Origin of the sequence: Faecalibacterium sp. I3-3-33 (assembly GCF_023347295.1) — a bacterium.
Lineage (GTDB): Bacteria > Bacillota > Clostridia > Oscillospirales > Ruminococcaceae > Faecalibacterium.
This window is the reverse complement of record NZ_CP094469.1, coordinates 907,386-1,020,637: the sequence shown is the minus strand read 5'-3', so window position 1 is coordinate 1,020,637 and position 113,252 is coordinate 907,386. Positions and strand designations below refer to the sequence as shown.

At 52.5% G+C, this 113,252-nt stretch carries 113 protein-coding genes, 2 pseudogenes and 1 riboswitch (2 of these 116 cut by a window edge); of the genes and pseudogenes, 27 read left to right on the top strand and 88 right to left on the bottom strand.

Annotated features, from left to right (window positions below):
• Positions 1–1,271, top strand: partial view of a S8 family peptidase gene (locus MTP39_RS04915; protein WP_249241666.1) — the 3' end only. 1,279 nt of this gene lie to the left of the window's left edge; 1,271 of the gene's 2,550 nt are visible here — the last part of the coding sequence; its start codon lies beyond the left edge, outside the window; it ends in the stop codon at positions 1,269–1,271.
• Positions 1,272–1,425: 154 nt separating this feature from the next.
• On the opposite strand, the gene MTP39_RS04910 is transcribed toward MTP39_RS04915, so the two are convergent.
• The 10 genes from MTP39_RS04910 to MTP39_RS04865 all read right to left on the bottom strand — a co-directional run bounded on the left by MTP39_RS04910 (position 1,426) and on the right by MTP39_RS04865 (position 14,981).
• Positions 1,426–2,034 (bottom strand): Fic/DOC family protein, encoded by a 609-nt coding sequence (locus tag MTP39_RS04910; RefSeq protein WP_249241665.1) that lies wholly within the window; start codon positions 2,032–2,034, stop codon positions 1,426–1,428.
• Between the two features lie 45 nt (positions 2,035–2,079).
• Positions 2,080–3,447 carry a hypothetical protein gene (locus MTP39_RS04905; protein ID WP_158403462.1) on the bottom strand — a complete coding sequence of 456 codons (1,368 nt, stop codon included), beginning with the start codon at positions 3,445–3,447 and terminating at the stop codon, positions 2,080–2,082.
• Positions 3,448–3,493: 46 nt separating this feature from the next.
• Positions 3,494–3,682, bottom strand: coding sequence for an antitoxin VbhA family protein (locus MTP39_RS04900; RefSeq protein WP_097775100.1), 189 nt, complete (start codon positions 3,680–3,682; stop codon positions 3,494–3,496).
• Positions 3,683–4,184: 502 nt separating this feature from the next.
• Positions 4,185–4,730: a GNAT family N-acetyltransferase gene (locus MTP39_RS04895; protein WP_249241664.1), complete on the bottom strand. Its 546-nt coding sequence runs from the start codon at positions 4,728–4,730 to the stop codon at positions 4,185–4,187.
• Between the two features lie 16 nt (positions 4,731–4,746).
• Positions 4,747–5,493 (bottom strand): GNAT family N-acetyltransferase, encoded by a 747-nt coding sequence (locus MTP39_RS04890; protein WP_249241663.1) that lies wholly within the window; start codon positions 5,491–5,493, stop codon positions 4,747–4,749.
• 20 nt (positions 5,494–5,513) lie between these two features.
• Positions 5,514–5,939: an RNHCP domain-containing protein gene (locus tag MTP39_RS04885; protein WP_015536987.1), complete on the bottom strand. Its 426-nt coding sequence runs from the start codon at positions 5,937–5,939 to the stop codon at positions 5,514–5,516.
• Positions 5,940–6,119: 180 nt separating this feature from the next.
• The gene (locus MTP39_RS04880) at positions 6,120–6,749 is read right to left on the bottom strand and encodes a TetR/AcrR family transcriptional regulator (protein WP_249241662.1); all 630 of its coding nucleotides are present in this window, start codon (positions 6,747–6,749) and stop codon (positions 6,120–6,122) included.
• Between the two features lie 185 nt (positions 6,750–6,934).
• Positions 6,935–9,883 (bottom strand): hybrid sensor histidine kinase/response regulator, encoded by a 2,949-nt coding sequence (locus tag MTP39_RS04875; RefSeq protein WP_249241661.1) that lies wholly within the window; start codon positions 9,881–9,883, stop codon positions 6,935–6,937.
• A 5-nt stretch (positions 9,884–9,888) separates the two neighbouring features.
• Complete coding sequence (locus MTP39_RS04870) at positions 9,889–11,754, bottom strand: ABC transporter substrate-binding protein (protein WP_249241660.1); 1,866 nt, start codon at positions 11,752–11,754, stop codon at positions 9,889–9,891.
• Positions 11,755–12,161: 407 nt separating this feature from the next.
• On the bottom strand, positions 12,162–14,981 hold the full coding sequence (locus tag MTP39_RS04865) for a hybrid sensor histidine kinase/response regulator (protein ID WP_249241659.1): 2,820 nt from the start codon (positions 14,979–14,981) through the stop codon (positions 12,162–12,164).
• A 594-nt stretch (positions 14,982–15,575) separates the two neighbouring features.
• Positions 15,576–15,650: riboswitch (cyclic di-GMP riboswitch) on the top strand.
• Positions 15,651–15,906: 256 nt separating this feature from the next.
• Between MTP39_RS04865 and MTP39_RS04860 the strand changes: the two genes are divergently transcribed.
• The 8 genes from MTP39_RS04860 (at position 15,907) to MTP39_RS04825 (ending at position 27,718) form a co-directional block, all read left to right on the top strand.
• Positions 15,907–18,750 (top strand): transporter substrate-binding domain-containing protein, encoded by a 2,844-nt coding sequence (locus MTP39_RS04860; RefSeq protein WP_249241658.1) that lies wholly within the window; start codon positions 15,907–15,909, stop codon positions 18,748–18,750.
• Positions 18,751–19,056: 306 nt separating this feature from the next.
• Positions 19,057–20,040 (top strand): TRAP transporter substrate-binding protein, encoded by a 984-nt coding sequence (locus tag MTP39_RS04855; RefSeq protein ID WP_249241657.1) that lies wholly within the window; start codon positions 19,057–19,059, stop codon positions 20,038–20,040.
• Positions 20,041–20,291: 251 nt separating this feature from the next.
• Entirely contained in the window at positions 20,292–20,855 is a 564-nt protein-coding gene (locus tag MTP39_RS04850; RefSeq protein ID WP_249241656.1) for a TetR/AcrR family transcriptional regulator, read from the top strand.
• The gene (locus MTP39_RS04845) at positions 20,852–23,233 is read left to right on the top strand and encodes a glycoside hydrolase family 2 protein (protein ID WP_249241655.1); all 2,382 of its coding nucleotides are present in this window, start codon (positions 20,852–20,854) and stop codon (positions 23,231–23,233) included. Before MTP39_RS04850 ends, MTP39_RS04845 begins: the two co-directional genes overlap by 4 nt.
• Entirely contained in the window at positions 23,224–24,609 is a 1,386-nt protein-coding gene (locus tag MTP39_RS04840) for a glycoside-pentoside-hexuronide (GPH):cation symporter (protein WP_249241654.1), read from the top strand. Before MTP39_RS04845 ends, MTP39_RS04840 begins: the two co-directional genes overlap by 10 nt.
• A complete protein-coding gene (locus MTP39_RS04835; protein WP_249241653.1) occupies positions 24,602–26,203 on the top strand; it encodes a glycoside hydrolase family 36 protein in 1,602 nt (533 codons plus the stop codon). Before MTP39_RS04840 ends, MTP39_RS04835 begins: the two co-directional genes overlap by 8 nt.
• A 106-nt stretch (positions 26,204–26,309) precedes the next feature.
• Entirely contained in the window at positions 26,310–27,110 is an 801-nt protein-coding gene (locus MTP39_RS04830; RefSeq protein ID WP_249241652.1) for an SDR family oxidoreductase, read from the top strand.
• Between the two features lie 200 nt (positions 27,111–27,310).
• Entirely contained in the window at positions 27,311–27,718 is a 408-nt protein-coding gene (locus MTP39_RS04825) for a YbaN family protein (RefSeq protein ID WP_442899416.1), read from the top strand.
• A 109-nt stretch (positions 27,719–27,827) separates the two neighbouring features.
• Here the strand turns inward: MTP39_RS04825 and MTP39_RS04820 are convergent, their stop codons facing one another.
• Positions 27,828–28,643, bottom strand: a complete 816-nt coding sequence (locus MTP39_RS04820) for an alpha/beta fold hydrolase (RefSeq protein ID WP_249241651.1) — start codon at positions 28,641–28,643, stop codon at positions 27,828–27,830.
• 131 nt (positions 28,644–28,774) lie between these two features.
• On the opposite strand from MTP39_RS04820, the pseudogene MTP39_RS04815 reads away from it, so the two are divergent.
• Positions 28,775–28,936, top strand: a pseudogene (locus tag MTP39_RS04815) (tryptophan synthase subunit beta); the annotation flags it as partial.
• Positions 28,937–28,983: 47 nt separating this feature from the next.
• Here the strand turns inward: MTP39_RS04815 and MTP39_RS04810 are convergent.
• Positions 28,984–29,880: a LysR family transcriptional regulator gene (locus tag MTP39_RS04810; protein ID WP_249241650.1), complete on the bottom strand. Its 897-nt coding sequence runs from the start codon at positions 29,878–29,880 to the stop codon at positions 28,984–28,986.
• A gap of 116 nt (positions 29,881–29,996) precedes the next feature.
• Between MTP39_RS04810 and MTP39_RS04805 the strand changes: the two genes are divergently transcribed.
• The 3 genes from MTP39_RS04805 to MTP39_RS04795 all read left to right on the top strand — a co-directional run bounded on the left by MTP39_RS04805 (position 29,997) and on the right by MTP39_RS04795 (position 33,786).
• Positions 29,997–31,388, top strand: a complete 1,392-nt coding sequence (locus MTP39_RS04805; protein WP_249241649.1) for a sodium-dependent transporter — start codon at positions 29,997–29,999, stop codon at positions 31,386–31,388.
• A gap of 266 nt (positions 31,389–31,654) precedes the next feature.
• Positions 31,655–32,587, top strand: coding sequence for an AEC family transporter (locus MTP39_RS04800; RefSeq protein ID WP_249241648.1), 933 nt, complete (start codon positions 31,655–31,657; stop codon positions 32,585–32,587).
• A 65-nt stretch (positions 32,588–32,652) separates the two neighbouring features.
• Positions 32,653–33,786 carry an SLC13 family permease gene (locus MTP39_RS04795; RefSeq protein WP_249241647.1) on the top strand — a complete coding sequence of 378 codons (1,134 nt, stop codon included), beginning with the start codon at positions 32,653–32,655 and terminating at the stop codon, positions 33,784–33,786.
• Positions 33,787–33,866: 80 nt separating this feature from the next.
• On the opposite strand, the gene MTP39_RS04790 is transcribed toward MTP39_RS04795, so the two are convergent.
• From MTP39_RS04790 to MTP39_RS04760, 7 genes are all read right to left on the bottom strand, one after another.
• Positions 33,867–34,553 (bottom strand): class I SAM-dependent methyltransferase, encoded by a 687-nt coding sequence (locus MTP39_RS04790; protein WP_249241646.1) that lies wholly within the window; start codon positions 34,551–34,553, stop codon positions 33,867–33,869.
• 208 nt (positions 34,554–34,761) lie between these two features.
• A complete protein-coding gene (locus MTP39_RS04785; protein ID WP_249241645.1) occupies positions 34,762–35,544 on the bottom strand; it encodes a ZIP family metal transporter in 783 nt (260 codons plus the stop codon).
• Between the two features lie 302 nt (positions 35,545–35,846).
• Entirely contained in the window at positions 35,847–36,323 is a 477-nt protein-coding gene (locus MTP39_RS04780) for a YbaK/EbsC family protein (RefSeq protein ID WP_249241644.1), read from the bottom strand.
• Between the two features lie 18 nt (positions 36,324–36,341).
• Entirely contained in the window at positions 36,342–37,100 is a 759-nt protein-coding gene (locus MTP39_RS04775) for a cyclase family protein (protein WP_249241643.1), read from the bottom strand.
• A gap of 283 nt (positions 37,101–37,383) precedes the next feature.
• On the bottom strand, positions 37,384–38,151 hold the full coding sequence (locus MTP39_RS04770) for an EFR1 family ferrodoxin (protein ID WP_249241642.1): 768 nt from the start codon (positions 38,149–38,151) through the stop codon (positions 37,384–37,386).
• Positions 38,152–38,208: 57 nt separating this feature from the next.
• Positions 38,209–38,832 (bottom strand): methyltransferase family protein, encoded by a 624-nt coding sequence (locus MTP39_RS04765; RefSeq protein WP_442899415.1) that lies wholly within the window; start codon positions 38,830–38,832, stop codon positions 38,209–38,211.
• 40 nt (positions 38,833–38,872) lie between these two features.
• Positions 38,873–39,856 carry a Gfo/Idh/MocA family protein gene (locus MTP39_RS04760; protein WP_249241641.1) on the bottom strand — a complete coding sequence of 328 codons (984 nt, stop codon included), beginning with the start codon at positions 39,854–39,856 and terminating at the stop codon, positions 38,873–38,875.
• 202 nt (positions 39,857–40,058) lie between these two features.
• Between MTP39_RS04760 and MTP39_RS04755 the strand changes: the two genes are divergently transcribed.
• Positions 40,059–40,712: an NAD(P)H-hydrate epimerase gene (locus MTP39_RS04755; RefSeq protein ID WP_249241640.1), complete on the top strand. Its 654-nt coding sequence runs from the start codon at positions 40,059–40,061 to the stop codon at positions 40,710–40,712.
• Positions 40,713–40,903: 191 nt separating this feature from the next.
• Here MTP39_RS04755 and MTP39_RS04750 read toward each other — a convergent pair whose 3' ends face one another.
• Entirely contained in the window at positions 40,904–41,800 is an 897-nt protein-coding gene (locus tag MTP39_RS04750; protein ID WP_249241639.1) for a selenium metabolism-associated LysR family transcriptional regulator, read from the bottom strand.
• Between the two features lie 167 nt (positions 41,801–41,967).
• Between MTP39_RS04750 and yedE the strand changes: the two genes are divergently transcribed.
• The 3 genes from yedE to MTP39_RS04735 are packed head-to-tail and all read left to right on the top strand — an operon-like array spanning position 41,968 to position 43,557.
• Positions 41,968–43,068, top strand: coding sequence for a YedE family putative selenium transporter (gene yedE, locus MTP39_RS04745; RefSeq protein ID WP_249241638.1), 1,101 nt, complete (start codon positions 41,968–41,970; stop codon positions 43,066–43,068).
• 21 nt (positions 43,069–43,089) lie between these two features.
• Positions 43,090–43,311, top strand: a complete 222-nt coding sequence (locus MTP39_RS04740) for a sulfurtransferase TusA family protein (protein ID WP_097778273.1) — start codon at positions 43,090–43,092, stop codon at positions 43,309–43,311.
• A 9-nt stretch (positions 43,312–43,320) separates the two neighbouring features.
• The gene (locus MTP39_RS04735; RefSeq protein ID WP_097778274.1) at positions 43,321–43,557 is read left to right on the top strand and encodes a DUF3343 domain-containing protein; all 237 of its coding nucleotides are present in this window, start codon (positions 43,321–43,323) and stop codon (positions 43,555–43,557) included.
• 72 nt (positions 43,558–43,629) lie between these two features.
• On the opposite strand, the gene MTP39_RS04730 is transcribed toward MTP39_RS04735, so the two are convergent.
• The 5 genes from MTP39_RS04730 to MTP39_RS04710 form a co-directional block, all read right to left on the bottom strand.
• Positions 43,630–43,809: a desulfoferrodoxin family protein gene (locus MTP39_RS04730; protein WP_442899414.1), complete on the bottom strand. Its 180-nt coding sequence runs from the start codon at positions 43,807–43,809 to the stop codon at positions 43,630–43,632.
• Positions 43,810–44,018: 209 nt separating this feature from the next.
• Positions 44,019–44,231 carry an HFLK protein gene (locus MTP39_RS04725; RefSeq protein WP_097770682.1) on the bottom strand — a complete coding sequence of 71 codons (213 nt, stop codon included), beginning with the start codon at positions 44,229–44,231 and terminating at the stop codon, positions 44,019–44,021.
• 219 nt (positions 44,232–44,450) lie between these two features.
• A complete protein-coding gene (locus MTP39_RS04720; RefSeq protein WP_249241637.1) occupies positions 44,451–46,505 on the bottom strand; it encodes a TIM-barrel domain-containing protein in 2,055 nt (684 codons plus the stop codon).
• Between the two features lie 151 nt (positions 46,506–46,656).
• Positions 46,657–46,848: a hypothetical protein gene (locus MTP39_RS04715; RefSeq protein WP_249241636.1), complete on the bottom strand. Its 192-nt coding sequence runs from the start codon at positions 46,846–46,848 to the stop codon at positions 46,657–46,659.
• 177 nt (positions 46,849–47,025) lie between these two features.
• Entirely contained in the window at positions 47,026–47,913 is an 888-nt protein-coding gene (locus tag MTP39_RS04710) for a LysR family transcriptional regulator (RefSeq protein ID WP_249241635.1), read from the bottom strand.
• 191 nt (positions 47,914–48,104) lie between these two features.
• Here MTP39_RS04710 and MTP39_RS04705 point away from each other — a divergent pair, with 191 nt between their 5' ends.
• Entirely contained in the window at positions 48,105–50,159 is a 2,055-nt protein-coding gene (locus MTP39_RS04705) for an FAD-dependent oxidoreductase (protein ID WP_249241634.1), read from the top strand.
• Between the two features lie 375 nt (positions 50,160–50,534).
• On the opposite strand, the gene MTP39_RS04700 is transcribed toward MTP39_RS04705, so the two are convergent.
• The 5 genes from MTP39_RS04700 to MTP39_RS04680 all read right to left on the bottom strand — a co-directional run bounded on the left by MTP39_RS04700 (position 50,535) and on the right by MTP39_RS04680 (position 59,896).
• The gene (locus MTP39_RS04700) at positions 50,535–52,634 is read right to left on the bottom strand and encodes a PTS transporter subunit IIABC (RefSeq protein WP_249241633.1); all 2,100 of its coding nucleotides are present in this window, start codon (positions 52,632–52,634) and stop codon (positions 50,535–50,537) included.
• Positions 52,635–52,722: 88 nt separating this feature from the next.
• The gene (locus tag MTP39_RS04695) at positions 52,723–53,571 is read right to left on the bottom strand and encodes a PRD domain-containing protein (protein WP_249241632.1); all 849 of its coding nucleotides are present in this window, start codon (positions 53,569–53,571) and stop codon (positions 52,723–52,725) included.
• A 530-nt stretch (positions 53,572–54,101) separates the two neighbouring features.
• Positions 54,102–57,314, bottom strand: coding sequence for a response regulator (locus tag MTP39_RS04690; protein ID WP_442899413.1), 3,213 nt, complete (start codon positions 57,312–57,314; stop codon positions 54,102–54,104).
• 243 nt (positions 57,315–57,557) lie between these two features.
• Positions 57,558–59,153, bottom strand: coding sequence for a hydroxylamine reductase (hcp, locus tag MTP39_RS04685; protein ID WP_249241631.1), 1,596 nt, complete (start codon positions 59,151–59,153; stop codon positions 57,558–57,560).
• A gap of 20 nt (positions 59,154–59,173) precedes the next feature.
• Positions 59,174–59,896 carry an ATP-binding protein gene (locus tag MTP39_RS04680; protein WP_249241630.1) on the bottom strand — a complete coding sequence of 241 codons (723 nt, stop codon included), beginning with the start codon at positions 59,894–59,896 and terminating at the stop codon, positions 59,174–59,176.
• A gap of 99 nt (positions 59,897–59,995) precedes the next feature.
• Here MTP39_RS04680 and MTP39_RS04675 point away from each other — a divergent pair, with 99 nt between their 5' ends.
• Complete coding sequence (locus MTP39_RS04675; protein WP_249241629.1) at positions 59,996–60,661, top strand: Crp/Fnr family transcriptional regulator; 666 nt, start codon at positions 59,996–59,998, stop codon at positions 60,659–60,661.
• A 250-nt stretch (positions 60,662–60,911) separates the two neighbouring features.
• On the opposite strand, the gene MTP39_RS04670 is transcribed toward MTP39_RS04675, so the two are convergent.
• On the bottom strand, positions 60,912–61,346 hold the full coding sequence (locus MTP39_RS04670; RefSeq protein WP_249241628.1) for a cytidine deaminase family protein: 435 nt from the start codon (positions 61,344–61,346) through the stop codon (positions 60,912–60,914).
• A 150-nt stretch (positions 61,347–61,496) separates the two neighbouring features.
• Between MTP39_RS04670 and MTP39_RS04665 the strand changes: the two genes are divergently transcribed.
• A complete protein-coding gene (locus MTP39_RS04665; protein WP_249241627.1) occupies positions 61,497–61,976 on the top strand; it encodes a sigma-70 family RNA polymerase sigma factor in 480 nt (159 codons plus the stop codon).
• Positions 61,977–62,002: 26 nt separating this feature from the next.
• A complete protein-coding gene (locus tag MTP39_RS04660; protein ID WP_249241626.1) occupies positions 62,003–62,482 on the top strand; it encodes a helix-turn-helix domain-containing protein in 480 nt (159 codons plus the stop codon).
• Between the two features lie 122 nt (positions 62,483–62,604).
• Here the strand turns inward: MTP39_RS04660 and MTP39_RS04655 are convergent, their stop codons facing one another.
• From MTP39_RS04655 to MTP39_RS04630, 6 genes are all read right to left on the bottom strand, one after another.
• Entirely contained in the window at positions 62,605–63,681 is a 1,077-nt protein-coding gene (locus MTP39_RS04655) for a hypothetical protein (RefSeq protein WP_249241625.1), read from the bottom strand.
• Positions 63,682–63,760: 79 nt separating this feature from the next.
• On the bottom strand, positions 63,761–64,597 hold the full coding sequence (locus tag MTP39_RS04650) for a hypothetical protein (RefSeq protein WP_249241624.1): 837 nt from the start codon (positions 64,595–64,597) through the stop codon (positions 63,761–63,763).
• On the bottom strand, positions 64,579–65,112 hold the full coding sequence (locus tag MTP39_RS04645; protein ID WP_249241623.1) for an AbrB/MazE/SpoVT family DNA-binding domain-containing protein: 534 nt from the start codon (positions 65,110–65,112) through the stop codon (positions 64,579–64,581). Before MTP39_RS04645 ends, MTP39_RS04650 begins: the two co-directional genes overlap by 19 nt.
• A 177-nt stretch (positions 65,113–65,289) precedes the next feature.
• Positions 65,290–65,526 carry a hypothetical protein gene (locus MTP39_RS04640; RefSeq protein WP_005922522.1) on the bottom strand — a complete coding sequence of 79 codons (237 nt, stop codon included), beginning with the start codon at positions 65,524–65,526 and terminating at the stop codon, positions 65,290–65,292.
• A 60-nt stretch (positions 65,527–65,586) separates the two neighbouring features.
• On the bottom strand, positions 65,587–65,970 hold the full coding sequence (locus MTP39_RS04635) for a type II toxin-antitoxin system PemK/MazF family toxin (RefSeq protein WP_249241622.1): 384 nt from the start codon (positions 65,968–65,970) through the stop codon (positions 65,587–65,589).
• An 865-nt stretch (positions 65,971–66,835) separates the two neighbouring features.
• On the bottom strand, positions 66,836–67,003 hold the full coding sequence (locus MTP39_RS04630) for a hypothetical protein (protein ID WP_249241621.1): 168 nt from the start codon (positions 67,001–67,003) through the stop codon (positions 66,836–66,838).
• 261 nt (positions 67,004–67,264) lie between these two features.
• Here MTP39_RS04630 and MTP39_RS04625 point away from each other — a divergent pair, with 261 nt between their 5' ends.
• The gene (locus MTP39_RS04625; protein WP_249241620.1) at positions 67,265–68,599 is read left to right on the top strand and encodes a threonine/serine ThrE exporter family protein; all 1,335 of its coding nucleotides are present in this window, start codon (positions 67,265–67,267) and stop codon (positions 68,597–68,599) included.
• A 113-nt stretch (positions 68,600–68,712) separates the two neighbouring features.
• Here the strand turns inward: MTP39_RS04625 and MTP39_RS04620 are convergent, their stop codons facing one another.
• Positions 68,713–69,465: a DUF4866 domain-containing protein gene (locus MTP39_RS04620; protein WP_249241619.1), complete on the bottom strand. Its 753-nt coding sequence runs from the start codon at positions 69,463–69,465 to the stop codon at positions 68,713–68,715.
• Positions 69,466–69,668: 203 nt separating this feature from the next.
• Between MTP39_RS04620 and MTP39_RS04615 the strand changes: the two genes are divergently transcribed.
• Positions 69,669–70,892: an argininosuccinate synthase gene (locus tag MTP39_RS04615; RefSeq protein WP_249241618.1), complete on the top strand. Its 1,224-nt coding sequence runs from the start codon at positions 69,669–69,671 to the stop codon at positions 70,890–70,892.
• Positions 70,893–71,296: 404 nt separating this feature from the next.
• Here MTP39_RS04615 and MTP39_RS04610 read toward each other — a convergent pair whose 3' ends face one another.
• The 17 genes from MTP39_RS04610 to MTP39_RS04530 all read right to left on the bottom strand — a co-directional run bounded on the left by MTP39_RS04610 (position 71,297) and on the right by MTP39_RS04530 (position 84,079).
• A complete protein-coding gene (locus MTP39_RS04610; protein WP_249241617.1) occupies positions 71,297–71,767 on the bottom strand; it encodes a hypothetical protein in 471 nt (156 codons plus the stop codon).
• 264 nt (positions 71,768–72,031) lie between these two features.
• A complete protein-coding gene (locus MTP39_RS04605) occupies positions 72,032–72,937 on the bottom strand; it encodes an alpha/beta hydrolase (RefSeq protein ID WP_249241616.1) in 906 nt (301 codons plus the stop codon).
• 15 nt (positions 72,938–72,952) lie between these two features.
• Complete coding sequence (locus tag MTP39_RS04600; protein ID WP_249241615.1) at positions 72,953–73,561, bottom strand: class I SAM-dependent methyltransferase; 609 nt, start codon at positions 73,559–73,561, stop codon at positions 72,953–72,955.
• A 1-nt stretch (position 73,562) separates the two neighbouring features.
• Complete coding sequence (locus MTP39_RS04595) at positions 73,563–74,177, bottom strand: class I SAM-dependent methyltransferase (RefSeq protein WP_249241614.1); 615 nt, start codon at positions 74,175–74,177, stop codon at positions 73,563–73,565.
• Positions 74,178–74,632: 455 nt separating this feature from the next.
• On the bottom strand, positions 74,633–74,854 hold the full coding sequence (locus MTP39_RS04590) for a hypothetical protein (protein ID WP_249241613.1): 222 nt from the start codon (positions 74,852–74,854) through the stop codon (positions 74,633–74,635).
• A 138-nt stretch (positions 74,855–74,992) separates the two neighbouring features.
• Positions 74,993–75,505 (bottom strand): NAD(+) diphosphatase, encoded by a 513-nt coding sequence (locus MTP39_RS04585; RefSeq protein ID WP_005922551.1) that lies wholly within the window; start codon positions 75,503–75,505, stop codon positions 74,993–74,995.
• A 2-nt stretch (positions 75,506–75,507) separates the two neighbouring features.
• Entirely contained in the window at positions 75,508–75,999 is a 492-nt protein-coding gene (locus tag MTP39_RS04580) for an HD domain-containing protein (RefSeq protein WP_249241612.1), read from the bottom strand.
• A gap of 52 nt (positions 76,000–76,051) precedes the next feature.
• Positions 76,052–76,540, bottom strand: a complete 489-nt coding sequence (locus MTP39_RS04575; protein WP_118528181.1) for a hypothetical protein — start codon at positions 76,538–76,540, stop codon at positions 76,052–76,054.
• A gap of 133 nt (positions 76,541–76,673) precedes the next feature.
• A complete protein-coding gene (locus MTP39_RS04570) occupies positions 76,674–77,267 on the bottom strand; it encodes a sugar O-acetyltransferase (protein WP_081458334.1) in 594 nt (197 codons plus the stop codon).
• A 78-nt stretch (positions 77,268–77,345) separates the two neighbouring features.
• Positions 77,346–77,678: a DUF2200 domain-containing protein gene (locus tag MTP39_RS04565; RefSeq protein WP_097778286.1), complete on the bottom strand. Its 333-nt coding sequence runs from the start codon at positions 77,676–77,678 to the stop codon at positions 77,346–77,348.
• A gap of 371 nt (positions 77,679–78,049) precedes the next feature.
• Positions 78,050–79,084, bottom strand: a complete 1,035-nt coding sequence (locus MTP39_RS04560; protein ID WP_249241611.1) for an alcohol dehydrogenase — start codon at positions 79,082–79,084, stop codon at positions 78,050–78,052.
• Between the two features lie 237 nt (positions 79,085–79,321).
• A complete protein-coding gene (locus MTP39_RS04555) occupies positions 79,322–79,786 on the bottom strand; it encodes an Hsp20/alpha crystallin family protein (RefSeq protein WP_249241610.1) in 465 nt (154 codons plus the stop codon).
• A gap of 216 nt (positions 79,787–80,002) precedes the next feature.
• Complete coding sequence (locus MTP39_RS04550; protein ID WP_249241609.1) at positions 80,003–80,479, bottom strand: hypothetical protein; 477 nt, start codon at positions 80,477–80,479, stop codon at positions 80,003–80,005.
• Between the two features lie 10 nt (positions 80,480–80,489).
• On the bottom strand, positions 80,490–81,317 hold the full coding sequence (locus tag MTP39_RS04545; protein ID WP_249241608.1) for a purine-nucleoside phosphorylase: 828 nt from the start codon (positions 81,315–81,317) through the stop codon (positions 80,490–80,492).
• Positions 81,318–81,482: 165 nt separating this feature from the next.
• Entirely contained in the window at positions 81,483–82,283 is an 801-nt protein-coding gene (locus MTP39_RS04540; RefSeq protein WP_249241607.1) for an ADP-ribosylglycohydrolase family protein, read from the bottom strand.
• Positions 82,284–82,297: 14 nt separating this feature from the next.
• Positions 82,298–82,957 carry a vWA domain-containing protein gene (locus MTP39_RS04535; RefSeq protein ID WP_249241606.1) on the bottom strand — a complete coding sequence of 220 codons (660 nt, stop codon included), beginning with the start codon at positions 82,955–82,957 and terminating at the stop codon, positions 82,298–82,300.
• 90 nt (positions 82,958–83,047) lie between these two features.
• On the bottom strand, positions 83,048–84,079 hold the full coding sequence (locus MTP39_RS04530; RefSeq protein ID WP_249241605.1) for a macro domain-containing protein: 1,032 nt from the start codon (positions 84,077–84,079) through the stop codon (positions 83,048–83,050).
• A 114-nt stretch (positions 84,080–84,193) separates the two neighbouring features.
• On the opposite strand from MTP39_RS04530, the gene MTP39_RS04525 reads away from it, so the two are divergent.
• Entirely contained in the window at positions 84,194–85,075 is an 882-nt protein-coding gene (locus tag MTP39_RS04525; RefSeq protein ID WP_442899412.1) for a DUF5131 family protein, read from the top strand.
• Positions 85,076–85,159: 84 nt separating this feature from the next.
• Here the strand turns inward: MTP39_RS04525 and MTP39_RS04520 are convergent, their stop codons facing one another.
• From MTP39_RS04520 to MTP39_RS04460, 13 genes are all read right to left on the bottom strand, one after another.
• The gene (locus MTP39_RS04520) at positions 85,160–85,612 is read right to left on the bottom strand and encodes an aminoacyl-tRNA hydrolase (protein ID WP_249241604.1); all 453 of its coding nucleotides are present in this window, start codon (positions 85,610–85,612) and stop codon (positions 85,160–85,162) included.
• Between the two features lie 12 nt (positions 85,613–85,624).
• Positions 85,625–86,212, bottom strand: a complete 588-nt coding sequence (locus tag MTP39_RS04515; protein WP_249241603.1) for a pentapeptide repeat-containing protein — start codon at positions 86,210–86,212, stop codon at positions 85,625–85,627.
• A gap of 97 nt (positions 86,213–86,309) precedes the next feature.
• Entirely contained in the window at positions 86,310–86,771 is a 462-nt protein-coding gene (locus MTP39_RS04510) for a DUF523 domain-containing protein (RefSeq protein WP_249241602.1), read from the bottom strand.
• Positions 86,772–86,862: 91 nt separating this feature from the next.
• Positions 86,863–87,156 (bottom strand): helix-turn-helix domain-containing protein, encoded by a 294-nt coding sequence (locus MTP39_RS04505; protein ID WP_249241601.1) that lies wholly within the window; start codon positions 87,154–87,156, stop codon positions 86,863–86,865.
• Between the two features lie 489 nt (positions 87,157–87,645).
• Entirely contained in the window at positions 87,646–88,023 is a 378-nt protein-coding gene (locus MTP39_RS04500) for a desulfoferrodoxin family protein (RefSeq protein WP_055185761.1), read from the bottom strand.
• Between the two features lie 105 nt (positions 88,024–88,128).
• Positions 88,129–88,854: a MerR family transcriptional regulator gene (locus MTP39_RS04495; protein ID WP_249241600.1), complete on the bottom strand. Its 726-nt coding sequence runs from the start codon at positions 88,852–88,854 to the stop codon at positions 88,129–88,131.
• Between the two features lie 78 nt (positions 88,855–88,932).
• Complete coding sequence (sfsA, locus tag MTP39_RS04490; RefSeq protein ID WP_249241599.1) at positions 88,933–89,598, bottom strand: DNA/RNA nuclease SfsA; 666 nt, start codon at positions 89,596–89,598, stop codon at positions 88,933–88,935.
• A gap of 3 nt (positions 89,599–89,601) precedes the next feature.
• Entirely contained in the window at positions 89,602–90,123 is a 522-nt protein-coding gene (locus MTP39_RS04485) for an O-acetyl-ADP-ribose deacetylase (protein ID WP_249241598.1), read from the bottom strand.
• Between the two features lie 10 nt (positions 90,124–90,133).
• Entirely contained in the window at positions 90,134–90,661 is a 528-nt protein-coding gene (locus MTP39_RS04480) for an isochorismatase family protein (RefSeq protein ID WP_249241597.1), read from the bottom strand.
• 230 nt (positions 90,662–90,891) lie between these two features.
• The gene (locus MTP39_RS04475; RefSeq protein WP_097771470.1) at positions 90,892–91,530 is read right to left on the bottom strand and encodes a YczE/YyaS/YitT family protein; all 639 of its coding nucleotides are present in this window, start codon (positions 91,528–91,530) and stop codon (positions 90,892–90,894) included.
• Between the two features lie 103 nt (positions 91,531–91,633).
• Positions 91,634–91,798, bottom strand: coding sequence for a GTP-binding protein (locus MTP39_RS04470; protein WP_249241596.1), 165 nt, complete (start codon positions 91,796–91,798; stop codon positions 91,634–91,636).
• 253 nt (positions 91,799–92,051) lie between these two features.
• On the bottom strand, positions 92,052–92,549 hold the full coding sequence (locus MTP39_RS04465; protein WP_249241595.1) for a hypothetical protein: 498 nt from the start codon (positions 92,547–92,549) through the stop codon (positions 92,052–92,054).
• Positions 92,530–94,038 carry a Y-family DNA polymerase gene (locus MTP39_RS04460; RefSeq protein ID WP_249241594.1) on the bottom strand — a complete coding sequence of 503 codons (1,509 nt, stop codon included), beginning with the start codon at positions 94,036–94,038 and terminating at the stop codon, positions 92,530–92,532. Before MTP39_RS04460 ends, MTP39_RS04465 begins: the two co-directional genes overlap by 20 nt.
• Positions 94,039–94,240: 202 nt before the next feature.
• On the opposite strand from MTP39_RS04460, the gene MTP39_RS04455 reads away from it, so the two are divergent.
• Positions 94,241–96,970: an AAA domain-containing protein gene (locus tag MTP39_RS04455; protein ID WP_249241593.1), complete on the top strand. Its 2,730-nt coding sequence runs from the start codon at positions 94,241–94,243 to the stop codon at positions 96,968–96,970.
• Positions 96,971–97,040: 70 nt separating this feature from the next.
• Here MTP39_RS04455 and sfsA (MTP39_RS04450) read toward each other — a convergent pair whose 3' ends face one another.
• From sfsA (MTP39_RS04450) to MTP39_RS04380, 15 genes are all read right to left on the bottom strand, one after another.
• On the bottom strand, positions 97,041–97,706 hold the full coding sequence (sfsA, locus tag MTP39_RS04450; protein WP_249241592.1) for a DNA/RNA nuclease SfsA: 666 nt from the start codon (positions 97,704–97,706) through the stop codon (positions 97,041–97,043).
• A 3-nt stretch (positions 97,707–97,709) separates the two neighbouring features.
• Entirely contained in the window at positions 97,710–97,904 is a 195-nt protein-coding gene (locus MTP39_RS04445) for a hypothetical protein (RefSeq protein WP_249241591.1), read from the bottom strand.
• 19 nt (positions 97,905–97,923) lie between these two features.
• A complete protein-coding gene (locus MTP39_RS04440; RefSeq protein WP_005921159.1) occupies positions 97,924–98,211 on the bottom strand; it encodes a hypothetical protein in 288 nt (95 codons plus the stop codon).
• A 701-nt stretch (positions 98,212–98,912) separates the two neighbouring features.
• A complete protein-coding gene (locus MTP39_RS04435; RefSeq protein ID WP_120021089.1) occupies positions 98,913–100,523 on the bottom strand; it encodes a recombinase family protein in 1,611 nt (536 codons plus the stop codon).
• 111 nt (positions 100,524–100,634) lie between these two features.
• Entirely contained in the window at positions 100,635–100,823 is a 189-nt protein-coding gene (locus tag MTP39_RS04430) for a transposon-encoded TnpW family protein (RefSeq protein WP_002569233.1), read from the bottom strand.
• The gene (locus tag MTP39_RS04425) at positions 100,820–101,674 is read right to left on the bottom strand and encodes an ATP-binding protein (RefSeq protein WP_249241590.1); all 855 of its coding nucleotides are present in this window, start codon (positions 101,672–101,674) and stop codon (positions 100,820–100,822) included. Before MTP39_RS04425 ends, MTP39_RS04430 begins: the two co-directional genes overlap by 4 nt.
• Entirely contained in the window at positions 101,671–102,420 is a 750-nt protein-coding gene (locus tag MTP39_RS04420; protein ID WP_118586289.1) for a phage replisome organizer N-terminal domain-containing protein, read from the bottom strand. Before MTP39_RS04420 ends, MTP39_RS04425 begins: the two co-directional genes overlap by 4 nt.
• Positions 102,410–102,622, bottom strand: a complete 213-nt coding sequence (locus MTP39_RS04415) for a hypothetical protein (RefSeq protein ID WP_087212865.1) — start codon at positions 102,620–102,622, stop codon at positions 102,410–102,412. Before MTP39_RS04415 ends, MTP39_RS04420 begins: the two co-directional genes overlap by 11 nt.
• Before the next feature lie 184 nt (positions 102,623–102,806).
• Positions 102,807–104,429, bottom strand: a complete 1,623-nt coding sequence (locus tag MTP39_RS04410) for a relaxase/mobilization nuclease domain-containing protein (protein WP_249241589.1) — start codon at positions 104,427–104,429, stop codon at positions 102,807–102,809.
• Positions 104,401–104,799 (bottom strand): plasmid mobilization protein, encoded by a 399-nt coding sequence (locus tag MTP39_RS04405; protein WP_034479871.1) that lies wholly within the window; start codon positions 104,797–104,799, stop codon positions 104,401–104,403. Before MTP39_RS04405 ends, MTP39_RS04410 begins: the two co-directional genes overlap by 29 nt.
• 560 nt (positions 104,800–105,359) lie before the next feature.
• A complete protein-coding gene (locus tag MTP39_RS04400) occupies positions 105,360–105,848 on the bottom strand; it encodes a YfbM family protein (RefSeq protein WP_117461408.1) in 489 nt (162 codons plus the stop codon).
• Between the two features lie 143 nt (positions 105,849–105,991).
• On the bottom strand, positions 105,992–106,135 hold the full coding sequence (locus MTP39_RS04395) for a hypothetical protein (protein ID WP_442899411.1): 144 nt from the start codon (positions 106,133–106,135) through the stop codon (positions 105,992–105,994).
• A 99-nt stretch (positions 106,136–106,234) separates the two neighbouring features.
• A complete protein-coding gene (locus MTP39_RS04390; RefSeq protein WP_249241588.1) occupies positions 106,235–107,152 on the bottom strand; it encodes a radical SAM mobile pair protein B in 918 nt (305 codons plus the stop codon).
• Complete coding sequence (locus MTP39_RS04385; RefSeq protein WP_249241587.1) at positions 107,140–107,829, bottom strand: radical SAM mobile pair protein A; 690 nt, start codon at positions 107,827–107,829, stop codon at positions 107,140–107,142. Before MTP39_RS04385 ends, MTP39_RS04390 begins: the two co-directional genes overlap by 13 nt.
• A gap of 28 nt (positions 107,830–107,857) precedes the next feature.
• Positions 107,858–108,361, bottom strand: a complete 504-nt coding sequence (locus tag MTP39_RS04380; RefSeq protein ID WP_249241586.1) for a flavin reductase family protein — start codon at positions 108,359–108,361, stop codon at positions 107,858–107,860.
• Between the two features lie 154 nt (positions 108,362–108,515).
• Between MTP39_RS04380 and MTP39_RS04375 the strand changes: the two genes are divergently transcribed.
• Complete coding sequence (locus MTP39_RS04375; RefSeq protein ID WP_249241585.1) at positions 108,516–108,869, top strand: winged helix-turn-helix transcriptional regulator; 354 nt, start codon at positions 108,516–108,518, stop codon at positions 108,867–108,869.
• Between the two features lie 178 nt (positions 108,870–109,047).
• Here the strand turns inward: MTP39_RS04375 and MTP39_RS04370 are convergent.
• The 4 genes and pseudogenes from MTP39_RS04370 to MTP39_RS04355 all read right to left on the bottom strand — a co-directional run.
• Positions 109,048–109,158 (bottom strand): annotated as a pseudogene (locus MTP39_RS04370) (DNA-3-methyladenine glycosylase I); the annotation flags it as partial.
• A gap of 18 nt (positions 109,159–109,176) precedes the next feature.
• Positions 109,177–110,013 (bottom strand): NAD-dependent protein deacetylase, SIR2 family, encoded by an 837-nt coding sequence (locus MTP39_RS04365; RefSeq protein WP_249241584.1) that lies wholly within the window; start codon positions 110,011–110,013, stop codon positions 109,177–109,179.
• 16 nt (positions 110,014–110,029) lie between these two features.
• Positions 110,030–110,911: an NAD-dependent protein deacetylase, SIR2 family gene (locus MTP39_RS04360; RefSeq protein WP_249241583.1), complete on the bottom strand. Its 882-nt coding sequence runs from the start codon at positions 110,909–110,911 to the stop codon at positions 110,030–110,032.
• Positions 110,908–111,888 (bottom strand): NAD-dependent protein deacetylase, encoded by a 981-nt coding sequence (locus tag MTP39_RS04355; protein ID WP_249241582.1) that lies wholly within the window; start codon positions 111,886–111,888, stop codon positions 110,908–110,910. The genes MTP39_RS04360 and MTP39_RS04355 overlap by 4 nt, the downstream gene beginning before the upstream one ends.
• Positions 111,889–112,010: 122 nt before the next feature.
• Here MTP39_RS04355 and MTP39_RS04350 point away from each other — a divergent pair, with 122 nt between their 5' ends.
• Positions 112,011–112,454, top strand: a complete 444-nt coding sequence (locus tag MTP39_RS04350) for an Rrf2 family transcriptional regulator (RefSeq protein ID WP_249241581.1) — start codon at positions 112,011–112,013, stop codon at positions 112,452–112,454.
• Between the two features lie 270 nt (positions 112,455–112,724).
• Here the strand turns inward: MTP39_RS04350 and MTP39_RS04345 are convergent, their stop codons facing one another.
• Positions 112,725–113,252 carry the 3' end of an FAD-binding protein gene (locus MTP39_RS04345; protein ID WP_249241580.1) on the bottom strand. The gene runs 1,524 nt beyond the window's last position, so 528 of the gene's 2,052 nt are visible here — the last part of the coding sequence; its start codon lies off the right edge, out of view — the gene reads right to left on this strand; the stop codon is at positions 112,725–112,727.

Genomic DNA, 113,252 nt, shown 5'->3' with positions numbered 1-113,252 from the left:
CTATTGGTGATCCTGTGCGTCAACTAACAGGGATAATGAGTCCAATTGCGCGTTTGCTCGATTTTCTTGCTTATAAATATAAAATTCTGTTCATAATAAGTGCTGGAAATCATCCTGAAATCATAGATTTTGTGAACAAGCCGTTCGATGAATTAAAAGCTCTTAATATGAGTCAGCGAAACAAAGTTTTTGGCGATGCCATTAATAATAACCAATGGAATCTAAAAATACTTTCCCCCTCTGAAAGCTTGAACGGATTGACAATTGGCGCATTGTACGATGATTTCACAAACCCCGCTGAAAATTCTCGTTGCATTTGGGCGGTCGATAAAGGAATGCCATCTCCAATGTCTGCAATTGGAAAAGGGTATCGATCAACTATTGCTCCAGATCTGTTTTATTACGGTGGTAGAAAATTCATCAGAAAAAATCATGACGGAACAAGCACATGGATTACGTCTACACGCGAACCGGGATGTTTATCCGCTGCACCGTATGAAGCTGGTAGTAAGGATGGTTGCGCTTTCTATTCAGGAACAAGCGATGCAGCAGCTCAAATAACACATGAAGCTGCGAAATGTTATGATGTTCTAAATCAGTTGTTTCTCGAAGAAACGGGAGTAGGTATACTTCCCGAATCCACAGCTATTCTGTTGAAAGCTATGCTTACCCATGGTGCTTCATGGGAACCTATTGCTGAAAAACTTTCCCTTGCAATGGGAAGTTCACCGAAACAATTGAGTAAATGGCTTGGGAATGGAATACCCAATATAGACCGTGTTGTTGAGTGTACGAAAGAACGTATAACTCTCATCGGATTAGGAGAAGTTAAAATCGATGAGGGCGAAGTTTTTAGACTACCTCTGCCAGTAGATTTTTCGTCTCGATTGATGAAAAGAAAGCTAACCGTTACATTGGCCTATCTTTCTCCTGTTGTTCCTAATAAACAGGCTTATCGCGGCATACAGTTGTGGTTTGACGTTGATGATAATGGAAAAGGTCTCGTACCTGACCGACTAAATACTGAATGGCAAGCCGTTCGGAAGGGCTCGTTGCAGCACGAGATTTTTGTTGGTGAAAAAGCAATTGTCTGGAACGATGAGGATCTTATCATCAAAGTGAACTGCAAAGCTGATGCTTGTAAAAAAGTAAAAACAGCAATACCTTATTGTTTGTTCGTTAGTTTTGAAGTCGCAGAAGGTTTTGATGTAGACCTCTATACCGATGTGGCTACAAAAATTCATCAGCGTGTTGAAATTCAGGATAGTTGACAGCAACCGTATATTATCAACTATAAGATTCATGAAAGTTGTACTCGTTGTTTTACAGGTGCTCTTGAATTGTTAATATAAAAAGCCGCTTCGATTCAAAATGAAAAGAAGCGGCTTTTTATACAGATTATGCATTCTGGTTCGTAGACTATTATTATGTATCTTTCTTTTCGATGCACTGCCGTAGAACATCACAGAATGCCATATCATCGTCTACGGCAGCGATTGCGGCGTTGATCAAGGTTTCCCGGTCGGTGTTGCCCCAGTTGATGTGCAAGCCATATTCCAATGCCATGCAGCGAATCAGTTCACGGGTGCTGCGGCCATTTCCCTCACGGAAAGGGTGAATGATATTCAGTTCCGCCATTGTCTGCGACAGATTTTGAATCTGCTTTTCTTCATCTTGTTCGGCAAGCAGCTTCTTGGAGCGAATATTCTTGAACACGCGCTCCAATTCTCGGTCAATCAGGTCTGGAGGGTAGAACATCGTGTCACCCTTGCTGATCTGTTCCTTGCGGATATGTCCTGCAAAGGGGTACACATCTTCAAAAAGGAAACGGTGAATCCGAAACAGGTGAGTTTTGGTAAAACGTCCCTTGATTGGCTCCTGCAACAGAGCCATCTGTTTAACCGCCGTAAATTCTTCTTCGGCCTGTTTCAGTTCTGCTTTGTCATGGATATTCAGCTTGTTGATCAAAACATCCGTATCGGGGTAGCAGTACATGGATTGCACCGTGGTGTAGACATCATACTTCGAGAACATAATCAGCCTTTCTTGATATACTGCATCTAGTTCATATGTAACACGTCACGTTATACCAACTGTTACAAACAAATTAAAGTCATGGGCCAAGTCTATAACAGTGTTTTCAAAGGAATCAATATCATTCTCAATTTCGATAATTATATCATCGGGGAGAGAATCTGCGCCTGGAGTATTTTCTTCTTTGATTTTCTCAAATTTTGCTCTTGTTAATTCTTGAATATCCATACAAAGATACCAAGCTTCAGAAAGTGACATTACTAAAGCATATCTGCTGGAACCTTTTTCTGGCCGAAATGCTTTTATTAGTGCAATTAATACTTTGCAAACCGAGCAGTAGCGTTCATACAAGGTTCCTTGTTTATGATAATGCGTATGCTGCCGTGTGTAGAGAATTTCTTTGTAAAAAGTTTCTAGTCTGTCTATTTGTACCTTATGGTGGTTGTAAAATTTCTCCGTGAAATCCAAGAATTCCATTTCATCAGTTTTGTTTGTATCGTTAACTCCAAAAATTTCTTGAAGGTCAACACAATATCCGTTTTTGTCAGGATGTTTTGCGGGCATGGCAATATTATATCCACAATCGTTTCGTACCAACTCATTATCAGAACTTGAATAATACCGCACACCGATGTAATCCGTACTGTTTTTTATCCAAATCATAAGCATTTGGGGAATAATATAAGCTTCAACAAACGATTTCCCCTTTTCTTTTGCAATGACTGAACAAGAAGCAATCAGTGGAAGGATAAAACAATATCCTCTGGCAAAAGACTTGCGTTCATCTTCCGTCCAACGATCTTTTGGAAGTTCAGAAATAAGACTACGTGTCGATGTTAAAGGATTGAGATCTAATTGAATCAATTTTTTGTCATGCTTGACGGCCTCAAATTTCGCCCATTGAAATGAATCAGGCATTTCACACTCATACCATGCTACTCGTTTAGCACTTGCCATATAGCTACATGGCATTCCGGGAACACTAAATCGATTTGCAGATGCCAAGTATCTTAAATTGCATGGAATGTGCAGGAATTGAAGTCGGTTATATTTATTATTTCCCGCTATAATCCGATAGTATGGAATAGCATCAGCCACATAAGCACTTGACTGCCCAACTGGAGCGGTCGGCAGATGATTCTTCGCACTATCCATGGCCTGATTGAAAATATTAAAAGCTTCGATGTAGCGGTTATCTACATAAAGCTCATACGCTTGCATCAGTCTATCAGAAAAAATTTTAATTTGTTCTTTTTCTTCAGAGGTCATGAAGGTAGTTATCATGATATTCCTATTGTAATCATCCATCCAATTCTTCAAGCACTCATAAACTGTTTGCATACCTTGGTCTAGCGGAAATCGATATTCTTTTATCCATGAAAGCTCACAGTTCCAATCAAATGCACTTGGCATATTTAATCTCCTACATTTTTCCACCTATTTATCATGGGGAGTCTGTTCAGCCCTTCTTCGCGTACTTTGCGCGCAGTTCATTCACGACCTGCTGATAGCTGGCCTGACCGCTGCCAATGCGGTCAAGGTTGCTTCGTGTATCTTTGCTGATGGTCATGCCCTCAATGGCAAAGGTTCCATACACATTGCGGAGGTTGCTCTTATGCTGGGCAGGGGTAGTGTGCTTGGCGCTCATGGTTTGGCCTCCTTCTGATTTACATAATACTATATAAAGTTTATCGTGTATGTGTCCTATTGTCAATCTATAACTCGTTGTCAAATGTAAAAAGCTCATCTTCCATTCATCAAGAGTAGAAGTTGCGCTTTTACGTTATATCGTATTTTATTGTAAATTGGGATGCGATACATCTGAATCCCATGTGAGTTACATCTCAAGGGCCTGTAGCTCACTTGTCCGCCAACCATATTACGCCCCAAACAGCTTCATCTTGATAATCAGCGGCTTGGAGACCATACTTGCGACCAAGAAAGTCTATCAGCATGACCGCGCCTTTCATATGGACGAATATACGTTTATTTTTCTTTTCTCACATTGCATAAGGTGTGCACAAAAGCGAGACTGTTGGGAGAGCGTTCGGTTCGCATCCGAGAGGTCAAGGGTTCGAATCCCTCTAGGTCCATAAAAACAAAACGTCCTGCCGTGTCCCGGCAGGGCGTTTTGTTTTTTATGATAAAATTTATAATTCCAGCCGCATGGAGATCAGTTCCTGATATCCAGCGTTCCGAGAGCGAAAACCTTTTGGGTTTCTGCCATATTCCACAAACCCTGCCATCTGGTACATGGAGATTGCTTTTGCATTTTCCGCCACTACCTCCAGCTCCAACTGAGCGTATCCGGCGGCTTTGGCACATTGGATACAGACTTCCATCAAGGCTCGCCCAATGCCCAGACCCCAATACGCTTTTAGGATACTGATGCCAAATTCAGCACGATGTGCCACTTTATACTGCGGTCCGATCGCATCGATCCCGGCAGTTCCTGCCACTTTACCATCCACAAAGGCGATCAGCTCAATTTCATTCGGGCTGGTTTCTTTTTTCTCCAAGTAGCGGCTTTCCTGTTCCGCGTCAAGGTGATTTTCGTCGGGATAACTCAGCAGATAATCTGTTTCTGCGTGTGTCAGATCAAAGTTTTCAAGCACGGCACTTCCATCGGATGCCACGCCGTTTCGGATGTGGACTTCCAATCCTTTTGGAGTGATAATCGTTTGATCGTATTTCATTTTTTTCCTGAATCCTTCAATCCGCTGCGCCTGCTAATTTCAAGAATTTCTTGTCCGACTGGATGCTCTGGGTCACAAACTTCCCATCCCTGAACAGTGCATAGGTGGTAACAGGTGCAGGCACATTCTGTGCCGTTTCTTTCTCTGTGATGTGGATGGCTTTGAACGGAATCCCGTGTTCCTTTGCCGCCTCCTGCACCTTTGGCACCCAATAATAGGTGTAAGGGCACTGGTCGGTATAATAAAGGACAAAGCCGTTCTCCTCCACCTTGGGGTACTTGGCGCAGGCTTTGAATTTTGGCGGCTGGGCATTCTCTGCAAGGGGCAGGTACATGAGGTTGATTCCGCAATCGGAGGTGTCCGAGACCTTAAAGCCCTTATGGGTCAAAAACTTGGGGTCAGCGAGAAACTCCCGTTTGCGCCCCTCGGCACACAGAATACAAACGCCGTTTTTGCCCTGCGCCTTGGCATCCCGAAGACATTCTTCCAGCAGTTCGCCGGAATAGCCGTGTCCCTTCATGGAGCCGGAGACCCACAGACAGTTGATATAAAGCCAGCCTGCCGCATCAATGGGCACCCATGCGTTTTCTGCCGGGATGTACTCGATAAAGCACTTGCCGCGCTCTGCACTGCGGTAAAAAACAAGCCCCTCCTCAAAGCGCTGCTTGAGCCATTCCTTCTTGGCAAGGCTCTGTTTGCCGGACATGGCACAGCAGATGTGTTCCTTGTCGATGTTTTCCTTGGTAACTCTGATATAGTCCATCTTGCAATTCCTCCTGCGGCTTACCGCATCCGTCCATCGCCGCCCATCAAGGCGGTCATTTCCTCAATATAATCCAGCGGGAACGGCGGCGAGCACAGCGGCTTCATGGCAATGCTCATAAGCTTCATGGGGTTATCGTCTGCCGCCACCCGGTTGGAGCTGAGTTTTCCACAGCGTTTGCAGCGGTGGATGATGGCCCACTCGCCGCCCTTGCGTACCCAGACGGCCACCGGCTCCATGATGCCGCCGCAATCGGAGGCACGGTCGCCGGGTTCTTCGTCCACATGAAGGCTGGACAGGCAGTTGGGGCAATGGTTGCGGTGGTCGCTCCCGGCATTTTGCGGGGTGCAGACCCGTCCGCAGACTTTGCAGGTAAAGGTGTCGTTGCAGGCGTGGGTCTTATAGTAACCTTTTTCAAAGGTCTTTCGTTTATTTTCACGGTTCATGGTATCGTCCTCCTGAAGAGTTGTGTCTGTTCGTCCTCGGGAGGAGTGGCTTGTGGTATTTGCCAGACCTCCCGGTCAGCCCACAAGTCCCAGTGCAAATGTTGTATGTTTCAAAAAGCTCTCCTTTGATCATAGCATTTATGGCGTTTTTCTACTTCAATATAAAATTCAAAAATTCCTTTATTTTTCACCTCCCTCGATGTTAAAAGTACGGAAGAACAGCCTTACATGGGCGTCCAGCTTTGCAAGACTTTCGGCTTCCCGTTCCGGCTGGCGGTCGCAGACGCTCAGTAGGACGATGATCGGTGAAACATACATCCACGCCAGCGTATCAGGGTCTTCGTTTCGCAGTTCGCCGTTTGCAACCAGCGCACGGAAGATGCCTGCATGGTAGGAGATCATCCAATCCACATAGCGTTTGGAAAGCAGTTCGGCAAATTGGGGGGAACGGAACTGCTCCAGTGTCATCATCCGGCGGAACTGGCTGATGGTTTTATCATGCAGCGAATAAAGGAAAATCTGCCGGACTTTTTCAACCAGCAGCTCCTCCGAGATGTGGGAGAAAACTGGGATGTCCTTTTGGGAATCCTGTACATGGACTGAAATTTCAGCAGTGTCTTTTTGGTAGTGCGCCGAAGTCGTCTCTAAAATTGCATCAAAAATCGCCTGCTTGCTGGGGAAATGGTTGTACAGCGAGGGTGCCTTGATGCCGACCGCCTTTGCAATTTCACCCACACTGACGGCGTCGTATCCTTTGGTCGAAAACAGTTCTAGAGATTTTTCCAGAATGCGCTGCTTGGTATCTTCCATTTTCCTTTGCCCTTTGCTAACTAATATTCGTTAGTTCTACTATAATCAAAAAAGTTCTCATTGTCAAGAGGTTTTTAAAGACAATGGGAACAAAAAGCACCCGCAGCAGGCTTTTCAGAGGTTTTGGCCTCCGGACGCAAATGCTGCGGGTGCATTCTTTTTTATTCACCTGACCGGCGGTTGGTTCACAAAATTTTGTGCAGTTCCTGCACAAGGTCGCCGATCACGATGGGCTTGGACAAAAAGCCGTTCATGCCGCTTTCCAAGGCGTTGCGGCGATCCTCGTCAAAGGCGTTGGCGGTCATGGCAAGGATCGGCAGCTTTGCCCGCGCAGGGTCGTCCAGCGCGCGAATTTTCCGGGTGGCGGTATAGCCGTCCATGATCGGCATCTGCACGTCCATCAGCACCAGATCGTAGCTGCCCGGCGCGGCGGTGCTTACCTTTTCCACCGCTACTGCGCCGTTTTCCGCTGAATCAACAAGGAAGCCGTACTCCCGCAGAATTTCCTGTGCGATCTCGCGGTTCAGCTCGTTATCCTCCACCAGCAGGATGTTCTTGCCCTTGAAGTCGGCGTTCTTATCCGGCAGAAGCCCCTGCGCCACATCCGTCTGTTTCTGGCCGAGTGCGCTCATCAGGGTCTCGCGCAGGTCGGACATGAACATGGGCTTGGAGCAGAAGGCGGTCACACCGGCAGCTTTTGCCTCCACCTCGATATCCGACCAGTCGTAGGCGGTCAGGATGATAATGGGCGTATCATCGTGCAGGCTGCGGATGCGGCGGGTGACCTCGATGCCGTTCATATCCGGCAGACGCCAGTCGATGATATAGGCGTGGTAGGCATCGCTCATCTCGATGGACTGCCGTGCACGCAGCACCGCTTCCTTGCCGGAAAGGGTCCACTCGGCGCGCATACCCACCTTGACCAGCATCTTTGTCACGCTGTCGCAGGTGTTGAAGTCGTCATCCACCACCAGTGCTTTCAGGCCTTCCAGCTCGGTGATCTTTTCCACCGGACGCTGCTCGGTCTGTGCGCGCATGGGCACGCAGACGGTAAACTCGGTGCCCTTGCCCTGCGCTGTCTGCACCTCGATGGTGCCGCCCATCATATCCACGATGTTTTTGGTAATCGCCATACCAAGGCCGGTGCCTTGGATGCGGCTTACCGTGGAGGTGCGCTCCCGCTCGAAGGGCTCAAAGATCTTTTTGGCAAACTCCGGGCTCATGCCGATGCCGTTATCCTTGATGCGGAACTCGTACTGTCCGCAGCCGCGCACCTTACCGGCAAGCTGCCGCACCCGTACCGAGACCGTGCCGCCCGCCGGGGTAAACTTGATGGCGTTGGACAGCAGGTTCAGCAAAATCTGATTCAGCCGGGTCTTGTCGCAGTAGACGTCCTCGTCGGTCACGTCCATGACGTCCATGTAAAGCTCCAGTTGCTTTGCATAAATTTGCCCGCTGACGATGGTTTTTAAATCGTGCAGCACATCCGAAAGGTTGACTTCCACCTCTTCCAGATGGATCTTTCCGCTTTCAATGCGGCTCATATCCAGCACATCGTTGATGAGGGAGAGCAGATGGTTGCTGGATGCAAGGGTCTTGCCAAGATAATCCTTCACCCGCTCTGTATCGTTGATATTGCTGAGCGCCAGCGTAGTAAAGCCGATGATGGCGTTCATGGGGGTGCGGATATCGTGGGACATATTGGAAAGGAAGGTACTCTTGGCGCGGTTGGCAGTCTCGGCGGCAGCAACGGCATTGGAAAGCGCCTGATTCACCTGCTTGTCGGCGGTGCGGTCGGACATGACAAGGATGTGTTTGGTTCTGCCCTCCACCTCGCTGCCCATGGCAACGATGTGGAACCAGCGCCGCTCCCCGGTTTCCAGATGCACATACTCATCATCCCATTCGCGCTGCTGCCCGCTGAGAAGCCCTTCCAGATAGTTTTTATCGCGTTCCGGGTCATCCTTCGGGTGCAGCGCTGCCAGAACACGGGCATCCTGCCGGACTTCTCTCCATGGGATACCCAGCAGCCGCTCAATGTTCGGGCTGACGTAATCCACCTTGGCGGTCTCTGCGTCCAGCATCAGGAAAACGTCGTCCACGTTCAGCGAAAGCTTCTGGAACAGCTCGTCCCGGTACGAGATCTCGGTATTCTTCCGGCGCAGGGTCGTATGGTTTCTGCGCACAATGAGCAGAATGATCATCAGAGCAAAACCGGCGGCAATGCCCGCCACGATCTGTATGGTATGGAACCACAGCTTATCCAGACTGGCATTGACGACCCTGACCGGCACAAGCCCCACCATCGTCCAGTTCTGGACTGCCGTGCCCTCGTAGACCAGATAATAGCTGATGCCGCCCAGCGTCACCCTCAGGTTTCCGCTGCTGCCCTGCGCAAAAGCATTGGACAGCTCCGTGATCTGTTTCTCGGAAAGATCGGAATAGCTTCGCAGCATCGCAATGAAGTTGTAAACGGTCTCCTTGCGGTTTACGGAGTTGTCGATAACCACTCGCCCGTCCGGGTAGATGACATAGTTGCTGGCATTGCCCTCAAAGGCAGAGTTGTCCAGCAATCTAAGCACCGCATCATTATAATAAGAGATGGCAATGGCATCGTAGGCAAAGCCCCGGTAGCTGCCCTGCGTTTCGGGACAGATGAACGCAAGCATCTGGGGCTTGCCGGGCAGCGCCGTGTTCACAACGACATCCTCATCATGGGCGAGCTTTTCGTCCAGATTGGTCTGCAAGCCAAGATAGCCGGTCTCTCCGGTCACGGTCATGTAGTTGCCGTCGTAGGTAAGAAAGTAAAAGTCGGCAAATCCGGTATTCTGCTGCGCTTTCTCGATATACGCCTGAATTTCGGCTTCATCGGAGGTGTTTTCCAAAAAATCGTTGTACAAGTGCAGATAGGTCAGGTTTTTGCGCACCATCTCCTTCAGCATATTGTTGGATTTATGCAGCACCTCTTCCAGATGCGAGGTGCTTTCCTGATAGATGGTCTGCGACACAAACGAGATGTACCGCACGCTGAGCCCGACTGCCAGTAAGACCAGCAGAAGGATAGCGGCAGCGGCAGGCAGCCACTTTTGCCGGGGATGGCAGCTCCGTTTTGGTTTACGCTTTTCGTCTGCCATTCCGCTCACCTCAGTGTCATGTAGTTTTCAGGCTCTGCAAGCGCTGCGCCGCCGCCGGAAACGTGATCACGCCATGTGTTTTTCACCCATGTATCTTCGCCCGCAGACGTACCGCTTCCGCTTGCAGGCAGCGCTTCCATCTGCTTTTCCGCTGCCAGACAGGTCACGGTAACGGTGTCGTCATCCCGCAGCGGCTGCCCGTTCCGGGTGATGCCAGTCAGGGTATAGCTGCCGTTATTCTCCTTTACCTCCACGGCAATACCGCTGACGATCGGCAGAGAACCACGATTGAAGGGCACAAAGCCGCCCTCGCAGCCTTCCACAAAGGCGCGGACAGTTTCCTTCAGCTCAGCACCGGTCATGGTGCGTTGGCGGGACATCAGACTGTTGGGCATGATCATGGAAGCTGCCATTTTCTGGTTATAATCCGCTTTCAGCACACTGCCGGTAAAGCTGTTTGCGGTGGCCAGCAGCACATCCGTGCCGTAAACGCCGCGCAGCGTGTTTGCCATAACCGAGAAGGCAGCGTTGCCGCCGTTTGCGTGGAACACGTTGGAATAGCTCTTCTCGCTGGTCAACACGGGCTCGTCCGCAGCAGGCTCCTCTTCGGCGAGAAGCTGCGCATTGAATGCCTGATACGCCTGTTTTGCCGTGTACTCGCCCGCGATCATTTTGGAGACGACATCCTTAGAGATAGCAAAGAAATCGTTGGAGGCAATGCGGATATACATGTGGTTTTCTTCCACCACATCGCGCACATCCTTCATGTACTCGGTCAGGCGCAGGGGGACGTTCTGGCTGTAGCTCAGCATGTCCTGTCCATCGGAGATAATGCGGTTCTGCGCCTCCTCAGAGAGCATAACGTTCAGCACCTTCATGGCTATTTCGCGGCGCGCGGTGTCCTGCTCGAGATCTCGGTTCAGGGCAACTTGGAAATACGGGGTGGTCATGATCCACTTTTCGCCGTTCTGGCTGAAGAAGGGCATAAAAATGGTGTCGATGCCCTCATCCTGAAACATCTTGACCCCGGCAGAGCTGCCAAAGTACATGGCAACCTCCCCGTTCCGGAACAGATTCATCACGGGATCGTAAGTCTGTGCAAGGTCGTCTGCTGTGAGGTGGGTATCCTGAATGAACTGCTCCATCCGCTCAAAGGCACCCGGCCACACGGTATCGTCCAGACCCACCCGCGCGGTGCTGGCGGGGTCGCTGTATGCGGTGCGCCACTTGCGCCCTTCCATCGTGGTAAGCTCGGCAGCGGAAAGCCCCTGCAGGGTTTCCATGCAGGTGTAGTCGTAGGCATAATCGGCGGTAAAGCCGCGGATGCCCACCGCTTCAAATGCCTGACAGGCGGAAACAAAGCTTGCGTAATCGGTGGGCAGCGGAATATCGTACTGCTCAAAAAGGCTGCGGTTGACCACAAAGCCGTGGGCATCCGCGCAGACCGGCAGCCAGTTCACGCTGCCGTCCTCGTTTTTAAAGCTGTTGAGGTAGGTGTTGTACACAGCGCCCGCCTCGTTGGTCATGGCAAGGTTCATCAGGCTGTCCTTCAGGGGTGCAGCGTCGTGCAGTGAGAACCGGCAGCAGGTGATGATATCCGGCAGACCGCCGTTCTGCTGCAAAAACTTGTAAAAATCCAGATCATTGTTGCCCACGATGAACTCAATGTTCACATCCGGCAGCTGGGACTGGATATAAGGCGCATAGGTCCCGTACAGGCTGGTGCTCCACAGATACACCTGAATGGTCTGGGCGTCCTCCTGTTTTTCCACCTCTTCCGGGCTTTTTGTGCCGCAGCCGGTCAGCAGGGACAGCCCCACCACCAGCGCCAAAAGCGCAGAAACAAGGCGGTGCCGTGTTCTTTTATTCATCAAATAATTCTCCTCACAACTCTTGGGCAGCTGCCGCTTTGCGGCAAAGCTGCTATGGCCTACTGCTTATACATCACCGCCCGCAAGAGTGTGCGCTGTAAAACCCGCCCACGGAAATGATGCCGCAATTTTTGCGTGCTTCCTGTTTTGCACTGCCCCTTTCCCGTGAAAAGGCACAGCACAAGAGAGACATAAAAATATTTTACCATTATCAGGAAGAATTTTCAATCAATTTTCACATATTTACTCACACAAAAAACACGCGCGTCCGATTTCTTTGCGGCAGTGAATGCGTCTTTTTGCAAAAGGCAGGTCACGGACAAACGTCCGGGCAAAGCTCCCTTTTGCGGGTATCGCATGCAGTGATCCGGCAGGGACAAAAATTTTTGCAAAAAATCAGTTCCGCATCAAAGGTATTTCCGGATGGTCGGCACAAGGATGTTCATATTGATCGGCTTTGCAACATGGTCGTTCATCCCGGCATCCAGCACCGCCTGTTTATCTTCGGAGAAGGCATTTGCAGTCATAGCAATGATGGGGATGCCTGCCTTTTGAGGGTCGTCCATCTGCCGTATCTTTTTTGCCGCATCGTAGCCGTTCATCACCGGCATCTGGATATCCATAAGGATCAGCCGGTAAGTTCCGTTCGCAGCCTTTTCCAGCATATCCACGCATTCCACGCCATCTTTTGCGCGGTCTACCGCGCAGCCTTCTTCCCGCAGCAGCTCGGTGGCGATCTCTGCATTCAGGTCGTTGTCCTCGGTCAGCAGGATCTTTACACCGCACAGGCTCTTTTCGTCCGAAGGAGTGGTCTCTCGTTTCGCCTGTGTTTCCTCCTGCGATGCAATGCGGCAGGGAATGGTCACGGTAAATGTGGAGCCAACACCGATTTTACTCTCCACTTCCACAGTGCCGCCCATCAGCCCGACCAGCTTTTTCACGATGCCCATTCCGATGCCGCTGCCCTCCACTTTGCTGACGGTGGAGGTGCGTTCCCGCTCAAAGGGCTCAAAGATGTGCTTCTGGAACTCCTGCGACATCCCGATGCCGTTATCGGCAACCGTGATCACCGTATCGCACCAGCCCTCTTTTTTGCCGGGTTTCTGCGTGACATCGCAGCGAATCGTGCCGCAGGCACCTGTGTATTTGACCGCGTTGCTGACAAGGTTCGTGCAGATCTCGGTCAGGTGCGGAATATCCACATAGACATACGGATACAGCAGATGTGTTGTCACCGTAAGCGTCTGCCCCTTGCTGTCTGCCTGATTCTGGAACATCGCAATGCAGTTACGGAAATCTTTTTCGACATCCGAAACCGAATACTCGATCTCTGTCTTGTCGTTCTCAATGCGGGCAAGGTCCAGCACATTGTTCAGCAGCACCAGCAGGTTCTGTCCGCATATCTGAATGTTCTCCATGTATTTTTCCAGCTTTGCAGGGGCGTCCAGATGCCGGGAGGCAAGGTCTGCGTAACCAATAATGGCGTTCATGGGGGTGCGGATATCGTGCGACATATTGAACAGGAAGGTGGACTTGGCGCGGTTCGCGCTCTCCGCTTTTTCCACGGCGACCTGCAATTTTGCATTCAGTTCCTGCGTATCGTTTGCGGCTTTCCTTGCAGCAGCTTCGGCTTTACGCGCCTTCTGGAGCAGCTTTAAAATCGTGAGCAGAACAGCTGCAACAGCAATGCTGCTGAGCAGCAGAACCATGAAGAAGTTATCCTTTATAAATTCGCTCAGGGTAACCTTCCGCGCGGAGCTCTTATACATAGCAATAGAGCCGACAAGCATATTGACCGGCATTGCCTTGATCGTTTTGTTCAGGATGGACAGCAGGCTGCTGTTTCCGCTATTGACCGCAAAACAGGATTTTACAGGGTTCAATAGCGGAACGCTGTAAAAGCTGTATTTCTTGCTATAATTTTCCTCACTGCTGATCCCGGTAACAAAGCAATCTGCCTGTCCGTCTTTGACCAGCTTTGCGGCATCCTCCTGTGTATCGCAGTCCACGATCTCCCACTGCGGATAATAAAACGTAAGGTACTTTTTCAGAGAGAGACTGTTTTGGGGCACGGCAATGCGGTTTACATTGTTTTCGTTAAAGTGCTGTTTGTTCGTGACCGCCATCAGGTTGGAGGTCCACGTTGTGTTGGTACAGGCAAAGTGATACTCTTCCGCCAGATTGGGGTTCTGGTCGCAATGGAAGATCATGTCGATCTCGCCCGATTTCAGCGCATCCAGTTCTGCTTCCTTGCTGTCATAGCCGACCAGCTGGAATTCCAGTTCCTGATTGCCCAGACAATCTGCTGCAAACAGAATATAGTCCGTGATTACCCCGGTAAGCTCCCCGGTAGCAGGGTCAAAGGTGCTGACGCCGCTGTCACTCGTCAGAAAGCCCATCTTGATGGTGCCGTGCTCTTTGAGCCACGCCTTTTCCTCCCCTGTAAGGATGGGCGTATAATCCATTGAGAAATATCGTTTGTACAGATCCGCCGTATAAAAAGGCGCAGCTTCGTCCAATGCGCGCATGGCACTGTCCAGTTCTTCCTTGAGATCAGGACGGTTTTTGTTGATCACATAGTAGATGCCGGATTCTCCCACACGGGTTATGGTCGAGATGCCACGCTCTGCCCAGAAGGATTCTTCCAGCGAAACAAAACAGTCGATCTCGTGATTTGCCAGCTTTTGCTTCACATCCTCGTTGTTGGAGATGTTGACGTGTTCCGTTTCCAGACCGTATTTTTCTTCCCACTCGGTCAGCATCACTTCCGGCTCCGTTCCCATCAGAACGCCGATCTTTTTGCCGTTCAGCGTCTTGAAGTCGGAGGCGGAGATGTCTGCGCGCGCGAGATCGGCGTAGAGGTAATATTTTTCCACTCCCATCGGCTCGTCTGAAAACAGCATCTCCTCAGCGCGGTCCTCCGTATAGGAAATATCGCCCATAATGTCGATCTCGCCGCTTTTGAGCTTTTCAAAGCAGTCTGACCAGTCGCAGGTCACATACTCGAACTGCCAGCCTGTATAGCCGGATAAGGTCGCCAGCAATTCGTAGCCGTAGCCCTTTCTTGCGCCCTTTTCGTTGACATAGTTGAAGGTGTCCTCAAACGAGCCGACACGAACAACCTTTGCAGGGGCGGTTTCCGCGGCAGCTTTCACAGGGAGCACGGCTGACAGTAGCAACAGTAGGCTCAGCATCACACAGGCGCTTTTCCGCGTCAAGGTCTGCATGGTTTCGCTCGTTCCAGAGTTTTTCATTTTATCCAATCTTTCTCCGCCCCAGACGGTCGCAGTTTGAGTTCATTTCCGTACTGCCGATTTTATAGCAGTTTGCGTTTTTAATGCACAAGCAACATCCGCAAACTGCATATCGCAAAGATGCCGTTTTAATTGGCACTATTTTTGAAAATTGCGATAGAAAGGTCATTGCAGCATTGATCTCGTCAGGTTGTCAGCAGCATTTTTGAACAGTTTTTACCTGTGTATATAATATGTATTATAGCATTGCCATGGAAATCCATCAAGAATTTTTTCGTTATGTAGGTATAAAGTCATAACCTTCGGCAGGCGGTACAGCGGAAAGCAGATCGTGCAGGTCTACGGCCTGACCAGCGAAAAGCTGAAACGGCTGACGGATGCGGAGTTTGCCGAACTGGAATTTACCCCGGACTGACTTTTGCCGCCTGCGGGCGGCGTACATATACTCTTTCCCTCAACTATGTGATTATGGTGTATCACTCCCCTCTGTTTGCTGTTTCAAAACATTTTTCGACTTTTTTCAAAAACGTCTTGGCAAGGATTTATTTCTATGGTAAACTTTTTGTAAAAGTTCATAGGCAAACCCGGCGCAAGTCGGCGACGCAAAGCTATAGGGACCCACCGGGTCAGCCAGTTGCCAGTAAGAAATTGCTGTTTTGCTGTCATCAGCAGATTTGCGGGTTTTCCAGAAACAGGAGTTGACAAAGGTGAATACCCAGCGATACACTGACAGCAGAGCAGAGCAGAGCAGAGCACCTATAATGTCCTGCTGTTTTCTGCTGTCCGTAAATATCGCTTTATGAAGTCAGATGACGCTTTCGGTCATGGGTTCGCCATGCCTTGAAAGCGTTTATTTGTTTTCCGGCGGCAGGGTTATAAAAATGGAGGGGGACATGTTATGAATGTTACAAAGCGAGCCAGAACTTGCGGGGGTCTGGCAATTCTAATGACGATGCTTCTGCTGACGGCATTGCTGTCTCTTTCGGCAAGCGCAGCAGAAACAGTAAGCCAGCATGAGCGTGTGAGGGTTGGCTTTTTTGCAATGGACGGCTATCACATGATGGACGAGGACGGAAACCGCAGCGGTTATGGCTACGATTTTCTCCGCTTGATGGCGCGCTACTGGGATGTAGACTATGAATACGTCGGCTATGACAAAAGCTGGGAAGAAATGCAGCAGATGCTGATCGACGGCGAGATCGACATGGTAACTTCTGCCCGCAGAACGCCTGAGCGCGAAGAATTATTTGATTTTTCCCGTCCGATCGGAACCAACAATGGTATCCTGACTGTCCGCAGCGATAATAGCACCATCGTTGAGGGAAAGTATAGTACCTACGATGGGATGCGTGTTGCACTCCTGCGCGGAAACTCCCGGAACGATGAATTTGCGGAGTATGCACGAACCAAAGGCTTCACTTACAAACCGGTCTATTTCGATTCGGCTGAGGAGATAGCAGAGGCACTTCAGAATGGAACGGTTGATGCCATTGTCACCAGTTCCCTGCGCAAAACGAACAATGAGCGCACCCTTGAAAAATTCGGCAGCAGTGATTTTTATGTGATCGTCAAAAAAGGAAACACTGAACTTCTGAATAAGATAAATTATGCGATTGATCAGATGAACGCTGCCGAAGGCAGCTGGAAAACGACCCTCTATAACAAAAACTACGAAACTACCGATACCAAAAATCTGGAGTACACGGAAGAAGAAAAGCGTATCATTGCCCAATATTCCAAGGAAAATCCCCTTCATGTTCTGTGCGACCCGACCCGGTATCCCTATTCCTATACAGAAAATGGCGAAGTAAAGGGCATTCTCCCGGACTATTTTCGGAAGATAGCAGACTATGCAGGACTCTCGTATGAGTTTCTTGTTCCTGCGACCAGAGATGAGTATATCGCATATCAAAGCAATAAGGATGCGGTAAACATCAGTATTGATGCACGATTGGATACGGATAATTACGCAGAGACCAAAGAATGGGGATTGACCGCTCCCTATATCACGATGCGAATGGCAAGAGTGACGCGGAGAGACTTTGATGGGAAGATCAATGTTGTCACCACAGTCAATCAGACCGCATCCACATCGATCGAAGATGTGCTGGCACCCGGTGCGGAAAAACTGATGTGCAGTACCCGTCAGGAGATGATGGAAGCTGTCCGCAATGGCAAAGCGGATGCAGCCTTTGTCTACTATCGCATGGCACAGGCATTCGTCAACAGCGACACAACAGGTACAATGACCTACACGCTGCTGGAACAACCCACATTCAGCTACCGCATGGTGGTTTCCTCTACGGAAAACCATGCGCTGGCAGGTATCCTGACAAAAGCAATGTACGCAATGCCGGATAATCTTGTTGAAGACCTTGCAACACAGTACACCACTTATAAAGCAACGAATCTGACACTTGCAGATATGATCCGTCTGCATCCGGTCACAGCTGTCGCCATCACCGTATTTATCTCGTGGATGGCGGTCACAATGATCATTATCGTGAACCGCTTGCGGACACGCAGAAAATTACAGCTTGCAGCCCAGCAGAAAGCGAAAGAAATGACTGTCCTTGCAGAGCAGGCGCAAGCAGCCAGCAAAGCCAAAAGCACATTCCTTTCCAATATGTCCCACGACATCCGCACCCCTATGAACGCCATCATCGGCTTTACAAATATTGCATTGCATCAGGATTCTGTGCCGGAAATGCACAATTGTCTGAAGAAGATCGAGGAAAGCTCGGACCATCTGCTGTCCCTGCTGAATGATGTGCTGGATATAAGCCGCATCGAGAGCGGAAAGGTGGAGTTTTCCCCTGTTCCGGCGAATATCACCGCAGTTACAGACAGCGTGATTGAGATCGTGAAGGGGATGCTTCTGAACCGGGAACTGAACTTTGAAGTGCATCGTGAACCGCTGCAAAATCCCTATGTCATGACGGAACCCGTCCGTATCCGGGAAATTCTGGTCAATATCCTGAACAATGCCGTGAAATTTACCAAGGATGGCGGCACCATCCGTTTTGATGCAGGCAGCCGTCCGGGAGCCGATGCACAGCACATCGTGATTTGCTATCGGATCAAAGATACCGGCATCGGTATGAGCGAAGAGTTCCAGAAAAAGCTCTTTGACGAATTTGCACAGGAAGAAAATGGCGTACGGACACAGTATAAGGGCACGGGTCTGGGAATGCCCATCTCAAAGAAGTATGTTGAACTGATGGGCGGCACGATCACAGTAGACAGCCGGAAGGGCGTCGGTACAACCTTTACCGTAGAGATTCCCATGGAATTGACAAATGCTGAGAAAGTCGAAAAAACAAAGCCGCTTGTACAGCACAATGACCTGAAGGGGATCAAGGTGCTTCTGGCAGAAGATAATGATCTGAACGCCGAACTTGCCACGATTCTGTTGGAAGATTTGGGAATGACAGTAACGCGTGCAGCAGATGGGCAGGAAGTTGTTGATCTGTTCGCAGAGCATCCGGCGGGCACTTATGATATTATCCTGATGGACATTATGATGCCTAAAATGGATGGACATCAGGCGGCAAAGGCGATCCGAGCAATGTATGCTGACCGCTCGGATGCAGAAGAGATTCCCATCATCGCATTGTCGGCAAATGCTTTTTCGGAGGACGTTCAGGCATCTCTGGACGCAGGCATGAACGGTCATGTTTCCAAGCCTCTTAACATGGAAGAAGTAACCAAAGTTATTGAGCGTAACTTGAACAGGCCGTAACTCCAGCGGATTAATACCTACATATTTCCCCCAAGCGGGCGACCACAAAAAGGCTGCCCGCTATTTTTATACCCTATGTACTATGTGGCCATCATCGGCGGCCTGCTGCTGGTCACCTTTATCCCGGCAGTGTCTACCGCACTGCCGCAGGCAATGGGCCTGATGTAACTGAGACATCTCCTTCTTGTTCGTATTCTTCTTCTCCTAAAAAGGCGGTACCTGCTTTGCGGCAGGCACCGCCTTTTTCTGTCTCTTGCACAAAGGCAGTCTTGTGCGCTATACTATCTGCAAAGGGAGGGAGACACCATGCGCAGACGGACTTTTTTAGCCGGGCTGGGCTTTGCGGCTTTGCAGCTGGCAGGCTGTACCGCAAAGCTGCCGACCACACCGGACTATGTGCTGACCTATGCCGATAACCAGCCCGCCGGGTACCCCACTACGCAGGGCGCACAGTATTTTGCGGACCTTGTGCAGCAGCAGACCGGGGGCAAGGTGGTCATTCAGGTCAAAGCGAACGGCGAGTACGGCTCGGAACAGCAGGTGTGGGAACAGCTTGCCATTGGCGGCGTAGATTTTGCGCGTGTGTCGCTCTCGGTGGCCACGGACGATCTGCCCCGGCTCAACGTGCTGCTGCCGTATCTCTACCGGGATGCCGACCACATGTGGCGCGTGCTGGACGGCAGCATCGGGGCAGAGTTTTTGCAGGACTTTACCGCACAGGGGCGGGTGGGCCTGAGCTGGTACGACGCGGGTGCCCGCTCGTTTTATGCCCGTCAGCCAGTGCGCAGCCTGAACGATTTACAGGGCAAGACCATCCGCGTGCAGGATTCGCAGATTGTGATCGACATGATCCGCCTGCTGGGTGCAGTGCCGGAGACCACGGCGTACAGCGATGTGTACTCGGCGCTTGAGACCGGGCAGGTCGATGCCGCTGAGAACAACTGGCCGGCCTACTATTCCATGGAGCACTACAAGGTTGCGCGGTACTATATGACCGATGAGCACAGCCGCGTACCGGAGGTGCAGCTGGCTTCCGGCCGCACATGGGACGCACTGCCGGAGGAATACCGGCAGATCCTGCAAGCGTGCGCCCGGGCATCGGCGCAGTACGAGCGCCAGCTCTGGGCGCAGGAAGAAACTGCCGCCCGCAAGGCAGCCATTGCAGGCGGCTGCTTTGAGCTGCCGCTGCCCGAAGAAGAAATGCAGAACTTCCGGCAGCTGGTGCAGCCGCTGTACCGGAAATACTGTGCCGACTATCTGCCGCTGGTGGAAGAGATACAGGCAGAGTGACAGCAAAAAAGGAACGATTCAAATAAACAGGCCCATAGCTTTGCGGTCGTCCCTGACAAAGGGTACCGTTTAATAAATATCCCCCGGCGGGCACGCAAGCCACGCCGGGGTTCTTTTTTGTCATTCTGCTGCAAAACATCTGCACTTTCTCAGCAGAACGCAGAAAATGCGGAAACCGCTTGATTTAGCTCGGTTTCCGCACTAGAATGGAAACCAGAAAGACAAATACAGTTTCCACAAGGAGGACGCTCATGCAGGAAAAGCTCGATGCGCTGGTGCGCACACAGGCCATGCAGCTGTTCCGTCAACAGGGGCTGCATTTCACCATGCAACAGGTGGCAGAGCCGCTGCACATCAGCAAAAAGACCATCTACACCGTTTACCCCTCCAAGGAGGCCCTTCTGCTGGACATGGTAGACCACGCCTTTGCGGACATCCACCGCTGCAAGCAGGAAATTCTGGCGGGCGGCGGTACTTTGCAGGAAAAGCTCCGGGCAGTCATCATTGCCATGCCGACGGAATACGCCGCGCTGGACCTGCGGCAGATGAAGGAACTGGACGAGAAATACCCGGTGGTAGCGGCACGGGTTCGCAGTCAGCTGGAAAACGGGTGGGAGCCCACCATGGCGCTGTTGGAGCAGGCTGTGGCTGAAGGGGTCATGCGTCCGGTGTCCCTGCCGGTGCTGCGGCAGATGATCACTGCATCCATCGAGAGTTTTCTGGCAGACCGCAGTCTGGCAGAAAGCGGGGTGCAGTATGTGGCTGTACTGGAAGAAATGATCTCGATTTTACTGGAAGGAGTGCTGCCGCGATGAGACACAGCTTTTGCGAGGATTGGGAGTTTACACGACACTGGACGGAAGCCTTTGGCAAGGGGCTGCCGGTGCCAAAACAGGAAGCCGTCCGCTTGCCCCATACCTGCCGGGAGGTGCCGCTGCACTATGCCTCGCCTGCCGATTACGAGATGGTCTGCGGCTACCGCAAACGGTTCCGGGTACCGCCGGTACAGGCTGCACCCCGGCTGTTTGTCCGCTTTGACGGCGCTGCTCATCAGGCGGTGGTGCGGGTCAACGGCAGGGTTGCCGGGCAGCACCGGGGCGGCTACACCGGCTTTGCGGTGGAGATCACCGACCTTGTGGACCGGGAGGGCGAAAACCTGCTGACCGTGCAGCTGGACACCCGTGAAGACCCGGCCATCCCGCCCTTTGGCTTTGTCATCGACTACCTGACCTACGGTGGGCTATACCGGGAGGTCTGGCTGGAAGCCACGGCAGAAAGCCGCCTGACCGACCTGTTCGTCTACACGCCCACCCTGCATGAGGCTGTGGTGCAGTGGACAGCAGAGCTTACGCCCGCAGCCGTGGCAGTACGCATCCGGCTGGAGACCGCAGACGGCACCCTGCTGGCAGAGCAGACCGCACAGGCGGCAGAAACCGGGAAGATGCAGCTTTCCGTCCCGGACGCACAGCCGTGGGATACAGAGCATCCGGTTTTGCATCATGCCGTGGCAGAGCTTTTGAACGCAGCCGGACAACCCATCGACCGCAAACAGGTGACGTTTGGTTTCCGCACGGCGGAGTTCCGGGCAGATGGCTTTTACCTCAACGGCAAAAAGACCTTTCTGCGGGGGTTGAACCGACACCAGAGTTATCCTTACATCGGCTATGCCGCCCCGGAAAGTCTGCAGCGGGAGGATGCCCGCATTTTGCAGGAGGAACTGCACTGCACCGCCGTGCGCACCAGCCACTACCCCCAAAGCCCATATTTTCTGGACGAATGCGACCGGCGGGGTCTGCTGGTGTTCACCGAGCTGCCGGGCTGGCAGCACATCGGAGATGCTGCATGGAAAGACGCCGCCTGTGAAATGCTGCGGGAGATGATCTTGCAGAACCGCAATCACCCCAGCATCATCCTGTGGGGCGTGCGCATCAACGAGAGCGTGGACGATGATGCCTTCTACACCCGCACCAACAAGATTGCCCATCAACTGGACCCCAGCCGTGCCACCTCCGGCGTGCGGTATCTGGAAAAAAGCCATCTGCTGGAGGATGTCTATGCCTACAACGATTTTTCCCACAACGGCACAACGCCCGGCGCAAAGCCCAAAAAGGACGTGACCCCGGATATGGGCAAGGCGCTGCTCATCTCGGAGTGCAACGGTCACATGTACCCCACAAAAGCCTTTGACGATGGTCCCCATCGACAGGAACACGCCCTGCGGCATGTCCGGGTTCAGAACGCCGCCTATGCCAGCGGAGAGCACGCCGGGTGCTTCGGCTGGTGCATGTTCGATTACCAGACCCACAAGGACTTTGGCTCCGGAGACCGTATCTGCTACCACGGCGTGCTGGACAGCTTCCGCAACCCGAAGCTGGCGGCGGCGGTCTATGCCAGTCAGGGCGATGCTGACCCGGTGCTGGTGGTCAGCTCTTCCATGGACATCGGCGACAACCCCGCCGGGCAGTTGGGCACAGCCTACGTTTTCAGCAATGCCCAGCAGGTAAGGCTTTACAAAAACGATGTGTTTGTCACTGCCCTGCGCCAAAGCGAGTGGACAGCGCTGCCCCATCCGCCCTTTGTGATGGACGACACCATCGGCGAGCTGCTGGAAACGCAGGAACACTTTTCTCCCTCCAAGGCAGCCGCTGTGCGGGATTGCCTGCTGGCTGCTGGGAAATACGGCTTGGCAGGACTGCCGATGGCCTACAAGGTCAAATTCGGCTGGTGTATGCTGCGCTACAAAATGAGCTTTGAAGATGGCGTGGCGCTTTACGGCAAATATGTGGGCAACTGGGGCGGCGAAGCCACCCGCTGGCGGTTCGACGCCGTGCAGGACGGCAACGTGGTGCGCAGCGTGACCCTTTGCCCCAGTGCAAAGCTGCACTTGGAGGTCAAGGCCAGCCGGACGGCTCTTCAGGAAAAAGACACTTACGATATGGCGGCTGTCCGGGTGCGCATTCTGGACGAGAACGACACCCCTGCCCCCTACGCACAGTTCCCGGTGCAGTTTACGGTAGAGGGAAACGCCGCCCTTGTGGGTCCGCAGACCGCCGTGGCAGAAGGCGGCATGACCGGAACCTATCTGCGCACCGTGGGCACTGCCGGAGAAGCCCTGCTGACCGTTTCTGCCCCGCAGACCCAGCCCGTTGTGCTGCGGTTCACCATTGAAAAGGAGGATGCTGTATGGAACTGACCCTGAAACAAAAAACCGCATTCGGCATTGGTGCCGTGGGCAAGGATATGGTATATGCCCTGTCGGCTTCTTACGTCATGTATTATTATCAGGATGTGCTGGGGCTCTCGGCAAGCTTTGTGGGCATCGTGCTCATGGCTGCCCGGTTCTTTGATGCCTTCAACGACCCCTTTATGGGCGTTCTGGTGGCAAAGACCCGCACCCGCTGGGGGCGTTTCCGTCCGTGGATCTTTTCCGGTACGCTGCTCAATGCGCTGGTGCTCTACGCCCTGTTTGCCGCCCCGGTGCTGGACGAAGCAGCGCTGATGGTCTACTTCAGCGTGGTGTACATCCTGTGGGGCGTCACCTACACCATGATGGATATCCCCTACTGGTCCATGATCCCTGCCGTGACCCGGACCCCCAAAGACCGGGAGAACCTTTCCATGGTGGGGCGTACCTGTGCGGGCGTTGGTTCAGCCCTCATCGCCATGTTCACCATGCTGCTGGTGGGCGCACTCGGCGGCGACAGCGAGCGCGCAGGCTTCCGCTGGGTGGCATTGATCGTAGCGGTAATTTTTGCAGTGACAGAGCTGGTGTGCTGCATTTCCATGAAAGAAACCACCCCCAGTGAGATGAAGACCGCCACCGTGAAGGAGATGTTCTCCGCCCTGTTCCGCAACGATCAGGCTATGGTAGTGGTGGGCAGCATCGTACTGATCAACTCGGCGCTGTACCTTACCTCCAACTTCATCATCTATTTCTTTAAATATGACCTTGGCGGCGCAGGCTGGAAAGCCACCTACACCCTGTTTTCCACCGTGGGCGGTGCGGCACAGATCCTTGGCATGATGGTGCTTTACCCCTTGCTGCGCAAAAAGTTCAGCAGCACGCAGGTATTTCACCTGAGTCTTGTGCTGGCGCTGTGCGGCTACGGCACCCTGCTGGTGTTCTGCCTGACCGGGCTTTCCCATAGCCTTGCCCTGCTGTGCATCCCGGGCGTGGTGGTGTTTGCCTGCAACGGGATGCTGACCGTGCTGACCACCCTGTTCCTTTCCAACAGTGTGGATTACGGCCAGCTCAAGACCGGACGCCGGGAGGAGAGCGTCATCTTTTCCATGCAGACCTTTGTGGTCAAGGCTGCCTCCGGCGTGGCGGTGTTCCTGACCGGCATCGGGCTGGATCTCATCGGTCTTGTGGGCAACACGGAGGAGGCCGGCCCCGTAGCAGTACAGAGCGCCGGAACGCTGCTGGGTCTGCGCCTGATGATGACCGTGCTACCCATGCTGGTGCTGGCAGGTGTGCTGGTGCTGTTCCGCCGCAAGTTCGTTCTGACCGATGCCCGCGCTGCCGAGATCAGCGCACAGCTCCACGGGGAGGAAACGCACCATGACTGAAACGCTGCACTGGTATGCGGAAACTTCCGGCGGCGTGCGGCAGGGCAATGCCCCGGTGCACCCGGGCTGCGGCGCGGTGCACCTGAATGCCGACCTGCCCGCCGGGACGCTGAAAACGGTGCGTGCTGAGCTGCCGTGGAAGATGATCGTCGAGGAGCGCTTATTCATGAACGGCTACCAAACATGGACATACAGCCCGGAGCTGGACCGGAACGGTAAGCTGCGCGGCACCGACCACATTCCCGCCTTTCTTCGCAAAAAATATGCCTTTGACCGCTACGGCGATTATCATTTTGCGCCTTACGGGCATAAAAAAGGGCAGAGCCACGGCTTTTCCTACTGCTATTTCCGCAAGGGAGCGCAGTTCCGGCTGGTGGCATCGTTGGACGAGAAGCCGGGCTACACCATCCTCCGCTACGACAGCGGCGAAGCCCTGCTGACGCTGGAGCGGGATTGCGCCGGGGTGGAGCATCCCGGCGGCAGTTTTGCCCTGTTCGACCTGTTTCTTGCCGAGGGCAGCGAGGCAGCGGTGTTCGACGGCTGGTTTCAGTCTATGGGCATCAAGCCCCGGACCGAGAAGAAACTGGCAGGCTATTCCAGCTGGTACAACCGCTATCAGGACATCACCGCGGATACCATCCGGGAGGACCTGACCGGATGCCGCAGCCTGCTTTGCCCGGGAGACCTGTTCCAGATCGACGATGGCTGGGAGCCGAAGGTGGGCGACTGGCTGGAAACAGATGCACAGAAATTCCCCCACGGGCTGAAAAGCATGGTGCAGGAGATCCACGCCGCCGGATTTCAGGCTGGGTTATGGCTTGCACCCTTTGTGTGCGAAAAGAACTCTGCCCTTTTCCGGCAGCACCCGGACTGGCTGCTGAAAGTGGACGGTGCGCCGTGGTGCTGCGGCAGCAACTGGAGCAGTTTTTATGCGTTGGATATCGACAACCCAGCCGTGCTGGACTATCTGCGCCGGGTATTCGACCGGGTGCTGAACGACTGGGGCTTCGACCTTGTCAAGCTGGATTTTCTGTACGGCGCCGCTCCCTTTGGCAATACCCATGAGAGCCGGGCAGCCCGGATGTACCATGCCATGGAGCTGCTGCGCAGCTGGTGTGGGCAAAAGCAGATCCTTGGCTGCGGCGTACCGGTGATGCCTGCCTTCGGGCTGGTGGATTACTGCCGTGTCAGTTGTGACGTGAGCTTGGACTGGGACGATGTGTGGTATATGCGCCTGTTCCACCGGGAGCGGGTGTCCACAAAACAGGCCATCAACAACACGGTATTCCGGCGGCAGCTCAATGGCCGCGCCTATGGCAGCGACCCGGATGTGTTCTTCCTCCGGGAGGAAAACTGCAAGCTGACGGCAGAACAAAAACGCGCCCTTGCCACGGTCAATGCCTTGCTGGGCAATGTGTTCCTTACCTCGGATATGCCGTCCTGCTACACACAAGCGCAGCGGGACGAGTACCGCCGTCTGCGCACTCTCTTTGAGCACGCCGCGCAGGTGCAGGCAGAAGTGGAAAACGGCCGCCTCTATATCCGGTATCTGCTGGATGGAACACCGCAAAAATTATGTTTCGACCTGCTCTGACAGTGCGAACAGATCACAACAAAACAACAACACCCGCCCGTGTATAGACAGCCGCTGTGCAATGCGGTATACTCTAAACAAATCAAAGATTTTCAGGAGGAAAATCATGTCGGGAGAAAACAACAAGGTCGTCATTGTTACCGGCGGAAGCTCCGGCATCGGGCGGTGTACGGCATCCGCTCTGAAAGAGAACGGCTGCATTGTCTACGAGTTCAGCCGCAGAAATATCCCCATGGAGGGCGTCACCCATCTATCCGTCGATGTGACCAATGAAGATGCGGTCAACGCCGCTGTGCAGCAGGTCATCCAAAAAGAGACCAAAATTGATGCAGTAATCAACTGTGCAGGTTTTGGCATTTCCGGTGCGGTGGAGTTTACATCCATGGAGCAGGCCAAAGCGCAGTTTGATGTGAACTTTTTCGGGACAGTCACTATAAATAAAGCGGTTCTCCCCTTCCTGCGCCGTCAGGGGAAGGGACATATCGTGAACATCAGCTCTGTTGCTGCCGTAGCACACATTCCGTTCCAGACCTTCTACTCCGCAAGCAAAGCCGCTGTTTCCTCTTACTCTTATGCGCTGGCAAATGAAGTCAAACCCTACGGCATCCATGTTACCGTCGTAGAATTGGGTGACATCTGCACCGGGTTTACAAAAGCACGTCAAAAAAGCATTCTCGACGATGATGAATACGGCGGGCGCATCTCCCGGAGCGTCAGTCAGATGGAGCATGACGATCAAAACGGCATGGACCCGGCACGCATTGGACGTTACATCGCCGGCATTGTGGAGAAAAAGAACCCGGCAGTCGTTTATGTTGCCGGTGCGCAGTATAAATTCCTGAGCCTTTTGTGCAAGCTTCTGCCCGCCGCAGCGCGCGGAAAGATCGTAGGGAAAATATACGGGTAACAGGCGCAACGCTCCGCAAAGTGCATCTTGACAAAGTTTCCAGAATATCGTATTATCTCTCCAGAAAAGTCGCCAACGGGCGGCTTTTCACAAGCCAAGAAGTTAGTTATAGCTAATATTCAAAGTCTCTGTTTTGAAACTATGACGGAGACGCTCGCCCTGCACTGCCGTACAGCAACACAAAAAATCAACAGGAGAAGATGATGAAAAAACTCTTAAAAGCATTTTGGATCGTACTGGGCTTTCTTTGCATGGTTCTGGGCACTGTGGGAATCGTGCTCCCCATTCTGCCCACTGTTCCCTTCTACATGGCGACCCTGCTCTGCTTTGCGAAAAGCTCTCAAAAACTACACGATTGGTTCGTAGGTACGAACTTGTACAAAAAGCATCTGGACAGCTTCATTCAGAAAAAAGCCATGACAGCCGGAACAAAATGCAAGATCATCGCAATGGTCACCGCTGTTATGGCCATCGGCTTTCTTTGCATGAAAAACGCGCCCATCGGCAGGGTCTGCATTGCAGTGGTGTGGGCCTGTCATTTGCTGTACTTCGCCCTGCGGGTCAAGACCATAAAGCCTGCTGAACAAGAACAGGAAAACGCAGAGTAAATCAAGCTTTGCAAAGCTGCGGCAGGGCATAAAAAAGCGGACAACCGTTTTAGGGTCGTCCGCAGAGGGATGGATTGCATTCGTCACTTGATCAGCGGGAAGTTGCCTGTTATAAAATATTTGCAATAAATTCTTCTATCAAACGATTCACCTGTTCAGGTTTGTCTGTATTGGAATTATGTCCCGCTCCTTCAATCCACGTCAAAGGAATTTTTGTATTGCAATGCCATGCCTTGTTATAGCGTATACATGAACCAGCGTGATCTTGTGTGCCGCATATCAATAAAGCTGGACACTTGATCTCATACGGCAGATCTTTTTCCATAGCCGCTGCCAAAATACGAAAACCATGTCCGGCAATTTGTGCATAGCGTTTCTGATTGCCGTCATAAGTCAGCATTATTTCGCGCATGAGATTTCTACCGTAATCAGACGTGGCAACGCCTTCCGACCCCGATTTCAGGAGCCATTTCCACGGATAGTGAGCATATACCGGTTCCATCCGTTTCAAAAGCCAAAGTTCAACTGCCGTCACATAACTTCGTTGCAGCGGTGCAGAGTCAATGGAGACAAAACCTTTCATTTTGTCAGGATAAAGCTGCGCATAAGCCTGTCCCACATATCCACCCATAGACTGCCCGATCATAACAGGCTTTGTAATTCCTTCTTGGTTTAAGATATCGTTCAGCCATTTTGCTTTATCGAACAGATCAAAATCGAACCGAAACGGCCATGAGGAACCGTGTGCCGGTGCATCCCAGACGATAACATTCTGCCTGTTCTCGAAATGCTGAATCTGCTTATCAAACAATCGATGATCCGCAGTCAAACCCGGCAGAAAAACAAGAGTAAGTGCATCCGGGTTTGACACGCTTGCCCAATAGTGAATCGTTCCGCATCGAGTTTGAAAAGTCTTTTCTTTCATCGGGCTTTCCTCCATAAATTCCGAGTTGTCGTTCTCAGTATACCACGCTTTTTTCCTACAGAAAAGGTTTCGAAAAACAAAAAATAACCCCTGAGGGCTTGTTACCTCTCTCCGGGGGACAGATTCTATGCACCGGCACGCTGAAGGATGCCGTGTCCGAGGCCATGCGCGAGTGGACCAGCCGCATCAGCGACACCCACTACTGCCTTGGCTCGGTGAGGGGGCCTTACCCCTTCCCCACCATCGTGCGCGATTTTCAGGCGGTCATCTCCAAGGAGATCAAGGAGCAGCTGCCGGGAAAGCGGAGAGCGGCTTTTATACCGTTCTCCGCTCTTTGTTCTTATTTTATCTGCGGTGGATCCTTTCGCTGCCGGGTGGATTTCAGATATTCCAGCAGTGTCTGGCTCACCACCGAGTTTGCCGTCTTGGAAAACGCCAGCCCCAGCGTCCGGCAGCAGGCAGGTTTCAGCGGGCGGGACACCACGTCGGGGCAGCCGAATGCCTGCATCACCAGTTCCTGCGAGATAGTCACGCCCAGCCCGCTGCGCACGAAGGCCATGATGAGGGTATCGTCCCGGAAGCTATATGCAATATTCGGCTTCACCGGGCATTTGAGCATCAGGTGTTGGATATCATTGTCGCAGCCGGGCGTTTCGATGATGAGCGGGCACTGAAACAGCTGCGGCAGGGTCACACTGGGCTGTGCAGCCAGCGGATGCCCCTCCGGGAACACGGCACACAACGGGTCGTCCCGGAGCGGGTAGAATTTCAGGTCGTCTGCCACAATGGACGAGAGAAAACCGCAGTCCACCTGTCCACGGATGATCCATTCCCGGATCTCATCATAGTTGCCGTCCAGAATTTCAATCTTCACCTTCGGGTAGTTTTCCTTGAAATAATGCACGACCTCCGGCATCCAGAGGGTGGTGATGCTGGAAATGCTGCCCACCCGCAGCTTGCCCTCCACCTTGTGGTTGATGTTGAACGCCGCCTGCCGCAGCCGGGTCTTCTGGTTGGCAAGTTCCCGGATATAGGGCAAAAGACGTGTCCCGTTATCGGTCAGGGTCACGCCCCGGTTGATGCGGGCGAACAGCTGCACGCCCAATTCCTCTTCCAACCCTGCCATCATCTGGCTGATGCCGGATTGGGTATAGTTCAGCGCCTCCGCTGCTTTGGAAAAGCTGCCCGTTTCGCATACTTTCAAGAATATCTCGTATCGGTCTTTCTGTTCCCGCATCGCAAACGCTCCATAAGTAAAATTTATAGGTCACAGTAATTTTATTTGGTTTACTGATATGATACTTCATGTTATCCTATATTACAATAGGTTTTTAGGATAGGAGTTTAAGAATCATGGAAAAGAAAGCAAGCAGTTTCTCTGGGCAAATCGGATTTGTCCTTGCTGCCGCCGGAAGTGCAGTGGGTGTCGGCAACCTGTGGCGGTTCCCGTACCTTGCCGCAAAGGATGGCGGCGGTTTATTTTTGCTGGTGTATCTGGTGCTGGTGCTGACCTTCGGTTTTACCCTGCTCACCTCGGATATCGCCATCGGGCGCCGCACCAAGCAGAGTGCCATCCGCGCCTACGAGACTATGCGTCCCAAGTGGAAATTCCTCGGTATCCTCACCTTTCTGGTGCCCGTTCTCATCATGACCTACTACGCCGTCATCGGCGGGTGGATCACGAAATATGCGGTGGTCTACCTCACCGGACAGTCTGCCGCCGCTGCCGAGGATGGCTATTTCACCAGCTTTATCACCTCGCCGGTGTCGCCTGTGGTGTTCGCTCTGCTGTTCATGGGCGTGACTGCTTTCATCGTGTACAACGGCGTGGAGGGCGGCATTGAGCGGGTGTCCCGCTACATGATGCCCATTCTGCTGGTGCTGGTGGTCGTGATTGCGGGTTACGCCCTCACCCTGCGCCACGAGGACGCTTCCGGGCAGATGCGCACCGGTCTGGAGGGTCTGCGCTACTACCTGACCCCGCACATGGAAGGGCTGACCGTCAGCCGCTTTTTGCAGATCCTGCTGGACGCCATGAGTCAGTTGTTCTTCTCTCTCAGCGTATCCATGGGCATTATGATCACCTACGGTTCCTACGTCAAACCGGAAGTAGACCTGAACAAGGCGGTGAATCAGATCGAGATCTTCGATACCGGCGTAGCGCTGCTGGCCGGTGCCATGATCATCCCCGCCGTGTATGTGTTCTCCGGCACCGAGGGCATGAGCGCAGGCCCCAGCCTGATGTTCGTCTCGCTGCCCAAGGTGTTTGCCGCTATGGGCAAGGCCGGCACATTTGTGGGCATCCTGTTCTTCGTCACCGCCATTTTTGCCACCCTGACCTCCTGCATCTCGGTGCTGGAATCCATCACCGCAAACTGCATGGAGATCTTCCACTCGGGCCGCAAAAAGACGGTGCTTGTGCTGACGGTCATTTATCTGGCCGCTTCCGCCATCATTGCGCTGGGTTACAGCATCTTCTATTTTGAGGTACAGCTGCCCAACGGCTCTGCGGCTCAGCTGCTGGATATCATGGACTACGTCAGCAACAGCGTCATGATGCCCTTCATTGCCCTGCTGTCCACCATCCTGATCGGCTGGGTCATGACGCCGGATTACGTCATTGACGAGATGCAGCGCAACGGCGAGACCTTCCGCCGCAAGAAGCTCTACCGGGTGATGATCCGCTATGTTGCCCCGGTGATGATGCTGGTGCTGTTTTTGCAGTCCACCGGAATCCTTGCTTAAACCGTGAAGCCGCACGGGCTTTTTGGAAGCCGGACGCGCAGAAAGGGACTCGCCCCGACACGCCCGGTTCCGTTATCATCTGGTCTACGCCATTGAGGGTGCATATAAGTATCGGAAAGACTGACGATACCAGTTTTAGCGGATGGTTCTGCAGAGCCATCCGTTTTTTCTTGCTCGAATCGCGTTTTTCCTGTTTTCTCTTGACGATGCCGCTCTAATGGAGTAGGATGGTGCTGCAAAAACGAATTGCAAAAGAGGAGTTCTAAATGCAAATCAGCCTTTTATTGATGCAGCAGATCGCGCAGCTATTTCTGATTCTGCTGATGGGATATGCCGTTGTAAAAACCGGCTTGTTGAAGTCATCGGACAGTAAGGTGCTGTCTGTGGTCTTTGTCTATCTGGTCATGCCCTGTGTCGTTCTGAACGCCTTTCAGATCAAGGATACACCGGAGATCCGCACCGGGCTGCTTTATTCCATGGGCATCGCCGTTGGAATGCACGCTGTATTTCTGCTTCTGAATGCGCTGTTCCGCAAAGCTCTCAAGCTGGACGCCGTGGAGCAGGTCAATATCATTTACAGCAATGCCGCCGCGCTGGTCATTCCCATTGTGCAGGCTCTGCTGGGGGAGGAATATGTTGTCTACTCCTGCGCCTTTGTCATTGTACAGCTGGTACTGCTCTGGACCCATGCAAGCGCCTGCCTGCAGGGGTCTGCCCGGCTGGAATGGCGCAAGCTCCTTACCAATGTCAATCTGATCGCCATTGCAGCCGGTGCTCTGCTGTACCTGCTGCACATCTCGCTGCCCGCCCCGATCACCAGCACACTGAGCAGTGTCGGCAATATGATCGGCCCCATGGGAATGCTGCTGGCAGGCATGGCCATTGCGGAAGTCCCCCTCAAAAAGGTTTTCTGCACCCCGCGCAACTATCTGCCGGTATTTCTGCGTCTGCTGGGTGTTCCGCTGGTCATCGTTCTGCTGCTTTGGGCAGTTCACGCATCCCTTTGGATCCCGGACGGCAAGTCCATCCTGATGACGGTCTACCTTTCTGCCATTACCCCCGCCTGTGCAACAGTCACCTCCATGGCACAGCTCTATGATCGGGATGCTTCTCATTCCAGCGCGATCTATGTCCTGAGCACGCTGCTTTCCATCCTGACCATGCCGCTGATGATCGGGTTGTTTGAGCTGTTGCTCTGAAATACGAAAAAAGGCCGTCCGGCACCGTAGCAGGGCTGCCTTTACAATTACAAGGATGTGTCTCTATGAAACTACTCAAACAATTCATTCAGCAGGAAACGGTCCTCACCGCAGCCGCTGTGCTGGCCGTTGTCTCCGCCTTCTTTGTTCCGCCGGATGCGCAGTATCTCGGCTACATCGACCTGCGCACGCTGGCGATCCTGTTTTCCCTGATGACGGTCATGGCCGGGCTGCGGCGGCAGGGCTTTTTTGATGGACTGGGCCGGGCATTGCTGTCCCGTACCCATAGCACCTTTCAGTTGACGCTGGTACTGGTTGGGCTGTGCTTTTTTGGAAGCATGTTCATCACCAACGATGTTTCCCTGCTGACCTTCGTTCCCTTTACGTTCGTGGTCCTGAGCCGTTTGGGAGCGGATGTCCGCCGCTCCCTTCTGATCCCGGTGGTCTGTATGCAGACCATTGCGGCAAACCTTGGCAGTATGCTGACCCCCATCGGCAACCCGCAGAACCTCTATCTTTACGGAAAAAGCGGCATGAGCATCGGGGGCTTTGTGCTTCTTATGCTACCCTACACCCTGGTCTCTCTGCTCCTGCTGTTGGCTTGGGCAGCAATGGTCTGCCGGAAAGCCTCTGCTGCCCTCTCCGTGGACGAGCTTGTTTCTTCTTCTGCATCTCAGGGGGATCAGAAGATCATCCTGCTGTATCTGGTTCTGTTTGCCGTTTGCCTGCTGTCCGTGATCCGGGTGCTGCCCTATGGCATCGCCTTTGCCGCTGTGCTCGTCTGCGCCCTTTTTGCAGACCCGCACACCTTACGGGCGGTGGACTATTCCCTGCTTCTGACCTTTGTAGCTTTTTTCATCTTCATTGGCAATCTTGGCCGCATTCCCGCTTTCTCCGGCTGGCTGCAGGAGTTTCTGACCGGCCGGGAAGTGCTGGTGGCGGTTCTTGCTTCGCAGGTCACCAGTAATGTTCCCGCCGCCCTGCTGCTGTCCGGGTTCACGGCAGAGACACCAGCCCTCATCATCGGCACCAATCTGGGAGGTCTTGGCACTCTGATCGCATCCATGGCCAGTCTTATTTCCTACCGGCAGATCGCACGGGAGCTGCCACAGGGAAAGAAGCAGTATTTCGGGCTGTTCACCCTGTCCAACCTGATCTTCCTTGCGATTCTGCTGGGCGTGTGGTTCTTGCTCCGCTGAGCGCGGCATCAGGCAGCGCTATGAACGTCTTTCTTTTTGCAGCCCGGCAAACACCACCCACTCTCCAAATGTCTTAAATTTCATTGTAGTCCTTTCCGGCAGACAAACCATGCCATGCTCTTCACTGTTCCAAATGTTACGGTTGCGTACATTTCCTCCAGCCGTTTTTTCAAACTGAAAGCCGTCTCATAGGGCGGCGTGAAGAACCCCGTTTTTTCATAAACATGCCGGACAAACCAGTCCGTCCGCTTCTGCTCCCCCTTTACATAAAAGCAGCCGCAGAAGGTCCCACCGGGCTTCAAGACCCGGAACACCTCCCGGTAAGCGGCCTCTTTATCCGGGAACGCGTGAAAGCCGTTCAGTGACAAAACGATATCGAATGCACCGTCCGCAAAGGACAGCGCACCTACATCTCCCTGCCGGAAGGTCACATTTTTCAGGTGCAGGCGGTCTGCCTTTTCCTGCGCCTGTCCCATCATATCTGCCGAGTAATCCAGACAGGTGATGTCCGCTTTGGGCAGTGTCCTGTAAAGCGGCATGGTCAGAATACCGGTGCCCACCGGCACCTCCAGCAGCTTTCCGGAAAAATGTTCCGGGATGCCGGACAATGCCTTTTCCAGATAGGCATCGTTTTCCGCTTTGTTCATATCCCACACCAAGCGGCACACCGCTTTCCCACTCAGGGTGGAACAAGTGATCATGCCGTCATAAAAGTTGTTGCCGCCTGTCAGCCGATAGGCGCTGCGAATCGCTTCTTTTCGTTCCATGTTCCGTCCTCCTTACGCGCTGCCTTTTCCAGACGTCCTCCGGGATACGGGCGTCGAATAGTTAGGTAAAACTAACTTTCTGCTCTATAAAAAGCCGCTTCACAGCGGTCCCACTGCCAAAATAATACGCCCTGCTGCTGCCTCTGTCAAGGAGTTTAGGCTTTTTCGGGGATTACGAAAGAGATTTCGCTTTCGGAATCTCCAACCGTCACCCCAGTGCCACATCCAGCACCATCATCACGCTGAAGCCTACCGCAAAAAACATTGTGCCAACGTTGGAGTGCTGTCCTTGCGACATTTCCGGGATCAGTTCCTCCACCACCACATACAGCATGGCACCGGCTGCAAAGCTGAGCAGATAGGGCAACGCGGGCACCACGATGCCTGCCGCCAGAATCGTCAGCACTGCCCCGATGGGCTCTACAATGCCGGACAGCACGCCGCCCCAGAACGCCCGGCCTTTTTTCATTCCTTCTGCCCGCAGGGGCATGGAGATGATGGCACCCTCCGGGAAGTTCTGGATGGCAATGCCAAGGGAAAGCGCCAGCGCCCCGGCGGCAGTGATCTGAGCAGTTCCGGCAAGGTATCCGGCATAGACTACGCCCACTGCCATACCCTCCGGGATGTTGTGCAGCGTTACCGCCAGAACCATCATGGTGGTGCGCTGGAACTGGCTTTTTGGCCCTTCGGCCTGCAAGCTGTTCTGATGCAGATGTGGGATGAGATGGTCCAGCAGCAGTAAAAACAGGATACCCAGCCAGAACCCCACCGCCGCGGGGAAAAATGCCAGCCTGCCCAGATCTGCGGCCTGCTCCATAGCCGGGATCAGCAAGCTCCATACGGATGCCGCCACCATGACCCCGGCGGCAAAGCCGGTGAGGGCACGCTGGATGCCGTCACGCAAAGCATTTTTCAAAAAGAACACACAGCCCGCCCCAAGGCTTGTGCCCAGAAAGGGGATCAAGATCCCCCAGAATGCGTCTTGTATCATGTAGTACCCCCTTGTGGTTATTCATAACTAACTGCATAAAAAGTATACTGCACTCCGGCAAAAAGGTCAAGGGATTTTAGGAGAAGCTAACTATATGCTTTTATTGCAATTCAACTTTTTTAATGCAACAGCAACAGCGTTGAATTGCATATCGCAAATATGCTGTTTGAATGTTGCACTAATTTCTTGACTTACGATAGAAATAAAGATAGAAGCGTGTTGTGAATTACTCTGCGAAGCAAAAAGGGATTTCCGTCACGGACAAAGGTCCGGGCAGAACTCCCTTTGCGTTTATCGTATTTTTACTCGCCTTCCGGTTCTTTGCAGACATCCACCCAGCCCTCGGCTCCGGCGGCTGCTTCCAGCTCCTGCAAGGTCAGCTTGACGGCGGTGTGACCGTTGCCGGCTGCCGGGTAGACGGTATCGAACTTGCGCAGACTCTCGTCCAGATAGATCGCCACGCCCTCGTTCACCCCAAAGGGGCACACGCCGCCGGGGGCATGCCCCACATAGGCTTCCACCTCATCGTAGGGGATCATTTTGGCCTTCATGTGGAACAGGCTCTTGTACTTGTGGTTGTCCAGCTTTGCCGTGCCCTCGGTAACAATAAGCACCGGCTTTTCGCCCTGCAAAACCGACAGCGTTTTGGCGATGCTGGCAGGCTCTACGCCCAGTGCGTGCGCTGCTTCTGCCACGGTTGCCGAGGACTCGTTCAGCACAATGACATGGTCTCCCAGACCTTTTTCTTCCAGATCTGCTTTTGCTTTTTCAAAGGACATCTTCCCACTTCCCCGCTCTTATTCGGTAATGGCCCAGACCCGCGCGGGCAGACCGGTTGCACTCTCGATGCGGGGATAAGAAACAATGACCACCGCACCGGCAGGCTGCACTTTATCCAGATTTGCAAGCACCTCCACCTGCAGCTTGTCGTTGTCCAGAACATAGCGCTCGCAGGCAAGGTCGCCCTTTTCCTCCGCCACTGCAGAGGAATCGGTATCCAGCGTTTCGTGGCCGTTGGCGGCGGCATTGCGTACCTTGTAGATATACTCCAATGCTTCCAGCGACCAGCCGGGAGCATTTTCTTTGCCCTCTGCGTCGATGCCGGACAGCGCATCCATATCCGGCCACTTCTTGTACCAGTCGCTGCGCAGAGCTACCAGCGCACCATCCGGGATGGGGCCGTACTTTGCCTCATAGGCCTTGATGTCCTCCACCGTCACAGCGTAGCGAGGGTCTTTCTTGGCCTGCTGGGAAATATCAATGACCACCAGCGGGAAAATCAGGTCGTTCACATCATACTTTTCGGACAGTGCTTTGCCCTTGATGAAGTGCCCCGGGAAGTCAATATGGGTACCAAACTGTCCGGGGAATTTGAAGGTCTGGATCAGGCATTCCAGTTCCGGCTTACCCCAGTCCCACACGGTCTTTGCCAGTTCCACAGAGCCTTCCGGGATGCCGGACCAGTAGGGGCTTTCATTGTTCAGTGAGTGAGAAAGTTCCACCCAGCGATATTTTTTAGCGTCTTTCAGTGCGTTCCACAGTTTATAATCAGCCATTGTCGGTTCTCCTTTTTTGACGATGTATGTCCGGGTGCTTCTCCCAGACAACGGCATCTTCCTGTTTTTTCTCAGTCTGTCTGCCGGAAAATTGTCTGGGAGCAGCGCATTCGCCCGGGCAGCCTGTGCCGGGCATCTGCTGTATGTTTCATCTGCCTGTGCTCCCTCCCTTGTGTTGGGGATAGTATAAACCCATTTTCGCACCATGTCAATAGGTTTATTCTTTCAAGGACAAATCTGCCTTATCATCAGCCGGTTGCCTGCCGCCGGAGCCCCCTTAATTTCATACGTCCTGCTTCTTTTCCAGTGCTTCAAAGTGATACCGTGGCTTTCCCCTGCTCTTTTTGCCGTACTCGATGGCTTCTTTAGGGCAGTAGCAGATGCACGCCATGCAGTGGGTGCAGTTTTTGCCCCAAACCGGCTTGCCGTTTTCCAGATGGATATTGTTCAGGGGGCACAGCTCCACGCACTTACCGCAGCCGATGCAGGCATCCGTTGCCCGGAAGGCATCGGCTTTTACAAAAAAGCGATAGAACACCGGGTTCACCGGGCCGCTCATAAAGCGGTCGTAGAGGCTCTCTCTCGGTGGGGGGAATTCCTGCCCGGCTTTGAGCCGGATCAGCGCCTTCTGAAGCGCAGGCTCTGCCTGCTCCACAATGCTCCGGGCCTGCTCTTTTTGGGGTGCATTGAACATGGCAATGTAATTTTCTGGCATGATGATCTGGGCTGTGCCCATATACTGCAGCTGCTTTTGCGCTGCAAGCTGCCGGTTATAGCCTGCCGCATTGCCAATTTCGCTGCCGCAGTCCATCACAAACCAGATACGCTGTGCCCCGGTCAGCGCGGTCTTGCCCAGCCACTCCGACACCACCCGGGGGATGCGCCATGCGTAGGTAGGCGTTACCAGCACCACGTCCCGCCCGGTCTGCACCGGGGCGGTATTCCCTGCCTTGACACAAGCGTTCAGGTCGTAAAGCGGCATCTCCAACCCTTCGGCAATACGCCGTGCCAGATATCGGCTGTTGCCAGTTCCCGTAAAATAAAGTACCATGGCTGCTCCTTCGTTTTTTGTGTTTTTTAGATACCAGTCTGCCCAGCAAACTGGAATTTATCTTTTTCTTCCTAAATATCGGCATACTTTTGATTTGTATTGCAGGTACTCATTTCCGAATGCTTCTATCAAAAAATCTTCCTCTACATTGACTATCTGTAAATGAAAAAATACCACTGCAAAACCTGTGGCAAAGTAAAGGAACCAATTAAAGAACGAAAACAATATTCCTATATACATTAAATCAAAACCCAAAAATGCAGGATTTCTGCTAATAGAATAGATGCCCGTTGTTACCAAATTGGTCTTTTCTTCTTTTTGCACACCTGCTCTCCAATTCTCCTTCATCTGTGTAACAGAAACAATAAAAGCAAGTACACCGAACATTGTTATTACAACTCCTGTAAATTGCAACACAATATGTGCTGTTCCCGAATAAAACACAATACTGATAATCTGTATTACAGGAAGCAAATATGTGATTATTTTAAGAGCTACTTCTATAAATTTGACAAATCCCTCTTTTCCTTTTCCTAATTGGTCTGTCTTTATGCCTTGCTTTTTCTGACTAATCAGCTTTGCAAAATAGCAGATGTAGAACACTGCCATCAGTGAAATTGTAACAATTTTTATTATCATCGTGTACCTCCAAATTCCGAGTTGTCGTTCTCCGTATGCCATAATCTCCGCACACAAAAAGCCCCCTGTGCAAGGTGTGTGCTTACACCTCGCCCGCAAACTTCATGCCCCAGCCCATGCGGGTGTCGTACATCAGGCGGGTCAGGGCAAGGCTGTCCTGCGGGGTGTAGCGGTCGCTGCCGGTGCGCCCCAGTTTGACGCAGCGGCTTGCTTCCCGGATCTCATACTCAAAGCCGTTGATGTCCACCGGACAGCGGATGACCTCCGGCTCTTTGCCCTCCACTTCCAGCGTCATGGTCTCGGCGTGCTGGAAATCCGGCAGGAAAATGCTGCCCTTGGTGCCAACGATACGGGCATTGCGCTCCAGTTCCTGCCCGATGGTCTGGACCGACTCTGCCATGCAGCCGCCGGGGTAGGTCAGCACAAGGCGGCTGTAATCGTCGGTGCCGTACTCGTTGATGTGCACCTCTTTGGTCTCCACCTTCTCCGGGTCCTGTCCGGTGAGAATGCGCAGAAAGCCCAGATTGTAGATGCCGATATCCAGCAGCGCACCGCCGCCCAGACCGGAATCAAACTTGCGGTCCTTCCGGGCACCGGAGGCCACAAAGCCGTACTGACAGGTGATCTGCTTCAGCTCCCCGATGGTGCCAGCAGTAAGGATCTGGCGCAGACGGTCGTACAGCGGCAGCAGCCAGATCCAGAACGCCTCCATGAGAAAGAGGTACTTTTCCTCTGCCAGACGGTACAGCTCCTGCGCCTGCTCCGGGCGGATGGTAAAGGGCTTTTCGCACAAAACGTGCTTGCCCTGCTCCAGACAGAGCTTGCAGTTTTCGTAGTGCAGGGTGTTGGGGGTGGCAACATAGATAGCCTCCACCTCCGGGTCGGCGGCAAGGGCTTCGTAGGAGTCATAGCAGCGGGGGATGCCGTACTGCTGTGCAAACGCCTGTGCGCTTTCCAGATGCCGTGACCCCACGGCAACAAGCTGCTCCCCCTCTGCGCCCATCTGTTCCACCGTAGATGCAAACTTTTTGGCAATGGTGCCGGTCGCTAAAATTCCCCACTTCATAACGGTACCTCCCGGTTTATTACTTTGGATTCGTTGCGTTCAGTATACCATGATTTTCTCTTGCGGAAAAGATTCCCAAAAACAAAAATATCCCCGGAGGGCTTATTGCCACTCTCCGGGGACAGATTCTATGCACCGGCATCTTTCATCTTGTTCCCAGCAGTCCCATCCATTATAATAAAGACAGAAAGAAGGTGCCAACATGAAACACCGCATTGTGACGGCTGCGCAGATGAAGGAAATCGAACGGGCCGGAGATGTCCACGGTCTGCCCTACCTGCAAATGATGGAAAACGCCGGGCTGGCGGCTTACGCTGAACTGCAAAAGCAGTTTCCGCATCCCGGCAGGCTGCTGGTGGTCTGCGGAAAGGGCAACAACGGCGGCGATGGGTTCGTGATCGCCCGTGCCGCTGCAAAAGACGGCTGGAATGTGACCGTTCTTCTGGCCGAGGGCGAGCCGAAAACCGCTGACACCATCCTCAATTTTGAGCGTCTGCACTCCCTGCCGGTGCACATCTGCACCGACGGTTCCGTACTGGAAACGCAGCGCTTTGATGCTGCTGTGGACGCCCTCTACGGCACCGGGTTCCATGGTGAACTGCGGCCTTCCGGCCTTGCTGCCTGCGGACTAATACGCCGCCAGCACAAGGGCGGTGCCTTTGTGCTGGCCATAGACCTGCCAAGCGGCATCAATACGGATACCGGCGAAGTTGCTGAGGGTGCCGTCCGTGCCGACCTGACCGTAACCTTCGACAGCTATAAACCGCTGCATATGGCAGAAACTTCTGCGCCGCTGTGCGGAAAGATCGTCTGCGCCGACATTGGCATCTGGGATGAATGGCACCCGGTGTTTTAATGGGAGGTGGTCATCCTGCACGATATCTGGAATCCGTGGCACGGCTGCGGCAAATGCCTGTGACAGCTCTGAAACAACGCACGTCCCCTCCGTACAGGCCTGGATCTCACGTCCCGGGTATCTGCGCAGAAGGGACGTTTCGTTTTATCAGAGTTTTGTCATCCACAGGCCGGGAGCCATCGGTTCCTTTTTCAGGAAATGGCATAGAACTGTTTCATAAACGCAAAAAAGTGCACCGTCTGTTCCGACATAAACTGTGTGGAAGAATACACGATATAGAGTTTCCGCAAGAAAGCCGACTGTTCCAGAGGAATGATCAACAGCTTTCCAAGCTGTGCATCGTTCTGAACCGTTGCGCGGGAAAGGATGGAGACGCCCATCCCCAGTGTGATGCAGCGGATCAGCGAAGCGGCATCATCCATCACAGCGATCACATTCAGATCGTCCAGCGAAAGCCCCCGGTTTTTCAGATAATAGAGCGTTTCCTGTTTTGTCCCCGAAGTATCCTCCCGCAGGAGAAACGGTTCTTTCAGCAGCATGGAAACCGGATCTTTCAATTCCAGACAGGCCTGAAAATGCGGTGTAGCCGGGGCCGCAATCACAAGTTCATCCGAAGTGACCGGCAGAAAGCGGCAGGGTGTATCCGAAATTTTCGTGCCGACCAGCCCGATATCGCAGGTTCCATCTGTTACTTTCCGAATGACATCCAGACTGTCCGAGCAGCTGGTACGGAAGCGGACATCCGGCATTTCCTGATGGTACGCCGACAGCAGTTCCGGCAGAAGATAGAGGGACGGAACGGAGGAAACACCGATGTGCAGCAGCTTCTGATTTTTATCGGAAAGTTCCAGGATCGCTTTCTGCTGGAGATTCAGGATCTCAGCTGCGTAGTTGTAAAGGGTCTGCCCTGCGGGCGTAACCGACAAACTCTTGGTCGTTCGCTTCAAAAGCTGTGTATGAAGTTCTTTTTCCAGATTGTTGATATGCGAACTGACGGTCGGCTGCGAAAGATAAAGCTTTTGAGCCGCAAGGGAAAAACTCTGGTATTTTACGGTATACACAAAGGCTTCCAGTTGGCGGATATCCATGCTGCGCTCCTTTTTTTGTGCTGAAAAGGTTTTTTCTTCTATTATAGCTCCGCTCATTGATTATATCAATAAGTACATTCGGATTATCAATAAAATCAATTTCCCCTGAAAAATCGTGTGTGTTATACTGAACTGGTAAAGTTCACCCGCTAAAAAAGGAGGAAATCATGAAATTATTCGACAAAACATGGAAGCTGGCCTTGTCCGGTGTGGTCATCGGACTTCTGGTCATGCTTCTGGCCATGTCTGGCAACCCGGCCAACATGGCAATCTGCGTGGCCTGTTTCATCCGCGACGCGGCAGGCGCGCTCAAACTGCACACCGCTGCACCCGTTCAGTATTTCCGCCCTGAGATCGTCGGCTTTGTCTGCGGCTCGTTCCTGATTTCCATGGCAACCAAAGAGTATCGCTCTACCGCCGGTTCTGCGCCGATGGTGCGTTTTCTGCTGGGTGCCGTTATGATGATCGGTGCACTGGTCTTTCTGGGCTGCCCGCTGCGCATGGTGCTACGGATGTCTGCCGGTGACCTGAATGCGTATGTGGCGCTCATCGGCTTTGCTGGCGGTGTCGCCACTGGCTCCTGCTTCTTGAAAAAAGGCTTTTCTCTGGGAAGAGCCTATGAAGCCAAGTCGCTCAGCGGTGCGGTGCTGCCGGTTCTGCTGGCTGCTCTGCTGGTGATTGGTGTGGCAACGGGTGCTTATGTGGCAAGCGCGGAAGGCCCCGGCAGCAAGCACGCTCCGCTGCTGCTGGCACTGGTGGTCGCATTGGTCATCGGTGCCCTCGCACAGAAAAGCCGTATGTGCTTTGCCGGAAGCATCCGCGATGTGATCCTAATGAAGAATTTCGACCTGCTCAGCATTATTTCCGCGCTGTTTGCGGTCATGACCATTTATAACATTGCCACCGGCAATTTCCATCTGAGCTTCTCCGGCCAGCCCATTGCACATTCGCAGCATCTGTGGAACGTCCTTGGCATGTACGTTGTCGGTTTTGCAGCGGTATTGGCCGGTGGCTGCCCGCTGCGTCAGCTGATCCTTGCAGGGCAGGGCTCCTCCGACAGCGCGGTAACATTCCTCGGTATGCTTCTGGGTGCCGCTTTTGCACACAATTTTAATCTGGTCGGCAGCGCCGCCAAAGCTGCCACAGCGACCGATGCCGCTGTTCCCGGCGGCCCGGCCATGCCCGGCAAGATTGCAGTCATTGTTTGCATTGTACTGTTGTTTGTGATTGCAGCAACCAACCTGCGCCGTAAAAAAGCGGCAAAATGATCTGAAAAAGGAGAAAGCACAATGGCTAAATTTGTTGAAGTGGACGTTCGCGGCCTTTCCTGCCCTGAACCGGTGTTGCTGACGATGGATGCGATGGAAGAGCATCCGGGCGAGATGATCCGCGTTCTCGGTGATGAAGCGCACACCCGCAAAAACATTGAAAAAATGCTGGAATATGAACACAAGGACGGTCAGACGACCACGCGGGCGGATGGCTGTTTTGAGATCACCTTTCAGGCATAACGGCAGCGTATGAGAGCAAAAAAGCCCTATCAGGTTTTGACATTCTACACTACTTCTGCGGTCATGGAACTGGAAGCCTTTTGCAAACAGAACGGGATTCCCGGCAGGCTGATCCCTGTTCCGCGGGAACTTTCTGCTGGCTGCGGGATCGCATGGCGGATGGAACCGGATGCGTATCGGCAGCATTCCGGCCTGCTTGCAGAGTGCCCTGTTGAAATCGAACAGACCAAAGAAGTTCTGCTATAACAAAATCGTCCCCTCCGTGCAGACCCGGATCTCGCTTTCCGGGTATCTGCGCGGAGGGGACTTATTGTTTTATCAGAGTTTTGTCGTCCACAGGCCATGCAGATTGCAGTAGGCATAGACCGCCACCGGTGTCTCGTCGCCCAGCTCAAAAGCCGCTCTGGGTGCCTCGCCCGGATGGAGATAGCGGATGTGGCCGCCCTGCGCCGTTTCCACATAGAGCCACTGGATAACACCGATTATCCTATTTTTCATCTCTGTTACCCCCTGCAACTTCCGAGTTGTCGTTCTCTGTATACCATGGTTTTCGCATGAAAAATACCTGCAGCAAGGTGTGTGCTTACACCTCGCCCGCAAACTTCATTCCCCAGCTCATGCGGGCGTATAACGCAACGTCAGGGTCAAGTGCTTTTTTAGTTTTTTCCGCCGTTTACCACAAGCAGCCCTGCACCGTAGGGCTGCCCTCAGCTTCCCATGGCAATAAGCACCAGCACGACCACCACCGCAATGGCAATGAGGCAGCCGCAGCCGCTGCCATCTCCCCCGCCACCGCCGCCATTGTTGTGGTTCCCACCGCCACCGCCGGACGAGCCGCCGAAGTTGCGGTTGAAGGCCGTCATGTACTGGGCATAGCCCGTATCGCCTTTGCCGAAATAGCCGTAATCGCCGTTTGCCATTGTATTTTCCTCCATCCGAAGTGTGTTTTGCTTCTTCTGCGGTCATTTTATCGAAAGAGCTGTCCCATAAACATCTCTTTCAGCATTTCTTGTCATCTCATTCTTCCCGGATTCCCAGATAGAGTGGCTATTTCATCTGTGATTCAGACAACAAAAAAGAGTGACAGCATTTCAAGCTGAAACGCTGTCACTCTGTAGGAACTGCGTAATGACTGACGATTATCCTTCTACTTTGACCGTAGCACGATCGCTCTTTGCGTTTCCATCCGCATCCAGCGTGATGTGCACAAAATGTTCCGGCTTATCATAGTCCTTCGTCTCGCCGTCATCGGTATAGTATTCATAGGATGCACCATTGGGAGCATAGGCAAGCAGGCGCAGATCTGCAAAATCCACATCCGCAACGCTCTGGATCTTTTTGCCGTCCTTGGCAAGGGGCAGAAGGTGTCCCTTGCGCAAAAAGAACACCACTTCATCCAGCTCCACCGGAATATAATGATGGCCTGCTGGCAGCACACTGGTTTCGATGCGGTTGCTTTCGCTGCACTTTACCCGCACCTGCAGCATCTCCTCCGGCAGATAAACATAACGGCCTCGGGCATTTTGCTCATATACCGGGGCGATCAACAGGCTTTCACCGATCATCACCTCATCCTCTACCCGGCGGGCAAAGTCGTCCTCCGGGAAAGCGAACGCCAACGGCATACAGTACATCTCGTCGTGCAGAGCAGCTTTCATGTACTCGCTGTAAATGTAGGGCAGCAGCAGGTAGCGCAGCTGTAAAATACCGGCAAAGGCGGCCTTGTTCTTAAAGCGGTAGGGTTCCTGCCGGCGGGTGTCCTTGGCAGAGTGGTTCCGCAGCAGCGGAGAGAAGATGCCCATGCCGTACCAGCGCAGCACCAGATCCTCCGTGGTATTGCTGCCAAAGCCGCCAATGTCGGGGCCTTCGTACAGGAAGCCGCACATATTCAGGGAGGGCATCATGTGCAGCGCAAGCAGAATGTGGCTCCACCAAGAATGGTTGTCGCCGGTCCAGATGCCGCCATACCGGTGCATCCCGATGCAGGCGGAACGGGAGTACATCAAAATGCGCTTGTCCGGCTCCAGCCGCTCAAAAGCCTCGCCTGCAGCACGGGTCATGTTATAACCAAAAAGATTATGTACCTTGTCGTGCCGCATACGCCCCTGCTTGGTGTTGTGGTAGAACGTCTTATAATCGTTTTCGTTGTTGGAAAGCTCTGTCACCATGCCGGTAAAAGCAGCAAAGCTGGAAATATCCAGATTTTGCTTGTTGTATTCCTCAATTTTAGCAAAGGTCTTTTTCAGTCTTTCCTCTGCGTAGAAGATAGCAGGCTCGTTCATATCATTCCAGAAGCCCTCGATCCCCTGATCCAGCAGAACTTTATATTGACTGCCAAACCAAGCGCGGGCTTCCGGGTTGAGCATATCGGGGAAGTGTACCCGTCCAGGCCACACACCGGCTACAAAGGGGGTGCCATCCTGATTCGTGCAGAAGTAGCCGTTTTTCACGCCCTCCTCGTACACATCATATCCCTCTTCGATCTTGACTGCTGCATCGATGATGGGGACAAGATGGATGCCCTGCGCTTTCATCTCGGCGGCAAAGTCTGCAAAACGCGGGAAGCGCTGCGCATCCACCGTAAAGTCCTTGTAACGCTCCATGTAATCAATGTCCAGAACCACGGCGTCCAGCGGCATATTATTGGCACGGTAATTTGCCACCACCTCGCGGACCTCGTCCTCGTTCATGTAGCTCCAGCGGCTCTGGGCGTTGCCAAAAGCCCATTTGGGCGGAATATAACTGCGCCCCACCAACTGGCGGAACTGGTGCACAATATCGGTCAGGCTTTCGCCCTCAATGATGTAGAGATCGTAATTTTCCTCGGCCACCGTGATGCGTAAGGTATCCATGTCGGTGTAGCCGCAGTCAAAGGTGACCTTGCCCGGGTAGTCGATAAAAAAGCCAAATGTATCCTTGCCGGACACGATCATAAAATTATAAGCACCGTACAGCGAGGATTTGCCCTCGGTATGGTTGCCGTCATCGGAGCATTTGCTTTCGTACACCCACCCGCGCTTGTTGATACCACGGACGTTTTCGCCAAGACCATACAGGACATCCTGCGGTTCCATGGCATAGGAGAAACCATCCGGCTCCTTGGTCAGATAGGGTATCGTTTCCATCATGGGCAGAAAAGAACCCACTACACTTTCGGTATCAAATGGTTGACCGTATCGCTTTTTGTAGATCATAGTAAAATATCTCTCCTTTGTTTTTTGAATTGTCACAGTGTAAAACGTACCAACGTATTTTTGATGAACAATTAAGAAACTCTGACATTGGCTGGAGCAATTGGGGCTTCAGCCTTATTTTCAACCCAATAGCTGCGGCTGTGCAGCTATTTCAATACAAGATCCTTGAAACGTGATGTTCCTGTTTACCCAGATACAGCTCCACGATCATCCGTCCGTTTTCGGTATTGCAGAGGTCCTCTTTGCAATAGCCGCAGAGCTTTCCGTCTGCCTGTGCCACATAGCGGCGCAGCGGCTGTTGAAGCACCTGCGGCATGGTTGCCTTTTTTCGTGTATCAGACATAGAGTTTTCCTCCCGAGGTGTGTTTTGCTTCTTCTGAGGTCATTTTACAGAAAGATGTGTACAATAAAAATCCTTCGATTCTTAGCTGCATTTTCAAGATCGCACTCAAAATCTTTGTGGATGCATGAATTTCCTGAAGGTCTATTTCCATTGCACTGTGTACATTTTCCATCTGTTCTATGGAAGTAACGCTTTTATCCTCTCCCCGTAAACCTCGGTGAACACCTGACGCAGGGTGAGGATTTCCGGACGGGGATCCTCCCGCAAGGTCAGCAGAACCGTGTCTGGCAGAGGCAACCATACCTGCCGGTACCACGCTGCCGGGTAGGAAGGGTAGCGCACAGGGAACAAGAACATCCCCCGTCCGGCCAGCAGCTCGGTGTAGACATGGGCGTAGTTTTCCACGCTGCACCATTCCATGGTAGAAAACGGCATTCCGGGCTGGACACTTGCATATTCCACGATCTCCTGATACAGCGGCTCATAGTACACCCGCTGTCCTGCAAGGTCGGCCAGCTGCAGGCTGTCGCGGGGGTAAAGCGGATGCTCCGGCGCAAGCGCCAGATAAAAGGTGTTGTGCATGATGGGAGTGCGCTCCACCTCCGGCTGTGCCGCCCCGAAGGGCAGGACCACGGCGGCGTCCGCCTCGGTGCAGAGCATCAGATGGGCGTTCAGCAGCGGCGGGGTGGTGTCCACCCGGAACTCGTATCCCGGCAGCGCAGTATGCAGCCGCTCCATCAGCACCGGGTAGATGGGGTCGCGCTGCAGCAGCACCGGCGGCAGGCGCAGGGTAAGGGTGTGCCCGGTGGAAAAGCCCTTCAGCACGGTGCGGGCGTTCAGCATGCCCCGGTACAGCTGCTCTGCATGGGGCACAAAGGCGCGGCCTGCCGCCGTCAGCACCACCCGGGTGGTGCTGCGCTCGAACAGGGGCAAGCCCAGCTCTTTTTCCAGACTGCGGATCTGGTAGCTGAGTGCAGGCTGGGTGCAGTACAGCTCCTTTGCGGCGGCAGTAAAGTTCAGCGTGCGCTGCACCGTTAAAAAGCACAGCAATTGATGGTCGTTCATGGCGAAGGATTTTCCTTTCTGCGGTGTATAGCACCAGTATAACATAGAACGCCGGAGTTATAAACGTTTTTTATCGCACTTGCAAAAATCTTTTGTTTCTCTTTTGGTTCGTTATATTTTATACTATCTGAGGACAGGGATAAAAATCCCGCACATACGAAAAAGAAGGAACAGAAAAAAGGAGAAACAAGATGGAAAAGATCTCTCGTAAGGGCTTCCTGAAAGTTGCCGCTGCCGCCGCCATGAGCGGCGTCACCGCAGGCGCACTGGCTGCCTGCAACTCCGCAGCTTCTTCCAGCACCGCCGCTTCCGGTGATGCGATTTACACCCCCGGCACCTACACCGGCACTGCCACCGGCATCGGCGAGGTGAAGGTGACCATGACCTTCAGCGCCACCGCCATCACCGATGTGGTGGTAGACGCCTCCAACGAGACCGAGAGCATCGGCGGCGTGGCTGCTCCCACCCTGCAGGAAGCACTGATGGAAGCCCAGAATGCCGAGATCGATAACATCTCCGGCGCTACCGTCACCACCAACGCCGTCAAGAAGGCTGCCGCCAGCTGCATTGAGCAGGCCATGGGCGTAAAGACCGAGGAGCCCGCCGCAGAGCAGACTGCCGATTCCGGCGAGGACTGGCTGGGCGAGGAGCCGGATGTGCAGGCTTCCGAGACGCAGGATTTTGACGTGGTCATCATCGGTGCAGGTCTGTCCGGCATCTGCGCTGCCCGCGCCGCCGCCGAGGAGGGCGCAAAGGTGGCCATCGTGGAGAAGAGCTCCTCCTTCAACTGCCGCAGCGGCGAGTATGCCCTGCTGAACGGCAGCCTGAACAAGCGCTGGGGCCGCGAGAACATCGTGGACGAGGATGTGGTGGTCAACCGCCTGATGCGCGAGTGCACCTACCGCAATAAGCGCTCCATCCTGAAAAAGTGGGCCAGCCATGCACACGAGGTCATGGATTGGTTCATCGAGGCTTACCCGGAGCTGACCATCTGCGACACCACCCGTCAGGTGGTCACGCAGGAGCAGTTCGACAAGGGCATTCTGGTGCCGCTGGCATGGCCGCAGCCCGAGCACTACGACTACCGCAACGAGGAGTTCCCCACCTTCCCCTCCAGCATGGAGTTCCGCTCCTCCCGCAAGGATCAGCAGGGCTTTGTGGTGGAAGCCAACCTGAACAAGGCTATCGAGGCCGGTGCCAAGACCTTCTACGGTTGCTTTGGCACCAAGCTGCTGAAGGACAGCGATGGCCGCGTGACCGGCGTTGTCATCCGTGACGCACAGAACGGCAATAAGTACATCCAGCTCAACGCTGCCAAGGGCGTGATCCTTGCCACCGGCGACAACTCCGGCGATGAGAAGATCATGAAGCACTTTGCCCCCGAGGTGGTGGAGAAGAAGATTGCAAACATGGGTGCCATGGGTATGCTGGGCGTAGACGTGGAGGGCAACACCGTGGAGACCGGTGACGGCCTGCGCATGGGTGCATGGATCGGCGCAAAGGTGCAGGATCACCACGCACCTATGACCCACCACATGGGCAGCGGCATGGGCGTTACCCCCTTCCTGCAGCTCAACAAGCGCGGCGAGCGCTTCATGAACGAGTGCATCCCCGGCCAGCAGCTGGAAAACCAGATCGAGCTGCAGCCGGAGTGCGTTTCCTTCCAGCTGTACGACGCCAAGTGGGGCGAGCAGGTCCCCTATATGCCGGCAAACCACGGCGGCCTGTGCTACATCATCCCGGAGGACGAGGATGAGTCCAATCCTAACTACACCGACCGTCAGTACACCAAGATCAGCGCCAAGGCCGAGGCTTACCAGTTCAAGGCCGACACGCTGGAAGAGCTGTTGACCCAGTGCGGCTACGAGGGCGAGGCGCTGGACACCGCGCTGGCTTCCATCCAGCGCTACAACGAGCTGGCCAAGGCTGGCTCCGATGACGACTTCGGCAAGCCTGCAAGCCGGATGTTCGCACTGGAGAATCCCCCGTACTACGCCTGCCAGTGGGGCACTACTGCCATGCTGGTTTGCGTGGGCGGTCTGGAAAGCGACGAGAACTGCCATACCTTCACCGAGGAAGACCCCGCCAGCCCCAAGCGCGACATCATCAAGGGTCTGTATGTCTGCGGCAACGTGCAGGGCAGCCGTTATGCGGTGGAGTACCCCATCTGCATGCGCGGCATCAGCCACAGCCTGTGCGTCTACTACGGCTATATTGCAGGCAAGAACTGTGTGGCCGGTGTCTGATAAGCGCACCCCGCAATAACTGAACCATCCCCCGCCCGGAGCAGTCTTTTTTCTTCCTGCTCCGGGCTTTTTTGCGCCCTGCGTGACCCGGTCATGGAAAAGCAGGCAGCGCATGGGGTATACCGACAAAAGACATTCGTAGCAAGAATACAGCGATAATTAGTAGTTCATAAAAACGGTCAAGAATTGCTGCCCTATATACAAAAAAGCCGCCGAGGATACCGTTCATGTTGTAGTTGGTTCATTGCAGTTTCAGCTTACAACAAAAATGAGATAGGCAACCCCTTTGGGGGAAGTCTATCTCATTTTTTTGTTGGGGCTATTTTGCAACAGCCCCCTTTATAACAACCCTGCCTTACAATTTGGGAGAAACGCTTAGTGCTTCAGTTCCAGCAGCGCATCGCCCTGTTTTACGGTGCCACTGGCTTTAGCCGCGACAGCGGCATAGTCATCAGTATTGCAGACAATGAGCGGCGTGGTCACGGGATAGCCTTCGGCCTTAATGGCTTCCAGTTCAAAGCGGATCAACGGCTGACCTTTCTTCACCTTGTCACCCTCGTTGACGAGGTAGGTAAAGTGCTTGCCACCCAGCTTGACCGTATCGATGCCGATGTGCATCAGCAGTTCGGCACCGTCAGCCGTGGTCATGCCCACGGCATGGTGGGTCTCAAAGGTGGAGGAGATCTCACCGTCAGCAGGTGCCACCAGTTCACCATCGGTGGGCTCAATGGCAATGCCGTCCCCCAGTGCACCGCTGGCAAAGGCTTCATCCTTCACATCGGCCAGCGGCACTACAGTGCCGTTCAGGCAGGCAGACAGCACGGTATCCTTTGCTGCGTGGGCCGCCGGGGCGGGTGTTGCAGTCGCCGCCGGGGTCTTAGGTGCATTTTCCAGATAGTCTTCCAGCTTTGCCTTGATGACGGCCACCTTGGGGCCGTATACCACCTGCACACCGTTGCCCTTGCAGATCACGCCGGAGGCACCGGAGGCCTTGAGCACATCCTGTTTGACCAGCGCAGCGTCCTTGACGGTGCAGCGCAGGCGGGTGGCGCAGCAGTCCACGTCGGACAGGTTGTTGGTACCTCCCAGACCTTCTACGATCAGGGCGCTGACCGGATCATCCCCTGCGGGGGCGGTGCTGCCAGAAGCGGCGCTGCGGGCGTTCACGTCCGCGCGGGTGTACAGCTTGACTTCCTCGGCATCATCGCGACCCGGGGTCTTGTAGTCAAACTTGGAGATCATAAAGCGGAAAATGATGTAGTACAGTACAAAGTACACCGCACCGACCACGACCACCCACACCCAGTGGGTCTTGGCGTTGCCCTGCATCACACCGAACAGCACCAGGTCGATGAGACCGCCGGAGAAGGTCATGCCCACGCCCACATTCAGAATGTGCATCAGCATGAAGGACAGACCGGCCAGCACACAGTGCACGGCGTACATGGGCAGAGCCACAAAGATAAAGGTAAATTCCAGCGGCTCGGTGATGCCTGTGAGGAAAGCCGTCAATGCAGCAGACAACAGCAGGCCACCTGCAACCTTTTTCTTTTCCGGCTTGGCGCACTGGTACATCGCCAGCGCCGCGCCGGGCAGACCGAACATCATAAAGGGGAACTTACCGGCCATGAAACGGGTAGCGCTGACCGAGAACACCGTAGTGGACTTGGAAGCCAGCTCGGCAAAGAAGATGTTCTGTGCGCCGGTCACGGTGACGCCATCGATGATGGCGGTGCCGCCCACAGCGGTCTGCCAGAACGGCATATAGAACACATGATGCAACCCAAAGGGGATCAGCGCACGCTCCAGCAGGCCGTAAATAAAGGTGCCTGCGTAGCCGGAAGCCAGCACCAGTGCACCCAGCGCGGCAATACCGCTCTGCACCACCGGCCAGATATAGAACATGGCAATGCCAACCACCAGATACACAATAGAACTGACGATGGGCACAAAGCGTGTACCGCCAAAGAAGGCCAGCACCTGCGGCAGCTCGATCTTATAGAACTTGTTGTGCAGCGCCGCCACGCCCAGACCGACCACGATGCCGCCGAACACACCCATTTGCAGAGTTGTGATACCCAGCATGGTGGTGGTGGAGTTGGCAGGCATCGCTTCTACGCCGCCTGCCGCATTGATCATGGCCTGAATGGCCGTATTCATAATGATATAGGCCACTGCGCCGGACAGGGCCGCGACCTCTTTTTCCTTGCGGGCCATGCCGATGGCCACGCCCATGGCGAACAGCAGCGCCAGATTGTTGAACACGGCGCTGCCGGTCTGGCTCATCACGTCCAGAATGGTGTAGATCAGGGTACCGGGGTGGATGACGCTGTTCAGGCCATAGGCCGCCAGCATGGTTTCGTTGGTGAACGAGCTGCCGATACCCAGCAGCAGGCCCGCAACAGGCAGCAGTGCAATGGGCAGCATAAAGCTGCGTCCCACGCGCTGCAGCACGCCAAAGATCTTGTCTTTCATCTTCAGTTCTCCTTTTCTCAAGTTCGTATCCAGCATATATATCCACACAGGAAAGACCTGTGGAGGATCAAAGGTGAAGCAAGAAAGCTTATTTCCCCATCCGAATCCGTTTCAGATGGATCGTAAGGAACACCAGTTCCTCGTCCGAAAGCTCCTTGTGCCAGGTGTTGCGGACATACTCCGCAATGCAGCAGGCGCATTTGTAGTGTTCGCTGCAATTGCGGGCAATCAGGGCGCGGAACACTTCGTCGTGGGTATCGTTTTCCTGCTCCTGTTTTCCTTGAAATACGCGTTGCGCAAAAAAGCGCAAATGTACTGTAAAGCGGCTGAAATCCAGTGCATCCCGGTCAAAATGGCAATTGTAAAAGCATTCCACCACTTGCACGCAGCCATCCACAAAGCGGGTGACATCGTTCACCACGCTCATGGTGGTGTTGAGCTCTGCGTTGACGATGTGCAGCGCAATGAAGCCGCCCTCGTCGTCCGAAAGGTCTGCATGGCAGCGCTGGCGGATGGCGGCAAGGCACTCCATACCAAGGCGATACTCTTCCGGGTAGAATTCCCGAATGGGAGCCATCAGCGGGTTGGAAAAGCGAATCCCCTGCTCGCTGCGCTGGATGGCAAAGCTGATGTGGTCGGCCAGCGTGATGAGCAGGCTTTCGTTCAGCGGGTAGTTCACCCGGCTGCGGATCATTGCCACCAGCTCGTCGGTGAGCAGCAGATGCTCATACGGGATCTGTTCCAGAAGTTCCACCAACTTCTGCTGCACGGCAGGGCTGGTCATGCGGTAGCTGCGCTCCACGGTTTCAGCCTCAATTTTATAGCCCGGCTTAACGCCAAAGCCCAGACCGCGCCCGGTGACGATCAGCTCACAGCCCGTGGGGTCCACCACGCGCAGAATATTGTTGTTGATCGGTTTTTTGACGGTATATTGCATTGTTTCTCCTCCTCAAGTTGAAAAAGGCAATAAAAAAAGACCATCCTCGACACAGCAAACATACCGAAGGCTGAAACACGCTTTCGGCTTGTGCTATGCAGAGTTGGTCTAGCCCGCCAAACGGTAACAATCCAACGACGCTGCTCACGTACAATTTTCTTTTTTGTAAGGCACGAACAAATTAAGCACTTGAATGGAAATTTATTCTATGCTTGATTACAATACCATATTCTTTGCGGAGTGTCAAGATGGGAACGGGTTTCTTTTTCACTTTATCAATTTTGCCCAAACTCAGGTGATTTTCTACAGCAAATTGACAAGTAAGAATATTCCTTTTTTGCTTTATATGTGCAGTTGTTTTCCATCGAGATCATTGCAAAGAAAGCTGTGCTCCATCTCGTAACTCATCACCTTCACAAAAAACGGTCAAGAATTGCTGCCCTATATACAAAAAAGCCGCCGAGGACACTTTCCCAACGGGAAGCTCCTCGGCGTTCTTCAGTATAATGTGCCTTACTGCAATGCACAGATCACAGCCACTGTTTCAGTACATCGTTCAGCTTATTCAAATCAAGCGGTTTGGCGATATGCTCGTTCATGCCGGTGTTCTTTGCCAGCTGCACGTCCTCGGCAAAGGCATTTGCCGTCATGGCAATGATGGGCACCTTTCCACGGTTGCCAGCAAGCGCACGGATCGCAGCCGTGGCTTCGTAACCATTCATGATGGGCATCTGGATGTCCATAAAAATGAGATCGTACCACTTTTCCGGCGCTTCCATCACCTTTTCGACCGCAATTTTTCCGTTTTCGGCAATGTCAATGGTCACGCCCGTCATGCCTATGATCTCGGTTGCAATCTCACGGTTCAACTCGTTATCTTCCACAAGAAGGATCCGCTTACCCGCATAGTTTTCCTTCGCAAAGTCTTCCAGATAGTTCCGGGCGTTTTTCTCCTTCTTCCCGGATGTAAACTGCCGCAGAGTTGCCGTCAGACGAGAACGGAACAGCGGTTTTGCCATAAACGCATCCACGCCCGCTGCTCTGGCTTCTTCTTCAATTTCGCTGAAATCAAAGGAAGTCAGGATGATGATCGTGACATCTTCTCCTACCCGTTCCCGGATTTTTCTGGCGGTTGCAATACCGTCCATTTCCGGCATCTTCCAGTCCAGAATCACCGCAAAATAGTCCCTGTTGGTCTCATGACGCGCATAGCAGCGCTCCACAGCTTCCTTACCGGTCAGGACCCATTCGCCCGCTATGCCGATCTCCTGAAGGGTCGCAACGGTGCTTTCGCAGCAGGTCTTGTCATCGTCCACGACCAGTACCGGCAGATCGAGCAGTTCTTTTTCCTGTTCCTTCTCGTTCTCCTGAAGTTTCAGATAGACCGTGACCGTGATCTTCGTTCCCTTGTTGGGAGCACTTTCGACCTGAATGTCACCATTCATCAGGTTGACGATGTTTCTTGCAATGGCCATGCCAAGACCGGTGCCCTGCACCTTGGTCGTCCGGTGATCGTCTGCCCGGCTGAACGGCTCAAACATGATCTTCTGGAACTCCGGCGTCATACCGATGCCGTTGTCCTCGATGGAAAACTCGTAGCAGCCAAGCTCCGAGAAGCCGTTCGGTTTTTCCTTGATCGTAAGGGTGATGTTTCCTCCATCCGGGGTATACTTGACGGCGTTGCTCATCAGGTTCACAAAGATCTGCTGAATGCGCAAACTATCGCCGCAGACAGCTTCGTGCTCGATGTGCTCAACATGGACTTCGAGCTGATGTTTGTGCTCGTCGATTGCCGGTTTTGTGAGGGTGAGCAGGTTATCGACCAGCTCCGGCAGGCTGAAATCCTCCTCGGCAAGGCTCATTCGCCCGCTCTCGATCCGGGCCATATCCAGCACTTCATTGATCAGTCCCAACAGATGACGGCTCGATTTTGTGATCTTGCCAAGGCACTCGACCACCCTGTCCGGGCTCTCGATATTCGCACCCGCAATGGCGGTCAAGCCAACGATTGCATTCATCGGTGTACGGATATCATGGGACATATTGGAGAGGAATTCCGTCTTGGCGCGGCTTGCGTTTTCCGCCGCCCGGTACGCATCCTTCAGCGCCTTATGGGATTCGATCTCGGCCTTTTTCTCCTGTGACACATCCATAGATGCCAACAGTGCTTTGACCAGCTTTGTGCCATCCCACTCCAGCGGAATGAAGGAAGCGATCTTATAGGTGTTTTCGTCTATGGAGCAGTATTCAAATTTGTAGATGTCGTTCTCATTCTGCAAATTCCTGCGGATATTTTCCGGTGAGAACAAAGCAGCCAATGCGTCCAGCGGTTCCAGTGTCTTATACTTTGCAACCACCTGCTCCACAAAATCATGGTAGGTTCCGATCGGCGCGTATATCATTTCACCTTGCAGATTATAGAACCGATACCGGTCATTCTCCAGATCGCAGACGACAAAGCGGTCCAGCAGACGCACCATACTCTTGATCAAAAGATCCATAGATGCGTTATCTGAAGCCATCTGCATCCGCCGTGCCGTCTCTGCTTTGGACTCTGTGATGTCCCGCAGAAAAATCATAGCATATTCGGAATCTTCGATCTCGCCGCGCATGACCACGTTGCTGACCCATCGTTCCTCCCCATCCAGAACGATGTGGCACTCCTGCCGCAGCTCGGTCTCAAGCCCCTTTAATTTTTCCGTGATGTAGGCGCGATTATAGAAATTCGTTACGGTCTTTTTGTCCTCTTCCACCACATAGTTATCCACAAAGAACTTGACCAGTCCATCCCATGTGTGGTTCTGCTCAAAGGCCGTCATCAAAGAGGGCTCCACTTTGAAAGTATCAAAGGTGTTCTTTTCCAGATTTACATAGTATTCGCAGAGGTTTGCGCTGGTAAATGCACGGTGAAATGCCGCTGCCCGCTGCGCCTGCATCAGGCTTCTTTTTTCCGCGTCAATGTTGCTGATGATTCCGGCAATTCGATTGGCCGAGCCATCCAGACGGCGTATCACCTCCGCCGATGCCCGGAACCAGTGGTATTGGCCATCCTGCATTTTCAGACGGTACTCTACATTATACTTCGTGGCATTGGTTTTGTCCGCAATCGTTTCCAAAAGCAGCTGCATTACCCGGTCATAGTCCTCCGGGTGCAAAAGGTTCGACCACGAATCCAGTTTGTTCGGAAAATCCAGAATGTCATGATATCCAAGGATCTGCCGGAACGCATGGCTCCAGTTTACCCGGACGATCTCACTGGTTTCATTGCACTCAAAATACCACAGCGCGGAGTGGATGGATTCATTGACTAACGCAAGATTTTCATACGCCCAGTTCATATGTACCGACAGGACCCAGATCGGTGTTCCATCCGTATCGGCTGCATCTTCTTTATAGAGACGCACATAGACGGGAGAGCCATCTGCTGTAAGGATCCGGCCTTCTCCTTCGCCCTTGATCTGACGAAAGCGCGCATTGTCGAGGAATGCGGCATCGCTCTTATAGAAAAGATTCTTCAGCGACCCCTTTGTCTGCTCCATCAGGGACTCATAGCTGTGGTTCAGATTATGCAGCATCAAATCACTGACCGACAGGATCGACAATTCCGCATCATAGTACCCGGTAATGGTTCCGACGCCGCCATTATGATAGATCGTGTTCTGCATGGATCGAAGCGCATTTTCTCCAAGCTTTGCCGTATTGGAAGTATAGATTTCATCCGTATATTTACTATCGAATTTCATTTTCATCCTCGCACGTTTTCGATTCCGCTGTTTCCTTCCATTCCAGCGCTTCCGTTGTATCTCACAAGGCACACTGCAACATTTTATATTATATCCACCTCACACTGTCATTTCAAGTCCTGCCAGACGTTGGCTATGTAAAAACAGTTGTAAACAAAAAAGCGAGCGGCCTTTTCAGGTCACTCGCTATGGAATCTATTTAGTCGATTGTTGTTTCAACTGCACTTCTCGCAGAACTCCCAATCATTTCAACAATGCTTTCAAATCTTCTTCCGGCGTTGTAATCGGCGCGATGCCATAGTTTTCTACCAGAAAGTTAAGGATGTTCGGCGAAATGAATGCCGGCAGCGTGGGGCCAAGGCGGATATTCTTAATGCCCAGATACAGCAGCGTCAGCAGAATGCACACAGCCTTCTGCTCGTACCAGGAGAGCACCATGGACAGTGGCAGGTCATTCACACCGCAGCCGAAAGCATCCGCAAGGGCAACAGCGATCTGGATGGCGCTGTAAGCATCGTTGCACTGTCCGACATCCATCAGGCGGGGCAGACCGCCGATGGTGCCGAGGTCAAGGTCGTTGAAGCGGTATTTGCCGCAGGCAAGGGTCAGCACTACGGTGTCGGCAGGTGTCTGCTTTACAAACTCTGTGTAGTAGTTTCGGCCGGGGCGTGCGCCATCGCAGCCGGCAACCAGAAAGAAGTGCCGAATCGCGCCGGACTTGACCGCCTCGACGACCTGATCTGCCACGCCAAGTACCGTGCCATGGGCAAAGCCAGTCGTGACGGTGCTGCCGCCGTTGATGCCGGTGAAGGATCTATCCTCGGAATAACCGCCCAGCTCCAAAGCCTTTTCAATCACCGGGGTAAAGTCCTTGTCTGCTCCGATGTGCGTCATTTCGGGGTAAGATACCACCGACGTGGTGAACACCCGGTCGGCATAGCTTGCTTTGGGCGGCATCAGACAGTTGGTGGTGAACAGCACCGGTGCGGGAAGCTCCGCAAACTCCTTTTGCTGGTTCTGCCATGCCGTGCCGAAATTGCCCTTGAGGTGGGAATACTTTTTCAATTCAGGATAGCCGTGAGCAGGGAGCATTTCGCCATGGGTGTAGATGTTGATGCCTTTCCCCTCAGTCTGCTCCAGCAGCAGCTTCAGGTCGTGGAGGTCATGGCCGGAGACGACGATGAACGGTCCCTTTTCCACGGTCAGCGGAACGGTAACAGGCACGGGCGTTCCGTAGCTTTCGGTGTTGGCCTTATCCAGAAGCGCCATGCACTTGAGGTTTTTCTCGCCAACCTCCATCACGATAGGCAGCAATTCCTCCATGCCCCAGTCCTCGCCAATGGCGAAGAGCGCCTTGGCAAAGAAGCGGTTCACCTCGTCATCGGTATAACCCAAGACCAAGGCATGATGTGCATACGCTGCCATGCCGCGCACGCCAAACAGAATAAGAGACTTCAGGCTTCGGATATCCTCATCGGCGCTCCAAAGCAGATTCATATCATAGTCGCTGGTGCGTCCGCAGGGGGCAGCGCAGCCTGCGCAGTCGGGTGCCAGCCGCGCTTTTTCGGCGTGTACCCGGCCGATCAGTTCCCGAATCGTTTTTTCGTTGAAGTTCACATTGGTGACCGTGGTGAAAAGTCCCTCGATCATCAGATGCCAGACCTCCGGCGTTGCCTGCATACCGCCGTCCGTGGCTCTGGACAGTCCAACCAGAGCGCCAGTCAGTTCATCCTGAAGCTGTGCAACATCGGCAGTCTTGCCGCACACCCCCGCTTTTCCGGTGCAGCCGGAGCAGGCTGCCGTCTGCTCGCATTGAAAGCAAAACATTTTACGTTCCATCTTAAGGTTCTCTCTTTCGTTTAATCCAGAATTTTTCCGTCAATGGAGATGGTTACCACCTGCCACGGAATGAACTTTCCGCTGGTCTGCAGTGCCTTTTTTGCTGCCATTTCCAAGCCGCCGCAGCAGGGCACCTCCATGCGGAGGATGGTCACGCTCTGGATGTCGTTGCTGCGCAGGATCTCGGTGAGCTTTTCGCTGTAATCCACAGCATCCAGCTTCGGGCAGCCGATGAGAGTCACCTTGCCCCGCATAAATTCCTGATGGAAATTTGCGTAGGCGTATGCCGTGCAGTCCGCTGCGATCAGGAGCTTTGCGCCTGCAAAGTAGGGCGCATGGACAGGTGCCAGCTTGATCTGCACCGGCCAGTTGCGCAGGCGGGAGACCGGCTGCACGGGAGCAGAAGCTGCGCTTTCGGCAGCGGTCTCCGGCTGTTCCAGCATCCGCATCCGGGAGCCGGGGCAGCCGCCCTCGTGGAGGTGCTTCATCTTCTCCTGCAATTCCTTTTTCTTTTTGTTCTCCTGCACCGCTGCCTCATCGTAAGCGGGGGCTTCCCGCTCCTCAAAGGTGATAGCACCGGTAGGGCAGCCCGGCAGGCAGTCTCCAAAGCCATCGCAGAAATTTTCCCGCACCAGCTTTGCCTTGCCGTTGATAATATCAATGGCTCCCTCATGGCAGGCGGTTGCGCACAAGCCGCAGCCGTTGCATTTTTCTTCGTCAATATGGATGATCTTCCGAATCATATCTATACTCTCCTGTTGTGGGTGTTTTTTGCATTTGCAGGTTTATTATAGTATACTAAAGCCATCTTGTATGTTTGAATTCCAACAAGGAGAGCATTTATGCAAAAATATCTGCCTGTTCTGCGGAGCTGCCCCTTCTTTACCGGGCTTACCGACGATGAGATTTTGTCCATCCTGCACTGTGTCAGTGCAGCGAAAATCACCCGTCCCCGGGGCGCCTATATCTTCCGTGCCGGAGATTCCACGGAGGTCATGGGGCTTATGTTGTCCGGTTCCACCCTTGTGATCCAGGAGGATCTTTGGGGACACCGCAACATCCTGTCCAAGTGCAACACCGGGGACTTTTTCGGCGAGCCTTACGCCGCTACCCCCGGTGCCATCCTGAACATCAGCGTGGTGGCAGAGGAGGATTGCGAGATCCTGCTGCTGAACGTCAAGCGGCTGCTCACCTCCTGCCCCACCGCCTGCGACCATCACCAGAAACTCATCCGCAATCTGGTCAGCGTTCTGGCAAACAAAATATTGCTCTTCAACGAGAAGATCACCCATATCAGCAAGCGCACCACCCGGGAAAAGCTGCTGTCCTACCTGTCCGCCGAGTCCATCCGGCAGTCGTCCCTCTCCTTTGACATTCCCTTTGACCGTCAGCAGCTGGCGGATTTTCTCTGCGTGGAGCGTGCCGCCATGTCGGTGGAGCTTTCCAAGCTGCAAAAGGAAGGGCTGCTGGTCACCAAACGGAATCATTTTGAGCTGTTGACCCGTTGACCGCTCCATGCGCCGCCCGCAGACGGTTTCGCCGGGCAGTTCTCTCCCCCCCCCGCCAAGATGCGCTGGCATAAAAAGAGCGGACAACCGTTTTGGGGTTGTCCGCAGAAGGATGTATTGTTTTCGTCACTCGATAAATGGGAACTTGTCGGGGCGAGGCCCCTCCATCTTGCTGCGCAAGACCGTTCTGTCGCTTAAAAGCCCCACTGGGGCTTTCATTGTTCCGCTTCGCTCCACAAACGCGAAGTTGTCAATTCCTCTTTGCCTCAGCGTAACGTTCCTTTCCCCACCAATTCGGCATAAGTTCTTTTAATGTTACAGTTTCTCGTTTTTCATAATCAACCATGATTTCCATATCTTCGTTTGCTTCATTTAATTGATAAAAGAATTCCTGACAAGCACCACATGGCATGCCGCTCCCGCCTCCGTTTGGCGCGCTGTCGCGGAATGCTATAAATCTTTTTATTTTTGTCTGACCACTGTTAGCATACATATTCAGTGCAGCAAGTCTATCGGCACAAATATTCATCACTCCGCTGCAACTTTCAATGCAGAATCCCGTATAGATATCTCCGTTTTCAGCTTCTATTGTACAAACTACATTGTGCGCATATATAAAGGGAGATACTTCCTCTGGATGATATTGCTCTTTCGCTTTTTCATACATTCTTTCCCAAATATCCATTTGATTTTCCTCCACAACTTCCGAGTTATCCCCCTCAGTATACCACGCTTTTTCCCTGCGGAAAAGATACCGCGCACAAAAGGCTTCTCCGGCAACTATCCGCGCCCCGGCTCATACAATCTAACAACTATGTACCGGGAGGGATATCGTGTGCTGCTGACCTTACTGCAATTTTTCGCCACAAAATTTCTGTTTCTGGCGCTTCATCTGGAAAGTGGCTGCTTTTCGCGTCCGCTCACAGCCCGGGAGGAAGCCGCCGCTTTCAGCGCCCTGCGCGCCGGGGATGCCGCCGCCCGGGAAAAGCTGATCCGCCACAATCTGCGGCTGGTGGCGCACATCGTAAAAAAATATTACGCCCTGCCGGGCGATCAGGAGGATCTTGTTTCCATCGGCACCATTGGGCTGATGAAAGCGGTAGATGCCTTTGATGCCACACGCAAGGCGCGGTTTTCCACCTATGCAAGCCGCTGCATTGAAAATGCTATCCTTTCCCCAGCGCACTTTGGGATGGAAAAGAGAATCCACCTCTTTCGCGCAATGACGCATCTACGTCAAAATGGATTTTTTGGAGCCGAGAGAGCGGTTCCTTTTTTCTGCTTCAGAGGGTGTCATGTGAGGGTTGTGGTCTAACCCCTCTATACATCTTACAGGTAAGTTTGGCAGGCCCCCGCACCACCGTAGAGGCGCAGGCGTTCTTCCGTATGTACCACTCTTACGCCGACATCCCGAACCCATGGGACCGTCTGCGCTGGTGCCGCTATGGTCTTGACCTGCTGCAAAAAGAGGTTGCTGCCATGGTGGGCATGGAGGAATGGCTCTATCGGGATCTGGAAAGCGGCGCATTTCACCGCAGCTTCACGCCCGAACTTGCGGACAAGCTCGCTGCCCTTTACGGCATCCCGGTAGAGGACATTCTGGACGACTACACCCTGTTTCTGCACCGGGGCGGCGGTGACTTCCTCCGCAGATACCGGGAGTCAAAAGGCTGGAGCCGTCAGCAGCTTGCCGACCATGCAAAGGTCAGCCGGACAAGCATCCGCTGCTGGGAAAGTGGACAAAAGACCATCAGTCAGAAGTGCTTTTGCCATTTGGTGGAAAACCTTGGTTCCGATTTTCCATCTATGCTTCGTATGTGAGGTATGGTAATTTTTCTCTGGTCAAACGAAAAAGCTCGTCTGCAAGCCACGATATGTGGCAGCGCAGACGGGCTTTCGTTATGGAATCATCCTGTTTTAATTATTCTGCTATTCGCTCTATCTTACATGGCGTTCCGTAAAACACGCAGTCGTTCTTCAAACGTTGCTTTCCATGCCGGATGCTCGGAGAATACGGTGTGCTCCACCTGACGGGCTTGGTTCAGTCCGATGTTTCGCACCGCTTCCACTGCAGCATCTTTTTGGCTCAGATGGCGTTTTCCCACGGTCAGACAGTTTGCGCCTTCTGGCGTGTCGTACTGCTGAAACGCCCGGTTGAAGTCCATCAGGTCATGCAGACGGATAGGCTGATTGGTTTCGTTGTCTACCAGCAGACCCCAATTTTCCCAATGACGGTCGGTATTGCCCACCAGATAATCCAGAATGTTCATCATATAGTAGCTGGGAGCATCCAACTCTAAGATCTTATCCAGCGTGTTCCAATCATGGTTCGTGCAGTAGACGTCATAGGCTGCATAGGTCACAAGACTGTATCGCTGAGATGTCATGATTTTGCTGATAGAAACCGGCTCATTTTCAAACATCCCCTGCTCATACAGTACCTGATGGCATTCAAAGCACCGGCAGATTTTGCTTGCCAGCACTTCACGTTCCACCGCTTCCCTGCCACCATCCTTGTAAAGATAGAAGCCATCCTCTTTTCGCACCCACGCCTTGGGGTACAAGCCGCCCGTAGACAGGTCATTTGCCAGAAGATGGGCGTTTGTCACCGTCATTTGGTGCCCCCGCAGCGCAATATCCACAAGCGCATTGCTTAAGGAGTGTGCAAAAAGGTTGATATCCTCGAATCGAATCTTCTCGTTTTCTTCTTTCACCCAGAACACATCCAGAAGGGATAAACAATGATACGAAAGCGCAATCTGGGCGCGATCTCGGTCTGTCACACTCTGCGATGCGCCAATGCTGTTCAGAATTTCCTTTGCATAGGTGCGGTCAGGTGGTATCATCCGAGAAGCACACCAAGAATAAAAGCTCATCGCATTTTTGATTCGCTTATCGAAATCATTCGATTCTTCCAGCATCAAATCATACGGCATAAAATCTTTGAGGTAAATTTTGCATTCACCCACCGTGCTGATTTGTGCCACGCAGTTCTCTCGATGCATGATTTCATAGACCATCTTACTCACCCACTCCCTACCTCTTGCATTCTGTAGATATGTTTATACTACCCTCTTTTTTCATTTAATACAAGCGCTTTTACTTTTCAAAAAGCTTTTTCTGCTGCTCCATCAGGACGGTTTCGATACGCTCTTTCAGCAAAAAGTGGAATTGTTTCGGGTAATAGCACAGATATTTGTCGAGGATCGTATCAATACTTGCTCTATCAATATTCACCTCAAGCTGCTTCCCGTAAAGAGCTTGTGCCGTATGCACTGTCTGCGTAAATCGAGATTTGAACGGAAGGCACTGTGCCTTTGTCAGATATGCACGGCTTTCAATTTCAGGGCTGTACAAAGCAAAATCCAGTAAGAATGAATCTCCGCAGTCAAAAATCGGGCAGGGCTTATAACCAAATTTATCCCGGATCAGCGCAATGTTGTTCAGATGTCTGTCCTGATTCAAAAAAAGTGCATCGATCTCAAACAATGTCGTAAGATACTCGCCCATATTTTGCATTCCGGTCGCCTCTCCCATTGCATCCACGAGAAGCCGGATTCTCTCTTTTAGGCTTGTCCTGCGGTTAAATTCTTCCAGATAGCCTGTTCCCAGACTGTTCTTCAGGATCGTATTTGCAGTAATAAGGCTCTCATCTTCCCTTTTGAAATTCTCACTCACCGAGACCACTCGTTTCAAACCATGAACCTCGGCCGTACCGACCCAGTAATTTGCCACGGAGATTCCCGGCAGCCGAGCCGCATTTGTGAAATTGCGCAGAACTTCACTGGAAACGGCTTCAGCCAGCGCCTCAAAACAGCCACCGTCTGCCTTATACCAGAGATTTTTCTCCGTATCGAACCATTTTTCCTGATTTCCGCGCGAAGTCGTCACCACAACCCTGTCGTTGGTATGCAGCGTCAAATAATTTCCAGCCATTTGTGATCCTCCGCCATTCTTCCCTGCGTCTTTTCAACAAGCAGAACCGGGTCATATTCCGGAACGCCAACAGCATCCAGATAGTAATCCAAGCCCTTTCGTGTTTTCGGAATGCATCGGTCTGCCAGAAAGGCCAGGAAGTCTTCCCATGAGGGCGTTTCGTTCACACCAAACGCAGTATCCAGTATTTCGTCAACTTTGTTTTCGATGCAGATCTGCTCCGCTGTAAAATCTGCCAAAATCACGGTACACAACGTATCTCCGTCATAATACCGATATTCTTTCAGCTGATGTCCTTTCTGTTCTGCATTTCTGCGGAACAGTTCCGAGTCTGTTGATGCAAGCGGTCGGACGGTGATTTTTTCACCGTCAAAAGAAAGTTCTACCCGGTCCTCTTTTGAAAGTCCCATCGCATGAAGCCACACTGCCGGGAGATTGACCGAATACTTTTCTGCATTCTTGCCCGCTGTTCCCCCTGCTTTTCTTCTCATAATTTTCACGCTGCGACGATTCATGCACTTCACCTTCCCTTACAAAAAGAATACCATATTGGCCGCCAACAATCAACGATTTTTTTGTCAGCAAAATTCCAAAAACTTATGTAACACAAAAAGCCCCACGCTCAACACTGCCTCTGAATCTGACCGTCTCTGGTCAGAGCAGAAAAGCATATGTTGAGCGTGGGGCTTTGTTTATCGGCTCGGCTGCCAGCCGGGCTTTTGGTGTTCTTTGGGTTTGTAGGTTCCTTTGGTAGTATCGATCACCGCCTGCAGCAATTCGAGCTTCTGCCATGTGGGGCAGTTCAGACGGTCGATTTTTTCGATCACATAGTTGGCGTGGGCGGTTGCGACCCGTTTCCCGAGTTCGTCCCATCCCTCTTTCGTTTTGGGGTAATGTACCACCACTTCAATGGGGGCACTCTTTCGCATGGCTCACTCACCTCCGATTACATCGCTATCACCTCATTTTTACGGGTTACTGGTTGTCCGCTATTCGCTGCGGCTCCCGGCGAGAACGTTCAACGCTAGGCTGACCAGCAAAGCCATATCAATGCGGAGCATTTCAGCCCTGCTGGCATAGCCCATAAAGCGTTCGATGCGGGATTTATCGATCGTGAAGATCTGCTCCAGAAGAATCATGGACGGTTCTTCAAAGGCCGGGTTGGAATCCACCAGCACATGGGTGGGCTGTTTTTTCTTCTTTTCCGTCCGGGTGGTAACAGTTGCAACGATCAATGTAGGCGAATGACGGTTTCCAATGTTGTTCTGCAGAACTACCACAGGGCGTTTCCCGCCCTGTTCCGAGCCGGTATGCGGCTCCATGTCTGCATAGTAGATGTCCCCTCTGAGATATCTCCAATTGTTCGATAACATAAAAATCGACCTCCTTTTTATGTAAGAAACAGCCGCCGCAGACGGATACCACGACGGCTGTTGTTCAGGAGGTAAAACGAAACTGTCAGTTTTTCAGCGGCAGACCCATCTCACGGCTGGCACCGTTACTCCTTTTCGCTGATATATAAAAACGCCGTCCGTGGTTCCCCTCGAACGGCGTTTGGAAAAGGTTTTGTATGGTTTCTCTTAATTTGCCCCCGGCACCCCTGAGAAAGGGAAACATTCAGGCGTTGGATTTGCACCACTCCATTGGCCTCTCGGCCACCCCGTCTTCTTTATGACCGGGCCGCGAATTACGGAAGTATCATTATCTGAAAGTACCTGAAGCTGCATATTCAATTTTCAAGGTCCGCCCGGCTGCGGCTCCTGCTCCCTTTCGGAGCTGGGCCGCTGCCGTGACAATAGTGTATCGTACTTTCGAGCAAAAGTTTATGGACTCGTAGTCCAAGTCACCCCCCTCTTAGTCCATATATTGTATACAACAGTCCCAAAAAGCAAAAAAATCCCGCCTGAAAAGCAAAACCTTCGCTTTGCCCTCAGACGGGATGTCTTTCTATGCGACTTCTATAAATTCAAAAAACCATTGTCCAGAAGCTGCTCTCCGAAGTTATGAACCTCCACTTCCATGCCTGGGATAACATTTTTAGTACAATAAAAAAACAAAAAGTCCCGCCTGAAAGTAAAGCTTTCACTTTCAAGCGGGATGTCTTTCAATATGACTGCTATGATAGCATGAATCCTGTGCTCTTACCAGAAAAACAAGGAACCACCATCTTGTTCCAACTGCACGTCTCCATTCAGCAAAGCGGAGAGCTGCTTTTATACCGTTATCCGCTATTTGCTCTTATTTTATCTGCGGTGCATCCTTTTGCTGCCGGGTGGATCTCAGATATTCCAGCAGCGTCTGGCTCACCACAGAGCTTGCCGTCTTGGAAAGCGCCAGCCCCACTTCCTGTTCCAGCTCCCGGATAGCATTGGTCAGGCTGGGCTGAGAAATATAGAACTGCTGCACTGCATGGCTGATGGTGCCGGTGCCGGAACAGCCGTGACATAGCGGAGTTGTTGAAGGGTCACGGCAGTTTCCTTTCGGCGTGTTTTTTCTATCCTACCGCAGAGCCGCCAAAAACGCAACGTATTTTCTTCTTTGAAATACCAAACGAACATTGCCGGTATATCCAAGATACGTTTTACCCGCCCTGCAATTTCCCTTATAATAGCACCGCAGTCTTGAAACGGCTGCAACATTCCCATATCACAAAGGAGGCTTTCCGGTATGGGACAACGGCAAAGTGAGATCATCAAAAATCACATGGAAGTCTACTGGCACGACTATGCGTCGGCCAGCAAGGGCGTTCCCATTACCGAGGCGGGGCTTGTGGAAAAAGCCTCCGTCATTGGACGCACCGGGCTGATGCTGCTGGAATGCGGCACCGGCGCATGGCGTGTCCGAAGCTCCATGAACACCCTTTCGCGGGAGCTGGGAGTCACAACAACAGCGGACATCGGCCTGTTGTCCATTGAGTTCACCTGCTTTGACGGTGACCAGTGTTATACCCAGTCACTCTGTCTGACAAATACGGGCGTGAATACCTCCCGGCTGAACCGACTGGAGCATTTCGTCAACGACTTCGACCGGGAAGGAAAATTTATGACCGGCGAAGAACTGCACAGCCACCTCGATGAGATCGAGCGCCTCCACGGCTTGTATTCGCCCATCGCGCTGGGCTTTGCAGCTGCACTGGCCTGCGGCTGCTTCACCTTTCTGCTTGGCGGCGGCATTGTGGAAATGCTGTGTGCCTTCTGCGGTGCAGGTATCGGCAACTTTGTACGGTGCAAGCTGACAAAGCACCATTTCACCCTGTTTCTGGGCATTACGGCGTCGGTCTGTTCAGCAAGCCTCGTGTATGCCATCCTGCTGAAGCTGGCAGAGGTGCTGTTTGCCGTATCGGCGCAGCACGAGGCGGGGTATATCTGCTCCATGCTCTTCATCATTCCGGGCTTTCCGTTCATTACCAGCGGCATCGACCTTGCCAAGCTGGATATGCGCTCCGGGCTGGAACGTCTGGCCTACGCCATCCTCATCATTCTGGTGGCAACCATGACGGCTTGGATCATGGCACTGCTGCTGCATTTGCAGCCGGTGCAGTTCCCTGCCCTGAGCCTGACACTCCCGGAAGAGATCGTGTTCCGGCTGCTGGCAAGTTTTGGCGGTGTGTTCGGCTTTTCGCTCATGTTCAACAGTCCCCGGAACCTGGCAGTCTGCGCCGCCCTTATCGGTGCGGTAACGAACACGTTCCGGCTGGAGCTGGTGAGCCTTGCGGGCTTTCCGCCCGCTATTGCAGCGTTTCTGGGCGCACTGCTGTCCGGATTGCTGGCCTCCTGCCTGAAGAGCGCCGTTGGTTATCCCCGCATCTCCGTCACCGTGCCGTCCATCGTTATCATGGTACCGGGACTGTATTTCTACCGTGCCATCTATAATCTGGGCATCCTGTCTCTGATGGACTCTGCCATATGGTTTGCAAATGCCATTCTCATCATCGTGGCACTGCCGTTAGGGCTGATCTTCGCCCGTATTGTCACTGACAAGACTTTCCGTTATTGCACCTGATGTGCAGCATTTCCATTCTCCCATATAAGGCAAAACGCAGCGAATCTTTTAACGGTTCGCTGCGTTTTGTTTTGCTGTGATGCACTTATAAAGGGAGTTCGTTTACAGGGCGTTTACTCGCCGTAAACGATCTTGGTAGCAGTTTCCACATGGCGTTCCAGCCGGTCGGCAAAGTGTTCCAGCGGTAGAAAAACGCCAAGTTCATCGTAGCGTGTTCCGCTGTCCTTGAGCGTATCCTGTCCATAGTAGACCACGGAACGGGGCAGTGCGTGCTGCAGCTTCATCTGGATATCCCAGACGGTGGAGTAGGCCTCCGCTTCCGTTACCTTCTGCTTCACGGTGTCCGGCAGTTCGTAGATCAGCAGCAGCCCCAAATGCTGGTTGTAGTGGTACTCCACCACATCCATCGAGCCTTCGTCGTAGCCGTGATACTTGCAGTAGCCGCTGGCAAGGTACATTTTTACCTTTTCCTGCTTCTGGAACACCCGGATGAACCGGTCGTATACTTTGCTGCTCACGGCAAATTTGTTGTTCGGCAAAAGAACGCCGGCATCATCCGTCAGGATCACCGGGTTCGGCTGACCATCGGCGTTGAATTTGAACGGGATCAGGGCAGCGTTCCGTAGCAGGTCAAACATACTGTGCTGGCAGATCGCCATCAGAAAGGCAGACAGATCCTTGTTCTCGTAGGCATTGAACAGCGCTGCGGCAAACTGCTGTGCACTCACGGCCGGCGCATCCAGTACGTCTGCCATGTCCAGCGAGTCGTTGAAGGTATCCATCAGGCGTCGGCAGGCTTCTGGATTTTTCAGGATCTCCCCGAACAGTGCCTCTGCCTTTTCTTCCCTTGAAAATATCGTTGCCATCAAAAAGACCCTCTTTCTGTTTATTTCCAACTACTATTATAGATTCATAATGCCCCGCTGTGAAATACTGCTTTCATATTGCGGCTATATGCAGAACACTTTTTACACATTTTCCAAGTGACCGTATAACGGACACTGCAATCATGAAATTGCACGAGGGAAATCGAAAAGTATATAAGTTGGTTTGAACGGAGGCAGTTCCTATGTCTGAGGTCAAAAAGGTCGTGCTGGCATATTCCGGCGGTCTGGACACATCGATTATCATCCCGTGGCTGAAAGAGCACTACAACAACTGCGAGGTCATTGCCGTGTGCGGCAACGTGGGGCAGAAGGGTGAGCTGGAAGGCTTGGAAGAGCGTGCCAAGGCAAGCGGCGCATCCAAGCTGTACATCGAAGACCTGACCGATGAATTTGTGGAGGATTACGTCATTCCCACCATGCAGGCCGGGGCAGATTACGAGGGTTATCTGCTGGGCACCAGCTTTGCCCGCCCCATTTTGGCAAAACGCGTGGTGGAGATTGCCCGCGCCGAGGGTGCGGATGCGGTCTGCCACGGCAGCACCGGCAAAGGCAACGATCAGGTGCGCTTTGAGCTGGCCATCATGCACTTTGCACCCAACCTGAAGATCATCACCCCGTGGCGCGAGTGGGACATCCAGAGCCGCGATGAGGAGATCGACTATGCCGAGGCTCATCACATCCCGCTGAAGATCAGCCGCGAGACCAACTACTCCAAGGACAAGAACCTGTGGCACCTGAGCCACGAGGGTCTTGATCTGGAAGACCCAGGCAACGAGCCTCAGTACGATAAGGCCGGCTTCCTCGAATTGGGTGTCAGTCCCAAGACCGCACCGGACAAGTCCGAGTTCGTGGAGCTGGAATTTGAAAAGGGCGCTCCTGTGGCTCTGAACGGCGAGAAGCTGAAGCCCGCTGCCATCATCGCAAAGCTGAATGAGATCGGCGGACGCAACGGCATCGGCCTGTACGATGTAGTGGAGAACCGTCTTGTGGGCATGAAGAGCCGCGGCGTCTATGAGACCCCCGGCGGCACCATCCTGTACAAAGCCCACGAAGTGCTGGAAACTCTGACGCTGGACAAGCTCACCGCCCACAAGAAGCGTGAGCTGGCCATCACCTTTGGCGAACTGGTGTATGATGGCCAGTGGTTCAGCCCGCTGCGCAAAGCTCTGAGTGCCTTTGTCACCTCCACACAGGAGCATGTCACCGGCAAGGTGCGTCTGGAACTGTACAAGGGCAACCTCATCAATGCAGGGGTCTGGTCGCCGTTCTCTCTGTATCGTGAAGACATCGCCACCTTTGCCGCAGGCGGCGACTACAAGCAGAGCGATGCCACCGGCTTCATCAGCATCTATGGTCTGCCCACCAAGGTGCAGGCCATCGTAAACAGCGAAAAAGAAGGGCAATGAAGTAGTTTATAGCAGTTCCTTTTTGAGAATCTGCCTGACATGGAGATCCTGACCCACCCGGAGCGTCTCGACCAGATGCTGCCTTGGGGAAAGATCATTCAGGAAAACTTTGCATGACAAAATGAGGCACCCGATTCTGAGTCGGATGCCTCTTATCTTTCTGTGAATACACTTTCACTGGGCGGTCACTTTCTTGTATGGTGACCATGAACTCTGCACGATGTCAATTCCTAGACAACTTTTTTTCAAATACAGATCTTCAATGATGGTGGTTTCATCGTATGCAGCAACTGTGCAGGTGATCCCTGTTCTGCTACTACTCCATCTTTGAGCACCACAATCTTATCTGCACTGGAAACAGTGCGCATCCGGTGGGCGATGATGAGGACGGTTTTATTTTTTTATCAGCCGGGATAAATAGGCTTGTCGGTTTCATAAGGCGCAACCGACATCTCGTAATCGTGCCATTTGTCGCAGCCGCTTTTCGCACGAACAAACGCCTTGTACATCAGCTTCCTCCAGAACGGCTTGTTGCAGTCCACAAATTTCAGCTTGCGGAAAGTTGGAAGAATCAGTTTTTCCTCCATCTCTTCAATTTCACGGAATGTGGTCACATCCCGGCACACATCGTAATAGCACATAATGGCGATGCAGTCGTAGGTGCCGCCTACGCCGTTGTGAAAATTCTTTTTACCGCCGAGGTCGGTGCGCCAGTCGGAGAGAAAGACCGCGTACTGCCGCTGCACCTTTTCCCATACTGTCTCCCACTCTGCTTCCGGATAGTGCAGGGCGATTTTCGCCAGAATTTCCTTTTTGCAGGGTTTGGAATATAGCACATGGCAGTTGCGGTCGAATAGAAGCTCGTTGTCCTTCATCTGATTGCCTCCCTCCTTGTTCTTTCTTGCGTGCATGAGACCATCTCAGATTTAACCCGCTTTTCGACAGACAAACCATGCCATACTTTTCAGATTTCCCATATCCACATCCGCATACATTCCTTCCAGCCGCGCCTTCAGGCTGGAAACCGTCTCGTAGGGCGGCGTGAAGAACCTGGTCCTTTCATAAGGACGAACCAATCCGTCCGCTTATGCTCATGGCCTTCCCTCCGTGTTTCAATCATCACGCGCCCGGTTCCGGTCTCATCTCTTCAAAAAATCCACGATCTTTGCGAAGTCCTCTTTTGCCTCCTTGAAGATCGGCAGCATACAGTAGCAATGCACCATCTTCGGGCGGGCGGACACTGTATAGGGAACCTTTGCCCGTTTGCAGGCCTCCTTAAAGTCCGGCAGCGCACCGTATAGCACCTCATCCGCAGAATAGAAGAAGTGAATATCGCCAACGCCGGTAAAATTCCCCCGGGAGCCGGAGAGCATATAGTCCGGCACATTCTTACAGCCATGCCGCATAAACTTCTCCACCGTCACCATAAAGGCATAATCGATGGAAACGTCTCTTTCATTCAATGCCTTCATCCGCGTTTTTTCGCCATCGTTCCATGGCACTTCGCCGGGTGATACGGCAACGATATGCCGTGGCTGTGGCAACGGCTCCGGCTGCGCATTATTGTGCGCTGCAATCCCCAGAGCCAGTGCGCCGCCGGAGGAAAAGCCGCAGGTGCTGACATTCCCGCCGCCGTAGATTCCGATCATTCTGCGGTAGCATTCATAGACCATTTCGTAGGTTTCGGTGATACAATGCTCCATGCAGAGCGGGTAGAATGGAAACCACACATCGCAGTCGGTTTCACGGCACAGCTTACGCATGACTGGCAGATTGCCCTTGTCCGGGCCGATCACCATACCGCCGCCAAAGAAATAGAGGATGGCGCACTTTGACGGATTCGGATTTTCACGTACGATCAGGCATGGAAAGCCGTTGACTGTAATCGTCTCATAATATGCCTTGTGGTCGGTCGGCGTAAAAACGCCGCGATGTCGGTTCTGCTTTTCAATTTCCATTCGCAGTTCGTTCTCTGGCAGTGTGAAAGACTTTTTCACTCCGGAGAGTCTATACACTGCCCGCAGGATGGATGCAAAAATGCTCATGGCTTTTTTCTCCTCTCATTTCCGCGCTGTAACGCACAGCCATCCCTTTTTATTTTTGTAGCTCTGGATCTTACAAAATCCTGCTTTTTCCAGATACTCTTTCAGTGCAGTATCTGTATAGATGGTCATGCCATCGATGATCTGCGTCCATTTGTCGTCTTTTGTCGTTTCGCCGTTTGCTTCGTTACAGATGAAAAAGATTCCGCCGGGCTTCAGTACTCGATAAACCTCTCTGAAATTCTGTGCAAGCTCCGGCCAGAAATAGACCGTTTCAAAGGCGGTCACCGCATCAAACTGCTCCGCTTCAAACGGCAGCTCTGCCACACTTGCCTGTTGCACGGTACACCGTCCCGCCGCAATGGCTCTGGCATTGACTTTTCGCGCTTTTTCCACGCTGACGGCTGAGTAGTCGATGCCCTGCACCTTGCCTTTGGGACACAGTTTCAACAGCGTTTTAATGTTCGCCCCACCGCCGCAGCCGCAGTCCAGCACCATGGCATCCGGGGCAGGCTGCAAAAAATGCAATCCCCACGCTGCCATTGCACTGTGTCCAAAGTTCATCATGGCAACCATGATCTTCCCGCTAAAGCCTACGGGCTTGCGGGTGTTTTCAAAGAAGGACATATCACACCTCCGATTTCACACATTCCGTATAGGTCAGCGGAAAAGAGGCCTTTAGAACAACACTTTTTCGCACTGTCCAATCATTCTGTTGCAGAAATTTTAGGTATTCTTCACTCGTCCACTTGCTGTGGAGAGGAAAGCCTGCCAGATTCATGAAAAAGGCTTTGATCTTACCGAGAAATGAGTTTTCTGCGTGCGTAAAGGTAGGCGCAATCAGCACACCGTCATCCTTCAGCACCCGTTTGATCTCTCGCAGTGATTTTTCTGGCTGAGGCACAATGTGCAGTGCGTTTGATACGATTACCACATCGAATGATTTGCTCGCGTATGGCAGAGAAAACATATCCTGCACGGAAAAACGCAGCTTCGCAGAGTAATTCCCCCGTTTGGCCTCTGTAATCATTTCCGGAGAGGCATCCGTCGCCTCGATGTGTGCCGCTGCTTTTACGATGTGCCTGGCGATCAGTCCCGTTCCGGTAGCCACCTCCAGCACTGTTTTGTCTTTCACGACCGGACGGATCAGCTCATACATTTTCTCGTATACTGCCCTGTCTTTTCGCATAAAGCAGTCATACAGACCTGCATTTCTGTCCCAGAAATTCTTGTGTTCTCGCATTGCTGTCTCTCCTTTTATAGTTAGTTTTATCTAACCAGCACGCGCACATTTACAAGTTAGGCTCTGCTAATTTCATGCATTTAGGAAAAGCCGCATTTCTGCGGCCTTTCGGCTTATACAAATAGCTTGCTGCAAGCATCACACATCTGCGCTTTCAGCCACTGAGGATAACACCTCTCGATCTACTCCTTATGGAAACAGCCAAAATCTATTTTCACACCATTGCGGTGATTTTTGCCTTCTTATCCATATTATATCGTGCTCACTTTTTTTTTGCAATGGTATAGTATAGTAAGTTTAACAAGAATCCTCCGATTTCGCGTCGGCCTCATAGGCGCACTTTAGTTGTCCTTGCAGGACTACCTACGGTTCGTTTTGATTTTTCAGTGTTCTATACAGCCGAATTTGGGCAAAAAATACCCCGTTAGTTTCCCAACGAGACATCGAAGATGATTCTATTCTGTTTTCTGTATACCATTTGTTGAAATTTGCGCGAGGTTCGGCAGGTAAAACAGCTTATTTCCAGAAAAATCAGTCAACGGCAGAGGCTGCGCAAAGTTTTGCCGCAGCAATTCGGCAAATTCTTTGACGCTGACAGTCGAGTACTTGTGCTCCATCCGATTGAGTTCAAACAAATGCTTATCTGAAAGCATTTTAGCAAACTGTGCCCCATCCATTCTGTCCACCTCGTAGTTGATACTTATTGATACTATATAGTATCAATATATCGATTCTTTATAAAAAAGTCAACCGAAACAGGCCGAACCAACTTTTTTCCATACTCTCCGTCAAAATTCCCGCGGCACAGCCACGAATCACATCTCCATCGGCTTATTCCCCACTTCGTCCAGATACGCATTCAAAAATTCCGCTGCAAGGCTGTTGGGACGGATGTTTTCTCTGGCTTCCTGTGGGGTGAACCACTTGCAGCGGTCCACTTCGTGGTTGATATGCAGCGCCTTTGCGGTTCTGACGAAAGCCGTAAAGTTGCACATCAGCGTGTTGGACGGCTCAAAAAACTTGGTACGGTTGAACCGGAGGTGCTCTACTTCCAACCCGGTTTCTTCCCGGACTTCCCGCACCACGGCGTGTTCTTCTGCCTCACCGCGGTTCACATATCCAGCCACCAGAATATAAGAGGGCTTGCCGTACTGCTGGATGAGCAGAATTTTCCCGGTTTCCTCATCCACAACAATCATGCTGACTGCCACATTGTACATCGGGAACCGGTATTGCTGGCATTTCGGGCAATAAGGCACAATGCCCTCTTCTTCCAGTTCTTTTTCAATCAATGCCGTACCGCATTCAAAGCAATGCTTCTGAATCATTTTTACACTCCAAACACTGTTTTTGTCAGCCGGATACCTGCTGCCGTCTTCATCGTATGTTCCATAAAGGTTCGGATTGCCTGCTGGTCGTACCCGCTTTCGGACGCATTGACGATATAATCTGCCTCAATCAGAATCTGATAGTCAATGCCGTCGATCTGCGCCGGACTATGGTGGTGCCCTACCAGATAGGCCACCCGGTCGATCTGTGCAGCCGTCATACCGGTATCCGCCAGAAACTCCCGCACCAGCGGGTCGCCTTCCTGTTCCTGATAGCTGCCGTTGGTGTTTCCGTATTTCTTGCGGCAGAGCGGACAGGCAATGTCGTGAGTGATTGCCGCCACTTCCAGAATAAACTGAGTCTCCGCGTCCAGCCCTTCCAGCTCCCCGATGGTTTTGGCATAGGTCCACACGCAGCTCAGGTGCGTGATGTCATGGATATTCCCTTCGGAAAAGGCGATCATCTTTTCCATGATCTGTGCAATGGTCATCATTTGTTTCACTCCCGTTTTTAATACTTAAATGTTCACCTTGATAAACGCGAAGTTACAGAACCATTTCTCGTAACCAAAATGTGTATGTGATATTTTCGTATATTCCATCTACGTTTTTTCGGTAAAACACCTGATTCGTAGAGGGTGAATCCAAGGAACCCAAGAATTGCTGGTAGCTGCCAACCTTGATATAATCAAACACATTCATCCAATTTTCCGGCTCAATATCACGTCCAGAGTACAAACAAACCCTCTTTCCCATTTTTGAAGCCTGCTTTGCAAATATTGCTAGCTCTCTGCGACTTTGTGGTGTGTTTTCGCCTTCTCCCAAAAAGCAAACACACGTTGCCTGATAAAAATACAGCTCCAGCAGTTTTTCAAAGAAGTCAATAAGTGGTTCTCCATAATTTGCTTTTCTTAAATCTGGATAGTGACAATTCTGACAGACTTGCTGACATCCTGAAATGTAAATGCAAAGGCTTTGCTCATTAGGAACTTCATATGGACTCAAATCTACTTCTGTGTAATAGATTGATGCCATGGTGCTCCTCCAAATTCCGAGTTGTCGGTTTCAGTATACCATGCCTTCTCCCCACAGAAAAGCATGGCGAAAAACAAAAATGTCCCCGGAGGGCTTGTGCGTATGTTTTTCCAGCGTTTCCAATCTGAATTTCTCAGAACAGAATATCCTCCGGCTTGAACTTATCTTTTTCGGTAATGGGGCGGATCACCTTGCAGGGCACCCCTGCAGCGATGACGCCGGCGGGAATGTCATGAGTGACGACGCTTCCCGCCCCAATAACCGAGCCTGCCCCGATGGTAACGCCGCCGCAGACGGTGGAATTTGCACCGATCCAGACGTTTTCCTCCAGCGTAATGGGTGCCGAGGTGCCAATGCCGTGGCTGCGCTGCTCCGGGTCGATGGCATGACCGGAGCAGGCAAGGCATACGCCGGGGGCAATAAAGGCACCTGCTCCGATGTTTACCGGAGAGGTATCCAGAATGACGCAGTTATAATTGATGACCGCCAAGCCGTGGGTATGGATATTGAAGCCATAGTCACAGTGGAAATCTGGCTCAATGCCGGTCATGGGAGAGCAGGTGCCCAGCAGGGTCTGCAGGATACTGCGCCGCTTTTCCTGTTCGTTAGGAGCGGTGCGGTTGTACTCCCAGCACAGTTGCTTTGCACGGTTCTGTTCCTCCGTGGGGGTGTTTTCATAGCCGCTGACGTAGGCGGCAGGGCGTTTCATAATATCCAGAGCGTTCATCGTGTTTGTCCTTTCCATACAGTGTATTTTCAAGAATTATGCCACATTCTCTGTCGATGTGTGATAGGCTGCTTTTCCTCATTTGTTTGTCCGCTTGATCTTCTCCATCGCTTTGCCCTTAGCCAGCTCATCCACCAGCTTGTCCAAATAGCGGATCTCCTTCATCAGCGGCTCTTCGATGCTCTCCAGCTTTACGCCGCAGATGCTGCCCTTTATGAGCACCCGGTCCGGATTGAGCTGCGGAGCATCTCGAAAGAAATCTCCATACAGCGTTCCATTCTGCACCGCAGCCTCAATTTGCGGGGCGCTGTAACCCGTCAGCCACCCAATAATTTCATCTACTTCTGCCTGCGTCCGCCCCTTGCGGACTGCCTTTGCCACCAGCATAGGATATATTTTTGCAAATGGCATGGAGACGGACCATTCAGGTCGATCTCCGGCAGTATTTTTGTTATCGCCTATTAAAAAAACAGCCGGAACGACTTTCTGCTGCGCTACATCGATGATGCCGTATGTATTCAGTCTGAGTTTTGGAATTTTTCAAAACCAGATCAGCCAAAGCATCTCCTCTGCCTGCCGAGATCCGGCGTTTCAGCTCATCAGACTGCATAGAAACATCTCCTCTCTCTGAAGTTCGATTTTCTCACCTGTGGATCGGTTCTGCCATTATTCTACCACGCCTTGCCGCTGCGGAAAAGATGTCGGGAAACAAAAATGGCCCCGGAGGGCTTGTTACAGCTCTCCGGAGCCATTTTATGTGCGTTGTGCCTTGGCGCAGACTGTCAGCACTCCACTGCCACCTTGATCACGCCGTCCCGTTTCTTTTCAAACAGCTCGTAGCCCTCTGCGATCCGGCACAGGGGGTAGGTGTGGGTGATGAGCGGTTCGGTATCGATCTTGCCTTCTGCGATGAGACGCAGCGTTTCTTCACAATCGCAGCCGTCCACGCCGCCGGTCTTGAAGGTGAGGTTTTTGCCGTACATTTCCGGCAGCGGCAGGGTCTGTGCCTTATCGTACAGCGCCACCACCGTCACAACGGCGTTGGGCCGTGCACACTCCCATGCCAGCCGGAAGGTGGAGTCTGCCCCTGCCACCTCCAGCACCACATCGGCCCCGTCGTGGTCGCTGTGGGCACGCACAAAGGCGGCGCAGTCCTCCGGCTGCACGGTGAGCACCTGCGGGTAGTGCCGACGGATGAACTGCAGGCGGCTTGCGTCCTTTTCACAGACGATGATGCGCTTGGGGCTGTGCAGCATGACGCACAGCAGCGTGCAGATGCCGGTCGGCCCTGCACCGAGGATCAGCACGGTATCCTCGGGGGTGATTTCCGAGATGCGTGCCGCCCAAAAGCCGGTGGCCAGCACATCGCCCACCAGCAGCGCCTGCCGATCGGTAACGCCGTCCGGGATCTTGTTCAGTCCCTGATCCGCAAAGGGCACCCGGACATACTCTGCCTGCCCGCCGTCAATGCGGCAGCCCAGCGCCCAGCCGCCGTTTTGATCGGTGCAGTTGTTCACAAAGCCTTTTTTGCAGAAAAAGCACTCTCCGCAGAAGGTCTCCACGTTCACCGTCACCCGGTCGCCGGGTTTCACATTGGTCACCGCACTGCCCACTTCTTCTACGATGCCCACCATCTCGTGCCCTACCGTGATGCCGGGCACCGCCCGGGGCACGCTGCCGTGCTTGATGTGCAGATCGCTGGAGCAGATACTGGCAAGGGTCACCTTTACAATGGCGTCCCGCTCGTGCTGCATCACCGGCTTTGGTTTTTCCATCAGGGCAAACGTCCCCTTTGAAACATAGGTATAGGTCAGCATGCTTTTTACCTCCATGCGCTTTGATCTTTCCGAACGGAGTATACCGCAAAAGTCAGCCGCTCACCCGGCTCACAGGATATAGTGAGGTACCTCCATAAATTCCGAGTTGCTGTTCTCAGTATACCATGGTTTTCCCTTACGGAAAAGATAGCGAAACAAAAATGCCCCCGGAGGGCTTGTTGCGGCTCTCCGGGGGCATCTTATGTGCGTTGTGCTTTGGCGCACACGACCGGCGTTTTACTCGATCTCGATCAGGTTCGGGTTCTCAGGCAAAGCCTTCGTCTGCTGAGGAGCAGGCAGCTCGACATGCAGGACGCCATCCTCGAACTTTGCGTGGATGTCTTCCTTCTTCACATCGCCCACGTAGAAACTGCGCGCGCAGGTGCCGGAGAAGGATTCGCGCCGCAGATAGCGGCCCTTCTTATCCTTTTCGTCGCTGCTGTGGCTACGCACTGCCTGAATGGTCAGGTAGCCGTCGTTCAAATCCATCTGAACGTCTTCCTTCTTGCAGCCCGGCAGATCAACCGCTACTTCGTAGCCGTTGTCCGTCTGTTTGACATCGGTCTTCATCATGTTTGCACCGCGCTTACCAAAGGTATCACGAGCCTCACGGTTCATCATACGTTCCAGTGCAGCGTCATTCCAGAACGGATCGAAGAAATCATCGAACAGGTTTTCATGGAAAACAGTCGGCATAAGCATAAATCATTCCTCCAATCCCGGCGTTCGGGTCGGGGCAAAAAATCTGAAGCGTCCACTCGGAAAGGCTTTCCGGGGAGCCTTGCGGTTCTCCTTTTGCCCTTCCTCCTGAGCACGCCACTGTTATAGCACTGTTAATTAGCAGTGTCAATAGAAGAGTGCTAAAATTCACAGAAAGATAATTCTTTGATAATCTTTCATGCAATCATAGGCGTTTTTTCAGGCATATGTCAGCCTTAAGTATTTGGCATCCACTCCATTCGCCACCAGCGTAGCAGCGATTTCCTCGAATGTCTTTACTACCTCCATTGCTTTTACCGGAACGACGATTTCGTCCGGCTCTCCTTCCTCTAGGAGACCTTTTGAAAAGCTCATGCCAGGGGTTTTCACTTCGCCAATATTAAAAGCCATCAAGTTCACTTTTCGTCCATCAGATGCCTCAAAATCAAAAAAATTCATAACTCCATCAAACACATCTGGCGACTCAAGTTCTTTACTGTCATAATCCAATATATGCGTATGTTCTGAAACGATTGATTTGATTTTATCCACTTCTGCCTTTTCCAGTTGCAGTCCTTGTGTATTTTCTCTGTTCTCCTGACATTGAACGAAGCCATCTTCTGACACGGACACACGGCAAAGCGGCAAACCCCAGGCATTTGCCAGCAAATAATCAAAAACGATGTTTTCTCTCATCCGAATCTCCTTATCCTTCCACCTTCTGGATCACCGCACCCAGCCATCGGCACAGGGTATCGCCTGCCTGATTTGCGATCTCCAGCACGCGGGCGTGGCTATGCTTGACCGTCTGGATGCCGGTGGCCATGTTAGTGATGCAACTGACGGCCAGTACCTTCATGCCCATGTAGTTGCAGACCATGGTTTCCGGCACGGTGCTCATGCCCACGGCATCGGCTCCCATCCCCGCAAAGGCGCGAATTTCAGCCGCCGTTTCATAGCAAGGGCCCATAAAGCCCATGTAAACGCCCTCCTTGTAGGCAATGCCCAGTTCATCGGCGGTCTGCTTGGCAAGGTTCCGCAGTTCCAGACTGTAAGGTTCGGTCATGTCCGGGAAGCGGGGGCCGAAGCGCTCATCGTTGGGGCCAATGAGGGGGTTCGTGCCCATCATGTTGATGAAGTCGGTAATGAGCATCAGGGTGCCCGGCGCAAACTCCCGGTTGATGCCGCCGCAGGCGTTGGTCAAAACCACCTTTTCCACGCCCAACAGCTTGAACACATAGAACGGGTAGCAGACTTCCTTCATAGAGTAGCCTTCATAAAAGTGGAACCGTCCTTCCAGCGCATAGACCTCTTTCTCGCCCAGCTTGCCAGCCAACAATGCGCCTTTGTGTCCTGCCACCGTGGATACCGGGAAGTTTGGGATATCCTTGTAGGACAGTTCTTCCGTGTCCGTAAAGTCCGCGGTCAGCTTGCCAAGGCCGGAGCCCAGCACCACCGCGATCTTCGGGCGCTTTTTCGTGTGCGTCTTGATATATTCCGCACTTTCCAGTGCCTTTTCATAAAGATGTTCCATACCGTTCTCTCCTTTTCCCAAAAAATTCGATATACCCTCTGGGTTCAGTATATCGGATTTTTCAGGCCGATGCAAGACGCCCTTCATCGAGTCTTATTAAAAACCAAGGAGCAGATACTTCACATCACGAGTGTGTTGTATCTGCTCCTTGGTTCTCCGAATGTCTTATCTCTGGCCGATGTTCCACCGAAACAGCTCATATCCTTCCCGGATATCCTCCGGCAGACGTTTCAAAGTCTCGTCCCGCAGTTCCTGCGGCATCCCGTAAAAGGCTTCGGCAATGCCGCCGGTGATACAGGCAAGGGTGTCGCTGTCGCCGCCCAGAGAGACCGCATTGCGAAGTGCATCCTCAAAACTGACGCTTTCCAGAAAAGCAATGATTGCTTCCGGCACAGTTTCCTGACAGGTCTCCACATGATGATAGGTCGGCCGAATTTCATCGCAGGTACGGTTCAGGTCATAACCGAAGGTCTGCTCCACATATTGTTTGATTTCCGGCTTGCTGTGGCCGGTACGGGCCAGAAAAATCACTGCCGCCGTGGCCTGCGCGCCTTTGATGCCCTCCGGGTGGTTGTGGGTGACTTCAGCGGTCACTTTTGCCATTTCCAATGTTTTGTCCAGCGTGTCGAACAGCCAGCCTGCTGCCGACACCCGCATAGCCGAGCCGTTGCCGAAACTGCCATAGGGCTTCGGATTTTCTGCGTGCAGCCACCGGCGGAACATCCCGCCGTAACCGGCATGGGGATATTCACAGCCCCAGAACCGCATTTCATGCTGCACTGCACAAAATGTTCTCTCCGGCAGACCCTTTCCGTCAATCAGACCAACTGCCACCGCAACGGTCATGACCGTATCATCGGTGAAGTGCGATTTCTCGCTCAGCAGCGGAAAATCCTTGTGCTTGTAATTGTTGTGGTCAAATTCATAGGGACTGCCCACGATGTCACCCAAGATTGCTCCTAACATGGCTGTTTCCTCCCTTACCTATGATGCCGCTTCTGGAAATCAGCTTCGATTTGTTCTTTCCACTCTGCACCGACGGATGCCGGGCAGACTGCCTGCCGCATCCGGCAGACCGTTTCGCTGACCACATGGTAGTTGACCGCCACGCCCTGCGCATCGTTCTCGAACCGCACCGCCCGGTCTGCCCCGATGCCGAAGCGGGCGGCCTCCTGCACAGCGTCCATGTTGGCACCGAGGAACAGGAACTCCCAGCCGTATTGCTCTTTTTCCCGCTTGATCATCCGGCGGATCTTCTCATAGCTAAACCGCTTGCTGGCGTTTTCCAGTCCGTCGGTGGTGATGACAAAGATGACCTTTTCGGCACGCTCGTCCTCCGGCAGATGGCGCTGGATATTCACCATCTTTTCCACGCCGTAACCAATGGCATCCAGCAGGGCCGTGCAGCCACAGACGTAATAGTCCTTTTCGGTCAGCGGTGCAACAGCCTTCAGCGGGAAACGGTCGTGCAGCAGCTGCACCTCGTGGTCAAACAGGATGGTGGTCACGTTGGCTTCGCCTTCCTGCTCCTTCTGCCGGGTCAGCATGGCGTTGAACCCGCCGATGGTATCCTGCTCCAGCCCGCCCATGGAACCGCTGCGATCCAGAATGAAAACAAGCTCGGTAAGATTTTTCTTCACAACAATGCCCTCCGTTTTGTGGTGTATCGCTTTCGTTGGCAAAAGGATACCACAAACCGGAGGGCAAAAGGTCAACGGGCAGGCGACAAATCACGCACCCAGCTGTTCCTGATCGTATTCAAACAATAGCGTATTGACCTGATTGATGTTATAGATTTTGTGTTCCAGACAATACCGCACGATCCAGTCCCGCTTGGAGCCATCCGAAAAGGCATAGCCCGCGCTCTTGAGCAGGTCGATGGTTTCATCTTCGGACAGGTGCAGCCCAACCGCAAAGGCCAGCACCGTTTTCTTTTTGGGGTTGTAGTCGCGATTGCACTGAATTTTGGAGAAATGCTGCCGGGAGATGTTGGACTGCTTGTACACGGTGGAGTCCTTCAGCCCCCGCTCATCAATGAGCCGCAGCAGCCGGGTGGTGAAGCTTTCACCGAGATTATCCATCAAGCTTTCCAGACTGCGGGCTGTCCTGGGTGCCGCGGCGGGTGCCGGAACTGCACCTAGCATCGGCAGGGCAGCATCTTCTTCCAGCTGCTTCCGCCGCTCTGACAATTCCCTGCGCCGACGGCCAAATCCGTAGCTTTCATCGTTCTGTGCTACATAGTGGTCGTCAATGTACTCCTCCACCGAGGCGAACAGCTTCCGGCTCACGGCCAGCGAGCCCCGGTCGTAAAGCACCAGATACACGGTCAGGTCGTGCTCCATGACGTACTGTGTGATGGTATCCACCGCAATGCGGAAGGCCTGTTCTTTGGGGTAGCCATAGTTCCCGCTGGACAGCAGCGGGAAAGCCACGCTTTCGCAGTGGTACTTTGCGGCTAATTCCAATGCGGAGTGGTAGGCACTGGCTAATTGTTCTGCTTCGCCGAACCCGCCGCCATGCCATACCGGACACACCGCATGGAAGATATACTTTGCAGACAGCCCGAACGCCGGGGTACACACGGCCCTGCCCAAATCGCAGTGCCCAATGGCTTCACAGGCGGCGGTCAGCTGCTGCTCCCCTGCCGCCTGATAGATGGCACGGCTGGTGCCGCTGCCCTGCAAAAGGTTCCGGTTGGCCGGGTTGACAATGGCATCCGCCGCCACCTTGGTGATGTCGTTGCGGATCATCAGAAACGGCATGGTGGTTCCTCCCTCATGTGGTTTTCTTCATCCTATCACATCCGGCGGGACGGTGCAAGGGTTGCTCTTGTTTCCTGTCCGCGCAGCTATTATAATAATAGGTACCGAAAGAAGGTGAGCTTCCTGCACGACATCTGGAATCCATGGCACGGCTGCATCAAGTGCAGCGAGGGCTGCCAGAACTGCTACATGTATTTTCTCGACCGGATGCGGGACCAGAACGGGGCCGAGATCTACAAAACGAAAAGCGGCTTTTCCTACCCGCTCCAGAAAGACCGCACCGGACACTACAAAATCCAGAGTGGTGAGCAGATCCGGGTCTGCATGACCTCGGATTTCTTCTTGGAAGAAGCCGACTCGTGGCGGGCTGAGGCGTGGGACATCATGCGCCAACGCAGCGATGTGGTGTTTTTTCTGCTCACCAAACGGCCGCAGCGGGTACGGGAGTGCCTGCCGCCGGACTGGGGCAGCGGTTGGGACAACATCTTTTTCAACGTCACCTGTGAAAATCAGCGCCGTGCCGATGAGCGCATTCCCGTCCTGTTCGACCTGCCCTTCAAGCACAAGGGCATCATGTGCGCGCCCTTCATCGGGCCAGTAAGCATCCGGCAGTACCTTTCCGCCGGGCAGATCGAGCAGGTCATCTGCGGCGGCGAAAACTATGATGGTGCCCGCCCCTGCAATTTCGATTGGGTCAAGTCTCTCCGGCAGGAATGCGTGGATGCCAACGTAACATTCTGCTTTATCGAGACCGGCACCGTGTTCATCAAGGACGGTAAACGCTACCACCTGCCCAGCAAGCAGCTGCAAAGCCGGATGGCCTGTAAATCCGGCATGAATTTTCAGGGCAGGCCCATTCATTTTGATCTCGTGGACGACTGGGGCTACCCCATCCCGCAGGAAGATCTCTATGTGCCCCATTTCCGCGCAAACTGCGAGACCTGCGGCAGCAAGTTGATCTGCAACGGCTGCAGTGACTGTGGAAAATGCTTATAAAATAAAGGAGTTCTATCCCGACCATTTTCCTGCAAATCACAGGAGAATGGCCGGGGCTTTCTTTCGTATTCCGTAAATCAGCACTCAATACAAATGGAACTTATGGCTGATCTGGTGTGCAATTTCATCCGGCAGCGGGCGGAACCCGATGCAGGTCAGAGTCATGCCCTCGCCGTTTTCATCAAATTCTTCCGGTTCCAGCTCGGTGTGGCAGGCATCCCGGATGAGGAAGAAGTCTTTGTTTTCCACAAGGCCCAATTCCTCGGCAATTGTTTTTGCTTTCAGCAGTTGATTGCGGTTCTTTGCCCCGCAGATAGTTTTGGTAAAAGAGCCATCGAACCACTCTTCGTAAGTTGCTTTATCCAACATGATTTCTGCCCGATAGCCGGTAATTTCTCCGTTTTTCTCAATGGGTTCCACGCCCTGTCCCATGCCGATGGGGTCGGTGAGGAATGCCAGCGAAGCGTGGCAGCACTGCGCCGCCAGCTTACCGGGAGACATCTGCAGGTCTTTTCGGGCAATGATGAGTTGACGCATTTTTTCTCCTTCTTACGACAGCTTGATCTTCAAATCTGCCAGCAGATTCACCGCTTCCGGCAGGGAAAATTTCGCATCCTTCAGGCGGCTGCCCAGAATGTCCACCTTATAACCGGCGGCATCCCGGAAATCCGCCTTGCGCAGGTCACACTGGTAGAATTCCGTTTCGTGAAGTTCCACACCCTTGAAATTCGCCAGCTGCATCTCGCATTTGGCAAACATGGAGCCGGCAATTTCGTTGCCGTCCGAAAAGTCGAAGCGGTTGAAGTTCATTTCGGTGAAGGTGTTATATTTCAGACTGCACTCTTTCAGCGTGTGGATAGGGTCCGGGAAGGCACCATTGGACATCAGCGGTGCCCACTCGATTTCATTCAGGCGGCAGTCCTCAAAATCCAGCGACTGCACCGAGGAATGGGTACTGCGCAGACCTGTGATCTCACACCGCACGAATTTGCACTCGTTCAGCGTGGTATGATCCAGTTCGCACTTGGTAAAAGAGCAATCCGCAAATACGCAATCGGTAAAGTCGCAGTCCTCAAAAGTCTCCTCGGTGAACGACAGGTCAGCAAACCGTTCACCTTCACAATAACGCTCTGTCATAAAATTCTCCTGTCAGCGCAGTTCTTCCAACAAGGCCGTGCAGCCTTCCAGCACATCCTGCCAAGTGGCCTCAAAGTCCCCGGTATATCGCTGCAAATCAGTCTGATTGACATTTTCCGTCCTCATTTTTCAAGATAATTTTAGGCAATTCCCCGGCATCCAGAACACGGATGCCTTCGTCCATCAGCATCTTGGCAAAAACGCCCTGTCCGGGAATCTTTGTCCCGGAAAACGTTCCATCGTAAATTTCCTTCACGCCGCAGCTGGGGCTGCGGGATTGCAGAATGGCAAGCTCCACCCCATTTTCTTTTGCGATGGCAAGGGCCTTGGCTGCGCCCGCTCGGAACTCCCGGTCCACATTGATGCCCTCTTTGTTCGTGACAACGCCCTGCACGATTTCCGCCGGGCACCGCGGTGTGGGCAGGCCGCCCAGCACCTCCTGGCAGACCGGAACCACCTGATGCCCCCGCGCAAAATCGCAGACCGCCTGATTGTAATTGTTTCCGCCGCTGTATTTGCAGTTTTCGCCCAGCAGGCAGGCGCTGACCAGAATCTTCATTGTTGCACGCTCCGTTTTTCAGATACTGAATCTTTTCCCTATTCTACCACGCTTTTGGGCATTGAAAAAGAGGATTTTGCTTTTCCTATCCTCATACCGGGAGGTCCGCCGTAATCTTTTCTAATTCCTGTGCAAGAAACGTCAGTCTTTCCCTCAGATGGTTGTTATGCGGTGCATCTCCGTTCAGCAGATAGTCCGTTCTGACATTCAGGCAGGACGAAAGATCCTGCAGCAACTCAATCGAGCAGCAGCGGCTTCCCGTTTCAACTTTTGCAAGATGGTTCGCACTAACGTTCAGCATTATACTCAACTGTTCCTGTGTAATCCCCTTCTTTTTCCGCAAATCGCGGATACGTCCGCCGAATTCTTTTGCATCAAATCGCATTGTTCAATCCTTTCCTTTGCGCCGAAAACACAAACAGGCCGAGACTCCTTTTCCGAGTCCCGGCCTGTTTTCAGCTTGAAAATGCACAATGACCGCGACTCGATGGAGCTGCTCTTGTGAGCAGCTCACGGAGTATTTTTTCCGTCAAGTCCTTTTTTGCGGTGGAACGTGACAAATTCACACAACAAACTCACAAGAATGAATATCTGCACTCGAATTACACATATTTCACTATAAACTCGTTTCAAAACATCAATATGTCTTAGTTTGCAGCGCAACCATATCAAATTTTCTACGTTTTTCACAGGTCTCATTTTCACGATTCCACGCAAAAAATTGAACGCTGTCAGCGTTTAACAAACGCATATAGTGTGCCTACTCATTTTATCCATCCCATTTATACACAGTTCCGAACCAAAAGAACCGCATAAAGTTCTCATCAAAAAACAGGGAGTGACATCAAATCACTCCCCGTTTGCATTGATTGTATCAGAGTTTCGTCATCCAGAGCCCATGCAGATTGCAGTATGCGTAAACGGCCACCGGCTTTTCACTTCCCAGTTCAAACACCGCGTTGGGAGCCTGCCCCGGATTCAGATAGCGGATCTGCCCGCCGTTCTCAGTCTCCACAAAAATCCACTGAATATAGTGAACATCCGCCATGGGGTGCTCCACCGCGCCCACTGTGACCGTGAGACGACTGCCGGAAAGCTCTGCCACCGGCAGATGCTTCTCGCCGCTGGCTTCCACCGTATTGGGAACCAGCTCTTTCATCTTCTCCCCGCAGCAGACCAGCGGAACGCCTGCGTTATGGATGGTAGTGACGAGGTTGCCACAGTGATTGCAGATGTAAAACTTTGCCTTCATATCGAAATCCTCCATTGGAATGTTATCGGTGTGTTTCTTGTATCTATATGATAACATTTCCTATTTATGATTTCTGTAACTGAATCACGCAAAGCGTTTTTGGGCTCACTTGCAATAAATCTCAATGGCTTTCTGCGCAAATTCTGCGGCACCGGCACCGCCGGCAGCATTGATGTTTTCCGTAAATGCTCCGCCTGCCCCATACATCTGCCCCAGCTGATTCAAGATCACCTTGGAACAGTTGTAGTAGTGCTCTGTGATAAACTCCTGCAGCTTCTTCACCTGTGCCTGCACTTCAGAGTCCGCCGGGTCTTTGCTCTGCATCCCGCCGAATGCCGCCACGATGTCCATCAGTTGACTGCTCATGTCCTTGACTTCTTTCTCGGTCTTATGGGCAGTTTTTTCCTCAAACTCTTTGTATTCCGGCGTTTCGCCCCATTCCTTTTTGGCCTGCTCGGTATACTTCTTGATCTTCTGCGTATCAAATGCGGTAAAGTCCATAACCATTCCTCCTGTGGTTCGAATTTTCTGCGCAAGGCCGATCAGATCTTCAAGATGCTGCTTTTTCAATGTCAGAAGTGTGATCTGCTGTTCCAGTGCTTTCTGCCGGTCAAAAGCAGGATTCTCCACGATTTTCTGGATGTCCTTCAGCGGAAATTCCAGTTCCCGGAACAATAAGATCTGCTGCAAACGTTCCAGCGCGGCATCGTCATACAGCCGATAGCCTGCTTCGGTACGGCCCGCCGCGCGCAGCAGACCGATTTTATCGTAATATTGCAGGGTCCGGATGCTCACTCCGGTCCGCTTACTCACTTCGTTCACTGTCATCATCTTGCTGTCCTCCCTTGCGACAGCCACAGTATACGCTATGACGCTGCGTCAGGGTCAAGAGGTTTTCTGAAAAATTTTTCAGCCTTCCCGCTGCTCCATGATTTCCAAGCTGTCACGCCCCACACGGCAGAGCAGAAACAGCACCCGCACACCTGCGGCCTTTGCTTCGGCCAGTGCCGTACCAAACTCCGGCTGTGTGCTGACATTTGGCCGCACCTCGGTGATGCCTTCCATCTGAATCACGAAAGCCACTGCGCACCGATACCCTGCCTGCTGTGCCTGCGCCAGCTCGTGCAGGTGCTTCACACCCCGCTCGGTGGGTGCATCCGGGAAATAGCCGATACCGTCCACTTCCAGTGTGCAGCCCTTGACTTCCATCAGATACTTTTGCTCGCCCTTTTCCATATAAAAGTCGATGCGGGACTTGCCATAGATGAATTCCGGCTTGATATAGTCGTAGCCCTGTTTTGCAAGCCACTCTCCTACTGCCTTGTTGGGTGCCTGACTGTCCATGTTGACCCAACCAAGCCCCTGCTTATGTACCGCCACAAGGTCGTATTTTGTTTTGCGTTTCGGGTTATCTGACACTTCCAGCCGCACCGCCGTACCGGGCAGCAGCAGTTCCTTGCACCGCCCGGTGTTCTTGACATGGACGGTTTCCACTGCTCCATTCACTTCCACATGGGCAATAAAGCGGTTGGGACGGTCAACAAAAATGCCGTCTGCGATTTCTCTGTATTTCAATGTTTACTCCATTTTTGTCTGATACACCTGCGCCGTCCGGGCATCAAAGCAGCAGAAAATGACCCTCATATCGTAGTCGACGTGGCTTTGCAGCCAATCTGTCACTGTATCCACCGCAATTTGGGTGGCGGCATCCAGCGGGTAGCCATACACGCCGGTCGAAATTGCCGGGAACGCAATGCTATGGACATCATGCTCTTTGGCAAGGTTCAGCGAATTGCGGTAGCAGTCCGCCAGCTGCGCGGCATCCTCTGCTGTGCCGGAATAAATCGGGCCTACCGTATGAATGATATACTTTGCTCTCAACCGGTAGCCCTTGGTGATTTTTGCTTCGCCGGTGCGGCAGCCGTGTAGCGTACGACACTCCGCCAACAATTCCGGCCCTGCTGCCCGGTGGATGGCACCATCCACACCGCCGCCACCCAGCAGACTGCGATTGGCCGCATTTACGATGCAGTCACAGTCCAGTTTGGTAATATCACCCTGCACCACTTGAATCTGATTTTTGACTTTTTCAGAAATCATTGTAAACACCTCACTTTTTGAGCAGCTCCAGCGCCTTGTCCATGGGCACACAATCGGCATAGCGGTCCGGCCAGAGGAATTCATTGTAATAGCGGTAGCTCTGCTCCCCTGTCATGTACTCGTTGTCCTGCGTGGAATTTGCATAGGCAGGAACGATCATGTGCAGGCCATGCTCAAAGCCTGCCTCCACCGTTGCATTGATGCAGAAGTCGGTCATGATGCCGCAGACCATCACATCTTTTTCGCCCTTTTCCGTCAGATATTCCAGCAGACCGCTTTCTTTTTTGAACGCACTGCATACGGTTTTGACGAACCGTTTTTCAGTCAGCAGCGACGCAAACCCGGAATAGACCTCAAATTCATCGTCTCCGATGGAAAAGCCTGTACCGGGCCCATCGTCATGCTGGACATAGACGACCTCGATTCCCTGTTCGCGGGCAGTCCGGATCAGTTTCCTGATGTTGCTGACAAACTTTTCAAACGCATACAGGCGTTCATCCACGATACCTTTCTGTGTATCCACAACCAGTAAAACCATGTGTAAGCCCTCCTGTTTTTCTTTGATTTCATGCTACCATAGACCGCCGTTTTCTACAAGCAGATTCGAAAAATTTACTTCTTCCAAAGCCTGTCTGATGGGTTTGTTATGGCTCCCCATCGCCGCAGCAGTCCACAGGCGGTTTTGAAAGATAAATCTCCTTCATTTTCTGCTTAACGGCAGCAATAAAAAAGACCCCCGCAGCGTATGATTTGACGCCGCGGGGTTTCTCAATTGTTCGGTTTGTATTGCAGCACCTTCTGGGAGAACGTCCGATCGAAGAACTGGATGAAGGGCCCAAGGCAGAACGCACAGATCAAGGTGCCAAGGCCCACAAGGCCACCCAGCAGCCAGCACAGCAGGGCGCTGAGCGCATCGGTGAAGATGCGGCACCCGAAGTACGGGCAGGGTGTGTAGTCCCGCAGACCGAGGGAAAGGTAATCGTAGGGCGCGATGCCGAGGTCGGCGGTCTGGTAGAGCGAAGCGCCCAGCGCCGTGACCAGCACCGCCGCGATGACCCACGCCAACTGCACCGCCAGCGACGGCGCGTCGCCGAAGTGGGCGTGAATGGGGTCATAGAACGCCGTGACGATGTACCCGATGCAGATGCCGTTGACGAAGGTGCCAAGGCCGATGTACTTGCGCCCGAACCAGAATTCCAGCAGGAAAAACAGGATGTTCGTGCACAGGTTCTGGGTGCCCAGCGAGATGCCGAGCAGCTCCGCCAGCCGCATGTTCAGGGCGCTGATGGAGTCGTTGCCGAGGTGGGACTGCTTGAAAAGCGCAATGCCAAGGGCGATGATGACGATGCCCGCCACCATGCCCACCACCCGCCGGGCAGTCGGTTTGCGCAATGCGGTGCCGTTCATAGGGGATTCTCCTTTAGCGTTTCTTTTCCCCTATTATACGCCTACTTTGGGCGGGAGACAAACTATTTATGGAAAGATACAACGATATACGGGGGATCCACCTTTACCCCTTTAATCTCACCTCAATCCGTTCTTTCTCCAGCCCCTCCCCGATCACGATGAGCACTTCCTGCCCCTTGGGGATAGCGTTTGCCGTCAGGCCGTCGGCGGTGGCGTTCAGCTCCACCCAGCCGTTCTTGTCCTGTACGAAGCCTTTCGCCCGCAGCACATGGCCGCACGCGGTGTCGGTGAAGAGGGCCGGGATATTCTGTTCAAGCTGCTGGCACGAGAGGCCCAGCTCCAAAAAGTAGGCCGAACCAGAGGCCCTATGCGGTTGGCGTTACCCGCTTCTAATTATAGCAAAAGGAGGTTCTTTTTCTACCGTTTCGACGCTACGGCTCTTTTCTTCCACAAGCATAGCCTGTGGTTTTCTCTATGAAGCAAGACCACCAGCCGGAAACGGCTGGTGGTCTTTTTTGTGCTTAATCCTCTGTAATGCCGAGATATTGGTCAATCTCCATGATGCTTTCTCCACTGATCTCAACCAGATCTTCAAAGGGCACCACGGTGTCGCCCACTTGCAAGGTGCGGAACACCGGGTCGATGCGGTCTGCTTTTCCGGTCAGGGTGATGTAGTTGCCCACCGCCGGAACCTCCGGGTGGGTAGTGTCCTCCTTGAAATACCGTACCGTAATGGTCATACCCTTCGTAACCTGCATCAGCCGATCGGACAGAGCCGACATTTCTTCCTCGGTCAGAATGCGCTTGGTCACACGCTCGGTGCGCTGCTTTTCTGCGGCAAGCTGCTCGTCATAGCCCCGCAGCGGAGAGAAGGGCGAAAAGATTTTGGCACGGTTCTGAAGGGTCATGCGGGGGTGCTTGCGAAGGGATTCTTTGGTCTGGGGGCGTTCCATCTCCAGGATATCCCCGTACTTTTGGGCGGCCTCCCGCCCGATCTTGCTATTTTTGTAGTTTTCCATCCGAACCTCCTGCGCTGTGACCACCAATCTGCGCATTGCGCTGGCGCATGGTGGCACCTTCCTCGTAGCTGCTGGCTTTCAGTACGGCATTTTTGCCGTACTTGTTCTTGATGCCCAGCATGGCTTGCTGGAGTTTTTTCTCCTTTTCCAGCTTCTTGGTGTCGGTAAAAAAGTCCACCTGATAGATGCCCTCGTCCTGGGTGACCTTGTTGGCGTTGAGGGTGATGCGCCGCACCGTCAGCGCAGGGTTAGTAATGCGCTCAAACAGCTTTGCGCTTTCGTTGATGATGGTGCTGCCCAGATTGGTAGGAGCATCGAACCGGACGGTGCCGTGTGCCGCTTTGGGGATGATTCTGCCGTAGCGGTCGGTCTGGGTCAGACCACGGTAGCCGCCCTTGTCCACGTTCTCCCGGTCGTAGCCCACCTCCAAGGTGATGGATTCCGTCACCAGTTTCTTTTCGGTAAGCCGGAACATCAGAATTTCCGCCATCTCCCGGACGATGAGTTTTGCTTTATCGTTGGGGTAGGGGCAGGTCAGCACCTGTCCCTCACTGATGCTGTTGGTGCTGGGCTTGTAGCTTTTGATCTCAGCCATACCGCAGGGCTCATAGCCCCATGCGTGGTCGATGAGAATTTCTGCATCCACGCCGAAAATCTCATACAGACGATCTTCTCCGTGGATGGAAAACCGTGCCAAATCCCCCATGGTGTAGATGCCGTGGGCTTCCAGCCGCTTGACGGTGCCGGGGCCAGTCATCCAGAAATCCGTCAGCGGTCTGTGGTTCCACAGCAGATACCGGTAGGACTGCTCGTCCAACTCCGCAATGCGGACACCATCCTTGTCCGCCGGGATGTGTTTTGCCACAATGTCCATGGCCAGCTTTGCAAGGTAGAGGTTGGTGCCGATGCCTGCCGTTGCGGTGATGCCGGTGTTGTACAGCACCTCCCGCACCATGGTCATGGCAAGCTCGTGGGCGCTCATATGGTAGTAGGGCAGATAGCCCGTCACATCAATAAAAACCTCGTCAATGGAGTAGGGGTAGATATCCGCCGGGGACACATATTTGAGGTAGGTCTTGTAGATCTGGGTGGAAACGTCCAGATATCGCTGCATCCGGGGCGGCGCAACGATGTAGCTCAAGCCCAGCGCCGGGTCTGCATTCAGGGCATTGGCATCAAAAGAGGTGCTGGCAAAGTGGTATTTTCCCTCCTCTCCCCGGACTGCCTTGTGCTGCCAGATGGCAGTTTGCAGCCGCTGAGCGTTGACCTCTTTCACCCGCTGAACGGCTTCAAACAGCCGTGCTCTGCCGGGTATCTTGTAGGCTTTCAGGGAGGGCGACACTGCAAGGCAAATGGTCTTTTCGGTGCGGGAGGCATCTGCCACCACCAGATTCGTGGTCAGGGGGTCAAGATGGCGGTCTACGCACTCCACCGAGGCATAGAAACTTTTCAGGTCGATTGCCAGATAGGTGCGTTTCTTTCCGTCCATTACCTCTTTTCCCCCTATTGTTTTGGTTCGTTTTGCGCAATTTTTGCCCGTGTTTAACAACTTTTTATTTTATTATAGCAGTTCCGCCGGTTGTTTTCAAGTGTATTCTAATTATCCTATCTTGTTTTCAGACAACATTGCCCGTATAATAGAAAGCAATCCCTGCAAAATCGCTTACGCCGCTTTACACAAGGAGTTTTTCATGGATCCACGAAAATATCTGGTCATGATAAAAGGGACAGATCAGACAAGCTCTGTTGCCAATTTCCAGCTTCATGATAGAACCTGTGAGATTTCTTATCTCAGTGCGCCTCATAAGATTTATCGCTTTCAGAGCAGCAATGTAGAAGTTTTTTCTTTGCAAAAGCGGCTTGATCCGGCACGGTTTATCGTCACCGTAAACGGCCAGTCGATTCATGGCATCGATGAGCTTCTGGATTTTGGCGCGTATTACCGCATTCTCCGCAAAGGTGCAAAAGATCAGTTGCTCCGCAGCAGCGAAGTCCAGCTCCAGCAGAATTGCCTTTCCGACAGCAAAAATGAAGAAATCTTCCAGTACTTCAAAGAAGCTGCCACGGCAATCAGTCTTGTGGCGGAAAACGGCGTCAACATTCTGAGTGCGCAATACAACAAAATCCAGAAAGTCAGCAAGGATACCGTGCTGGCGAGCTATCTCGATCCTCAAACGGAGGTAGAAGCGCCCCAGATACCGGATTCGATCATTTATCCGTTCGGTCTGAACCAAAGTCAGAAACTGGCGGTTGAACGTGCACTTTCTTCCAAAATCAGCATCATCCAAGGCCCTCCGGGCACTGGAAAAACGCAGACCATCCTGAACATCATTGCCAACGTTATCCGAAGCGGACAGACCGTCGCGGTCGTTTCCAACAACAACTCCGCCACACACAATGTTGCAGAAAAACTGGAAAGGAAAAATGCTGCATTTCTGACCGCATTTCTTGGCAGCATGGCCAATAAGCAGAAATTTCTGGAAGATCAGACAGACACTTACCCGGACATGAAAGACTGGGAAATCACCGAGGAAGAACGCGCTCAACTCTGTCAGCAGACCACTGCTCTTTCTGCCGAACTGAATGAAATGCTCAACGCCAAGAACCGCATCGCAGCCATTGAGCAGGAACTTTTGCAGCTGAATCCGGAGCAGCACTATTTTGAGGAGTACTATGCAACATACCACGATCTTCCAACTGAGAATCTAAACAGCCTGTCTTCCCAGAAGATCCTTGCCCTTTGGACAGAATTTGAACAGCACGCAGAACGTCACAATCGCCTTGGGCTTCTACAAAAGCTTTCCATCCTGTTCCGGTTCAACCTCAATGCACTCAGGCTGTTTCTTCGCTCTCCGGAGCTGGTCATCCCGTATCTGCAGCACCAGTTCTATTCCGCAAAAAAGCGGGAGCTTGAAAATGAGAAGTCCGAATTGAATCGCAGATTGGAGTATTACTCTTTCGACGCAAAAATGGACGAACTTGCCCAGAAGTCTCTGCAGCTGTTCCGTGCAGAACTGGCGGCTCGTTATCCATGGAAAAGCAGCCGGAAACGTTTTGACATGGCTGATTTTCGCGGGGACTCCGCAGCATTCACACGGGAATATCCCGTGGTGCTCAGCACGACCTATTCCATCAAAGGAACTCTGAGCACCGACCACATCTACGATTATCTGATCGTAGACGAAGCATCTCAGGTCGATCTTGCTACCGGCGTTCTTGCATTCTCCTGTGCGCGGAATATCGTGATCGTCGGCGATCTGAAACAGTTGCCAAATGTACTGACAGAACATGACATCCGCACCAGCGATGCCATCTGGAAAAAGTATTCTCTTGAGGAACGGTATCACTTTTCCACCCACAACCTGCTCTCCTCCGCGCTGGAAACATGGCAGACCGCGCCTGTCACGCTACTGCGAGAACACTACCGCTGCCACCCGAAAATCATCAATTTCTGCAACCAGAAATTCTATCACGGTCAGTTGATCGTCATGACAAAAGATCATGATGAGCTGGATGTGCTGGCCCTGTATCGGACCGTTGCGGGAAACCACGCGCGGGGACACATCAATCAACGTCAGATCGACGTCATCCGGCAGGAAGTTCTTCCGAGGCTGAACCAGCACAACCATCAGAGCATCGGCGTCATCACACCCTATCGGGATCAGGTAAATGCACTCCACCTCCAGCTAGGGGACGCCTGTGTTGTCGATACTGTCCACAAATTTCAGGGACGCGAGCAGGATGCCATTATCCTGACCTCCGTGGACAACGTGATCACCGATTTTGTAGACGATCCGCATATGCTGAATGTCGCCGTTTCCCGCGCAGTTCATTCGCTGACGGTCATTACATCGCAAGACCCGCGCAATGACCGGACAAACTATGGTGATCTGGCGCGCTACATCGAATACAACAATTTTGAAGTCATCCAAAGTCAGGTCTACTCCGTGTTCGACATGCTGTATCAGGGATATGCCGAGCAGCGCAAAACATATCTGCAAAAGCACAAACGGATTTCAGAATATGACTCTGAGAATCTGATGTATGCCGTTATTCAGGAGGTGCTCTCGGAGGAAGCGTTTTCCTCCATCGGCTGTACCATCCATGTTTCTCTTGCAACGCTGATTAAAAACTACGGGTCTTTGACGGAGGACGAGCAGAAATATGCCCGTAACCCGCTGACTCACATTGATTTTCTGTTATTCCGTCAGATGGACAAACAGCCTGTTCTGGCCATTGAAGTGGACGGAACCAGTTTCCACGAAGATGGAAGTAAACAGGCAGAACGGGATGAAAAGAAGAACCATATCATGGACAAATGCGGCGTTTCTCTGCTGCGTCTCCGGACAGACGGAAGTGGAGAACGCGAAAAGATCCGGGCAGCATTGCAGGCGATCCTGCTAATTAAAAACCCTGTATGACAGCAAAACGACGGTGCAATCATAAGATGATTGTGCCGTCGTTTTGCTTCTATCCAAGCCGGTACTGGCTTCAGCCTTCCCGCTGCTCCGTGATTTCCAGACTGTCCTGTCTGATGCGGCATAGCAGAAACAACACGCGCACACCTGCTGCCTTTGCTTGTTCCAGAGCCATCCCGAATTCCGGCTGTGTGCTGATGTTGGGCCGCACTTCCGTAACGCCTTCCATTTGAATCACAAATGCCACCGCGCACCGGTATCCGGCCTGCTGCGCCTGCGCTAACTCATGCAAGTGCTTCACGCCCCGTTCAGTGGGCGCATCCGGGAAATAACCGATACCGCCCACTTCCAGTGTACAGCCTTTGACTTCCAGCAGGTATTTCTGTTCGCCTTTTTCCATGTAGAAGTCGATGCGGGATTTTCCGTAGGTAAACTCCGACCGGACAAGGTCAAACTCCTGCTTTGAGAGCCATTCTCCTACCACCTTGTTGGGTGCCTGACTGTCCATATTGACCCAGCCAAGTTCCTGCTTGTAGACCGCCACAAGGTCGTATTTTGTCTTGCGTTTCGGGTTGTCCGACACTTCCGGACGCACCTCCGCACCGGGCAGCAGCAGTTCCTTGCACCGCCCGGTGTTTTTGACATGGACGGTTTCTACCGCACCGTTCACGTCCACATGGGCAATAAAACGGTTGGGACGGTCAAGAAAAATGCCGTCCACGATCTCTCTGTATTTCAATGTTTACTCCATTTTCATTTTTGTCTGATACGCCTGCGCCATCCGGGCATCAAAGCAACAGAAGATGACCTTCATATCGCAGTCGGCGTGGCTTTGCAGCCAATCCGCCACTGTATTCACTGCAATTTGGGTGGCGGCCTCCAGCGGATAGCCATACACACCCGTAGAAATTGCCAGATAAGTGCGCTGCGCTGCCATGAATCAGCCCTCCTTTGTGTTATTTGGTCTCCACCTCCACAAACCATCTGCCGAACCGGGATGGAAATCGTGGGTCGGAACGCTCGAAAAACAGGTGCCGCTCCTGTCCCTTTACCATTACAGTATAACAGTCGCCGGGCATATCGGCAATGGTATTTGCAGGGCGAAAGTCCCGCACTTGCTCGATGGGATACGTCCGACCATCGCCCCATGTGATCTGCCGGGGCTGCATATAGCCGGTTGCGTCAAAATCAGAGTTCACCTTCACGTAGACCTTTTCTGTTTTACGGCGGCAGTTCCGATTCATTCCTCACAGCTTCTTCGGAAAAAGTAACAACTATTTATCTTATTATAATAAATCTTTACGCTGTTTTCAAGATGAAACGGCTATTCAATCTGTGATATAGACAACAAAAAAGAGTAATACGTTCCTTAGACATAGACAACAGCCTGCCGAAGAAGATCCGTTGACTATGGATTGCTACAAAAAAGTGGGTCACTCCAAGAACACCAAACAAACGAACATGAAGATTGTTGAATTGAGATTATTTTTGATGAATCGTATAGCTGATTCATCAAAAATATGTTATAATGATGATATGTAGGACTCTGCGATTATAAGGAGAATGCTGTAATGAACAAACAGGAATTGGCGACTAAAATCTGGGCCACGGCGAATGAGCTTAGAAAAAATATTAAGGCAACTGCGTTTTCCTCTTCCGCAACGACCTGTTCCGCGCATTTCGTTGCACTGGCATAGGCAAAATACCGCACCTTGCGGCTGTACTTTCGGGCAAGGTCGATAATGATGTTGTAACCGCATCATAATCACCGGTCGCAATTCTCGCACAGATTTTTTTGCGATTACCGGGTTCAAAATCTTTTTTGCTGGTGTTTTTGCTGGTGACCAGCAGCTTTTACTGATGTGTGATAAAGAAGTAATAGAAGTGTAAAAAATTTTGCCGTTCCTATCCGGCACTTGCGCATTGTGTCGGATAGGTCGGGCGGTTATTCGGGCAAGTCCACCTTGCCAACAAAAGAATAATAAATCTCAATGTCCTGTCTGCGGGTCTTGTTCTCGTCATAGCTGCACTCATGCACAACGATTTTCTCTACAAACTCCCGCAGCAGAGTAGGGGTAAGTTCTTCAAAGCTGGTATGCCGCCGGACAACATTCATAAACTTTTCTGCGTTCACGGTGGCTTCCTGTGCTTTGGAAAGCTCCGCTTGGATAGCGGCGGCTCTTTCTTTCAGCTCCCGTTGTTCTGCTTCATAGTCTGCCGACAGCTCTGTGAAACGCTCGTCTGATATGCGCCCGGTCACGCTGTCCTCATACAGCCGCTTGAAGATAGCGGATAACTCGGCTATGCGTTTCTCGGCGGCTTCCAGTTCCTTTTTCTTGGCGGCGTTCCTGCGCTTGCCCCCGTCCTCGTTCTGCTCAATCAAGAGCTTCATAAACCGGGCTTCATGCTTTGCCGCATAGCTTGTCACTTTCCGCAGATTGGAGAGTACACCAGCGGTCAAGAGGTCGGTGCGGATAAAGTGCGCCGTACAGTCATGGGTGCGCTTCTTGTAGTTGCCGCAGATATAACAGTCCTGCTTGCGCTTGTCCGTCTGGTATCGCTGCTGATACATGACACTGCCGCAGTCCGCACAGAACAGTATGCCGGAGAACAAGCCCACTTCATCATAGCGGTTGGGGCGTTTGCGCTGCTTGCGAAGTTCCTGCACCCGTTCCCATGTCTGGGTGTCTATGATAGGCTCGTGGTGGTTCTCGAAAATCACTTGCTTCTCCGGGGGATTTTCTACGCTGTGCTTGACTTTGTAAGAGAGCTTTTCTGTCTTGAAGTTTACCAGACAGCCTGTGTATTCCCGGTTTTCAAGGATATGCACAACGGTATTGGTCGCCCACTTGCACTCATAGCCGGGGTGGTAGCGGCGGGTGCTGCCCGTCCTGCGGTATTCCAGCGTCCCCGGCGTGGGGATCTGCTGCTCTGTGAGCATACGGGCTATCTTGGTCGGACCATTCCCGGCAAGGCAGAGGTTGTATATCTGCTTGACTACGGGTGCAGCTTCCTCGTCAATAATGAAATTTTCGTTCTCGTCCATGAGGTAGCCATACACAGGCTTGCTTGTGATGGGCTTGCCACTCATGCCTTTTGAGCGTTTTACTGCTTTGATTTTCTTGCTCGTATCTCTCACCAGCCATTCGTTAAAGATATTCCGCAGCGGGGCAAAGTCATTGTCGCCCTGTGCGCTGTCCACTCCGTCATTGATAGCGATGAAGCGGACACCTTTCTGTGGGAAAATCATTTCCGTGTACATTCCCACTTGCAGGTAGTTTCGCCCTAACCTCGACATATCCTTTACGATAACTGTCCCGACTTTTCCGGCTTCAATGTCCGCAAGCATGGCTTGAAAACCGGGTCTTTGAAAGTTCGCACCAGAATAACCGTCGTCCGTGTACCAGCGCAGATTGGAAAAGCCGTTCTGCTTTGCATAGGTTTCAAGAATACGCTTCTGATTGGAAATGGAATTGCTTTCGCCTTGCAGCTCGTCCTCATGGGAAAGTCTTGGGTAAAGGGCGGTAATTGGTTGTTGGTTGGTCTGTCTTAACATAAAATCCTCCGTTTCCGACAGCCAGCCCCACTATTCCGTACCTTGATTGTACCACATGGGGCGGCTGTCTGTATAGCGGCAAAAGCGTCAAATCTGCTTCTTTATGGTCGGTCAAATCGCCGTTTTTTGTGTAGCAGCCTCCGCTTCCAGCACTTTCATCATCTTGTCGGCTGCGGTATCGGTTGCGCCCTGCTTGAAGAAGCCGGAAACGGTAAGGACGGAATTGCCCATGCGGATTTCCGTTACACAGTCCGGGCGGCGGTCTGTTTTGGTGGTGCTTGTCTGTTTCGTTTCTGTCATAGGCTCTCCTTTCGCTGCTTCATCAGTTGCTTTAAGCGTTCCAGCTTTTCCTGTGCGGTTTCCTTTCGGAAGTTGCTGCCCGTGAAACGGACGGGGGCGCACATGGAAGTCAGCCTGTCATAGATACGGGCGTGGGGCGTGTCCTGCGGGTGCTGCAATTCCTCCAGCGTGAGGTTGGTCGTGGCGATCAGCGGCTTGCCGCTTCGGTAACGGCTGTCAATCACGCTGTAAACCTGTTCCAGCCCGTACTCTGTCCCTCGCTCCATGCCAAAATCATCAAGTATCAGCAGCGGGTAGCTGCAAAGGCGGGAAATATATTCGTTCCTGCCCTCAAAGCTGGCGGCAAGGTCACCCAGTATCGTTGCAAAGTTTGTCATGCAGACGGCAACCTCTTTTTCCATAAGGGCGTTGGCGATACAGGCGGCAAGGTAGCTTTTTCCTGTCCCCACACCGCCCCAGAACAGGTAGCCGATATTTTCAGCCTGCATGGTTTCCCAGCTCTCCACATAAAAGCGGGCGGTTTCGGTCTGTGGGTTTCTGCCGTTGTCATGCTCAAATGTCCAGTTCCGCATAGCAGGGTCGGTAAAGCCCCGGCGTTTCAAGTCCTCCACTTTTTCAAGGTGCTTCTGTCGGCTTTCGGCGGCTTGCTGCTTTTCACGGGCTGCCCGCTGGCAGTCGCAGTCTGTTGGGTGGCGGTCACGCCCGAAACAGGTCTTTCCCTCTGCAAAGTAGGCTTCTTTGGGCGTATGGCACTTGCCGCAGTATAAAAGCCCGTCCTCGCCTGTGTAGTCCTCCGCTTCGGCGGTAGTAGTTGTAATGTCCGTAATCATAGCTTCAATCTCGTTTTTCATAAGCTCTCGCCCTCCTTGCATGAATAATCGGGTATGCCCTGTTTCGGGGCAGCCTTGCCTTTGGCAGCGTCCTCCTGCGCCCACTTGTAAATGGTGGCTGCATGGCTGTGGTACTGTTTCCCGGTGGAAGCGATATGGCAGGAAAGCCGGTCAATATAATACTCCCACTTGTCGGGCAGCTCTGTTTTCAGCCCGGAAAGCTCTGTATCGGTCAGTATCACATTGTTGTATCTGCCATAAGCAGCGGGGGCGGGGTGTCCCGTTTCTCCCTCTCTCTCTTTTTCTATCTCTTTCTCTTTCTCTAACTCTATCTCTATCTCTGGTGGACGAATGTCGGACAAATGTCCGCCTTTTGTCCGGGGCGGTAAAAGTGCCTTGTTTTCCAGCCTTGCAGCCCGTTTCCTCTCGGCTTCGGTAGAGGACTGTCCTATCATCAGCTCAATATCGGTCATATAGAAAGCCCCGCTGTCAAGCTGCTCCACAAGCCCCAACTGCCGGAAAATCTCTAAAGCCCTCTCAACCGTCCCTATCTGGTGGCGGGTCAGTGTTGCTATCATCTGCGCTGTGTAGGGGATATGCTCGTCAAGCTGTAACTTCCCGCCGTTTTTCAGCGATTTTAAGTACAGCTTCAAGAGGATATTGGAATATAAAATCCCGTCTTTCATATCTTCCAGCAGCACAATGGAGTCGCTGTCAAAAAAGTTCTCTTTCAGCTTGAGGTAGTAATACTTGCGGTTATCTGCCATTGTCCCTGTCCTCCTTTTTCCGGCGTTTGGAGTAGTAGCGGGGGCAGAGTATGATAACCGCCCGGAAGCTCTGCTTGCAGCTATGGGTACAGCTCCGGCAGAGGTCGTTGTATGTGATACGGTCGCAGGTGGCATTCCCGACTTTCACTTGCCGCAGGAAAAAAGACCATTCCAGCCGCCGTTTCTTGCTCATTCTTGGCATGGGTGCGCTCCTTTCTGCCGTTTCCGCTGGTGTGGCGGTATCGGCGGTAATTCTGTATCATCTCGGTATCATTTTCGGGGTTTTTCTGCCCTGTAAGCCCGTTAAAAAATCCTTTGGTATTGGGGATAGGGTACGGGGCAGCCCCCTTGTTCTGTATGGGTTCGGGTACATTTTGGGGTGGTTTTTATCGCTCCTGTTCCTGCCTTTTCACAGGCTTGCGCTCCCGGCGTAAAATCTGGTCGATATTGCCCTTGACGGTCTGTAAGCGGCGGTATTCCTCCCGTTTTGCCCGGTAATCGTTGTAGCCGCTGTTTTTCTCTTTGATAAGGGTTTCAATCTCTGCTTGCAGGGCTTTATAGCTTGGCAGCTTGGAAATGCCGTTCTCCCTGAAATAACGGGCGGCTGCGTCTGCTATGATAAAGTCGCTTTCGTGCTTCTGTCGGTAGGCTGCTTTTGCTTTGGCGTTTTTCTGCTGTTTCAGCCCGTCCCGGACAGGGCGGGTCTTGGAATAGGCAAGCACCTGCCGTTGCAGCTCCTTTTTCCCGTCCAGCGTCTTTTCCACCTGCTTCAGCTCTGTAAGGCTTTCCCGCATGGCGGTATAGGCGGCAGAACAGGCTTCGTCCAGTTTCTCCGGGGAAGAAAAGCCGTACTGCTGGTAGGCGGTAACGGTAGCCGCCATTTGCTTTAGATTGTACTTTGCCGCCCAGCGGTCATAGCCCACGCCCTTGCCCTCGGCTCGCTTGGCTTCCCGGTCAACCATGCGCTGCAAGGTGTTGTCTGCCGGTGTGGTTTTTGTGGTTTTTTCCCCTTGTGACGGCTTTTTAACTGCGGCAGGGTATTCGGGTATGGCTTTGGTCTGTTCGGCGGCTCTGCGGGCGTTCTGTGTAAGCAGGGCAAGGACAGTAGCCTTGTCAAAATCGTCCCCCAGCTTCCGGGCTGTGATAGGCTTTGTCCTGTCCGGCGTGAGGTAGGAAAGCCGCCCCCGGCTCTCCTTGACAGTCACACCCTCACGCAGCAAAAGGGAAGAAAACTCGTCAAAGCTGGTAGCTTGGGAAAGTGCCTGCCGTATCGTCCGGCGCAGCTTCGCCTTGTCCGTTTCAAACTTGGTGGGCTTGGTCGGCTGTCCGGCGGCTTCTCTGGCGGCGTTCTCTTTATCAAGGGCAAGCTGCCCTTTCTTTGCCGCCCAGTATTCCCGTTCCGTTATCCGTTCCTTGCTGCCGCTTAGGAGGTCGATTTGGTAAAGCCCCTCCCGGTGGCACATCTCCATGACTTCACTCTTGAAATATTCCATAGCGGCGTTGGTGCAGCGGTGCTTGCAGCCCTCCCGTGTATCGGCTGGTCTGTCCATGTAGGGCAGAAGCGGGACTTCATAAATCCGCAGGGAGTTGATGACGATATGCACATGGATATTGCCGCTGTGGTTATGCCCGTCCGGGTGGGTGCAGATTAGGGCTTGGTGTCCGGGAAAATGCTCCTTGCAGAACTGCTCGCCCAGCTCCTGCGCCCGGTCTACGGTCAAGCCGTTGTCTGTCCCGTCCCGTGGGTCAAAGCTGATGATATAGTGGTGGCTTTTCACATCTTCCCGTTTTTGGTTTTTCTCATAGCGGAGATTGGCTCGCATACAGGCAACGGCGAAATCATCGCCCCCGCAGTTGAGGGAAGAAATGCGGTAATCCTCTCTCGGTATCAGCCGCCCGTTTTCATCAAGGGTGGGCTTCATGGTAAACTCGTCATGCTCAAATGTGAGGTAGGCTTCCGCTGCGCCATAGTCGGCATTTTTAGAGCTGATATGTTTGAATGTTGCCAACAGCGTCACCCACTTTCTGCAAGACTTCAAACTTTAGGGCAGCAAGGTCGGAAACCGCCGCCCGTACCTCCCCGGCAAGCTGCGGGTAGGGGCTGTGCCACTCGTTCAGCGTCCGGGCTATCTGGTTTAAGTTGCCGCCGATCCTGCCGTATTCGGCGGTCAGCTTCCCGACAGCGGCAAGCAGCTCGTCATTGACGGGGGAAACGGTTATGATGGGGCGTATGGCTGCCCCGGTTATGGCTTGCCGGATAAACTCGGCTTGGCTCATGTTGCAGGCAGAAAGCCTTTCCGCAAACTCGGCGTATTCTTCCTCGGTCATGCGTGTCTTGACTACCCGGCTGCGGTGCGGCGTGTTGTATCGTTTTCGCATGGTAAAAACCTCCTTTCGGCTGCCGCATGGCTGCGGCGGGATAAGCGGCGTAAGCCGCATAAGCAGGGTTTGGGGAAGGCACTCCCCAACAAGATTCCCGCAGGGGCAAAATGAGCGAAAAGCGAATTTTGGTACTGCGGTAGAATCTTGCTCTAAGAAACTGCCGGACTGCCGCTCACTTCCTACTGCCACTTTTTCGGGAAATCGCAACCAGCTTTTTTTCACACATAGAGCGTTGGGCTGGCTGCGTTTTGCCCGCTGTATGAAAAAATCAGCGGCTTTTTCCGGCTTCATTCCCTAATACAGAACATTTTGAAATTTGCCAAACGGACAACAAAAAAGCAGCAAATCTTTTTCGGATTTACTGCTTCATGTGCCGCTGCGTGGCGACGGTTATTCAGTTGTAAATAATAAAAGAGGGCGGTAGCACTTTGGGCTATCGTCCTCTTGGCTGCTTATCAGCAAAAACGGGCGAGGCTGTCAACGGTGGGCGAAGCCCACTTGCTTGCCGTTGACTGGCTCGGCTGGATTTGCTATCTGCTCGATAAACTGAAATTTGCTTAAAAGTCAACAGTAAAAATCACTTGGCAATTTTCTTTCAGTGCGTTTTCGTAAAAAGCAAGAATTTCTTCGCTCCAACCTAAAGTGTGTTCTAATCCATCATCGTTTTTATACATAAAATTTTCATCATCAATATTCCAAAAGTTCTTTTGTATTATTTCTTGCAATTTATTCTGATGAAGATATTCAACAATATCTCTGACATCTTGATGATTTTTCAATGTAATAATTTCATCATCCGTTTCTACCAAAACTTCTCCGCCAAAGACAATATTAGTCGGGATGCAATTATCTTCATTCCATTGTCCACCACCTAAGCAATACTGAATACCCTCCCATGCTTTATCTAATTCACAACTGCGCGGACTTCCGATTAAGGCTTCTTCTATTTCTTCCAACATATATTCATATCGTTCTTCTTCTGGCACAGAGCGAAGTTTTTTTACATCTTCTTCGTTCAGTGCATAAAGCATACCTAATCTTGACATATTGTTATCCTCCCATATCAATTCTTGTTTGTTGATTTGTTCATAATCATATTCTACCATACAGATTTTAAGAAATCTATTTATTTTCCCTTAATTTTAGGAATAGTGAGGGGCTGTTGTCTATTAAATTCTTGTGTGTTACTTTACCGCACATGAGCATTGCATTGGGGTATCTCCTCCAGCAGCTTCAGCGCATGCCAGCGGTAGTTGATCAGATTAGGATAACAGTGCTTCAGCTCCAACATGATCTGGTCGATTTTGTCCTCAATCTCATCGGAATAGACCATGGCATACTCTGAATGATGATCATGTTGATGCTTAAACAGTGCTAAAAAGGTTCTGACATTGAAGCACAGCTCCATGTCAGAACCCATTTATTTCACAAATTATTTTTTTTGGTTGCGTCGCCCGGTGTTTTCCGAGCCACGCACTTCCTCATGGTAAAAGTAATCCACAATGACCGGGTGCCCAGGCTCTGCTCGTCCGTAGGGCAGCTCGTTGTCCACGAAGGGACAGTTGTTTTCTTTCGCCAGCCGTTCCGCTTGATCCTCCAAACCACGGAAGTAGCTTCTGTCTCCCTTGTTGTAGATAGCGTCGTACAGCGGAACCAAGTCAGGATATTTTTTACAAATATAGTCCATGATGTCTTTTTTGAATCCGCCTCGCAGGTTTAGATTTTCTAACCATATCAGGTCGCATTGATTTCTGACCTGATGGAAGATAGCCTCAAAATCCGTGATACCCGGAAAGACAGGTGCAATAAAGCAGACGGTGCGAATGCCCGCATCATAGATCTGCTTCATGGCCTCCAGCCGTCGCTTGATGCTGACGGCATCGTCCATATCATTTTTAAAGCCTTCGTCCAATGTATTGATCGACCAAGAGACCGTGACCTTTCCCAATTTTTTCAGAAGGTCGATGTCACGGATTACCAAGTCTGACTTGGTACAGATGAGAATTTCTGCCTCACTGCCCCGGAGCTGTTCAAGAAGCTTTCGGGTGTTCTGAAACTGAGCCTCCTGGGGCAGATAGCCATCGGTCACTGAACCGATGACTACGCGCTGTCCTTTGTATTTTTGCGGATTTTTGATTGCTGGCCAATGTTTCACATCCAGAAATGTCCCCCACGGTTCGGTGTGCCCGGTAAATCGCTTCATAAACGAGGCGTAGCAGTATTTGCAGCCATGGGTACAGCCCACATAAGGATTGACAGAATAGCCGCCCACCGGCAGGGAGGATTTTGTCATAATATTTTTGGTTTCTACATCCTGAATCAGAATGCTGCTCTCTTTTACTTCCGCCATGTCTTCTGTTCCTCCAATACCCGGTAAAAAGCCGGGGGAAATTCTTGTACCATCTGTGCCTCTCCCATGATAGGAAGCAGATCTTCCTTCATAAATACAGGGATGCCAAGCGCATGGGCCTGATGTGTCAGGCTCCACACCCATTCCGGTTTCGATACAGCTTTGCCCTTCCTATGTCCGGTCTCAGTCCCAATGACGATCCACTCAATTCCGGTAAGGTCTACCATGCCAACCTCATCAAACATAGGTTCAAAGGTCACATGATAGTGTCCGCCATGGATATTCTCCCGCAAAGTCCGGATACGGTTTTTCTCTTTACTGGAGGTAACAGTTACACCAAACCACGCATTCTCTAGGGTAGTGGAAAACACAATATCTTCCGGTCGCTTGGTCAAAAACAGATATTGGTGCTGCGGATTTTCAGTCATCTTGGCAAATATCTGTTCCCGCCATTCTGGCTTCCAGTGGGAAAAATCGCTTATGCCGGTGAGCAGAAAATTCTGTGGGCGCTTTTTCTCCATCAGCCGCAGCTTATTGGGAAAAAACTCCGGCTTTTCAAAGTCATCAATCATGTGAAACCGGCGGACATTGTTTCTGGCATAGCAGTAGCTGCAACCGATCGTACAGCCGATCACCAGATTCATGTTCTGAATACAGTCTTTAATACAAACAGCCACCGCTGATGCCTCCTTACCGTTTTAAGATTTAGCCTTCTGCCGCAGGTGCAACTTTCCCGAAGCCGTTCCAGGCATACAGGCCCTTCTTGTCCTCATCGCCCAGGAACTTGTCCACCTGACAGATGTGCAGGATATGGTCGCCTACCTCCACCGACTGCTGCAAGGTAGCCACCATCGCCAGCCGGGTGTCCGCCGGAATCTGGATGTCGCTGCCCTCCACAGCCATCATCTCGATGTTGTTGGCGGCCACCTTGTCGGTCTCGGCACCGGTAGATGCTCCGCAGGCCATTACTGCGCCTGTCAGACTCTCACCGGGAACAGTGACAATGACTTTGCCGGTCTCACGCACACGCTTGCCGGTGTGGGACTGTTTGCCAGTGGCGAAGCCCACCATAGGCGGATTGAAGGAGAGGTAAGACACAAAGCAAATGGGAGCCAGGTTCGTAGAACCATCCTCCTTTTTCGAGCAGATCAGTGTCAGCGGATTGGGGGAGGTCAGAACAGTAGCCTCCATAATGTTCAGTTCTTTCATGTTATTCAGACCTTTCTAAGAAATTTCAGTCGTTGACTGCACGGCTAACTAGTGATATATTTATTATACCTGCTAGCAATTTTTGTTCAAGTACGCAAATTGTTTGTACCTGGTATCAAAAAATATACTGCAAAAGACGAGGAAAGATCCAATCATGACTTATGAAGAATTCAAAGAAAAGGTTAGCAGTGTCATTCTAACCGATGATGGAAACTGCCCGGTCACACCGGTGGTTCAAATGCTGCAGGGCAAATGGAAACTCCAAATTCTATATGAGCTGTGCATCAAGTGCCCCATGCGGTTTGGGGAACTGAAAAAAGTTCTCAAACCCATTACCAATACAGCCCTGACCAACGCCCTGAAGGAACTGGAAGCGGACGAATTGGTTCAGCGTATCCAATATAATGAAATGCCTCTGCGAGTGGAGTACTCCTTCACCGAGAAAGGGCGGGATCTGTTGCCGGTCTTTTACGCCATTTCCCAATGGGGAATGAAATATATACCATGATTCTAACTATATTATCGCAAGTCAAGAAATTAGCGCAACATTCAAACAGCATATTTGCGATATGCAATTCAACGTTGTTGCTATTGCATTAAAAAGTTGAATTGCTATAATATCTGCAAGATAATAGCCGGGAGGCATTGACAATTTGAGTCAACTTCCCGGCTTTTTTATGCATTCTCTACTGCTGCAAAGGATTCAGGAAGCAACCTGATTCATGAGAGTTGATAACTCCCACCGCCTGCAAATAGGCATAGATGATTATGGTCCCCACAAACTTCATAGTCATTTTGAACTTGCTCCGAAATCGTTATGCCTCGCACGCCTCCCGGAGAGCAGGCAGCAGCTCATCCAGCCGCCCGTCCAGTCCGAAGGACTTCTCTTTGATATTGTCCGTAATGTAGATCTCACCAAGATTGAGGGTCACATAAGTGGCGTTTGGCTCGCTGGCCACCAGGCGCATCATCGGGGCCTTGATCAGTTGATTACGCCAGCCAATGCCCAGCTCCAAAACCACCAGTTTCTTTCCGTGGTAGGTTTTCAGAAAGTTTTGGAACCGTGCCTGGGCAGCGGTATCCGGAATCATTCTCTGACCCGCACCCATGTGGATGTCCATGGGACCGCCGCACTTGGGACAACGCGGCACCAACTCTGTAGGCACATGGCCGCCCTGTTCGGCAGCCGATAATTTTTCGGCCACCTCTAAACTTGAATAGAGGGTGTCGTGGCAGGGATGGGCACACTGCATCGTAAACCAGTTGCCCTCGATCTCATAGATTTTCGTCGGATCGAAGCCACACAGTTCAAAGTGACCTTCTCCGTTTGATGTGACGACAAAGTAATCTTTCTCTCCCACAATGGCCTTCAAATCGTTCATCACCGGCGTAGGCTGGTACTGCCCGCAGTAATGATGGATGAGCCGAGTCCAGAAGGCCCACTTTTCCTCCTCGCTGGGCCATCCGGCCATCATGCCCTGCAAAATACAATGTAAGCCGTATTTTTGTTTGAAATCTCCAAACAATTCATCAAAGGCCGCATTGTCCGCAAACAAATGCAGTCCCTCGGTGATGGACAGTCCGTTACTGGCCCCGATCAGGATAGCGTCCGCTTCTCTGAATTTTTCCGCAATAGGATTCCAATCAATCATATTCGTTTGCCCCTTTCTATTTTATGTTTGCCGCGATGGATCGCTCCTGTCGGAGGGTAGCTAGGGTTTCCGCCAAATCTCCTTGCAGATACAGGCTGCGTCCCCGCAGATGCTCCGGACTATGAGATGCCTCTCGATTAAGACATGCATAAAAGACGTTTTCGTTTTTGGCAGTAAGTTCCCAGAAGGGTAGTTTGATGATACTGGGTGTCATCTCACCCACGCCAAGTTCCAACAGCAGGACTTTTTTGTCGGACTGATCCATTATCCAGTGTCGCAGAAAGCTATGGTAGCGGTGCAGACTATCCTGCCAGAAGGTTCCCTCCAGGAAGGTATCATCTCGTACCCAGGGCACCAGCACCCGTCCGCAATCCGGGCAACGAGGAATAACTTCCTCCGGCAGGCGAACACCGTTCAGGCGGCTGGTCAGCTCCTTCACCAGCTCGCGGTTTTTCCAAATATCATCCCGGCAAGGCTGACTGCATTGGCAGTAGCTAAAGTCTCCCTGAAAGGCGCAAATTTGTTCCTGGGGAAATACCCGAAAAAACTGCTGATCCACATTGGTGGTCAGAACAAAAGCAGGTTTGTCCGCAATAAGTGCTTGCAGGTCCAGATAGGGCTGCCCAGTAGGGGCTTCCCACAGGAAGCGGATATATTGACTGTAATATCCCCACTGCTCTCCATAGCTGGAAAAGCAATGGTAGAATCCAGCCAGCGGGGAGGTGAAGCCATACTGTTCGCGAAAGGGAGCCAACGCCTCCGAAAGTGCCGGGGACCAATGGTAGTGGTCGTATCCAGCCGCGCTTGACAGGCCGGAGCCGCCTCCGATCACAACAGCATCTGCTTGATCAATACGCTCGGCAAGTTCCTGAAGCGTCGCTTGGTTTGCAACCCTCATCGATCGTTATCTCCGCTTTCCATGGTGTTCCGTGCATCCCGCAGCACTTGAGCAATGTCGGCCACAATGGTCATGCCCTTGTCCTCCAACTGCTTGGGCAGGAAGTCATACTTGTTGTTGACAGCAATATATCGAGCATGGGGAAAGCTGAGGGTCATGTTCCAGAAAGGCTCTTGGATAAACATGGGAGTCATTCGGCCCACGCCCAGCTCCAGGAACAGAATTTTGCTGTTTTTGTGTTCCAGTACGTAGCGAGAAATTTTTTCGTACTGTTCTTCATATTTCTTTCCTTGCAGAAAATTCCCATATCCTCGCACCCAGGGGAATGCCTCACCGCCACAGTGGGGGCACCGGGGAATGAGATTCGTAGGAATCTTCGTGTCATCCCCCATAGCGGCTACCATATCAGCCACCGGCTTTACCGCATCCCAAGTGTCATCGGTACAACAGGCGGCACACTGGAAGAAGCGGTGATCCCCCTGAATCTCTGCCACCTTCTCCTCCGGGTAGAGTTTGACAAACTGGGTATCCTGGTTGGTGGTGAGGATGAAGAAGTCCTTACCTTTCAGCAAAGCGTCTAAATCCAAATAGGAATGACGCACAGGTGCGGTCTGGGTGGTGTGAAGGAAGGTGGCAAGATACCCCCAATACTCTTCCCTTGTCTTCCAGGGGTGCATCATCCCTGCAAAAGCACCTTTGAAGTGGTACTTCTCGGCAAAAGGTCGGAAGTATTTACGGTAGGAGTCGTTGTCCTCGTAGTAAAAATCTCCGCCACCGGCAGCGGACAGGCCGGAGGCCCCGCCCACTACCACACAGTCAGCTTCCTTTACCTCCTGTACCAAACGATGGATCTGTTCGCTATACGGCAGCGGCTTTTTGTCAGTCAGCTGATAAGGCGTACTGCCGGAAGCATAGATAGGATAGTGCCTGGAATAATTCATCTGGGTCTGCATGACCAGATCATCATAGAAGTTCATTGTCACCATTCTTTTCAAGCGGGTGTTATTTTTATTCTTACTTCAAATCATTTTAGCATCCTCTTGCGTCACTGTCAATATGCTGTTATAATAAAAATAACATCAAAAAAGGAGATCAGTCCATGAAATATCCCACCCGCCTTAGCGATGCTGTTCATATACTGGCTTTTATCGCTCTGTACCCAGACTGCGACCTGACCAGTAACAAGCTGGCAGAGAGCATTCAGACGAATCCTGCCTATGTGCGCCAGCTCATGTCCGCCCTGCGGAAGGGTGGACTGCTGGTCAGCGTGAAGGGACATCCCCGACCTGCTCTGGCTCGTGAGCCGGAGAAAATCACTCTGCTGGATGCCTATCGGGCAGTAGAGGGCGACAAGCCCCTGCTCCATCAGGACATCCACACCAACCCTGCTTGTGGCGTGGGTGTAAATATCCAACTGGTGCTGCGGGATTTTTACTTGGACATTCAAAAAACAGCGGAACAAAGAATGCAAGGAATCACGCTGAAAGATGTGCTGGAACAATATCACATGAAGTTAGAAGGGATGCTCTTGCAGCGTTTATGACAGATTGATTTTCAGAAACTCTTCCATAAAAAACGGTCAAGAATTGCTGCCCTATATACAAAAAAGCCGCCGAGGACACCTCCACAATGGGAAGAGTCCTCGACGGTATTCGTTTATCAAGTGTGCTGCGGTCTGAGAACGTCCTTCTGTACAGCTTTCTATCCGCATCAACGATATTTTCGGAGGGGCGGTACAAAAATATTCAGATTGATCGGCTTTGCGATAAAGGGATGCTATTTTGCAACAGCCCCAAAATCAGCTTTTTCTTAATTACAGCTGGCCCATAGCATGCTTTGCAGCCAGCATACCAAAGGTGTAGCAACGACCCAGAGACAGACCGGTCTGGTGGAACGGATAGTCCGCGCCGCCGTAGAACACACCGCCTACGTTGCCGACGCAGTACAGGCCGTCGATGACGTTGCCGTCAGCATCCAGAGCCTGACCGTTGGCGTTGGTGTTCACGCCGCTGTCGATGGAGGACACGCGGATGTGCTTGCGGATGCCCCAGAAGGGAGCGGTGACGATCTTGTGCATGTAAGCGCTCTTCTTACCGAAGTCCACGTCAGTGCCCTTGTCGCACAGCTCGTTGTAGCGGTCGATGGTCTTCTGCAGCTCGTCTGCAGGCACGCCCAGCAGACCGGCCAGCTCTTCGATGGTGTCGGCCTTGTAGGTATCGATGAGGTTGGTGAACACGCCCTGCGGGTTCTCCACGGCACCGGGGATGTACTTGGTCATCACCTGCTCGGGAATGGGGCCGTTGGCGTAGCTCATGTAGTCGTTATCGTAGATCTGGCAGTA

What these genes read in the sequence shown, in the direction of transcription:
- MTP39_RS04910 (WP_249241665.1), bottom strand. Translation starts at nt 2,034, where the DNA reads ATGTTCTCGAAGTATGATGTCTACACCACGGTGCAATCCATGTACTGC.
- MTP39_RS04905 (WP_158403462.1), bottom strand. Translation starts at nt 3,447, where the DNA reads ATGCCAAGTGCATTTGATTGGAACTGTGAGCTTTCATGGATAAAAGAA.
- MTP39_RS04900 (WP_097775100.1), bottom strand. Translation starts at nt 3,682, where the DNA reads ATGAGCGCCAAGCACACTACCCCTGCCCAGCATAAGAGCAACCTCCGC.
- MTP39_RS04895 (WP_249241664.1), bottom strand. Translation starts at nt 4,730, where the DNA reads ATGAAATACGATCAAACGATTATCACTCCAAAAGGATTGGAAGTCCAC.
- MTP39_RS04890 (WP_249241663.1), bottom strand. Translation starts at nt 5,493, where the DNA reads ATGGACTATATCAGAGTTACCAAGGAAAACATCGACAAGGAACACATC.
- MTP39_RS04885 (WP_015536987.1), bottom strand. Translation starts at nt 5,939, where the DNA reads ATGAACCGTGAAAATAAACGAAAGACCTTTGAAAAAGGTTACTATAAG.
- MTP39_RS04880 (WP_249241662.1), bottom strand. Translation starts at nt 6,749, where the DNA reads ATGGAAGATACCAAGCAGCGCATTCTGGAAAAATCTCTAGAACTGTTT.
- MTP39_RS04875 (WP_249241661.1), bottom strand. Translation starts at nt 9,883, where the DNA reads ATGGCAGACGAAAAGCGTAAACCAAAACGGAGCTGCCATCCCCGGCAA.
- MTP39_RS04870 (WP_249241660.1), bottom strand. Translation starts at nt 11,754, where the DNA reads ATGAATAAAAGAACACGGCACCGCCTTGTTTCTGCGCTTTTGGCGCTG.
- MTP39_RS04865 (WP_249241659.1), bottom strand. Translation starts at nt 14,981, where the DNA reads ATGCAGACCTTGACGCGGAAAAGCGCCTGTGTGATGCTGAGCCTACTG.
- MTP39_RS04860 (WP_249241658.1), top strand. Translation starts at nt 15,907, where the DNA reads ATGAATGTTACAAAGCGAGCCAGAACTTGCGGGGGTCTGGCAATTCTA.
- MTP39_RS04855 (WP_249241657.1), top strand. Translation starts at nt 19,057, where the DNA reads ATGCGCAGACGGACTTTTTTAGCCGGGCTGGGCTTTGCGGCTTTGCAG.
- MTP39_RS04850 (WP_249241656.1), top strand. Translation starts at nt 20,292, where the DNA reads ATGCAGGAAAAGCTCGATGCGCTGGTGCGCACACAGGCCATGCAGCTG.
- MTP39_RS04845 (WP_249241655.1), top strand. Translation starts at nt 20,852, where the DNA reads ATGAGACACAGCTTTTGCGAGGATTGGGAGTTTACACGACACTGGACG.
- MTP39_RS04840 (WP_249241654.1), top strand. Translation starts at nt 23,224, where the DNA reads ATGGAACTGACCCTGAAACAAAAAACCGCATTCGGCATTGGTGCCGTG.
- MTP39_RS04835 (WP_249241653.1), top strand. Translation starts at nt 24,602, where the DNA reads ATGACTGAAACGCTGCACTGGTATGCGGAAACTTCCGGCGGCGTGCGG.
- MTP39_RS04830 (WP_249241652.1), top strand. Translation starts at nt 26,310, where the DNA reads ATGTCGGGAGAAAACAACAAGGTCGTCATTGTTACCGGCGGAAGCTCC.
- MTP39_RS04825 (WP_442899416.1), top strand. Translation starts at nt 27,311, where the DNA reads ATGATGAAAAAACTCTTAAAAGCATTTTGGATCGTACTGGGCTTTCTT.
- MTP39_RS04820 (WP_249241651.1), bottom strand. Translation starts at nt 28,643, where the DNA reads ATGAAAGAAAAGACTTTTCAAACTCGATGCGGAACGATTCACTATTGG.
- MTP39_RS04810 (WP_249241650.1), bottom strand. Translation starts at nt 29,880, where the DNA reads ATGCGGGAACAGAAAGACCGATACGAGATATTCTTGAAAGTATGCGAA.
- MTP39_RS04805 (WP_249241649.1), top strand. Translation starts at nt 29,997, where the DNA reads ATGGAAAAGAAAGCAAGCAGTTTCTCTGGGCAAATCGGATTTGTCCTT.
- MTP39_RS04800 (WP_249241648.1), top strand. Translation starts at nt 31,655, where the DNA reads ATGCAAATCAGCCTTTTATTGATGCAGCAGATCGCGCAGCTATTTCTG.
- MTP39_RS04795 (WP_249241647.1), top strand. Translation starts at nt 32,653, where the DNA reads ATGAAACTACTCAAACAATTCATTCAGCAGGAAACGGTCCTCACCGCA.
- MTP39_RS04790 (WP_249241646.1), bottom strand. Translation starts at nt 34,553, where the DNA reads ATGGAACGAAAAGAAGCGATTCGCAGCGCCTATCGGCTGACAGGCGGC.
- MTP39_RS04785 (WP_249241645.1), bottom strand. Translation starts at nt 35,544, where the DNA reads ATGATACAAGACGCATTCTGGGGGATCTTGATCCCCTTTCTGGGCACA.
- MTP39_RS04780 (WP_249241644.1), bottom strand. Translation starts at nt 36,323, where the DNA reads ATGTCCTTTGAAAAAGCAAAAGCAGATCTGGAAGAAAAAGGTCTGGGA.
- MTP39_RS04775 (WP_249241643.1), bottom strand. Translation starts at nt 37,100, where the DNA reads ATGGCTGATTATAAACTGTGGAACGCACTGAAAGACGCTAAAAAATAT.
- MTP39_RS04770 (WP_249241642.1), bottom strand. Translation starts at nt 38,151, where the DNA reads ATGGTACTTTATTTTACGGGAACTGGCAACAGCCGATATCTGGCACGG.
- MTP39_RS04765 (WP_442899415.1), bottom strand. Translation starts at nt 38,832, where the DNA reads ATGGCATACGGAGAACGACAACTCGGAATTTGGAGGTACACGATGATA.
- MTP39_RS04760 (WP_249241641.1), bottom strand. Translation starts at nt 39,856, where the DNA reads ATGAAGTGGGGAATTTTAGCGACCGGCACCATTGCCAAAAAGTTTGCA.
- MTP39_RS04755 (WP_249241640.1), top strand. Translation starts at nt 40,059, where the DNA reads ATGAAACACCGCATTGTGACGGCTGCGCAGATGAAGGAAATCGAACGG.
- MTP39_RS04750 (WP_249241639.1), bottom strand. Translation starts at nt 41,800, where the DNA reads ATGGATATCCGCCAACTGGAAGCCTTTGTGTATACCGTAAAATACCAG.
- yedE (WP_249241638.1), top strand. Translation starts at nt 41,968, where the DNA reads ATGAAATTATTCGACAAAACATGGAAGCTGGCCTTGTCCGGTGTGGTC.
- MTP39_RS04740 (WP_097778273.1), top strand. Translation starts at nt 43,090, where the DNA reads ATGGCTAAATTTGTTGAAGTGGACGTTCGCGGCCTTTCCTGCCCTGAA.
- MTP39_RS04735 (WP_097778274.1), top strand. Translation starts at nt 43,321, where the DNA reads ATGAGAGCAAAAAAGCCCTATCAGGTTTTGACATTCTACACTACTTCT.
- MTP39_RS04730 (WP_442899414.1), bottom strand. Translation starts at nt 43,809, where the DNA reads ATGAAAAATAGGATAATCGGTGTTATCCAGTGGCTCTATGTGGAAACG.
- MTP39_RS04725 (WP_097770682.1), bottom strand. Translation starts at nt 44,231, where the DNA reads ATGGCAAACGGCGATTACGGCTATTTCGGCAAAGGCGATACGGGCTAT.
- MTP39_RS04720 (WP_249241637.1), bottom strand. Translation starts at nt 46,505, where the DNA reads ATGATCTACAAAAAGCGATACGGTCAACCATTTGATACCGAAAGTGTA.
- MTP39_RS04715 (WP_249241636.1), bottom strand. Translation starts at nt 46,848, where the DNA reads ATGTCTGATACACGAAAAAAGGCAACCATGCCGCAGGTGCTTCAACAG.
- MTP39_RS04710 (WP_249241635.1), bottom strand. Translation starts at nt 47,913, where the DNA reads ATGAACGACCATCAATTGCTGTGCTTTTTAACGGTGCAGCGCACGCTG.
- MTP39_RS04705 (WP_249241634.1), top strand. Translation starts at nt 48,105, where the DNA reads ATGGAAAAGATCTCTCGTAAGGGCTTCCTGAAAGTTGCCGCTGCCGCC.
- MTP39_RS04700 (WP_249241633.1), bottom strand. Translation starts at nt 52,634, where the DNA reads ATGAAAGACAAGATCTTTGGCGTGCTGCAGCGCGTGGGACGCAGCTTT.
- MTP39_RS04695 (WP_249241632.1), bottom strand. Translation starts at nt 53,571, where the DNA reads ATGCAATATACCGTCAAAAAACCGATCAACAACAATATTCTGCGCGTG.
- MTP39_RS04690 (WP_442899413.1), bottom strand. Translation starts at nt 57,314, where the DNA reads ATGAAATTCGATAGTAAATATACGGATGAAATCTATACTTCCAATACG.
- hcp (WP_249241631.1), bottom strand. Translation starts at nt 59,153, where the DNA reads ATGGAACGTAAAATGTTTTGCTTTCAATGCGAGCAGACGGCAGCCTGC.
- MTP39_RS04680 (WP_249241630.1), bottom strand. Translation starts at nt 59,896, where the DNA reads ATGATTCGGAAGATCATCCATATTGACGAAGAAAAATGCAACGGCTGC.
- MTP39_RS04675 (WP_249241629.1), top strand. Translation starts at nt 59,996, where the DNA reads ATGCAAAAATATCTGCCTGTTCTGCGGAGCTGCCCCTTCTTTACCGGG.
- MTP39_RS04670 (WP_249241628.1), bottom strand. Translation starts at nt 61,346, where the DNA reads ATGGATATTTGGGAAAGAATGTATGAAAAAGCGAAAGAGCAATATCAT.
- MTP39_RS04655 (WP_249241625.1), bottom strand. Translation starts at nt 63,681, where the DNA reads ATGGTCTATGAAATCATGCATCGAGAGAACTGCGTGGCACAAATCAGC.
- MTP39_RS04650 (WP_249241624.1), bottom strand. Translation starts at nt 64,597, where the DNA reads ATGGCTGGAAATTATTTGACGCTGCATACCAACGACAGGGTTGTGGTG.
- MTP39_RS04645 (WP_249241623.1), bottom strand. Translation starts at nt 65,112, where the DNA reads ATGAATCGTCGCAGCGTGAAAATTATGAGAAGAAAAGCAGGGGGAACA.
- MTP39_RS04640 (WP_005922522.1), bottom strand. Translation starts at nt 65,526, where the DNA reads ATGCGAAAGAGTGCCCCCATTGAAGTGGTGGTACATTACCCCAAAACG.
- MTP39_RS04635 (WP_249241622.1), bottom strand. Translation starts at nt 65,970, where the DNA reads ATGTTATCGAACAATTGGAGATATCTCAGAGGGGACATCTACTATGCA.
- MTP39_RS04625 (WP_249241620.1), top strand. Translation starts at nt 67,265, where the DNA reads ATGGGACAACGGCAAAGTGAGATCATCAAAAATCACATGGAAGTCTAC.
- MTP39_RS04620 (WP_249241619.1), bottom strand. Translation starts at nt 69,465, where the DNA reads ATGGCAACGATATTTTCAAGGGAAGAAAAGGCAGAGGCACTGTTCGGG.
- MTP39_RS04615 (WP_249241618.1), top strand. Translation starts at nt 69,669, where the DNA reads ATGTCTGAGGTCAAAAAGGTCGTGCTGGCATATTCCGGCGGTCTGGAC.
- MTP39_RS04610 (WP_249241617.1), bottom strand. Translation starts at nt 71,767, where the DNA reads ATGAAGGACAACGAGCTTCTATTCGACCGCAACTGCCATGTGCTATAT.
- MTP39_RS04605 (WP_249241616.1), bottom strand. Translation starts at nt 72,937, where the DNA reads ATGAGCATTTTTGCATCCATCCTGCGGGCAGTGTATAGACTCTCCGGA.
- MTP39_RS04600 (WP_249241615.1), bottom strand. Translation starts at nt 73,561, where the DNA reads ATGTCCTTCTTTGAAAACACCCGCAAGCCCGTAGGCTTTAGCGGGAAG.
- MTP39_RS04595 (WP_249241614.1), bottom strand. Translation starts at nt 74,177, where the DNA reads ATGCGAGAACACAAGAATTTCTGGGACAGAAATGCAGGTCTGTATGAC.
- MTP39_RS04590 (WP_249241613.1), bottom strand. Translation starts at nt 74,854, where the DNA reads ATGGATGGGGCACAGTTTGCTAAAATGCTTTCAGATAAGCATTTGTTT.
- MTP39_RS04585 (WP_005922551.1), bottom strand. Translation starts at nt 75,505, where the DNA reads ATGATTCAGAAGCATTGCTTTGAATGCGGTACGGCATTGATTGAAAAA.
- MTP39_RS04580 (WP_249241612.1), bottom strand. Translation starts at nt 75,999, where the DNA reads ATGATGACCATTGCACAGATCATGGAAAAGATGATCGCCTTTTCCGAA.
- MTP39_RS04575 (WP_118528181.1), bottom strand. Translation starts at nt 76,540, where the DNA reads ATGGCATCAATCTATTACACAGAAGTAGATTTGAGTCCATATGAAGTT.
- MTP39_RS04570 (WP_081458334.1), bottom strand. Translation starts at nt 77,267, where the DNA reads ATGAACGCTCTGGATATTATGAAACGCCCTGCCGCCTACGTCAGCGGC.
- MTP39_RS04565 (WP_097778286.1), bottom strand. Translation starts at nt 77,678, where the DNA reads ATGCCATTTGCAAAAATATATCCTATGCTGGTGGCAAAGGCAGTCCGC.
- MTP39_RS04560 (WP_249241611.1), bottom strand. Translation starts at nt 79,084, where the DNA reads ATGCTGACCTATACCTATGTTTCAAAGGGGACGTTTGCCCTGATGGAA.
- MTP39_RS04555 (WP_249241610.1), bottom strand. Translation starts at nt 79,786, where the DNA reads ATGCTTATGCCGACTGTTTTCCATGAAAACCTGTTCGATGATTTCTTC.
- MTP39_RS04550 (WP_249241609.1), bottom strand. Translation starts at nt 80,479, where the DNA reads ATGAGAGAAAACATCGTTTTTGATTATTTGCTGGCAAATGCCTGGGGT.
- MTP39_RS04545 (WP_249241608.1), bottom strand. Translation starts at nt 81,317, where the DNA reads ATGGAACATCTTTATGAAAAGGCACTGGAAAGTGCGGAATATATCAAG.
- MTP39_RS04540 (WP_249241607.1), bottom strand. Translation starts at nt 82,283, where the DNA reads ATGTTAGGAGCAATCTTGGGTGACATCGTGGGCAGTCCCTATGAATTT.
- MTP39_RS04530 (WP_249241605.1), bottom strand. Translation starts at nt 84,079, where the DNA reads ATGCCGTTTCTGATGATCCGCAACGACATCACCAAGGTGGCGGCGGAT.
- MTP39_RS04520 (WP_249241604.1), bottom strand. Translation starts at nt 85,612, where the DNA reads ATGCGTCAACTCATCATTGCCCGAAAAGACCTGCAGATGTCTCCCGGT.
- MTP39_RS04515 (WP_249241603.1), bottom strand. Translation starts at nt 86,212, where the DNA reads ATGACAGAGCGTTATTGTGAAGGTGAACGGTTTGCTGACCTGTCGTTC.
- MTP39_RS04510 (WP_249241602.1), bottom strand. Translation starts at nt 86,771, where the DNA reads ATGAAGATTCTGGTCAGCGCCTGCCTGCTGGGCGAAAACTGCAAATAC.
- MTP39_RS04505 (WP_249241601.1), bottom strand. Translation starts at nt 87,156, where the DNA reads ATGCGATTTGATGCAAAAGAATTCGGCGGACGTATCCGCGATTTGCGG.
- MTP39_RS04500 (WP_055185761.1), bottom strand. Translation starts at nt 88,023, where the DNA reads ATGAAGGCAAAGTTTTACATCTGCAATCACTGTGGCAACCTCGTCACT.
- MTP39_RS04495 (WP_249241600.1), bottom strand. Translation starts at nt 88,854, where the DNA reads ATGATGACAGTGAACGAAGTGAGTAAGCGGACCGGAGTGAGCATCCGG.
- MTP39_RS04485 (WP_249241598.1), bottom strand. Translation starts at nt 90,123, where the DNA reads ATGATTTCTGAAAAAGTCAAAAATCAGATTCAAGTGGTGCAGGGTGAT.
- MTP39_RS04480 (WP_249241597.1), bottom strand. Translation starts at nt 90,661, where the DNA reads ATGGTTTTACTGGTTGTGGATACACAGAAAGGTATCGTGGATGAACGC.
- MTP39_RS04475 (WP_097771470.1), bottom strand. Translation starts at nt 91,530, where the DNA reads ATGAACGGCACCGCATTGCGCAAACCGACTGCCCGGCGGGTGGTGGGC.
- MTP39_RS04465 (WP_249241595.1), bottom strand. Translation starts at nt 92,549, where the DNA reads ATGGAAAACTACAAAAATAGCAAGATCGGGCGGGAGGCCGCCCAAAAG.
- MTP39_RS04460 (WP_249241594.1), bottom strand. Translation starts at nt 94,038, where the DNA reads ATGGACGGAAAGAAACGCACCTATCTGGCAATCGACCTGAAAAGTTTC.
- MTP39_RS04455 (WP_249241593.1), top strand. Translation starts at nt 94,241, where the DNA reads ATGGATCCACGAAAATATCTGGTCATGATAAAAGGGACAGATCAGACA.
- MTP39_RS04445 (WP_249241591.1), bottom strand. Translation starts at nt 97,904, where the DNA reads ATGGCAGCGCAGCGCACTTATCTGGCAATTTCTACGGGTGTGTATGGC.
- MTP39_RS04440 (WP_005921159.1), bottom strand. Translation starts at nt 98,211, where the DNA reads ATGAATCGGAACTGCCGCCGTAAAACAGAAAAGGTCTACGTGAAGGTG.
- MTP39_RS04435 (WP_120021089.1), bottom strand. Translation starts at nt 100,523, where the DNA reads ATGTTAAGACAGACCAACCAACAACCAATTACCGCCCTTTACCCAAGA.
- MTP39_RS04430 (WP_002569233.1), bottom strand. Translation starts at nt 100,823, where the DNA reads ATGACAGAAACGAAACAGACAAGCACCACCAAAACAGACCGCCGCCCG.
- MTP39_RS04425 (WP_249241590.1), bottom strand. Translation starts at nt 101,674, where the DNA reads ATGAAAAACGAGATTGAAGCTATGATTACGGACATTACAACTACTACC.
- MTP39_RS04420 (WP_118586289.1), bottom strand. Translation starts at nt 102,420, where the DNA reads ATGGCAGATAACCGCAAGTATTACTACCTCAAGCTGAAAGAGAACTTT.
- MTP39_RS04415 (WP_087212865.1), bottom strand. Translation starts at nt 102,622, where the DNA reads ATGCCAAGAATGAGCAAGAAACGGCGGCTGGAATGGTCTTTTTTCCTG.
- MTP39_RS04405 (WP_034479871.1), bottom strand. Translation starts at nt 104,799, where the DNA reads ATGCGAAAACGATACAACACGCCGCACCGCAGCCGGGTAGTCAAGACA.
- MTP39_RS04400 (WP_117461408.1), bottom strand. Translation starts at nt 105,848, where the DNA reads ATGTCAAGATTAGGTATGCTTTATGCACTGAACGAAGAAGATGTAAAA.
- MTP39_RS04395 (WP_442899411.1), bottom strand. Translation starts at nt 106,135, where the DNA reads ATGGTCTATTCCGATGAGATTGAGGACAAAATCGACCAGATCATGTTG.
- MTP39_RS04390 (WP_249241588.1), bottom strand. Translation starts at nt 107,152, where the DNA reads ATGGCGGAAGTAAAAGAGAGCAGCATTCTGATTCAGGATGTAGAAACC.
- MTP39_RS04380 (WP_249241586.1), bottom strand. Translation starts at nt 108,361, where the DNA reads ATGAAAGAACTGAACATTATGGAGGCTACTGTTCTGACCTCCCCCAAT.
- MTP39_RS04375 (WP_249241585.1), top strand. Translation starts at nt 108,516, where the DNA reads ATGACTTATGAAGAATTCAAAGAAAAGGTTAGCAGTGTCATTCTAACC.
- MTP39_RS04365 (WP_249241584.1), bottom strand. Translation starts at nt 110,013, where the DNA reads ATGATTGATTGGAATCCTATTGCGGAAAAATTCAGAGAAGCGGACGCT.
- MTP39_RS04360 (WP_249241583.1), bottom strand. Translation starts at nt 110,911, where the DNA reads ATGAGGGTTGCAAACCAAGCGACGCTTCAGGAACTTGCCGAGCGTATT.
- MTP39_RS04355 (WP_249241582.1), bottom strand. Translation starts at nt 111,888, where the DNA reads ATGAACTTCTATGATGATCTGGTCATGCAGACCCAGATGAATTATTCC.
- MTP39_RS04350 (WP_249241581.1), top strand. Translation starts at nt 112,011, where the DNA reads ATGAAATATCCCACCCGCCTTAGCGATGCTGTTCATATACTGGCTTTT.